Consider the following 115,343-nt stretch of genomic DNA (forward strand, 5'->3'; position numbering starts at 1 on the left):
CCAAGAAGACTTTGACCAGTTCACGTTTGTCCCCGAACGACCTCAGGTGACGCACATCAGTCCCAAGGAAGTTCCCTATGAACCGCAGATCATTCGTCCCGATCAGCGGATGCCGGAAAACAAGAATCACGCTCACTTTCAAAACTGGATCGATGCGATGGTCGCGAACGATCCCCAACTGTGCAACAACACGCCGGACTTGGGTGCCGCCGCAATTGTGATCGTCAACTTGGGGGCACGCAGCTATCGCCAAGGCAAGGTGTACCGCTTTGACGGCGATGAAATGGCGGTTTCCGAAGCCGATGGTTCATGGGCCAAGCGTTGGGAAGACCGGTCGCACCAACGTGGCAAGCCCGAGCATGTTCCGGGCTGGGAAGCCGGCGACACGGGATCCAAGATCTTTGATCCGGATTACCAAAAGCTGGAAGGCCCTTGGGTCGACGGCAAAGACCCGGCCGGCGCTTGATCGAGATTCGCCGACTCTCAAATCGTTTCCATCGCGACGAAATCATCGTCGCGATGGCCAGCGGATCGACGGTCCGGTGGACCAAGTCCTAATGTCAGTGCACCGAGGATACTACCCTTGATGCGGGTGCTGCCAAGGTTCGCGGTAAGCACGTGCCAGCCGCGCGGTCGCTTCATCATCCCCAACGATGGTGTGCGTCGCGGGGTCAAATTCCAGCGTGCGTCCCAGTTCCATCGCCTCGTTTGCCATGATGCACGACGCACTGCTGATGTGGCCTTGTTCAATATCGGCCACCGGACGACTGCGATCGTCGATGCAGTCAAGGAAATTCTGCATGTGTCCGCGAATCGCCGAAGCGACATGTAATTCCAAACGCCACTTTTCTTTGTCCGTCAGGTCGGTCGGATACTTGTCGGTTTCGATCAGCGGTTCACCGTGCAAGCGTTCGCCGCCCTGACGTGGAATGAAGTCGTATTTGTGCACGCTAAGTTTCAGCGTGCCCTTGGTGCCATAGATAATGGCGGCCCAGGGATACTCCGGATCGGGCGGTGATCCCCAAGTCCGATGTGTCCACACGACATCCAGCCCGTCAAAGTCGAAGGTGGCGGTTTGGGTGTCCGAGATGTTCGCCTTTGATTCGGTATCCACCAGGATTCCACCGGTGCTGCTGATGCGTTTGGGCCACCCCAAGTCCAATTGCCAGCGAACCAAATCCAGCATGTGCACACACATGTCGCCAACAATGCCGTTGCCGTATTCCATGAATGCCCGCCAACGTCTGGGATGCACCCATTCGTTGTACGGGCGCATCGGGGCCGGCCCGGTCCACATGTCGTAATCCAGGTTCGCCGGCGGCTGTTGGTCCGGCGGATTGCCTTTGGCACGCATGTGGTAATAACAGCAAACTTCGGCATAGGCGACGTCACCCAACAGCCCCGCATCGATCACCTTTTGTTTGGCTTCGATCAGGTGTGGCGTGCTACGTCGTTGCGTCCCCACCTGAACGACACGGTCGTGCTTTCGCGCGGCATCCAGCATCGCCTTACTTTCCATCACGTCGACGCCCGTGGGTTTTTGGACGTACACGTCGGCACCGGATTCGACCGCGGCGATCATGGGCAATGCATGCCAATGATCCGGCGTGCCGATGATGACGATGTCGTGTTGGTGATTGGCCAACTGCTTGCGGAAATCGCCATAGGTTTTCGGACGATTGCCCGAGGCTTGGCGTTTGGCAAACAGGTCCGCCGCTTCCTCGCGCATCTGCGAATCGACGTCACAGACCGAAACGATCTCCACCGGTGCAATGTTCAGCAACTGCAACGTGTCACATTTGCCGTACCAGCCCGATCCGATCAGCCCGACTTTGCGTGGCGAATCATTTCCGGCCGCATGGGCCGACCGAGCAATGGCCGCGGTGGTTGCCGCGGTCGCAGATCCGCGCAGAAACTGACGACGATCCATAAATCAAACCTGACGTGATGGGGAAACGAGCAATACGGTAAGAAAACAACCGGTCGCTAGACGACGCACTGTCGAACGGCGTCGGTCAGTCCGGCAAGCGGATCGCCGGCGGGGATGAATTCATGGGCAAAGTAGCCGTCGAAGCCGGTTTCAGCGATCGCCTGGGCGATCGGCGGGTAATACAGTTCTTGAGTGGCGTCCAGTTCGTGGCGTCCCGGATTGCCGCCGGTGTGGTAGTGGCCAAACGCGTCATGGTTTTCGCGGATGGTCCGGATGATGTCGCCTTCCATGATTTGCATGTGATAGATGTCGTAAAGCAACTTGAAATTGTCACTGCCGACGCGTTTGACCAGTTCGACGCCCCAGGTGCTGTTGTCACACATGTAATCGGGGTGATTGACTTTGCTGTTCAGCAATTCCATGTTCAGGATGACGTTGTGTTTTTCCGCCACTGGGGTGATCTTCTTTAGGGCATCCACACAGTTCTTCATGCCGGTTTCGCGATCGATACCCCGTGCGTTGCCGCTGAAACAGATCACGTTGCGCCAGCCTTCCTTTGCAGTCGCTTCGATCGCCGCGTTCATCTTTTCCAACGCTTCGTCGTGATACTTCGTATCGCACAGGCCTTTGCCCAGGGAGTGTGAACTGACCATCGTGCAGATCAATCCGTGCTTTTTCAGCGTGGGGAAATCCTTCGGTCCCAGCAGGTCGATTCCGACCAATCCAAGGTTGGCGGCTGCGGCAGCCATTTCCTCCAGCGAAAACATCTTGTAACACCATTTGCACACCGATTGGTTCAGCCGGCCTTGCTTGGCATCGACATTCTCGGTCGCCGTGGCGGGCTTCTCATCGGCCGATGTGACACTGGTGGTCGCGGCAAGGCCGGCGGCGGCACCGCCCACCGTTCCGGCGATGGCTTGGCGGCGTGAAAGGACGTTGTTTTGATCGGGGTGGGACATCAGCGGGCTTTCATTGAAATCGCGGGCCATGCGTCGGGGGGACGCCACGGCACTGCGAACGTGCGGGAAATCAGCCCGCATTGTCTTCGCCCAACGGGCGGAAAGCAAGTTTATGCGGCCTGTCCCAGATTGCCGCGTCTGACGCGCCGACGGAATTCGCTTTGCACCCGAATCGAACTTGTCGGGGCGTCATGGCGATGTGCTGTCTCTCGACGCGATACGATTGTGGGCACATCGCTTTGACGAAATCGTCTGCCGGCCGACCATGAAACGGAGTCCCAATGCAATCGTATCAAGCCGCATGTCGAATGATGACGTGGATGGTGCTGGTCGTTGGGTGCACGCCTGCGACCTTGGCGACGGGCAACAACACAGCGAATCCCGACGTTTTGGTAATCGTTGTCGATGACATGAACGACTGGGTTTCCCTGTTGGATCCCAACGCCCCCATCAAAACTCCTCATTTGAAACGTTTGGCAAAGCGGGGCGTGTCGTTCACGCGAGCCTACTGTGTTTCGCCGGCCTGCAATCCATCACGGGCCGCGACTTGGACTGGACTGCGACCGTCAACCACCGGTGTGTACGGCAACAAGAGCGATTGGCGGCAAGCGGTTCCCAGTCGTCGGACGATCATGCAGCAGTTCATGGCCGCCGGTTATGACGTACGTGGTGCGGGGAAAGTGTTTCATCATCATTTGGACGGAGCCTTTCACGATGGTGCTTCGTTCCATGACTTCCAGCCGATGCGTCCGCAGTCGTATCCACGCGAAAAGCGGAACCAAGCGGATGAATACGGATCTCGGAACACCGATTGGGGGCCGTGGCCACCACGTGAATCCGATGCGATCGATGTTCACACGGCTGACTATTGCATCGATGCGTTGCGTCAGCCTTCCGATGGAGGGCCACAGTTTCTGGTCTGCGGAATCTTCAAGCCGCATTCACCCTTCTTTGCTCCCGCGGAGTATTTTCCGGCTTACGATAACATCGGCCTTCCTGTCCGCGATCCCAACGATTGGAACGATCTTCCAGACGGTGCCCATTCGTTGTTGCAACAGAAAGCGTGGTTCTGGCGGGGCATGATGGACCTGGAACGTCGTGCGAAAGGTTCCTATCACGACTTCGTCCAGGCCTACGCAGCATGTGCTAGTTTTGCCGATGCGCAAATTGGCCGAGTCTTGGATGCACTGGATCAAAGTCCCCGCCGCAACAACACGATTGTGGTGCTATGGTCCGATCACGGTTTCCATCTGGGCGAAAAGGACCACATCGAGAAGTTTGCGCTGTGGGAAAAGGCGACGCACATTCCCTTCATCGTGGTGGCCCCAGGAGTGGCGGTTCCCGGTGGGCGTTGTGATCGTCCGGTTGACATGACCGTGTTGTATCCGACCTTGCTTGAACTTTGTGGTTTGCCTGTCGATGCGCGGTGTGATGGAAACAGTGTGGTTCCTTTGTTGCGGGATCCTCAGGCCCGATGGGTTCGTCCGGCGTTGATGACGTACCTGCCCGGGAATCATGCCGTCCGAAGTCAGCGTTGGCGTTACATCCGATACGCCGATGGCAGCGAAGAACTTTATGACCACAACGCCGATCCAGACGAGTGGATAAATCTGGCCGGCGAACATCGCTATGCACCCGTGATCAAATCACATCGACGGTGGATTCCAGAATCCGAAGCCAAACCGGTCGTTGATTTACAACGCGCCGGTAAGAAAGCCGGGCAATGACCATCAATCTGTACCAGGCTCGGACCATCATAAGATCCAATCATGCATAAGAACAGACTTTCTGGTTTGGTCGCAGCGACGTACACACCGTTGCGGGATGACGGAACGGTGAATTTGGATATCGTCGATCCTTTTGTGGAACACTTGTTCAACAACGGCGTCAGCGGTTTGTACGTCTGTGGCAGCACGGGTGAAGGCATGTCCCTGACGATCGCCGAACGAAAGGCCACCGCGGAAGCATTCGTACGGGCGTCCGGTGGTCGTCTGCCCGTCATTGTCCAGGTCGGCCACAATAGTCTGGCCGAGGCGAGAGGGCTTGCCGGGCACGCGCAGGAAATTGGCGCGGATATCATTTCGGCGACTTGCCCGTCCTACCATAAAGTCGGTTCGGCCGGCGGATTGACTGATTGCATGATCGAGGTCGCCGGCGGCGCGCCGGATCTCCCATTCTACTATTACCACATTCCGGCCCTGACCGGTTCGAATCTGGATGTGCTTGAATTTTTGAAACGCGGCGGCGAAAAGATTCAAAATCTTGTCGGTTTGAAGTATACCGACACAAAGCTGTTCGAATTTCAGGAGTGTTGCGAACTGGATGACGGTCGATTTGATGTTGTTTGGGGATGTGACGAAATGTTGCTGGGTGCTTTGGCCACCGGAGCCACAGGTGCGATCGGCAGCACTTACAACATTGCCAGCGGCCTGTACCGCCGAATCATTAGCGCGTTCGACCAAGCCGATTTTGCACAAGCACGCCGGTGGCAATCGCTGTCAGTCAAGATGATTCGCACGATGAATGGCTATCCGTTCCACCCCGCGATGAAAGCCGTTCTGGAGTTGCGCGGGTTTGCGATGGGTGGTTGCCGACTGCCGCAGGGACGTTTGACTTGCGACGAGATCATACGATTGAAAGCCGAGTTGCAGTCAATTGGTTTTTTCGATTGGTCACAAGACGGTCCAAATCCCGGAACGACACAATGACTGCCTTCTGGAAGACTGACCAACCGACGAATCATGCCATCGCATGTCGGTCCGTTGCTTGTTGCGTTTCGAGCACTGGCATAGTGCCGGGACACCGCTCGTTCGCAGTAAGACGAAGCCTGTGTGTCGGTGCGATGATTTGGATGAACAGAATAGGCAGACAGCATGAACGACCTTCGGTTTGATAATCAGGTTATCTCGAGTTCTTCCTTGGCGTATCGGCGGTATCGTGACAGTTGGGCCTACGCGATTTTGAGGCTGATTTGTGTGCCTGCGGTGATGCTGATGGTTGGGTCCAATCCGATCGTCGCGGAATCGGCAGACACCAACGTGGTTCTGATCTTGATTGACGACCTGGGTTGGAAGGATCTCGGTTGTTACGGGAGCGACTATTACCAAACGCCCAATGTCGATCAGCTCGCCCGCGAAGGCATGAGGTTCACCAATGGGTATGCCGCGTGCAACGTCTGTTCTCCGTCGCGAGCCGCGATTGTTAGCGGCAAATACCCTGCTCGACTACTGTTGACGCAGTGGTTGCCGTCGGGGCGTTGGGATCCGCAAAAGATGCGACTTCGCGAAGGTCGCTACTTGGCCAATCTTCCGCTGGAGGAATTCACCGTCGCCGAGGCGATGCGAGATGCCGGTTACCGAACCGCTTTCATTGGGAAATGGCATTTGGGAACGGAGACTTACTACTATCCCGAGCACCAAGGTTTTGATGTCAATATTGCCGGTCGCGATTATGGGGCACCCGGCAGCTACTTTTATCCCTTTGAAGGTACTTGGAAGATTCCAACCACGGGAAAAGTGCTGCAAAAAACGTCTCCGCTTGCAGGCACCAAAGGCGACTATCTTCCGGATCGTTTGGCGGAAGAAGCTGAGGCGTTCATTCGCAAAAATGCCGAGCATCCATTCTTTCTGATGCTGTCACACTACGCGCTGCACACCCCGTTGCAGGCGAAGCAGGAGAAGATCGACCGCTATCGTCAGATTCCAGAAAGCCAGCGGCAAGGAAAGCCCACCTATGCGGCGATGGTGGAGAGCATTGATGAGAGTGTGGGACGCGTGATGGCGACGTTGCGGGACGTCGAGATCGATGACCAGACCCTGGTGATCTTTACAAGTGACAACGGTGGGAACGCGAATGTAACCAATCACAGTCCGCTGCGTGGGAACAAAGGGTCGAACTACGAAGGCGGTCTTCGTGTGCCGCTGATCATCAAATGGCCCGGAAAGACTCGCCCAGGTTCGGTGTCGGACGAACCTGTGATTGGAACGGACTTTTATCCAACCATCTTGGAAGCGACCGGCCAAGCGTTACGACCGCATCAGCATGTGGATGGCGAAAGTCTGGTTCCCGTGCTGATGGAATCGGGCGGTTTGAATCGAACGGCCATTCATTGGCATTATCCGCATTACAACCAGCATCCGTCGGCTTTCCCGTCCGGGGTGATTCGTGCAGGCGATTGGAAGCTAATTGAAGCCTACGAATCGCGAGAACTGTCACTGTACAACCTGGCCGACGACCTTGGTGAAACCACAGATCTGTCGGAACTTCGGCCTGACAAGCGAGATGAGTTGTACCGACGGTTGAAAACTTGGCGCGACGCGGTTGGTGCGGATCCGATGAGACCCAATCCGGAGTATCAGGAAGACCAACAGTGATGCGTCCCGCAATACTGCCCTGTGCCATCGTCCTGTTTTTCGTGCTTGCCGGCGCGGGCGATCCGAGCGTGTGTGCGGAAGACACGATCAGGCTTGATTGGCAAGAAATGCCATCAGTGCCGGACGAGCTAGGATTCGCCGGTCCGTTCGTCGGAATTCATAATGATGCCTTGATTGTGGCCGGCGGTGCAAATTTTCCAAAACCGGTTTGGGAACAATCCAAGGTTTGGCACGATCGCGTCTTTGTGCTGACGCAAGCTGGTCTGAATGATGGCTGGAAAGAGGTCGGCAGACTGCCTCGGCCGATCGCATATGGTGCTGCGGTTTCGACGCAGATGGGCGTCGTTTGCATGGGCGGAAGTGACTCGCAGACCACTTATGACGACGTGTTTCTTTTGCGCTGGGACCCGGACACCGAAGCGATCGACGTCACATCGTTCCCAAAACTTCCCCAGCCGTGTGCGTATTCTACAGCGACGGTTATTGACGATGTGATCTATTTGGCCGGTGGCCAAAGCGGTCAATCGCTGGACACGGCGATGGCAAATTTTTGGTCATTGGATTTGTCCCACAGGTCAAGCGGCGACGGCTGGCGATGGACCCAGCACCAAGTTTGGCCGGGGCCTGGACGAGCATTCAATCTGACCGTCCGGCAACACAACGGCTACAACGATTGCGTTTATGTCATCAGCGGACGCCGGCAGGATGGCGATCCGAACGATCCGGAGGATATTGAGTTCTTGCGGGATGTGTGGGAATACAACCCGTCGACCGGTCACTGGCGTCAGCGTGCAGATGCACCACGATGTGTGATGGCGGGAACTGGCATTGGTGTGGGCCAAAGTCATGTCATGGTCTTGGGCGGTGCGACCGGGGAGTTGTTCTTTCAGGCGGATGAACTGAAAGATGATCATCCCGGATTTATCCGACAGGCTCTGGCGTATCACACGATCACTGATACGTGGGTCCCTGCCGGTGAAACACCAATCAATCAAGTCACGACGACAGCGGTCAGGTGGGGTGACGCGATTGTCGTACCTAGTGGCGAAATTCGCCCGCGTGTTCGTACGCCGCGTGTTTTTCGTGTCAGCGTTGGTCGATCGACTGTTCGTTTTGGGGCCGTCAACTACATCGTGCTGTTCGGGTACCTGGCATTAATGGTGGGAATCGGTCTGTATTTCGCACGAAAAAACAAAAGCACCGAAGACTATTTTCGTGGCGGAAAACAGATTCCGTGGTGGGCCGCCGGATGCAGTATTTTTGCAACAATGTTGAGTTCGCTGACCTTTACAGGAATTCCATCCAAGTCGTTTGCGCAAGACTGGGTGTACGCCATTGGTAACTTGATGATTCCTGTCGTGGCGGTCATTGCCGTCTACATTGCGATGCCGTTCTTTCGAGGTATCGATGCGACCAGCGCATATGAATACTTGGAGAAGCGATTCAGTCGCTCCGTAAGATTATTCGGAAGCGCCAGCTTCACCCTGTTCCATTTGTTTCGCATGGCTGTTGTCATGTCTTTGACCGGGTTGGCCTTGTCGGTGGCCACACCGCTGACACCCACACAATCGGTATTGCTGATGGGTGTTTTAAGCATTGTTTATTGCACAATGGGCGGCATCGAAGCGGTGATCTGGACAGATACGATTCAAACGGTCGTCTTGTTGGGTGGCGCAATGTTGGCTGTGGTGCTGCTGATCGCTGGTGTGGACGGTGGCGTGTCCGGGTTTTGGTCCGTCACCACGGAAGCGGACAAATTCAAGCTTGCCAATTTTCACTGGGACATCACGAGCAGCCAAGTTGCTTTGTGGGTGGTTGTTGTGGGGGCCTTTGCCCAGAACATTTCGTCCTACACCGCGGATCAGGCCGTGGTCCAGCGTTACATGACCACCGCGGATACGCGATTGGCGGCGCGTTCGATTTGGACCAATGCGGTTCTGACGATTCCCGCGACGATTTTGTTTTTCGGTATCGGAACCGCGTTGTTCGCTTTCTATCAATCGCATCCGCAAAAGCTGGATCCTACGATCACGACGGACCAAGTGTTTCCACTGTTTATCGCTCGCGAGATGCCCGTTGGTTTTGCCGGACTGATTGTGGCGGGTATTTTTGCTGCGGCTCAGTCTACGGTTTCAACCAGCATGAATTCCACGGCAACCGCGGTCGTGACCGATTTCATGCGTCCGAGGCAATTTTGCCGATCGGAGGCCGGGTATCTGGCCGCGGCAAGATGGTGCACCTTTTTGATCGGCGTCGTCGGTACGCTGCTTGCGATGGTGTTTGTGGACCCAGAGATCAAATCACTCTTTGACACATTTCTGCGTGTCATCGGTGTTTTTATGGGAGTGCTGGGCGGACTGTTTGTCCTTGGCGCGTTGACGCGGCGAGCCAATGCAATCGGTGCGATGATCGGTGCCCTGGTCGGTGCCACGGTGATGTTTTGCCTGTGGAAATTTACGCAGGTTAACGGATTTCTCTATACGGCAACGGGGATCACATCCTGTGTCGTGGTCGGGATGCTTAGCAGTCTGGTCTTTCAGCGGCCGGTTCAAGATTTGACCGGCTTGACCATCTACACCATGACTGAACCAGTCGACGCGCAACCGTTGTCCCGGGCGGAGGAATTGGGCTAGGAGCCCTCTTGGGTTTTGCCTTCCTCGAACGCCTTTTCAACGTCCTGGTAGGTCTGCACCATTCGATCCAACTGTTGTTGCAGTTGTTGCAAATCGGTGCCGCTTTCGATCTGGTTCTGCAGGATCGGCCGCAGCCATTCTTGCATCAGATGAAATTGGCCTTTGACCAATTCGGCCAGTACGCGGGGAACCTTGTGCTGGACCAGTACCTTCTGGTCCGGCGGCGAAGCGGCTTGCTGTTGGGCGATTTGTTCCAAACGCTGTGTCGTCGCGTTGAGCGATTCGGAAAGCTGAGCTCCCGAAGTGACCAGTCCGTCTCGGATCGATTCGACACGTTGGTCCATGCGGCGTTGTTGGTCTTCATCACCGACCGCGACGGCACGACTGATCACGGCGCGGATCGATTCCAAGCCGTCGCGCATTGATGCCAGTTGTCGCAGCAATTGCCCGGTCGTGTCGCTGTCGTCCAGGCCCGACATGCGGACGCTTTCGACGAAGGCGTATTTGATGCCGTCCCAACGTTCTTTCTGTTCTGGCGTCAGAACGCCCAACAGTTCGCGGAACTTCAGCATGTTCGCTTCGTTATCCGTGGTCAGCGTCTGGGCATCTTGTTCGTAACTGCTGACGATCAGTGACTGCAATTCGCGATCGTTCATCACCGGCGCGACCTTTTCGGCGATCCGGTTCATGTTTCGATAGCTGCCTTGCAGTTTGAAAGGTGGTTCGGTTCGATAGGCGTCCGCTTGGGCGGCACTTTGGATGTAGGTTCGGTTGACTTTCAGGACGACGTCACGCACACGCAACAGTTTGCGAATGACTTCGTACATGTCGTTCAGCTGGTCGGGGCTGATCTTGGTTTCCAGTTCGATCCCTTCCATCGAATCGCGCTGAGCCGCCGCGATGATGGCGCGGGCGTCCGATGGTGGCGCTGTCGATAGTGGTGCCAAAGTCGGATTGCTGGTCAAACAGTTTTCCAGATACGACATTTCGAATGCGTCGGAAGATTCACCGATAATTTCGCCCAAGTTGTATACGTCCGCACGGTTGGAAAGCATGTCGGGGATCTGGAACCGTTCGCCCGATTCGGTGTAGGGGTTGCCCGCCATGACAACCGCGACACGACGACCGCGCAAATCATAGGTGCGTGTCTTGCCGTCGCGGACACCTTCGATCTTCCGCGTGGCATCGCACAAGGAGATGAACTTCTGCAGTAGTTCCGGATTGGTGTGCTGAATGTCGTCCAGGTACAGCATCACGTTGTCACCCATTTCCAGGGCTAAATTCAATCGCTGGACTTCTTCTCTGGCGGCGGCGTTGGGGGCTTCGGCGGGATCCAGCGAAGTGACACCGTGGCCGATCGCCGGGCCGTTGATCTTCATGAAGACGATCCCCAAGCGATTGGCGATGTATTCCATCAAGGTCGTCTTGCCGTACCCCGGTGGCGAGATCAATAGCAACAGCCCCATGCGATCGGTGCGTTTGCCGGCACCCGCAGCGCCGATTTGTTTGGCCAAGTTGTCACCGATCAGCGGCAGATAGACTTCGTCCAGCAACCGGTTACGGACAAAACTGGTCAAGACCCTTGGTTTGAATTCATCCAAACGCATGGAGTCACGCGACTGTTCGACGATCCGGTTTTTCGATTCGTGTAGCCGCTGAAAACTCGGAACGACCGAACGGACGTAATGACTCATTCGATCGGTGAATTCGTGATAGTCCAACGACAGCTTTCCGCCGCTGATTCGCGGATGGCTGCCGACGATTCCGGAAAGCGTTTGGGCCGTCTCTGCGGTGGCGGTTTTGAACGAATCCGCACCACCCCACTGGATCAACAAGGCCAGTTCATTGCGGTGCGCGCTGGCTTTTTGACGATCGGAATCGGAAAGTGAATCGATATGGGCGTCCGCCCAGTTGCGGGCGAGAACAAAGGCTTGTGTCGCCGAAACACTGGCTGTTTTTCCAGTGGTCGGCATTTTTCCTGCGGTTTGGAACTGCGTGTACAAGTCCGCCGCGTCACGGCTGATCGTCGACTTGCGGACCGAGGTCGTCAGTTGGTCGAACAGGTAATCGGCCATCCGATGCGGTGTCAAAGTCGAATCAAACAGGGACGAAAATTCATCAAATTGTGCGGTGATTGCGTCACACAATTGCTGGTGAAATTGACGCGCCGGTGTGGCATTTGGATACGCCTTGGCAAGTCGGCCGTAGCCGCCCACCCAATCAGAAAACGATTTCTGTGTGGCGGTGTCGGTTAGCTTCTTCAGCCACAGTAGTGACGCCGCACGGACCGTTGGCGAATGACGCAGCAACCCCAGTTGCCGATCCATCGCAAGCAGCGTGGTCAGCACGATCGCCGCATCATGATCGTGCACACCTTTTGCGTAACCTTCTTCGAAACGGCCCGCCATCTGTTTTTGGACCCAGGTGGTCCATTGCGGCAATGCCTCGGGATCGTCCGCATCAAGTTCGGTTGGAAGCGTTCCGCTGCTGATGGAACGAAACAGGTCGTACGCCAGGTATTCGCCACGATAGACATCGCGGTTTTCGCTGATCAATTCTTGATCCCAAAGATCGCGGGCATCTTCCAACGCCGCATCATGCAGGGGATCAAAGTACTGGGTGCCGGTCAAGTGAAGGCACATTTGACCGTCACGTAAGACGGTGGTCAGGTCCAGCGGTTGGGTATTGACGGCAAAACGCTTGTCGCCCAGACGGATGACTTCGCCGCCGTCCTCGTACAACTCGCGACGATCCTTCAATTGCCGAACGGCGTCTTCGCGAGCCGATTTCAGTCGTCCACGGAGGTCTTCGGCGCGGACGGCATCGTTCAAGTCATCCAGCGAATCGACGATGTCGCGGACCTTTTGGACCATCAGATCGCCGGCAAAGTATGCGGCGATTTCCTCGGGAGTCTCGATCGTATCGATGCGCGACTTGATGCTTTGCAGGATCCGGTCCGCCGCAGTCGCCAGCGATTGTGCCCGCCGGTTTTGCTTTTCGACCAGCGCGACCTTGCGGCTTTCAAACGCCGCGTAGATCTCTTCCCGCCGAGTCGCCAATTGTGGAATGAAGTCGTCGAATTCCGCAAACCGGCCTTCCAGTTCCTCCAGTTGCAACATGACCTTGGTCAGGTACTGGTCACACTTGGCGGGCGTGTCGCAGATGTCCAGGTATCCGGCCGTGCTTTGGGCCAGCAACTTCATCTGTGACGCAAATTCCGCACGACCCTCGACCGATTGAAGGTCCTGGATTCGGGCCTTTAGCGTACTGCGGACGCGATTGACCGACGCCAGCACGTCGCCGATGTTGTCGACGATGGTCGTGCGTTTGGTGGTGTCGTCGATTTTGAGATTGCTGACGGTTTCGGTCAGCATTTCCAGGTGTTCGGCCGTTTGGTCGATGCGTTCCTGGATCTCTTTTGCGGCTGCTACGGTTTCCGTTTGCTGGATCGTCGCATCGATCTCTGAAACGCGTTGCGTGTAGGGGGCCAGTGCGTCGTTGCCCAAAAGAAAATCGACACAACGTCGGCTGATCCGTTCGGCTTTTTCGACGACAGAGGTTTCCAGTGATTGCACCCGAGATTCGTCGACGTATCGCAAGTCTTTCAGGCCCAATGCGGCGGCCCGTTGACGTCGCAGTTGCGACAGGACGTCGACGAAATCATCGATCGATTCGAAACGACTGCGGTCAACCGTTTTCAGCAGTTCGTCGATCGCTTTGGCAACACGTTTGGTCGCAGATTCCGTTTCGTTTTTTGCGCGGACGACCTTTTCGAATTCTTCGATCGCCGTGTTGGCCGCTTGGCGGATTTGAATCAGCGGCTGATTCAGTCCCTGTGTTTCCGCTTTATCGATCCAAAAATACGAATCCAGGATGTCGCCAGTCTTCTTGGCAATGTCGACGTACAGACCTTCATAGCTGTCGTCTTTGTCGATCAGTTGCAGCACTTCGCTGCATTCGGACATGCCCCGAACGATTTCTTGGTTGCCGATTTTGAACAGTAGCGAATCGCTTTGGTGTTCGGCGATGAAGTCGGGGCCGGTAAACGGAGTCTGCCAGACCTGGATCGCGTGGTGTTTTTGCGGCTGGTCGTTCCCGGTGAAGCAGACCATTTCGCCACGCTGGAAAAACGTCTGGCCATGGCAGACCAACGGCGTGTCCACGGTTTGGTTGATCAGGTTGTAGCGAAGCTGGATGTAGGTGCCGCTTTCCGGGTTGTAGAACAAGTACAGAAAGTCTTCGCCGTTGGGTGATGCGACGGTGCGCTGGAAACGCATGTCGATCAAGCCGTGATCGAAGCGTTTGAATTGACCCGTCTGCAGATAATAACCGCCGGGGAAAATCAGCCCCTGGTCGCTGGGCAACATCACACAAGCGTGTTCGATTTCGTCCAGACGCATCGCCTGGCCCAATTTTCCGTTGAACACAAAATGGCGGAACGTGTTTTCTTGGTAGGGTTTGATTCGGATCAGAATCAGGTTGCCGACGACCGCGTAATAGACCTCGGCGTCGTCCAGGGTTTGATCCGGATTTTCGACCGGTTCGGCCAGAATGCCTTCGCCGCTTTCGGTGTTGTCTTCAATCTTGATCGTCAGGTCGCCACCGACCGTTTCGACGAACACCCGATCATCCAGACTGATGTGCGGATGTTTTCCGTAGACGTGTTGGTCGCGGGTGGTCCGCGTCCATCGGAATTCGTGCTGCGCGGGGTCACGGACTTCGTGTTCGCTGCGGTTGTCGACATAGACCAAGCGGTCATCGTCGATCCGCCATTTGAACGATTTGATATCTCGCGGCGTTTTGCCGACGCGAAAGACCATGTGCAGCAATGGCCCGTCACGAAAAAAGCGGGCGAAGGTCGTGCCTTTATAGAATCGATACAGTTCGGCAAAGTCGCTGTGGAATCGATCGTCGCCGATCAAGTCCAGCGATTCGGTGTGGAACTGGTGGTCATCGAATCGATAGGCGGAAAACACGTCGCCGATTTCGGTTTCCAGTTTCAGGCCGAACTGGACGTTGTACCCGAACAAAAAGCGGTCGCCGACGCTGATCAGATCACGCGGGACACAATTGTGTGTGGTGGTGACGCGTTCGGTCGTCACCAATTTCGTTTCGATGTTGCCAAAGACTTCGCTGCGTGAATCGTTCAAACGACGCAGTCGGTCACGCAGGTCCTTGGCGGCATCGCGGATGCGTTGACGCAGGACTTCGTACGTCCCGGCGGCCAGCTGGGTGTCGGTCATGGCACTAGGCGTTCATCGATGGCTGGATGGTTGATGATGGAGCCACCGCGACGGCCGTCATATCGCAGCGGCATGGCCGGCTGCGATGGTGGGTGTGGCGCGCGTGTGGTGTCCGTGGGAACCGCAAGGAATCAAGATTTCGACAGCATTCGGCCGGCTTTTTGATCCGCGATGTTGGCGGTTCCCGCCATCGACAGCAGACTGGTCAACTGGCTGCGGACATCATCGGTCGACGCCATGCCCATCATTTTGGCGATCAGGGCGGCGATCGACAGGTCTTTGACGCCATCGGTGTCCAGGTTGAATTGGCTGATCAATTCGGAAAGTTGGTCACGGAAGTATTCGGCGTTGCCGTCAAAGAAGGTGTCTTTGATATCGGTCGCAACTTTGCTGTTGTAGACGAACCGGTCGATGGCTTTGCCGCCCTTGACCGCAGTTGTGATCTGATCGAAGAACTCGCCGTCGCCACCGACGATATCGATGCGTGCCGCCTTCAGCGCGTCGGCGACTACACCGGCTTGGCTTTCGGCGATGCCGCGTTGTGCATCGATCGCAGCGATTTCGACTTGCTTGGTCTTTTCCAAGTTCAGTTTGAATTCTTCGTGGTCCTTGCCGACGCCGTCCAGCAATTTCATGGCTTCGGCCTTTTCGGTGATGCCGGTGGCTTCGGCGTGATAGGTTTCGCTCATGACCTTGGCTTCGGCCAAACCTTCCTTTTCGATCGCGACGGCTTTGGCTTCTTGTACCTTGGCTTCGGCCAGTCCGGCGGCCGCGGCGGTTGCTGTTTCGCCTTCGGCCAGCATCTTCGCACCTTCGGCGTCCTTGGCTGCCGCGTCGCGTTTGGCTTCTGCTTCGATGCGGATCTTTTCAGCCAACAGTTCACTGGCGTCACGTTCGGCCTGGGCCAGTTTGGTTTGGCGAATCAATTCTTGTTCGGCGGCCATTTCCGCAGCGGTGACTTCGACGCGTTTCAGACGATCGGCGGCGGCGTGTTCTTCGGTGTCCTTGATGCGTTCCTGTTCTTCGACGACCGCACGTTCGACGGCGACGCGTTCGCGGATCACTTCTTGGATGTTTCGCTTTTCGACTTCGATCGCTTTTTCTTTCTCGACATCAGCGACGCCGACCAAACGCATCCGTTCGGTGGCTTCCAAGTCACGGTCACGGGTGACACGTTCCAGTTCCACCGCATCGGTTTTTTCTTTGTTCCGCTGGGCGACCAAGACCTGCCGTTCTTTGTTTTCGGTCGCGATGCCGATTTCTTCTTCGGTCGCGATGCGGGCACGTTCGGCTTCTAAACGTTGTTCTTCTTCGACTTTGGCGGCTGCGGCGTTTTCGCGAGCGGTGATTTCGGCGATTTCACGCTGTTGTTTCTCGACCGCTTCGACGCGTTGTCGTTCCAGTTCCAGAATGGTTTCTTCCGCCTCGACGTCTTGCTTCTTCAGCGTCTTTTCTTTGTCGCGGGTGAACTGGTTTTCCTTGACCTTTTCATCGGCGGTCAATTCGGTGATCTTTTTGATGCCTTCGGCGTCCAGAATGTTGTTGGGCGAAAGCAATTCGATCGGCGTTTGTTCCAGATAATCGATCGCGGCGTCGTCCAGCCGGTAACCGTTCAAGTCGGTTCCGATGACTTTCAAAATTTCTTCTTTGAACTTGTCCCGTTGGTCGTACAAGTCGACGAAGTCGAACTGCTTGCCGACGGTCTTCAGGGCTTCGCTGAACTTCGCATCAAACAATTCACGCAGCGTGTCGATTTGCGCACAGCGTTTCGCACCGATCGACTGGGCCACCTCCTTCATTTCTTCCGGTGTTTTATCGACACGCACGAAGAACGCGACTTTGATGTCGGCACGGATGTTGTCTCTACAGATCAAGCCTTCGCTGCCCTGACGATGAATCTCGAATGACTTCAGCGTCAGGTCCATGAATTCGTGTTGGTGCAGCAGCGGGACGACGAACATGCCGTCGCCGGTGGCCACTTTCAGGCCGCCGGAACCACTGCGAACCAGGGCGGTATCGGGACCGACCTTGATGTAACACTTTTTGAAGATCGCCGCGGCGATGAAAATGCTGATTGCCAGAAAGCCGATCAAGATGATCGCGGCATCGGCGGCAGCGCTGTTGGTGATCAATTGCGCAAGCATGGTGGAGTCCAACAAGGGTGTTAAATCGACAATGGGCAATGGGAAAGTCATCGGCAAAGGCACCTTAATCTTGGGCCGCGTTTGCATCGGCGGCCGTGACGGTGTAGATGCGACGGTCGGAATCAAAATCAATAATCCGCACGATGCCGTCACGTGGGACCGTGCCTTCGGTCGTGCGGATGTTCAACAGCAACGGCGCCGCGTCGGTTGTGAATTCGCCTTGGCCAAAGGTCGGCGAAACTTCACTGGTGGAAACGCGACACGTCTTGCCGATCAATCGAGCGGCTTCGTACGTCGGACCGCGCCGCGACAGAAAACCAAGTCGATCGGTCAGAACCTTGGTCGCCAGTGTTGCCATGACCACGTTGCGGGTCGTCAGCAACAGTGTCGGGATCAGCGCCGGTGCGAAATGGTCTTGGTCATAGCTGTACCACATCGCGTAACTGACGGCCCAAAACAATGACGTGAACACCGAACACCAAATCACCAAAGGGATTTTGCCCAGGTTCAGCCAACGGACCGTCATCGCACCCAAACCGCTGACCGTGCCACCATCGGCGGCGGATTGCCAGGCGCCATCAGCGGCGGGAATCTCCGTTTCCATCGAAGCGTCGGCGTCACCGAGATCAATGTCGCCGGCGTCCATTTCCATTCCATCCGGATCGATGTCGGCACCCAGTCCGAAATCAAAGTCCAGCAGGCCGAGCGCAACGACAACGGCATAGATCAGCATCACGCCGACCATGACCGATGCCGGCCAGACCGGTCCGACGAACAGTCGTTCCAGGAATTGGATGATCGATTCGGACATGGAAATTCGAAAAACGGCGGGGATGAAGGGGCGGTCTGGGATCGTGGGCATGGTCCCGGCGGATCCTTGGCGCAAAATCCTTCACGAAAGCCAGAATTGGCCCCGGTGGTGCCACCGCGCAGCGGGGGCCGTCCATGACAAGATAGGTCAGAAACGCGACGCCGTGATGCTCGTGATCGCTTTGCGCCTCACGCTGCCCGGATTATCCGCCGGACCCGCATGACCGTTCGCTGAAAACGTTGGGCTGTCCCGTGGATGGGAACGGGCCAACGGCCGTCACGACAGTGCGTCGAACTGGGGCGGATGGTTTGGCGGCGGATCGTAGGGGCCCAGGCTTTCAATGCCGCTTGGGGCCGCCGCAGATATCGGCGACGTCACGTCCGTCGCGGGAACGATGGATTTCAACGTCCCACGCAGCAGCAGCGTGTCCAGATCCAGCATGCCGATCAGAATGCCCCCGTCATCGACCACGGGGATCGCACGTTGGTTGCGGTCACCGGACAACAGAATCGTTTCCAAGTCTTCGTCCAGCGTCGCCGGTGTGATTGAATGGTCCGCCAAGCCGCCGATCGGCGTCATCGGGTCGACCCGTTGTTCGATCGCTTCTCCGACGTCCTTCAGACGCACCACCCCGACGACGGTGCCGATTCGTGAAACGACCGGCTGGGTGGCCGCCGAGTTGTTTTTCCAATCAAACGCGACGCGACCCAGTGGCGTGTCCATGGGAATGCCGGCCACACCACGGATCATCACATCATCCACGCACAGACCACGCACGGATTCCATCACGTCGACTTGTCGTGCTTCGTTCATCCCAGCAAAAGCGATGAAGGCGGCGATGAACACCGGCATGAAAGCGCCCACCTGCAACGCATAGAACGCCATCAATGCGGCACACAGCAATCCGATCCGCGAAGCGATAAACGTCGCGCGACGGTACGACATCAACATCGCCAAACCGCTTCGCAAAACACGGCCGCCGTCCATCGGGAACGCGGGGATCATGTTGAATACGATCAGCATGATGTTGACCAGCAACATGGTCAGAACGAATCCCCATATCGATGGCTCGATCAACAGATCACTCAGTTCGATCTGTGATTGGGTGTCCCATCCCAAGCGGATTCCCAGATCGCCACCGGTGAAGGCATAGATTCCCAAGATCAGCAAACCGGCAATGACCACGTTCACCGCCGGGCCAGCCACTGCGACCAATAATTCTTGCCACGGCACACGCGGCATCTGCTTCAAGCGGGCCACGCCACCGATCGGCAACAACGTGATGTCCACCGTGGGCACATGAAAGATTCGGGCGGTCAATGCGTGGCCGTATTCATGCAGCGTCACGCACAAGAAGACGCCGAACAGACGGGCGACGCTGTAGACAACGCCCAAGGGGCCTTCGGACCAGGACGTGGCGACCATGTACGCGATCAACAACCCGAACGTCCAGTGGACGAACAGATCGATCCCGAAGAAGGTTCCCAGTCGCAGGCGTCGTTCCAGCACAATCAGTTCGTCGGGTTGGTGGAGAAAGCAATGGCGGCATCGGAGGCGTTGGCACCCGATGGCCGGGAGCCTGGTTTTCGTCACGGTCCCCTGCGGCGGCCCATCGGTGCCAAGGGTATGTTACGCGTCCACCCAGTCTAGGTTTCCGCCAAAGTTTGCGGCACCGCAGTTTTGATCCTCCAGCACCCTTGATGGCTTCCCATGTTGCGATCCCGCCTGATCCATCCCCAGATCAACGCCGTTCTTGCCGCCGCCGGGCACCACAGCACCATTCTGATCGCCGATGGCAACTACCCTGCCCTGAACAAACGTGGCCCCAACGCCGAATTGGTCAGTTTGAATCTGATGCCGGGATTGGTCACGTGCGATCAAGTCCTGCAGGCGGTCTTGTCGGCCGTCCCGGTGGAGCGGATTCAGACGATGCAGACCGAAACCGAAGGCCCTTATGCGCTGGACGGCGATCCACCGGTTTGGGACGACTATCGAAAATCGATCCGGGACGCCGGATTGGATTTACAGATCGAGCCGATCGAAAAGTGGGATTTCTACAAAGCCGTCGAAACTCCCGATCACGTGCTGACGATCCAAAGTGGCGACCAACAGCGGTACGCCAACATTTTGCTGTCCATCGGCGTCCGCATGGACTGATTCTGCGTCCCGAACGCCATCAACTTTGAGGCCTGTTCACTTGACGCAAGTGTGGCCAGGCGTACAGTTGTCGGGCCGTCGGTGCGGTGTCGATTCTGCGGCACCTGCTGGCCGACCGCTGGGCAAGACCGATGTGCAAACACCAACCAGGGAAGTCGTGAGGTGATTGATGGCGTCTTCTGCACGTTCAACCAAACGTTCGACGAAAAGTGCGTCCGGATCCGTCGATCCCCCGGCGTCACCACGACCGATCGGCGGCGATCCTCGCGAAGTCTTGCGTGACACCTTTGGTTTGCCGCACTTTCGTGACGGCCAATACGCGGTCATCGATCGATTGTTGGCAGGCAAAAACGTCGCCGCCGTCTTTCCGACGGGCGGTGGAAAGAGTCTGTGCTATCAATTGCCCAGCCAAATGTTGCCGGGCGTCACCGTGGTGGTGTCGCCATTGATCGCGTTGATGAAAGACCAATGCGATTCGCTGGCCGCGCGTGGTGTTGCGGCGGCACGCAGCGATTCGGGTTTGACCCCGGCGGAATTCCGCGCCGCCAGCCAGGGTGTCCGTGACGGATCGATCAAAATCTTATTCGTTTCACCCGAACGCTTTTTCAACGAAAGGTTCTTGGCGTCGATCGACGGGTTGCCCATTTCTTTGTTTGCGATCGACGAGGCGCATTGCATCAGCCAATGGGGCCACAATTTTCGGCCCGACTATCTGAAACTGGCCGGGTTGACCCGACGCCTGGGAGCCGAACGAGTGTTGGCGTTGACCGCCACCGCGACGCCGGAGGTCTTGGCCGACATTCGTGACGCGTTTGACATCGCGCCGGATGATTGCATTCAAACCCCATTTCATCGGCCCAACTTGCGGCTGCGCAGTTCGCTGCATTCGGCCGAACAGCAATACAGCGCACTGGCGGACAGAATCCGCAGTCGCCCCCGCGGCAGCACGCTGGTCTATGTGACGCTGCAGAAAACGGCGGAGGAAGTCGCCGAACGTTTGACCGCCGACGGCATTCCCGCGACGGCCTATCACGCGGGGCTGGATAAGGATGAACGTCAAGCGATTCAACAGGCGTTTGTCCAAGATGATGATGCCATCGTGGTCGCAACAATCGCCTTTGGGATGGGGATCGATAAATCCAACCTGCGGTACGTGTATCACTTCAACCCGCCAAAGTCGATGGAGTCGTACGCCCAGGAAATCGGCCGTGCCGGGCGCGACGGCAAACCGGCGACTTGCGAAATGCTGTTGGTCCCCGAAGATCGCGTGGTGCTGGAAAACTTTGTCTATGGTGACACCCCGTCACGCCACGCCGTCGGCCGGTTCATCGATCTGGTCGCCGGCCAAGCGGACACGTTTCATGTGTCGCATTACCGGTTGTCCAGCGAATCGGACATTCGCGTGTTGGTGATTCGGACGTTGCTGACGTATTTGGAACTGGAGGGGCATTTGCAGGCGACGTCACCGCGGTTTGATTCTTATAAGATCAAGCCGCTGGTCACATCACAGGCAATCTTGAAGCATTTTGATGGTGAACGACGACAATTCGTGGCCGGGATTTTGTCGTCGCTGACCAAAGGACGCACTTGGTTCACGCTGAACATGGTGTTGGCGACGCAGCGTCTGGGCGGCGATCGCCAGCGGATCGTCAAAGCGCTGGACCACATGGCCGAACAGGGATGGATGGAATTACAGGCGACGGAACTGGTGCACGGTTATCGTTGGATCAAACGATTCGATGATCGAAAGACGGTGGCCGATGACTTGTTTGATCGTTTGGCCCGCCGTGAAGAAGGCGAAGTGCGTCGTATCGATGAGGTGTATCACCTGGCCGCGGCCGACCGTTGCATGGCGGCAACGTTGGCCCAGCATTTCGGCCAGTCACTGGAAGACGGCTGTGGCCAGTGCAGTCACTGTACCGGTGATGCGGCGGGCCCCGTCCCCGCCACCAAACCGCGTCCCCTGGGATCATCGGTTGCCCGTTTGTTGGGCGATGTCACCAAACAGTATCCGGACCAGTTCACGCACACGCGGGACAAGGCACGTTTTTTGTGTGGTCTGTCATCGCCCGCGTTGATCCGGTCTCGGTTGACCCGCCACGCAGGCTATGGCGTCTGTCAACATTTGCCGTTCGCCCATGTTTTGGAGCAGTTGGACGGATAGGCCGCGACGATAGAATGAGGGTTGGACGTGATCGCGACCTTGATGACCGAAGGCCGCGATCTTCCCGCAAGCAAAGCTTGATGCCCCGTGACCATGACCGCATCGCAACCGACCGAATCCTCCGCTTCGCCCTGCCCGCCGGCTTCGCCCCGCTCCGCCGATCCGATCGTTGTCGCCGCGATGTACCGGTTCGTTCGCTTGGCAGATTTCGAGTCGCTGCAGACGCCGATCAAGGATCAAATGCTTCGCTGCGGTGTGAAGGGGACCCTGTTGTTGGCGGCCGAAGGAATCAACGGGACCGTCGCCGGTGATCGGCAAGCCATCGATGGGTTGCTGGAATACTTGCGTGCGGACGACCGGCTGGCGGATTTGGATGTGAAGTTTTCCTTTTGTGATTCGCCGCCGTTCAAGCGAACGCGGGTGCGTCTGAAAAAGGAGATCGTCACGATGGGGGTCGACCAGATCGACCCGGCCCGGTCCGTCGGAACCTATGTCGAACCACAGCAATGGAATGATTTGATCAGCGACCCCGACGTCGTGCTGATCGATACCCGCAACGATTATGAAGTCGAAATCGGTACGTTTGACGGCGCGATCAACCCGCAGACGACATCGTTTCGCCAGTTGCCGGAATTCGTCGACAAAAATCTGGACCCGACCGTCCATAAGAAAGTCGCGATGTTTTGTACCGGAGGTATTCGGTGCGAAAAATCAACGGCCTATCTGAAACAGCGTGGTTTTGAAAACGTGTATCACCTGCGGGGCGGCATCCTGAAATACTTGGAATCGGTTCCCCAAGACGAATCACGATGGAACGGTGATTGTTTCGTGTTTGATCAGCGGGTTTCCGTGGGCCATGGTTTGGCCGTGGGCCAGCACGTGATGTGTTTCGGATGCGGCTGGCCGGTTTCGGTCGACGAACAGCAGGACCCGCGATACGTCCGAGGTGTGCACTGTCCCCGTTGCGTCGACAAGTTGACCGAAGACCAAAAACGGCGTTTCGCCGAACGCCAGCGACAACTTGACGCGGCCGATGGGGCGGGCACGCCAGCCCCCGACATCGCAGAAACCCACGGCGAACCACGGACGAACGGTGACGACGGACATCCATCAAATCACCGCGACAGCATGGCCGCCGAATCGCCGATGATCCGTTGACCGGGGCTGCCCCGCTTCGGCTAAACTGTTCGTTTGCCGGGATCCTTGTACGTTTCCCGATTCGAAAGTCGATCGACCGTCGGTTTGCCACCGGTTACGTTCGACGCAACTGTTTTTTTTGTGAATCACGGGCGTGCTGCTATGAAAAGTCGCTTTGCTGCAATCGGTCGGATGTTGATGGTGTTGGGCGGTTGTTGTGCCGGCGGTCTGGCCAGCGCGCACCCGGGGCACGGTTTGGTGGACGAAGGGCCGGTGCATCAGGCCACATCCCCCGAACATTTTCTGTCGATCGTCGCTGCCGCCCTGTTTGTGGGTGGTCTGGCCGTGTTGTCCGCGATGGTTCGTAAACCGGTTTCCGGCAAAACATCGTCGACAAACGAGTGACACAAAAATCGCCGATGTCACAGGGGCGTCGATGTTTGGATTTGACGTCGGCCGTGGCGATCGTCGCGGCCAGCATGATCGGCGCAGGGGTTTACACCACCAGCGGGTTTTCGATTGCGACCGCCGATTCGGCATGGACGGTGGTCGTGTTGTGGATCATCGGCGGTTTCGCGGCCGTGTGTGGCGCGATCGGTTATGCCGCGCTGTCGCGTCGATTTACCGAATCCGGCGGTGAGTATCTTTTTCTGTCCAAAACGCTGCACCCGGTCGCGGGCGTCGTCGCCGGATGGGTTTCGGTGCTGGCAGGTTTTACCGGCCCAATCGCCTTGGCCGCATTGGCTTTGGATGTCTATTTGGTCGATGCGGAAACGTCGGCCCTTCCCGCCGGCAGCATCGCGGCATTGGCAATTGTGGCGGCCGCTGTTTTGCATTCGATCAGCGTGCACCCGTCTGCTCGGGTGCAAGATGTTGTGGTGGCATTGAAGCTGATGGTCCTGTTGGGCCTGGTTTGTTTTGCTGCCACCGTGGGACCATCGAACTGGATGGGGTTGCAGGCAACCGACACGCCACCCTTTTCTTGGGGCGAAACCGCGACGTCGCTGTTGTACATCTCGTTCAGCTATGCGGGTTTCAATGCAGCCATCTATATCGCCGGTGAAGTCAAAAATCCCCAGCGGAACGTGCCCATGGCGATGGTCATTGGGACCGTGGTCGTTGCGGTTTTATACATCGCCTTGAACGCGGCTTTCGTGTTGATTCCATCGCGTGAATCCATCGCCGGCCAGCCGGACGTTGCCACCATCGCAGCGGGCGCCATTGGCGGGACGACTTTGGAAACGTTGGTTCGATGGGTGATCGTGGTTTCCTTGGCGACGTCGATTTCCGCGTTGGTGATGACCGGACCGCGGGTGTACGCCAAGATGGCCGACGATGGCTTTTTGCCCAGGTTCTTTAGCTTTCAGCATCGCGTTCCATTGGTCGCGATTTGGATCCAAGCGGTGGCATCGATCATCGTCGTGTTCTGGACTGACCTTCAGTTCCTGTTGGGGTACCTGTCTTTCACGCTGATGTTTTGCTCCGCGTTGACGGTTGCAATGGTTTGGAAGCAGCGTGACTTGGATTTGTGGGGTTCACAATGGTTGCCAAAGATCGCGTCGGCGATCTTTGTTCTGTTCAGCGTGATGACCATGGTGGTATCAGCCCGGGTGAACGTCGGCGGCACCATTGCCGCTTTTGTCACGCTTGCGATTGGCGTGGGCGTGTATCTGTTGCGGTCCAAGTCGAACACGCCGGACGCCCAGGCGAACATGAGTTTGGAACGCAAGCGGGAAGAATGAACGACCAGACCACGAGATCATTGGGACATTGGATCGACGGTGATTGGCGTGATCCCGTCGATGGCGTTTGGCGGGAAAACCTCAGTCCCATTGATCAGCGGTGTGCCGGGCGATTCGCGGTGGCATCAATCGAGGATGCCGATTCGGCTGTTGCATCGGCACGGCAAGCTTTTGAACAGAACCGTGATGCCAAGCCTAGCGACCGCGAGGCCTGGTTGTTGGCCGCGGCGGACGGTTTGCAAAACTCAGCCGATGAAGTGGTCGACGCGTTGATCGTGGACACCGGTTCGCCGATCAGTAAAGCACAGCGTGAAGTGGCAACGTCGATCGGTGTGCTGCGCGCGGCCGCCGGCGCTTGTCGCCGGATCTTGGGACAGACACTGCCCAGTGACGTCCCGGGCCGATGGAGCTTTGCGGTACGGCGCCCATTGGGCGTGGTCGCTGGCATTACGCCGTTCAACGTACCGCTGATCAAAGCCGTCAAGCACAGTGCGTTGCCACTGGCCACCGGGAACGCCGTGGTGATGTTGCCGTCACCACAAGCACCCCACATGGCGGCGATGTTGGCCGAGATTTATCAGGATGCGGGGGTTCCGCGTGGGCTGTTCAATGTCGTCTTTGGTGACGGTGATGTGGTCGGCGATGCACTCACCATCCACCCTGACGTTCAGATGGTTGGCTTCACCGGCAGCACGACGGTCGGTCGCCGTGTCGCGACGCGGGCCGCAGCCGATGGCAAACGAGTCACGCTGGAAATGGGGGGAAAGAATCCGGCGGTCGTTTGTGGTGATGCCGATTTGCAGTCGGCGGCACCGATGATTGCGATGGGCGGCTTTCTGTTCCAGGGCCAGCTTTGTATGTCCACCAGTTGGGTACTGGCCCACGAAAGTGTTCATCGCAAGTTGTGCGAACGACTGGTCAACGTTGCGACGCGTTTGCCCGATGGCGACCTGCGTGATCCCGCCACGGTGATCGGACCGATGATCAGTGATCGGCAGTGCGAAAGGGTCCAGCGGTTGGTCGACGACGCCGTCCATCGCGGCGCCAGAGTGCTGTGTGGTGGCGGGCATTCCGGGCGTACGTTCCAGCCAACCGTGCTGGCCGATGTCGATGATTCGATGGACGTCATGAAGCAGGAGATCTTTGGGCCGGTCATTTGTATCCAGGCCTTCACCGAATTGCAGGACGCCATCGATCGCATCAATGATCGTCGGTTTGCCCTTTGTGCCGCCATCCACACCGATTCACTTGGCGATGCCAGAATGTTTGCCAAGCAATGTGGATCCGCGATGGTTCACATCAACGGGCCGACCGTCCAGGAAGAAGCACATGTGCCATTTGGTGGCAGTAAGGATAGTGGCTTTGGACGCGAAGGCGCGTTGGTCGGCATTGATGAATTGACCACGTGGCAGTGGGTCACGGCGAACTAGTTCCCGTGTTTGGACCACGGGGAACGAATCGCAGTGAGCGTAATTCCCTCGACACCGTCGCGGTGGTTACAGGATCGAACTGGTCAAGATTCCCACGATGGTTGCCAGAGCAATGACGACAAAGGCGATGGTCGGGTCGGTCGGTTGGGTGTGTTCGGACATCATCAGGCGCGGCTCCCGTCGGCGAATCTGGGTCAAGACATCGGGGTTTCTTCTGGTTGGGAACATCGGAGGCGTTTGCCCCATGCGGGATCAGAACGCTGAATCCGTTGTGCCTTTAGTGCCCAGCGGAAGCCACGGGAAAACGTGACAAGAAAAACCGCAGATTTGTCTTTTTCCCGCCTCAGGCCGTGCCGTGTCAGATTCGCTGACCCCGTTGCAGACGTCTTTCAAAGCCCCATTTCGCCCGCGAATTCCCAGACGCTGTGATAGGCCGACTGGTCATCGAAGTACTGCAGCATGTCGGCATAAAACGCATCATTTCCAAGCGTGCCGCTGTCACCGACGACCACCAGACGGCGTTTGGCGCGGGTCATCGCGACGTTGGTCCGACGGGTGTCTTTCAGAAAACCGATTTCCCCGGTTTCGTTGCTGCGGACCATTGTCAACAGAACGACGTCTTTTTCGCGTCCCTGGAATCCGTCCACCGTGTCGACTTCGATACGGTGGTCATCCAGTCGCGAACGCAGACACCGGACTTGGGCGGCATAGGGGGCAATGATGGCCATTTCCGATGGCCGCACGCCGCTTTCGATCAATTGTCGGACCAGGAAAACGATCACGTTGGCTTCGCCTGGATTCAGTTTGCTTAAACCGTCGGGTTCCAATTGTTCGTCCATCCCCGCGCCGGCGGTGTCGATCAACATCAGGGGGGAATCTGTCCAGCGGTTGTTTTCAACGTGCGGCAGGTCGGACAACAACCGATCTTTGACCGAGGCGTCAGCCACCAGATCGCCGTCATAGAACGTATCGGACGAAAACCGCATGATCTGTTGATGCATCCGGTACTGGACCTTCAAGCGTCGATAGATCGTTTCGCCGTCACGTTCGACCAAACGCTGCATCGTCGAACGTCGCATCCCGTCGTCGGCGGCTTGATCGCTTAGTACGGTGGGAGGAAGCTGGAAGTGATCGCCGGCGATCACCAACCGCTCGGCACGATCCACGGCTTGCCAGATCCCAGGTTCGGTGCACTGACAGGCTTCGTCGATCACCACCAAGTCAAAATCGCGTTTGCCCAGCAAGTCGTCGTCGATCGTTGTGGTGGTGCAGATCACATCGGCGCCGTCCAAGACGCCACGAACGATCGAACGCTCCAGTGCACGGATTTGTCCGCGCAGCTGGCCGGCTTCGGCAAACAATTGCCCGCGTCGTTTGTAACCATCACGTCCGCTGGGACGTTTGGATGCGGCGTTGACCAATTGGTCGACTTCTCGGCGCATGTCCTCGATCACGGCGGCCGACGGATCCGATTCCACCCGTTCGTCCAACGTGTGTCCGCGCAGCGATTCAAACACCCGCGCCGGATGCCCCACACGGATCACGGCGTCGTGCATGTCGACCAATTTTTCCATCAGGTTGTCGACGGCGGTATTGCTGGGGGCACACGCCAGCACTCGGCCGCCAAGCCGCACGGTTTGATAGATGATTTCGGCAACGGTTGTGGTTTTGCCGGTCCCCGGCGGACCATGAATCACGGCCACGTCTTGGGCGGACAACGCGAATCGTACCGCTTCGCGTTGCGGCGGGTTCAGGTCGGTCAGAAATTCTACTTGAGGTTCTTGGCCGAACCGCAGCGGCCGGTTTCCCAGAATGACGTCGCGCAGTTTGGCGGCGCGGCCCTCGGCGGTTTGGCTCTTGGCCATCGCGGCCAACTGACGACGGCGTGTGGTTTCATCCGGCGACAGGTCGATGCGAAAACGGTCGCCTTCGGGCCAGCGTTCGGTGGCCACTTGGATCATGTGGGACTTGCGTCGACTGACCACGCCGGCGACCCCTTCATCGGAATCATCGGCGTCGTCGCTGATGACCACCGGCGATCCGACCTTTAGCCGGTTCATGGGCAGCGGTGCGGAGGTGGCTTTGACAAATTCCAGTAGGTATCGGCCCGCCAATCCGATTTGGTGATCCGACATGTCCATCGCCAGCAACGTTTCGCCGGTTCGTTCGACGTCGGCGCGGCGTTGCATTTGGCGGCGTCGAGCCATGCGTTGGCGTTCCGCTTCGGATTCCAGATCCAACCAGCGTCGCAAGAGATCGAAATAGCGTTGTGGATCTTGGAAATCTGCGTCGGTGGCCGGTTGTGGATCCGCTAGTCCTTCGGCGAACCTGTCGGGATGCGACCGCTTGGATGAGTCTTTGGATCGTTTCGGGCGGCGGCGTGATGACATGAGGGATGGTTTCGGGGGCTTCGGAGCGAATCAGTGTTGGATTGGCAAATCGGCTGGATGATCGTGGCGGGTTGGATGCTTGTTTGTTCGTCGGCCGAGATCGCCGCCTATGGCTGGGACAAGTGGTCAGCGATTCGCAACCGACGACGAATCCCCGAATCCACTTTGGTAACCATCGCCGCGTTGGGGGGATGGCCCGGGGGGATGCTGGCATCGCGATGGTTTCGGCACAAGACCATCAAAGGCAGCTATCGGATCAAGTTTGCGGTCGCCACGGTCGTCAACCTGGCTATACTTGCCACGCTGGTGTACCTGTTCGTTTGTTAAGTGGCTGGCCGGTGGGGCTGGCGGTTTTTCGCGTCCCGTGAATTCGGCCCACTGACCCGATTTCGTCGTTTCCATGTCGTACGTCGAACTGCACTGTCGCAGCAATTTTTCGTTCCTGCGGGCTGCATCCCATCCCGACGAATTGGTTCAACAGGCTGCGGAACTGGGGTACGCGGGGATCGCGATCACCGATCGTCATTCGATCGCCGGTGTCGTCCGCGGGTTTGCGCCGGCAAACGAATTGGGCATTCAGTACATCGTCGGCGCGGAATTGCATCCGGTCGATGCCCCGTCCATGGTGGTTTGGCCGACCGACCGGGCGGCCTATGGTCGATTGTGCCGTCTGCTGTCACGCGGAAGGATGCGATGCGAAAAAGGCCAGTGCAAGCTTCATTGGTCGGACATCGTCGAATTGAACGATGGTTTGTTGGCCGGCGTGTTGCCCGATGATCCGTCGTCCGTGTGGAACGACGATGAACGCTCCGGTGAAATCGCTGGTAACCGGTCGGGCATGACGCCACAAGCGATGGCACGACTGGGACGATTCATGCGGACCCACTTTCGCGACGTGTTTGGTGACCGTGGCTACTTGATGGCCGAACTGCATCAGGGCGTCGACGATGACTTGCGGTTACAAACGTTGGCCGATCTGGCATTGCGCTATGACGTTCCCTTGGTGGCATCGGGGGGTGTGGCCTATCACACACCCGATCGCATGTTGATGCACGACTGTGTCACGGCCATTCGGTTGGGAAAGACCATCGCCGAAATCCATGCGGATCGATACGCCAACAGCCAGCGACATTTGAAATCGCTGGCACGAATCCGACACCTGTACCGTGACCAATCGCGTGCGGTCAGTCGAACATTGGAAATCGCACAGCGTTGCCAGTTTCGCTTGAGTGAGTTGCGTTACGAGTATCCCGAGGAAATCGCACCGCCCGGGATGACGATGATCGAGCACCTGAAGCGGTTGACTTGGGAAGGCGCCAAACAACGATGGCCCGGCGGCGTGCCCGACAATGTACTGGCGTCGCTGAAGCACGAAATCCAGTTGATCGAAGAACTAAAATACGAAGCCTATTTTTTGACCGTCTGGGACATGGTGCGTTTCGCCCGCAGTCGGGGCATTCTGTGTCAGGGCCGCGGTTCGGCGGCCAACAGTTCGGTGTGCTATTGCCTGGGCATCACGGCGGTTGATCCCGGCCAAGGTGAACTGCTGTTCGAACGATTCATTTCACGTGAACGGAACGAAGCCCCCGACATCGACGTCGATTTCGAACACCAGCGACGCGAGGAGGTGCTGCAGTACTTGTACGAAAAGTACGGTCGCGATCGCGCGGGGATGACCGCCACGGTGACAACGTATCGCGGCAAAAGTGCGATTCGTGAAGTCGGTAAAGCTTTGGGGGCATCGGCCGACGCGATCGACACGTTGGCCAAGTTGGCCGGCAGTTATGACCGGAATCCTGATTTGCCCGATCGGTGTCGCCAGTCGGGGATTGACCCCGATTCGGAACTCGGGCGGCGTTGGATTCATCTGGTGATGACGCTGATCGGATTCCCCCGGCATCTGTCGCAACACGTCGGCGGGATGGTGATGACGGCGGGAAACCTGTGCGAATTGTGTGTGATCGAAAACGCGGCGATGCCGGGCCGGACGGTCATCCAGTGGGACAAAGACGACTTGGATGAACTGGGCATTTTGAAAGTGGATGTGCTTTCACTGGGAATGCTTTCGGCCATTCGGCGGGCATTTGAATTGGTTCACCAGCATCACGGTCGTGATTGGAATCTGGCCAATCTGCCACCGGATGATCCGGCGACGTATGACATGATCTGTCGTGCCGACACCGTCGGGGTCTTTCAGATCGAAAGCCGGGCACAAATGAGCATGCTGCCGCGACTGAAGCCCAAGTGTTATTACGACTTGGTCATCGAAGTGGCGATCGTGCGTCCGGGGCCGATCCAAGGCAATATGGTGCACCCGTTCTTACAGGCTCGTGAAAATCCCGATGCGGTGGTCTATCCCAACGATGCGATCCGGAAAGTATTGGAAAAGACCCTGGGGGTTCCGATCTTTCAAGAACAGGCGATGAAGTTGGCCGTCGTTGCGGCGGGATTCACGCCCGGCGAAGCCGACCAGTTGCGGCGGGCCATGGCGGCGTGGCGTCGTCCAGGAATCATCGACAAGTTTCGAATCAAGTTGCTCCAAGGCATGACCGCCAATGGCTTGACCGGTGAGTTTGCCGAACAAGTGTTTCGCCAAATCCGTGGCTTCGGCGAATACGGATTTCCCGAATCGCACGCGGCCAGTTTTGCACTGTTGGTGTATGCATCGGCGTACTTGAAGTGCCATTACCCCGCCGCTTTTTGTGCGGCCCTGTTGAACAGCCAACCGATGGGATTTTACGCACCCGCGCAACTGATCGCTGATGCGCGAAATCACGGCGTCACCGTGCGACCGCCCGATGTGAATCACAGCCAGATCGACGCGACGTTGGAAGACGCCGGGCAGACGGTGCGATTGGGCCTGCGTTCGGTTCGCGGCTTGGCGATCGATCATGCCGAACGTTTGATCCAGCGGCGTCCAAGAACCGGGTATCGGTCGATGGCCGATCTGACCCGCCAAGCCGGCGTCGGGCAAGCGGGCATCACTCGGTTGGCCGATGCCGATGCGTTGCAGTCCATCTGTGGGGATCGTCGTGCGGCACTTTGGCAATCGCTTGCCCAAGAACAACGACCCGATGCCACGCCGCTGTTCGCATCGGCTGATGACGATGAAGCGGTCCCCGAATCGGTGACACCGATGGGCGACCTGCAGGAAGTCTATGCCGATTACGAGACGACGGGGCTGAGTTTAAAAGGACACCCGATCGCGTTCGTCCGACGTGAACTGGATGCCCAACGTTGTGTTCGAAGTTGTGATCTGCCCCGATTGCGTGATGGGCGTCACGTCCGAGTGGCCGGTTTGGTATTGATGCGCCAGCGACCGGCGACCGCCAAAGGCATCACCTTTGTCACGATCGAAGATGAAACGGGACCGATCAACCTGGTGATGTTTGCCGATGTGTGGAAACGGGAGTTTCGGGTCGCCAAAGGCAGCAATGCATGGATGGTCGACGGAAAACTGGAAAACCGCCAAAACGTGATTCATGTCATCGTCGGCAATCTGACGGATCTGTCCGAAAAGGTCACCGGTTTGATTACAAAGTCACGTGACTTTCGCTGACCGCGTTGCCGCTGAAGTCTTAAGGCTATCAGGCCATGCATCGAAGGACATGTGTGCGACCGCTTGACGCACAGTGGCTTTGAAATGAACGGCGGCGAAGCTGGCGGTTATTCTTTGCCTGTGTCGTCGACCCTTGGGCGATCGCGTCAAGAATGACTCCACCGGAACAATCACGTGAATCTTCAACATTCATCGGTATTTCGACGTTGTCCGTTTCTTGGGCAAGGGATTGCAGCGTTCGCCGCGTGCGTCGTTGCGTTTGTCGCGGGCACGGCGTCGGCTGACGATTGGCGGGAATTGTTCGACGGCGTTTCGTTACAGGGATGGAAGGCCGCCGAAAATCCGCAGACTTGGCGGGTCGAAGATGATTGCCTGGTTGCTGATGGACCGCGGAGCCATTTGTTTTATGTCGGAAACGTCGGAAATCACGACTTTCAAAACTTCGAACTCATTGCCGAATATCGAACGCAAGTGGGGTGCAACTCTGGCATCTTCTTTCATACCGCATTTCAAGAGTCCGGATGGCCGAAGCGTGGGTACGAAGTCCAAATCAATGACACCTATGTGGCAAAGGGCAACTACCGCGAACTCAAGCGAACCGGCAGCCTGTACGGTGTTCGAAATGTCTACGATCGGTTTGCCGGCGACGGCGTCTGGAACCAATTAAGAGTCAAGGTGGCCGGCCGACGTATTCGAGTTTGGGTGAATGATGTGCCAACGGTCGACTACGTCGAACCAGACGATGCCCCGCGAGCAGAGTCGCGTTCGAAACGAGTTCTGTCACGGGGAACCGTTGCTTTGCAGGCCCACGATCCCGACAGCCGGATCGCCTTTCGCCGTGTCGCAATCCGCATGATTGGTGATGAGACATTTGATGACGCCACCGCCGGTCCAGTTGTCAGCGGGTATGGGGTGTCGTCCGAACAAATGGATCGTTTGGCGTCGGAGAACATCCCTGTCATCGACTATCACGTTCATTTGCGCGGTGGCATGACGGTGGACAAAGCCGTTCATCGGCGTTGTGTCACCGGCGTCAACGTGGGAGTGTTACGCAATCTTGGTGCGGGCTGGCCAATCGAAACTGACGAGCAACTCGAATCCTTTCTCGATTCCATCGGATCGAAGCCAGTGTTTGTGGGACTGCAGGTCAACGACCGCGATTGGATGGATCGTCATTCGCCGCAGCTACTCAATCGGCTCGATTTCATCTTGGCCGATACCATGATCATGCCCATGCCGACCGATGACAGCCCACCGGTCAATCTGTGGATACCCGAAGGTTATGACATCAAGGATCCGGATGCATGGATGGAACGCTACATGCGTCACAACCTAAAAGTTTTGTCCGAACCCGTGACGATCCTGGCCAATCCGACGTACCTGCCGCCGCCGGTGGAACACCTGTACGACGCATTGTGGACCGAGGAAAGGATGCGAACGATCATCGACGCGGCGATCGAGAACGAAGTGGCGCTGGAGATCAATGCCAGCAGCGGACTTCCCAGTGACCGGTTCATTCGGCTGGCAAAATCGATGGGGGCAAAATTCAGTTTCGGTACGAACAACTTTGATGATCAACCGATCGACATGGGACGCTTCGTCGAAGCGATCGAAAAGTTCGGTCTGACCAAAAATGATATGTACGTTGCCGATCAGCCGGGCGACGATTGATCCAACGCCGTCGACTTCTGGGATACCCGTTCTTTTGTGAACCCTTCTCTTGTTTGGGGCATGAATTGACGACAGCGATGGCGTCATTGACGCTCACTCGTCGAACCAAGTTCTCCATCGTGGATAATAGGGTCGGGTATCCGGTGACAAGCATTGTCCTCGTCGCACCCACGGCTATCGCTGTCGGATCAGATACCACGATACGACTCATGAATCGACAGTTCCCAGCATGCGTTCATTCGCTGGGTGTTTTTAGGTTTCGGTAAAGCCAGCCGAAACCGCCGACCATTGCTGCGCAAAACGCGATCCAATACCAAGGGAAGCGTCGGGGCGTCGCCGCGACTTGGCCCACTGGTAACCCTTCCGCGTCAACATGGACAGCGGACACGGTGGCCTTCAAGGGTGTCGTCGTCTGTCCGGTTGTCGCCCAGATATCAATTTGTCCGGATTTTCCAACCGGGCCTGCAGCCCTGCATAATTCTTTTGCCATCGCCCCGCCACTGGCACCAAAAAACGCATATTGTCCTTCGCCCAAATGGCGGATCTCCATCGCCGATGCACCCGATCGTGCAGGGAACTGTTGATAGGTTGATTCACCGTCGCGTTTGCTATTGACGAACATGATGATTTGACCGCCTGGTCGACGCACGTGGCCGATCGTCGTGATGTTCGCATCATCGCCAAAATGGATGCGGAAGAGGATTCCCACACCGCCGCCCCTGGGCGGCGTGTCCGCCTGGGTCAACGTGTAATTCAGACGGGCCGTGAAAACGCCATCCAACTTGAACCGGCTTTTGAAACCAGCCGTGTTCATCGGCTGGGCACCATCACCGCCGCGATAGTTGGTTTGCCAACCACCGCGATCCAGTTGGAAATGTTCCAATGCCGGATTGTATCGACGCATCCATGCCGGATCACCGAAACTTCCGGGGCCAAATTGATGCGTCAATTCCGTGGCATTGACGGGTTGGGGAGGCATGATGATTGCCCCCAACCAGACACAGGCACTGACCGTCGTGATGATGATGTTTGCTGATCGCCTATTCATTTGATTGTTCCGTTTCGCGACCGGCTGGACTTAGCAGTCCTCGCAACACCAACCAATCGATTTGTCGTGAGACAAGATCTGCTGAACCGTCCAGCCGTGCAAACACGGCGCCGCCCGGATGTGACGAACCCCAGTTGTGTTTGTATTCAATTTCGGGCTGATCGGGCTGGATCAGCACGCCGTCCCGCACCGTTCCACGGCTTCCGCCGGTAAAAATCGGCTCGTCCCAATACCAACTGGTCTCCGTTTGCACCAAAGGATCAAACGCTTTTTCACCGAAAGCGATGGTCTGACTCAAGCCGTCAATGATGTGCGCCGGTCGCAATGCTTCGGGATAATTCAGCATAATCATCCCATTGCCGGCATAATCGGTTTTCGCCCAAGCGCGACCGCCGGCATCGTATTCCCCGTTTTCATCATCGACCGGCGGCAGCGGTTCGCCTCGCGACCGACTGGGACAACGAAACAGCGGTCCCGCGTTTTCGACACGGATGCTTTGATGTGATTCCACTTGCTCCACCATGGGCAAAATCGCATAGGCCCAACTGCCGGTCTGTTTTGTGGGATGCGCAAACGGTATCCCAACGCCCCACCAAAACCGTTGATCGATCTGTCGATCGAAGGTTCCGACCCTGACCATTTCACCGTCGGTATTCTTGATGCGGCTTTCGCCATCGTCGCCACCGTTACCCGGCAGGTATTTCATCCGGTCGATGTGCATTTGAATCCCCAATCCCAACTGTCGGGATTGGCTGAGGCATTGCGCGCGTCTTGCCGCCTCGCGCGCCGATTGCGTCGCCGGTGCCAGCAACGATATCAGAACGGTCACGATCGAAATCACCACCAACAATTCGATCAGGGTAAAACCACTACGGCGATACATCATGGCTCATTTCCTTATGCTTCGGCACCGCGACAAGGAAGCGTCCTGCGGTGTCGCGCTGGCGAAAGGCTTCGGGGTGATTCTGGATCCACTCGGGGACCAGTGCATAGGTTTTGGTCCAGTGGCGGTCTTCGTGAAAGGTCACAATGATATCCGGCTGCCACTGGTGAATTTCCTGTTGGACTGCATCAAGCGTTGGCATGTACAGTGGCCGGACCACATCCCGCTGCCGGTACGAACCCAGCAGTGAATAATAACGGTAAAAACATGCCATGATCCGCGGTTCGGATTCGTCCACCATGGCGGCGTCGATCGTACTTTGCCAAGTCGGACGAGTGTCTCGCGCCGAATAGAAGGACTCATATTGACGGTGCCAGGTCAGCGAAGCGTACGCAACGCCCACGAAAACAAGCCCGGCACAGGCGATCCCTGCGGTGCGCATGTGACGCGACAGCCAGCCCTTCGATTCACAAGCAATGAAGTAAATTAGGGCGATGTCGACGGTTGCCAACGGCCAAAAGAACCATGCTTCGCCCGCGTCCCGGGCAATCGACTTCATCTCGATCCTGAACATCGTCGGCCACGCCGTCAGTCCCATGGCCACCGTCGCATGAAGAATGACGTCCACACCGACCAAGACGGCCACCACGATGCCCAGGAATTGCCCCAGTCGACCGCGATGCCATGCGACAGTGGCAAAGCATAATACGGTCGCGATCGCCGCCAGCGCGAAACCGAAGCGGACGCTGTGGTAACGCATCGCCAGCATGTTCTGCGTGCCAAAAACCGTTTCAATCACGTTGGGCGTCATGACATAGACGCACGTCGAACCCAGCGTCAGCCATGCCAGGAAAACCAGATAGTTTTGCTTCGGCTTTGACCACCAGTAATACAGTCCGATCGGGATCGAAACGCAAACGCCGGTCATCGTCGCCAGCCATGTCGATGGACCGTCCTGTTCAGCCCAGGCCCAAGACAGCTTGCGGAAAATCTCCGCGTCGCCACCACGCATCAAGGTGCTGAATCGATTTCCCGGCCTCATCGCATCCCATTGATCCGCCATCCCCAAGGCTTTGAAACCTTTTGGAAACAATGGTGTGCCTTCCAGCAGCCAGTTGCGACCGTACCACACCCCCGCCAACAAAACGATCGCAGTCACGCAACACGTCAGCCAAGTCGCGGTCGATTTCCATCCGCCGGTCCGCAGTGCAAAGGCGGCAACGACGCCGACGACCACCAACGCATAACCGATCGCGTAGTATTTGATCCCGAACAACAAACCGATCGACATCGCCGCCAGGTACGGTAACCGTTGTCGATCGTCGGCCAACCAACGCCATGCGAAACAAGCCGCGGAAACAAGCAAGGTGGCGACGGCCAGGTCGTTCTCTTGGCTGATCAACTGTCGACTGACCACCGATGTGGCCGACACTGAAAAACAGGCCGCCAATCGCATCACGGCGGGGACTCGTGCGTCGATCAAGGCTTCGTTGACCACACACAACAGCAACAAAGCGACAAAAAGATTGGTCAATCCGGCAAAGAAATCCCCGCTATAACCGGCGACCCAAAAATAGGTGACCAATTCGTTGTTGCCCGGAACATACCAGAACGCACAACGTTGATTGAATAAGTCGGCGGTCTGGATCCAGTGATCCACGATGGGCAGGTGATAGGCCAATGAATCCCAGTCGACCGGATACCTGGAAACGCCATACATCAACACGTGGGCGATCATCGATGAAACCATCAACGCCGATCCCAACCGCACGGCCCTTTGACGACCGGACTTGCTGAATATTCGCATGCCTGTCGGCCGCCCATTGCGCGTCGGCGGGAACCACCGTCGAAAAGCGAAACCGATCACAGCCAACGAAAGCTGAAACACCCAAGGGTGAAACATTCCCAAAAAGCCCGAAAACGATGCCACCAAGACCACGCACGACCAGACCACCACCAACGTCGCGGCGAACCGAGACGTCAGTCTGTCGGGAACTTGCAACGCGGCAAATCGGTGGCTGCCGGACACCAGCAGCCCGACCGACACCGCCCAAAGCACCGTCCAAGATAGATCCCAAACTACGACGAACATGCCTGCGATACTGATCGATTGATCAGCGCTGAACGATTGAAGATGCCTCGGCCGTCTCTCAAGCGGTAAGCCATTTCGGAACACCACACAGCCGGCGGCAGGCCAATCAACGAACGAGCCAGTGAAGCATTGGCGGCAATCAGGTCGGTCATCGAACACCCACCGCCGTTGGTCGCTACACGATCGTATCCGATTCGATCCATGGTTTGTCCGCAAACACGCTCCACCGGCTCCGCGATGGCGGCACGATTTCGCCGCCAAGCGGACACCCGGGCAAGGTCGGGCGGATTCAATGCCGTCTGCTTCCAGGCCCGTTCGCGTTCGGGAAAGCAAGAGGCATCGTGGACGCTAGGCCGCTGAAGCGTCGAAAGAATCGATTCGTCCGCCGACAAACCCAAGAATGTCAGTGCATCGGCAAGTTCCTGTTCGGGACGCGTGACCAACCGTTCGAAACGCACCCAGCAAATACGTCGTGGCCAACGTTCGGCCGCGTCCAACAAGCGACGCTGTGTTCGGTCCCAAAGCAATGCCGCACCTCGCACGCTGGTTCGCAGCCACGGAACGCCCGTCAGGCTTAACGCCACATCCCGTGGATCACGCACGACGAATATCCAACGGCTATCGGGAAAGACTTCATCGATCCAGTCCAGACGGTACGAGTACTCAGGAGTCTTGTCGCCCAACAAACATTGCCGCTGCGGCGCGTGCCCGACATCGGTCGTCGACACGCGGTTCCGATCGATTCCGTGACTTGGATAAAGTCGATGCAAGTAGGCATAGATCTCATCAACTCGGCGATCGCCACGCAGCATGTCGGCGGGAAAGGCGACCGAACAATCCGATTCAATCCGTCGAAGCGTCTTTCGTCGGACCCATCGGGGGCAACCGTGATATAAGAAAAACAGCTTCAGCTCCGGAGGCACCCAAGCATGCGGGTGTCGGTTCAACAACACCTGCAGGAAAGTGGTTCCGGATCGCGGGCAACCGACGACGAAGAATGGAAACTGGCTGGACATCTGGGAAAAAGGTACGCGGGATTCTTCGCCCAGCAAGTTAAAAGAAATCCGACTCCGGCCGGTCTTCACCGAAACGTCCGTTTTTTTCCAAACGCCCGGTTCTTTTCCAGCCGCCTCGCTGAGCAAGACCTCCTTGAACGCATCGCGACTGATCCTAGCGACCCGGACCGAGCGCATCATACGCCAACCGTGTGACGCAGAATCGACGGACACGTGTCAGCGGCAAACCGAGGTTTTTTTGACCGCCTTCCCCGGTGGGTGTACAGTTACTGGCTTCCAATTCAGGCAACCGATCCACCGTCTGTCGCGTTGGCAGGGGTGCAGGGGTGCAGGGGTGCAGGGGTGATGCAAAAACTGGAGCCACAAGCGGGGCAGCTGGCCAAAATCGACCGACTGGCCATTCAATTGGCCGAAAGCGACGATTTGGCGGAAGTCGCGGAGATCCGAGACAAGTGCGCGTTTCTTCAGGACATGGCGAAAACCGTCTTCAGAAACCTAGACGCCCAGAACCGCGCCGCGGCCAGCAAGCTGCGAGCCGAGCGGAAGGCCGGCAAGATGCTTGCCGCGATGCGACTTCGTGGGGGCGACCGCCGATCAAGTGGTCACGGCGACCGTTTGAAATTGCACGATCTAGGGATTTCTCATAACGATTCCAAACGCTGGCAAAAACGCGCTTCCATCCCGGATGAATGGTTCGAAGCCTATTTGGCGACCGCGGAGAAGCTCGGTGAAGAGATCTCGGCAAGCGGTTTGGAACGAACGGCCAGAAAAGCCGAAAGGGCAACCCGGTCCGAGGAGGGTTCGTCCGTGTCGGCCAACGATGGCTGTGCGAAAGAGGCCAGAGATGGCCCCGCAAATGAAAATACCAACCGCCCGGATGATCGTTCTGAAGTAAAAAGCCCTGCCCGCGACGAGGAAGTTTCAGAGCCGAGCCCCAGCGGCGTCGCGCTCCTCGGGCACGCGGATGAAATACTTGGCAATGCAAAGGGTCACTGCGACACCTTGGCTCGTCTGGTTTCTCCGTTGGCACAAGACCCGGACGCAGAATTGTTACCCGCCACGCGGCGAGGGTTGGTCCGTTATGTCGACGAATTGCAGCGGACGCTCAACGAATTATTGAACCTATCCGAATCAAAAAATGAATGCAGATCATAACGGGATGCTGTTGGTGTTTCCTATCGATCCAGCCTGGCATTGGGCAGCAGCCAGGTTATGCACGGCAGGGCTTTCCGTCAGATGCACGATGGTCAACCGCATCGATTGGCGTGCGGGGCCTGCCAGGCGTTCACCCTGCTTTCTCAAAAACGCAAGTCTCGGGGATTCACGAGATCGGCGGGGATGCTCTGGTGAACGGTTCACTTGAACCCAATCGTACTTTTGGGACGGAGATTTTTGGGTTCCAGGAATTGACGGGCGAACGATCTGGCCCTGTACGAAGTCCGATGCGGCGTTGGCGCAAGCTCTTCCGAAAATGGTCAGAGTTGACCGGTTTCCGATTCTGCGAAAGAAAATGTCTTGAATCTTCGAAGTTTTGACACTTCTCTTGTGGGAAAAGCCTTCGGGGACCTTAAGTTTGCGTTCGTAGTTTCGGTGCCGCAATCTGGAACTTCAGCTATACAAAATTGCGGGTAAGTACAAAGACACGAGGGCCAGTTTGGCCCGCCGGCGCGTTGCCGTTTCAAAGTTTTTGTCGACGCGTGTGTTCAGGCATGGTTTTTCCATTGTTTTCGTCGTCAATCCGCACTGCAAGTTGATGTTGGTCTATTCGTGAGTGATTCGCAAATTGCAGGTCTGGCACCCTGCATCGTGAGGCTCAGTCAATTTCCTTGTGCCTTCATGGTTTTTCGGAGGCCCTTGGCGTGTTGATTTGTATTGCGAAATCGCCAGCTGTGACAAGAAACGACAATTGCCTGGATCGTGTTGATATGTTGAATAAGCAACGCCCGAGAATGGTCGACCGCAATCGTAAGGTGGCTGGCACCATCGCGTTGGCCTTCTTTTCCTACGCAGTTGGGACTGTCAGAGGCGAGGGGATCAATCTGACTCAGGCCGAAGCTGCGACTCAGGAGAAATTTGAAAAGGTCAACCGCCAGTTTCAGGTTTCCTATGTGGTGACGCAGAAATTTGTTGGCGAAGCAGAGAGATTTGCACCGGCTCACGTTGGTAGCAACGGCACTATGGAGCGTCTCGCTTTGAAATGGTCTGCCGTTCACGCATGGGATCGGCCATCAAAAAAGTACTATCATCAATTGGGAGCAGGTGCCTCCGCGGATGTTCCCTTCGCGAAGCCCGACGGACGTCGTAGTTTGATGTCCGATGGAGAATTGGCGTATCGTCTAACAGGGGCTGGCGATGGGATTCACGCCACTCGCGACATTGATTCGACCTTGAACGATCCCACCCGCGTTGGCTCCGATGATCTTTATCGGGAACTGTTGGGGATGGTGTCGGTTCGGGACGGCTTTGGTGTCAAATTGCGGGACCCGGCTCTTGAAAAGTATGTTTCGCTTCTTGACATTCTCCATGAAGGGTCATACGCCGCGACCTGGGTGACACGGCGTGACGAACGCATGCTCAGGCTTGCTGATGAGGGTCGAGATGAAATATTCCTCGATCCGGCTCGAAATTTTGCTCTGGTCGAACGGGCGCATTATTGGAAAACCTTTCCGGGTGAGGTGCGAACCTCGCTCATTGTTGAGTCGTTCGAAGAAGTCGAGCCGAAGATTTGGATGCCAGTTCGTGTGAAACTTGAATACTTCTCGCAGCCTCCAAGTTCCGCACCGGTCGTCGAAGCGATCTTGGTTGCTTCGAAGATTAGCCTAACTCCCGATCCCATGTACTTTCGACTTCCTATCGAGAACGCCCCGGGCATCATCGATGAGGACCGAGGGATCGCCGTCGATATGGCTGATTTGGAAGGCAAGAGCGTTCGCGAGTTCCTCGACTCTCAGCCGCTGGCGGAAGGGTCGCGAGGTTTTTTCAGTGCACCTGTTCTTTTCGTGGTGCTCAGCAGTTTTCTGTTGGTCGCCTTTCTGATCTTTCGCAGGAGAAGGGTTTTGTGACGGAGACGATGTACGTGAGCGGACCGACTCAATGAAAAGAAAACTAGCATTTTTCGTGTGTGCGATGTTGGCGTGCGATGCGTATGCCTTGGAATCGCAACCTCCCCAGAGTGCTCAACGGTGGCGAGATGAGAGATGCTGTGGCCCGGTCAGTCTTTACGTACTTGCGAAATTGGCTGATCAGCCATTGGATTTGGAGGAGATCATTCGAATCGCCCCACCAAGCGACAAAGGCCGGACAAAAAGCCTGGGAACAGTGGGGGCTTTCCTTGCGGCGTTTGTTTATTTTCTTTGTAAGATGGTGCGTCGTGGAGTAAGAAAAGCGTTGCTGAAAAGTTTTGTGACCGATGGCACCCGAGCGACTGGTCTGATTCGGGGGTGGCGTCTGCCATCGTCGCTGACTCGATCAAGTTTCTTCAAGCTCGCCATTTTGTACTGTGGGTTTGCATTTGCTAACGAGCATGCGTGGGGCGAACATGTGTTGCCCCGCTCCGTTAGGGCAGCTCTTGAGCAAAACTCATCGCTGTTTTCGAAAGCCAGCATTACTGGTCAGAAGAGTCGAAAAATAATTTCTTCGATTGAAGACGTAAAAAGCTTGTTTGGAACTCTTGAATCGCGGGACGAGTTCGAGAAAACGCTTGGTTTTGAGCTGAAGTTCAACGGGCCACTTTTTCGAGAGTCCGTGGTGCACCCCCCGGGGGCCTACTATGCGAGTGAACTCGTAAATGAAATATCTTACGATGGACAAAAGTTTTATCACGGATCGAAAGATCTTAGTGATCCTGCTTTGAGCAGCGTGTTCGTCTACACGCCGGAGATAGCCACTTCGCGACAAGAGCGCATGGAAGGCCTGGACTATTTGGCATCGATGGAATTTTGGTATCTCGATGAAATTGGTTTTAGGGGGCCACACTCCGTGGCGGAGCTTGGTCAGCCGGTTAAATCTGTCATTCTCGATGCTGAGAATCGCGGGAAAGTCATTTCAGTTGAAGACCTCAGCAACGGGGCAATGGAGTTGATTGAGGTCATCATCGAGCAGCCAGAGCCCTGGCAGAGTCAGATGACATTTGACATCAAAACGCATGAGCCCTTTGCACTTTTGACGGGCAGTAGTCGCGAATTGCAGATGCGCATTGAGCAAGAGCGGCGAGAGTTGCTGGGAGATAGCCGGAAGATTCGATATCGTCTCAGAAAGTCCTTGGGTTACGCCGTCGAAGAGAAATGGGTTTCGAGAGCTTCCACAGGTGATGTTATGTTTCACACGCGGAATTCGGACTTTTTGCAAGTTGGCTCAGCTAACGCTTGGATTCCAAGGCGATGTGTCGTTGCGTCATTCGCCTACGAAACTTCTCCTTCATCGATTGCACCTGCGGCAGTGTTTCAGACTCTGATTGAGATCGTTTCCTATCAAGCGATCGAGTTGGGCAACAGCGAATTCAAGATTTGGTACGACGAAGCCGGTGTAAGGGTTTCCGATTGGACCAGTCCGCGAGCCACCCTCGAGGATGCGGATTTCTATCGTGTTCCAGCTTCAATTTTTGATATGCCCCAAAAGTCGCCGTTGATAAGAAATGTTTTGATTCTAAATTTGATTGTCGTTTTGGGTATTGTCGGGTGGTGGGTTTATCGAAAGAATCGAAAAAACACCTGATGTATTGAAGTGTTATTGTTCATGGTGTTTCAGATTCTAGCTTTTCCTGTGGGGGGCTTCGAGAGAGTTTTACCGGTGTTCGATGAAAGCATGACTGCGGATCAGCTTGCGGAGTTTCTAGTGCTTCATCATGATGCGTTGAAGTCGCTGTCGTTGGTTTGTCAGACTTTTCCGCAGAGTATTGAAGATGAGCCTGAAGGGCATTATTGGCGGAGGACAGTGTCGGTGAATGGATCGAAGTTGATGTATAGGAGTGACAATGGTCATGGGTATTTAAGGCTGCCCTGGGGATTTGATCCGTTAAAAAAAGACGTTCGTAATGGACCCCGATGGCTCTTTGGCATTTGAACATGTAAATCGGAAGTTCACGGAGTGTCAGTTTCGTGCCGGCAATGCGCCGCTTTCGGTTCATTTTTGGCGTATCGCGATGGCTTTGGGCTCTCCTTGGATGCCTGTTGACGGTGTTGTCCGAGCGTTTTGTCTCACGTTGATCAATCGCGTACTGCCATGTGATTGGTTTGGCAATTCCTCGGGGTATTGATCCAATCTATTCGCTTGTAAAATCTATTTGAATCGAATTATCTGTTGGGAGATTTTGGGTGGAGCGGTTAAGTATGCAGTGTCGGGTGCTGGTTTGGAAACGGATGCTTCCGATCGCTCTCTTGTTTTTCTGTCCGCTGACAGAGTCGTGGGGGTTAGAGCCAGCCGACGCATTCGAAAGGCTCTACGGACGACGACTTCAGTGTACGAAAGCGGAAGTGACCGCGAAGTGGACGGTCAGAAAATCCGCGACCGGTGAGACTTATGGTCTGGATCTAAGCCCGCAGCAGGGATTGGCCAAGATTGCCTTCGACGACGAGGTGCCGATATGGCAGTTGAAAATGGAACGCAATCAGGTTGTCGGTTCGAGATTTCATCGAGATACTCCTACAACCAGAAGGCAGATAAACCAAGATAGCTTTTTGCTCGCTGTCGAGTTGGAGAATGACAGGTACTTCTTTAACCCATTTTATATGGGAGCGTTTCTGTATACGGCACCAAGAAACATTCGTCCGCCGAGGGTTAGTTTTGATCGAATGTACCCTTCGATTCATCCGCGGATGGTCGGCTTGTTTTCATTAGAGAGTTTTCTTCACGGTGTTTCCCATCAATCGATGGATCGCCGGCGGGAGTGGTCAAAACAACCGAGTACGAAATGTATTGAGACTGAAAATGGGTTTCAAATTGTTGGTCCCTCGTCGACCGGACAGCAAGTGGAATACTCCTATGATACGAAAGATGAGCCAATTTTGAGTATTGTGCGAACGATCGGAAGAGTATCCGAAGACGGCAACTTCGTTCTCGCCGGTGAACCCTGGGCAGTCTTAAAGACCGAACACAGGGAGTTCGGGAAGGCCGTTCTTCCGATCCACGCGAAGCAAGTTCAGACCGAATACAAGGAGGCCTTTAAAGAAGAAACGAGGGAACCCGTCCATGTTTTGGTCAAAACGGTGATTGATCTGGAACTCGATTGGGACCACGTGAATGACAACGACTTCTCGCTCACGAGTGACTACCAATCATGGGGCCTGCCTTCCGGTACACGTGTGCTGGACGCGTCGAAAATGCAGCCAAACACAATCGATCGAATCGCAGTGACGTCGATCAAACCACGGAAGCCAAAACCGAATGGATTGCCAGTAATCATCATCCTGTCTTTCGTCACGGTGGGGCTTTTGGTTTGTCGTTTCCTTTATCGTTGGTGGAGCAATCGTAGGCTTAGTATGTGAAGGCGTGAAATGCGCTCCCGGCGAAACTCGACGACCGTGCTTCGTGCCGTCGCGATCGGAGTTGCGGTGATAGCTTCGATTGCGATCGCTGATCGACGCTATGGAGATTCGCTTCATTCCTGGCGATTAAGTATCGAGTACCGAGTCGGAACAAACTTCGTTGATACGGGGCAGTTTGCAAACGCGTTTTCCGACGAAAGTGGTCCGACGGGTTGGGTTGCCCCGATTCCGACCGTCCTGTTGGGTGTGGTTTGCAAGGCAATGAATCACGATGAGAAGCGGATATCGTTTTTTGTTTTGTTGCTAAATGCGTTTTGTTTGTTTTTGGGGGCCTTTTTCGTAGCAAACGGTGATCGTGTCGGGTTCTCGGTTCCCGTTGTCATCATTCTCTTGACTGCGTTTGGCTTTGAACGCTTGCTGCGTTATCAACCGGAAATCCTTTGCGTTCCAGCGATCTCCTTGTGTTTTTTCAGCGCAGGCGAATCGTCTTGTCGATTGCTTCGTCTTTCCAAGCGGAAACTGCTTGTTGCGAAATATCTGAGCCAGAGTCTAGCTATCTTAATTTCGCCTATCGTGGGTCTTGCGCTCACAGTGCACTCCGCCGTCGGGTTTGGTCGTGCGCATGGTAGATTTGTGAAAACGGCGTTTGCCTTGTCGTGCGTCCTTTCACTTGGGTTGGTAATCCTGTGCTCAGTTCGGAACTGGTGGGTTGTCGGGTTGCCAGGATTCGTTAAGACCAACGGTTGGTACGAACTGTACCAGTCCCAGGTTCTGGATGATGACGGCGTGTTGGATGCGATTACACTTGATCAGCATCCCATTTCGGTGAATTCAAGGGCCCACCTTGATTACTGCTCAGTTGGTGAAGCCCAATTCATTCGGCAATCCCGAAGTCGCTGTATTGAAGCGATATTACGTAGTCCACTGGAATATTTGAATCGGGTTGTGTACCGATTGGCTTCGTTGGTTTTGGGCAGTTTCGTGTTCTGTGGCCAACTTCGACATGCTGATGTGTTTCGTCTGATGGTGTTCGGCGCGGTGCATGGAACAATTGCTTTCCACTTGGTGGTTCACCCAAATCGCAAGCCGTCTTTTGACCACGCTGTGTTTCTGATTGCACTCTTGGCGGCGCCGTATGTTCTTGTGTCGTTCTATGAAAGGTACCGCATCATCTTTTTTCCACCCGTCTATGTTGCGTTCCGATTGTCCATCGAGGCTCTCGCCGGATGTTGGTGGCGACGGGGCCCTGCCATCAACCCAGGGATGTAGTGTTTCATTCGTCGTAGGCCACGTGGTGGGTGACGGGAAGCTGATTCGACGTGGGCAAAAAGGTGTACCCGTTGGCTTACCGGCGTGGTTGTCATGCGGAGCATGACCTACGGATGTAGGTCACGCTGTGCGTGACGGGAACCCAGATTCGACGTGGGCAAAAAGGTGTACCCGTTGGCCTACCGACGTGGTTGTCATGCGGAGCATGACCTACGGATGTAGGTCACGCTGTGCGTGACGGGAAGCTGATTCGACGTGGGCAAAAAAGGTGTACCCGTTGGCCTGCCGGCGTGGTTGTCATGCGGAGCATGACCTACGGATGTGGTGACTGAGACTTGTCTTAGTAGACTGATTCAGCGACCGGTTGTTCCTGGTCCCAGGTGCAGCGTTTGACGTACCACTGGCGATCGCCGGTTTCCGCGTCGATTTTGAATGCCATCGTGACGATGATGTCGTTCTTGAACGGATCGGTGTGATTGTTCCAATTCGTCTCCACGTATTGTTCGCCAAAGTGGGTGTACATCCGGGCCGAGCCGACTTGAAACAATTCGATATCGCCGCCGATGTCTTCCAAGGCGGCGACGCAATCGTCTTCCTTGTAGTTTTCCATCGGCGACATCCCCATGCCATCTTCCATCGCCCGCACTTCGGCTTCCAGTTGTTCGTAGTGGGTCACAAGCGGTGTGCCGGGTGAAACGCGGTTGATGTGATCCTTGCGCATTTCCATCACCATTTCGCGGTCGCCGCGGGCCATCAGCCGCAAGTACTCTTTAGCGAAATACGCCGATTCAGTGCCCACCGTTTGCGTTGCCAGCAAAGGCATCAGAGTTCCGCAAACACCAAAGCCCACCGCCAAAACCATTCCGATCTTGGCCGGTAGGGTCCCGATCGGTCGGCCGCGGTCGCTAGGCCGCAACGCGATCAACCCAAGCAGGATCGCGATCACGGGAAGCACCAACAGAGGCGTGCCCAGCAGACAAAATACGCTGGCCAGCCCCGCTAGTAGTGCGAAAAAACCCGAGGCGCGAATGGGCGTGGGTTGTTCTTCCACCCCGTACCCGGTTTCGGCACCGATCAAAGGCGAACTGGACAACGAATCGCTGACAGCGGTCGTATCGGACATTGCGGAATCGACGAAGCAAGTGGGAACGTTGGTTTGGGAAGCTTCGGCCGTGCGATGACGCAATCGCGGGCAAGCGGACGCCTGGGGTGGGCCGAGGTCCCGCTATTTTGAGCCGACTTGGCCGATACGCCAGTCCGGGCCGAATGGTTCAACCGCAAAAAAACGACCCGATCCGCCCTCCGCGGGCTCGTAGGCGGTTCCCCAGCGGGTATCGAAAGTGCGAGCGGCGGATTGCCCTTGGCTAGGCGGCCCTTGTTTAGGCGGCCCGGCGACCGAAAGCCGGCATTCGGCGTGATCGCTCCGTGACGCTGTCGACGGTACCCGCGGCATCGTCGAACTGGTGGGGCTGGTCACCGGACCGAAGGTCGCTGGTGATCTGTTCCGACAAGAATTCGGCGGCCCTTTTCGTGGCACCCGGCAACGCGACCCGATTGCGAAGTTCTGCTAGATCGGCCTTCAGCCGTCGGAAATAGAACTCGTCGCCCAGCATCGCATCGATCGACTCGGTCAAAAAGTCCACCGCTGGTTCGATGGGACCGACCGAGATCATCTCCGGATAAAGGTTCCGATCGCTCATCAAATTGGGCAGTGTGATGCTGTTGATGTTCACGACACGCTTGCCGAATTCGTGAAGCAACCGGCCGATCCGGTAGGTGACGGCCGCGGGGGTCTGGCGGGCCATCAGTTCTAGACTGACCGATCCGCTGACCATCATGGCACAGCGGCTGAACTGGATGATTTCGCTGGTCGCCCCGACGAAAAAGTGGATGGGTAAGTCGCGGTCCGAATCGCTCAATTGGTCTCGGCACCACAAGCACTGGTCGTTGCGATAGGCGGCGACCATGAAGTGGGCGTCCGGGTGCATCTGGTGCAAACGGCGGATGGCGGCCAATTGAATGGGAAAGTTCCGATGGACTTCGTGCGATCGCGATCCGGGCAAAACCGCAACCGCGCCGCGGTCGTCCTTGGCAATCCGCCGCAGTCCCGCCATGACCATCGGATCCAGTGGCTTTTCGGCGACGGCGTCGAAAAAGGGGTGTCCGACCAACGTCGTCGGTATCCCGGCGGTTTGAAAGTAGTCTTCTTCGATCGGCAGAACCGCCAGCACGTGGTCGACCAGGCGACGCATCTTGGCAACACGCCATCCGCCCCAGGCCCACAATTGTGGCGGGCAGTAATAGTACACCGGGATCCCATAACGCTTGGCACGCTTGGCGATGTGCCAATTGAATCCAGGGAAATCGACCAGCACGACGGCGTCGACGGATGAATCACGAAAGACTTGTTCGGCTTCGTCGGCGAACCGAAAGAAGTCACGCAGTTTGGGCAAGACTTCCAATAGCCCCACCACCGCGTGGCGAGTCAAATCCAAGTCCAGATGACAGCCGGCGGCCGCCATCGCCGGACCCCCAAATCCGCGCAGATGCACCGACGGATCAGCTTGGCGAAGCGCATCGGCCAGTCGGGCGGCGTGCTGGTCACCGCTTGGTTCACCGACGGAAAAGAAGATCGATCGGGACATGTCCATGGGGGGTGGGCGGGGTGAAAAGTCCAATCGGATTGACCGACCGACTGTCCGATTCGCTGGTACCCCACCGCATCACGCCGCGTCAACGTCACTGTGGTCTTGGGCGATCCTCGCTGGCCCGGATCATGGCGGCTGTATGCATCCCCCCCCGGTGGTCGTGCGTATCGGACCGGTGCCGGGAAACGGTCTTATCGTGAAACACCAGGTGTCGTCAAAGTGATGTCTTCTGGTGGTCTGGGGCGTCGCAATGCGGCCAGGGATTTTCGCCGAACCCCCGGTTTTTGCGTGACAAAAGGCATTTGGCTTCGTTGCAGGCCGGTTTGGCACGCGGGACGCAACGGAAGTGCTCTGACAACTTCGTCGTTCGACTTTTTGGTTTAGGAGGACTTCTATGAATCAATGGATCAAATGGACTTTGGCTCCCGTTGCTGCGTTGGCGTTCACGCTGGCGGGCGACGCCCCCAAAGCGGATGCGGGCGGTTTCAGCCTTAGCATCGGTACCGGTGGTTTGGGATACAGCAGTTTCGGATACAGCCGCTATGGGGCGTATCGTCCGTATTACGGCCCGTCGATCCGGCCCTACCCGACCGCGACGATCTATCGATCGCGTTCGATCGGTGTTCCGGTTCGGGCGCCGTCGTATTATCACCGCAGCTATCACGTGCGTCCGGCGCCGCGTGTCCATTATCGGCCTCCGGTCGTGATCGGGCACGGTCATCACTACGGCCGGTATCCGGGGCATTACGATTACCACCGTCACCGACACTATCATCACTAGTCGGCACTGCAGCGGCCGCGCAGGCGCGAGGTGTCGGCGCGGCCGCATGAACGGATCCAGATGACCCCCGAACTGACTCGAGATTGTCAAACGGTGGCCGATCGTCTTCGGGCGACCGGCCACCGTTTGGTTTTGGCCGAAAGCTGTACCTGTGGATTGCTGGCCGCGTCCATCGCCGCCGTCCCCGGGGTATCCCAGCATTTTTGCGGTTCGGCCGTCACCTACCGCGAGCAGACCAAGGTGCAGTGGTTGGAAGTCGATCCAGACCTGCTGTCACGTCATTCCGCGGTCAGTGCACCGGTGACTGATCAGATGGCACGGGCGGTGATGCGAAGGACGGATGAGGCGACCGTGTCGTTGGCGGTCACGGGGCATTTGGGCCCTAACGCGCCGGCGGAATTGGATGGCAGGGTCTATTTGGCCGTGTGCGTTCGATCGGACGGTCCGGGGGCGTCGCGGGATGGTCGCGATCCTTACGTCGTGCACGCGCATGCGCTACGTCTGCACGAGCAATTGCGTGTGCAGCGTCAGATCGAAAGCGCCCGAGAGGCTTGGCAATTTCTGGTCCGCGTCGCTTTGGCGGACATCTAGACACCACGGGATGTCCCCTGGGCTGTTGATTCGCGTCGCCTGTTATCCGCCGATCGTTCAGTGATAATGGGGCGATGCGACAATTTCTTTCACGACAGTGGGTGTCCAGCGGTGGCGGCGACAAGCCGGCCGGGCCGGCGGTGGACCGCGCCACTTGGGGTGAGACGTCGCAGACGCGTGCTTGGGCAGGACTTTGGCCTCGACGTTGGCCGGCCTGGATTGCCGTTGTCTTGGCGCTGCTGATCGGCTCGGCGGTATGGGCGGTTTATTCGGTGACCGAAAGGTCCACCCGTAAAATCGCCGAGAACAATGTTTCGTCGATGCTGTCGGCCGGCGTTTCGGCGCTCCAGTTGTGGTTGATGGACCAGCGGCAAATCACCGCGGGGCTGATTGAAGACTGCGAGGCCCAGTATCCGCTGGGGTCGGCATTGGCCGCCGCAACGGCTCCGGTGCAAAGCGATGATACGCCGGCAGATGTTCTGCAGGCTGCACAGGATGTGACACAGTTCTTGAACGAACAGATCACGACGCGTGATGAAGATATCGATTGCACCGGGTGGCTGATTGTCGACGCGGACGCCACGATTCGCTTGTCATCCCGACCCGAATTGATCGGGCGTTCGTTTGCCCGTCTGCGTCCCGGCTTGGACACCTGTTTTCGTTACGACAGCACCGTGACGCCCGCGTTGCCGTTGCCGATACACGACGGCGATCCATCGGCGGCGATCCATTCTCGGCGTGACTTGGCAATGATCGCGTTGTCGACGATCCGAGACGGCGTCTTGCCGGTCGGGGCGTTCGGGTTGCTGTTGGACCCTGCCCATCGATTCACCGAAATCTTGTCGGTCGCCCGAATGGGCGAGACGGGGGAAACGTACGCGTTTGATAGTGATGGGGTGATGATCAGCCAAAGCCGGTTCGATCGTCAGCTTCACACCCTGGGCTTGGTTGATGAAGCTTCCGGGGCCAACAGCGTTTTGCGGGTCACCATCCGTGATCCAGGACTTGATCTGCTGCACGCTTCGCCATCAGACCGCCAGCGCATTGTGCAACAGTGGGACCAGTTGCCGCTGACGAAGATGGCCGCGAAGGCGATCGACGGACGCTCGGGGATCGACGTCAACGGGTACACCGATTACCGCGGCGTCAAAGTCATTGGCGCTTGGCAATGGTTGGACGAATACGGTTTCGGTGTGACGACCGAAATGGATCACGAAGAAGCTTACCAAGCGATCGATTTTCTGCGTTTGGCGACGTGGACCCTGCTGGCGGCTTTGGCGTTGACGGTGGTGTCGTTGGCCGCGGTGTCATTGGTGTTCAGCCGACTGTATGCCAGCACCGCGGCGATGCGTGGCGCGATCCGCCGTTTGGGCCAGTACGAATTGTTCGAAATCATCGGACGCGGTGGAATGGGGACGGTGTATCGGGGCCAGCATCAACTGCTGCGACGCGACGTGGCGATCAAAGTGCTGGAACGTGTCGATGAATCCGATGACATCATCCCGCTGGCCGACAGTCGAGCGGTCGAACGGTTTGAACGCGAGGTGCAGATGACGGCCAAGCTGGGGCACCCCAACACGGTGAACGTGTACGACTATGGCCGCACGGCCGAAGGCACGTTCTTCTATGTGATGGAACACGTCGGTGGGATGACCGTCCGCCAGTTGATCAAAGCCGACGGGCGACAATCACCGGGGCGTGTGATTCATTTGCTGGTTCAAGTTTGTGGGTCGATCCAGGAGGCTCATCATCACGGGCTGATTCATCGCGATATCAAGCCGGGCAACATCGTCGTGGTGAACTTTGCCGGTCTGTATGACATGGTGAAAGTGCTGGACTTTGGATTGGTTCGTAACCTACAGCGGACCGATCACACGCTGACCTCGCCGACCGCGCTGACCGGAACGCCGATGTACATGGCACCCGAGGTCATTCGCAATTCCAAGCATGCCGATCGCAGCAGTGATCTTTATGCGATCGGGGCGGTGGGCTATCAGTTGTTGACCGGTGTGACACCCTATGACGCGACCGCCGTACCAGAGATCTGTGCGATGCGATTGGGCGGCGATCCCGAACGTCCGGCCGATCGAATCGGCTGTCCACTGCCCGATGACTTGCAAGATGTGCTGATGGACTGTCTGAGCCACGACATCGAACGACGGCCGGCAACGGCGGGTGACCTGGCGGACCGTTTGCGAGGTTGTGCTGATGTCGGATCGTGGACCGAAGACGATTCGCGGCAATGGTGGTCTCGTTTTGGCGACGCGTATGATTCGGCGTCGACACCCTCGGGGGAATCCGCCGTGGTGGCACAGCCCGGCCGACCGATCCGCCCGATGCGTGACGTATGGGATTCCCAAAGCGATGCGGTTACCGATCCCGCGGCCAGTCTGATGTCGGGACAATGGGACGACGATGAGGGACGACCACCATCGGCATCCGAGCCGCCACGCGGGGGCGACAACACCGCACCCACCGCAGACGATTCGCGGACGTTTTCCTACAATCCGGCCGAACACGGCTTGGTCGTCGATCGACAGCCGGACCCGGCGATTTCCCCCGACGCTGCCACGACCGAATCCACCCACGGCGAAGACGACCAGACCAAGGAATCAGGCTGATGTTCGGTTGGAAACTGCGTGGCAAATCGGCGGCCGTGGATTGGCCGTCCTTGGCCGCTTTGCTGGACGACGACGACCGCCGGGCGGCGATCCAACACGATGCGCCGCAGCAGCATCGTGAAAGCTTCACGTCGGCACTGCGAAGCATCGACACATCGCTGGCCCAGCAGGTCCACGCGGCGGGCCGTCAATTGCATTCGGCGTCGGCATTGGTGGATCGTCCGACCATCGCCGTGGCGGGAATGTTGAACAGCGGAAAGACCAGTCTGGTGTCGACGTTTCTAAGCGATCAAGGCAAACGCCGGGCACTGCGTGGAATCGGCAACCACCAAGGAACGCACCGATTTGTGCTGTGGTTGCCACAGTCCTGGCAAAAAGACCCCCAGCTTTGGCAACTGCTGTTGCAACGGATCGGCGACGCATTGGGGGCCGCGCCGGTGGATCTGGATCAAGATCCGGAAACCGCGTGGGCACAGTACAACAACACCGGCGGATCCGAAGCGGAGTTGCAAATCCCGTTGATCGCGACCGACCCGGGGTTGGATGCGGCGGGCGTCGGACTGTTGGATTGCCCCGACATCGTCTCCGATGCATCGCTTGGTTTGGGTTCGCCCGAACAACGTCGTGATTTGTTGGGAAAGGCGGCGACGTTGTGTTCTGCATTTTTGGTCGTGACGTCGGCCGAATCGTCACGCGATTCACATCTGACCGAACTATTGAACGTTGCCGCTGATTTGATGCCCGGCGTTCCACGTGTGTTGGCGGTCAACCGTGTGCGTCCGCCTCAAACACCCGATCAAGTACACGAAGCGTTTGCTCGTGTCGCCGAGATGCACGGGGTCGATACGATCTATGCGGCCTATGATTTTGATGTCCCCAAAAGTCGTCCGTTCATTCCGGAAGATGCCACGGGCGAATTGACAACGATGGGCGATGACGGTGCTGCGGAGTTTCCCGTCTTCTATCGCGTCGACGCCGATCCGGACCAGAACCCGCCGGCCGCCATTGACCCGGATCGTTGGCTGGTCGCGTTGCCCGAGCAATTGGACCGTGGGGTCTTGTTCGATCGCTTCCAGGCGTCTCTGCAGTCGCGGTTGCAAGACTTGGTTTGCGACGACGCCATGACTTGCTTGGAAGCGTCGGCCGATGCATCGCGGAAAGCCTGTCACGATGCCCGACAGTGTTTGTTGCAAGCGGTGTTGGATTTCTTTGCACATCGCGATGTGACCGGTGAAGTCATCGATTTGCGATTGCATCAAAGCCAGCGCATCGTGCGTCAGTTGACCGAAGCCTTTGCCGATACGGCGCCCTGGTATGCCCGCTGGGGCGTTCGTTTGAACTCGACGGTTCGGCGTGTCTTTGGCGGCGTGCGAGACGTTTTGCGTCATTTGGCTCCCACCGCCATGGCACAGAAGGCGGCTGATGATGTCGCCGACAAGTTCCGGCGTGGCGAGTTCGGTGGGCTGCTGACACCGGAAAAACTGCAAAAGTCCATTCAGCGTCACGGGGGGAACACCGCCCTGTCGCATTTCGGTGACCAGGCCGATTGGAATGACGCGATCGAAACGGCGCTGCTGCGTTTTGAACAAGATGACTTCACGACATTGAATCCACGTCGACTGCATCAAGCGGCCGAAAAGATGTGGGCGGAGGTTCCGATGCGGCGCAAGCTGACATCCGGTTTGACCCCGTTGGTCGCGTTGTTCGCTGCCTTTGCCGGTGTCTTGATGATTCCGGTCGATTTCGGCGCCAACTTCATCGCCGCCGCATCGATTTCCGAATTGTTTGCCGCCGCTGGACTGACGGCACTCGCGGCACTGTGGGCGGGTGACAAAAGTCTTCGTGACGTCGGGCACCAAGCGGCGCGACAACAAATCGCGGACTTTCACGCCGTCCTGTGCGATTGCTTTGGCGTACCCCGGACCGCCGGCGGTCCAGGCGAAGCGACCGACAATGATATGATTCTGATGGTCCGGCAAAAACGGTTGCCGATGATGAAACCAGACATCATTCGACGTGACAGTGAAGGCCCGGCGTTGCGTGTATTCCATGTTCGCGATGAATTCCGCCAAGACCTGGTGCGACAGTTCCCTTGATACTTTGGGCCATCTCTGCCTGATCCATCGATCCTTCATTCCAAGTGGTGCCCGTGTCGGCGTCTGAATCCCAGCATACTGAATGGTTGGCCTCGCCCTTGGCTGGTCCAGCGACCGACACCGCCCCTGGTGACTTGTTTTTACAACGTGTCCGACGGGCAACCCGCAATGTGTTGGGCAATACACCGCTGGGACAACAGGTCGTCGCCCTTTGCGAAGACCACGCACGGTCACGCGCCGCAATCTTGAACGATCGTGCCGGCGGTGCCGCGGTGGTTGCGGTCGTGGGGGCCACCGGTCAAGGCAAATCGTGGCTGGTCCGCCAGATGATTCGGCGTTCGGGAACTCGTGAATTGATCGCCAGCGGGAATAACCTGGACCAAGCGACCGAAAAGCTTCGCTGGATCGGGCCAATGCCTCCCGCGGATCTGGACGCGTCAAGCGAGGAATTCTTGATGTGCCCCGCCGATCAAATGGAACCGATCGGCACGCCCTACCTGATCGTTGATTCACCCGGGGCGACCGACGACCGACAAAGGATCGCTGATGTGGCGCGACGTGCGTTGGCAATGGCGACGGTGCTGGTGCTGGTCGTTCGACGCGATCAAATGCGTAGCCATTCGGTCACGGTTTTGAATCAAATCGGTGAAGGCACCATGGTCGTGCCCGTGATCAATGCCGTCCGCGACGGTGACGATTCCGTGGCCATCGACGCCGATGCTTTTCAGTCACGTTTGCGAAAGACCGCTCCCGCCAGTCTGATCGTGCGTCCGGTGATCGTGGCCGATTTCGACACGGTCGATCAGGGCGAAGACCAAGTCGGACACCAAGCGGCACAGCAGGTGGCTTCGGCGATTGAAAAGGCAATGGTCGAAAACGGGCAAGCCGGTCACCGTCAAGCGACACGCCTGAACGTGCTGGATACTCGTTTTCGATCCGCATTGCATTCCATTTTGCGGGACCGATTGCCCGGGCTTTCCAATGCGGTCCAGTCGTTGCATCGCGAGACGAAGCAGATCCCTTCGCACGTTGCCGAAAGCTTGTTGGGGTCGGGCGGTTCGTTACGCGCGGTCGTCCGTTCCCGTTTGCGATTGTCGCTGATGGAGAATACGTCGGCGATCTGGTTCCCTTATCGATCAATTTTGGGCGTGCTGAATTTAACCAGCGGTGCCTGGGATCGTTTGCTGCTTTCGCTGTCCGGTTCGCTGCCATCATTGATCGGGACGATCTGGGCGGGCACCCGCAACGTGATGGAAGGTCAAAACGCGGCGTCGGAGATACGCGAAGGACTGTTGCGACGCAGCAACGCCGCCATCGATGACCGGCTGCGCCCGTTAACGTTGCATTTTCGATCCGAACTTTCAAAGCTTCGCCAGGATGCGGAACCGGGCGATGGCGATCACAGTGATTCGGCCGTGGCTTCGCTCGCGGGGCTGGATACTTTGCAAGAAGAATCACAACGCATTGTCCAGCGTTGTACGGACGCCGCGTCATGGCCCGCCTGGGCATCGACCCTTGCCGGTTTGATCGGGACGACGGTCTTTTGGGCCTTGTTGGCGGGCCCGATCGTCGCACTGTATCGGGAATACCTTTCAGCCAGCTATGGCGTGGTGGGGCAAGGATCCGCAGTGCTGGAATCGTTCCCCCATCCTAATTTTTCGATGATCCTGACCAGCGTCCTACTATCGCTGTTGCCCATGGCCGTTTTCGCGATGTGGGTGGTGGCGATGGTTCAGCGGCGTGGAAAAGTTCATGCCGTTGAAACACAGATTCGCGACGAACACCATCACGTGATCGGACGAATGCAAAGTGATGGCGTTCTGCGACTGCGCTGGGATGATCCGTTGCTGGCCGATGCAGAATTCCTGTTGTCGATCGGTTTGAATTCGATGCCCGGCGATCGGAGTGCAAACGATCTGGGGTCACACGATCAGGCGTCAAACCATCGCCCGAATGACCAATCGGCGACGGAGAATACCGAAGTATGAACAGAGGTTTGGGTTTGTTTTGGCAATCATTGATGGGGCTGGCCCAGGCCACCAGTGACGCGGCACCGGACGACGACGGCGCCGGATTGTTCGAAATCGTCTTCAGTGGCGGATGGATCGGTCTGATCATCATCCTGGTGTTGTTCTGCCTCAGTGTGGCAGCGGCCTATCTCGTGTTCGATCAGTTCATGACGTTACGACGTGCGGAAATCTTGCCGCCTTCGGTCGCCGACAGCGTCCGACAATCGCTATTGACCGGTCGCCTCGCCGATGCCGATGCGGTGTGTCGCCGCACACCCAGTGTCATCAGTGTGGTCCTGTTAGCAGGTTTGGCGGAACGAGAGTTCGGCTGGTCCGAGGTTGAAAAAGCCGTGGAAGATACCTTGGCACAGCAGTCGGCCAGGTTGATGCGACGCATCGAATACTTGTCGGTGATCGGAAACATCGCGCCGATGGTCGGATTGTTGGGCACGGTGACGGGGATGATTTTCGCCTTTCAACAAGTGGCGACCACTCGCGGAGCGGCCGGCGCGGGTGACTTGGCCGAAGGCATTTACCAAGCATTGGTGACGACGGTCGGCGGTTTGGTGGTCGCGATCCCGTCGCTGGCGGCGTATGCCATCTGTCGAAACCGCGTCGATTCGTTGATCGCCGAAGTGGCTCAGCAAACCGTGCACGCGTTAACCCCCATCAAGCGGCGGCCCGGCACGTCGCAGCGCACGGCCACCCGGAAGTCTCCCGCATCGCCGGCGTCTTCGTCATCGACGCCCAAAGCGCCCGCTGCCGCACCGGACGATCGGCCTCCGAAACGGACTTGATCATCCCAATCGCATCGCGGCGGCAGTTACACTGACGCTGAAACTTTGGCGTCGCTTGCGCACCGTTTGGACGCCCCTCCCCTTCACGCTTCACAGCTTGTGAATCTTATGTTTGCGAATCGATTGGATCCCCTTCGTGGCCTTTACGGTTTTTTGATCGTTGTATCGGCCTGCCTCGCTTTCACCTCGAATCATGTCGACGCCGCAGACGATCAGCGTCCCAACGTTTTGTTCATCTTGGTCGATGATTTGGGGCTTCACGACTTGGGGGTCGAGGGCAGCACGTTTTACGAAACCCCCAATCTTGATGCGTTGGCCAATTCGTCGATGCGTTTCACTCAAGGCTACGCCTCGTGTCGTGTTTGCAGTCCGTCGCGTGCCAGCATTCAACTCGGAAAGTTCACCGCGCGACATGGCATCACCCAGTGGATCGGCGCCGCATCGGGGATGGACTGGAAACGGGATGACAAGTTGTTGCCTGCGGAATACCTGCATGCGCTGCCGCATGACGATGTCACGATTGCCGAGGCCTTGTCCGAAGCCGGGTACATCACGTTCTTTGCGGGCAAATGGCACTTGGGTGGCGAAGGCAGCCTGCCAACCGATCATGGATATCAAATCAACAAAGGAGGACATCATCGCGGCAGTCCTCCCGGTGGATATTTTGCGCCCTATAAGAATCCCGAATTGGAAGACGGCCCCGATGGTGAATCGCTGACGATACGTTTAGCCAATGAAACGGTGGACTTCATCACCGCCAATCACGATCAGCCGTTTTTTGCGATGTTGTCATTCTATACCGTCCACGGTCCCGTGCAGACGGAACAATCACGATGGCAAAAGTATCAAACCAAGGCCCAGTCGTTGCCGCCACGTGACCATCGGTTCGAAGTCGACCGCACACTGCCGGTTCGAATCGTCCAAGACCATCCGATCTATGCGGGCATGATCGAAACGATGGATCAGGCGGTCGGCTTGGTCGTTGACGCATTGGCTGATGCCGGCTTGGATAAAAACACGATCGTCGTTTTCACCGGTGACAATGGCGGCGTGTCCAGCGGTGACGCATACTCGACGTGCAACCTGCCGCTCCGGGGCGGCAAAGGCCGACAATGGGAAGGCGGCATCCGCGAACCGTTCTATCTGCGTTATCCACCGTTGACCGGTGACGGAATGACCAGCGATGTTCCGGTGACGCATGCCGATTTTTATCCGACATTGTTGGACATCTGCGGTCTGGAATCGCGTCCGGAACAACACGTCGACGGTGTCAGTTTGGTTCCATTGTTGCGGGGGCAATCCATTGCGGATCGCCCGCTGTATTGGCACTATCCGCACTATGACAACCAGGGCGGTGAACCCAGTTCGTTGTACCGGGATGGTGATTACAAGCTGATCCACTACTACGAAGACGGCCGTAACGAACTGTACGATCTGTCCAAAGATCCCGCCGAACAGAATGACATTGCGGACCAGCATCCACAGCGAGTTCAGCAAATGTACAGCCAGTTGAAGTCATGGTTGGATTCGGTCGGTGCGCTCTATCCCGAACCCGATCCTCGGTATGACCCTCAGCGGACGGCGGCGAAATGGAAGCGAATGCACACGACCAAGAAAGAGTCCTTGGAAAAGTCACACGCCCAGTTTTTAGATCCGAATTGGCAACCGGATCCCACATGGTGGGGAAGCCAAGTCGTCAAGGACTAGGTCCCGTCGGTGAGCAAGACAGCGACACGACATGCCTTGGTCTTTATCTGCGGCTGCATTACTGCGTTGATGGTATTTGGTGGCCACACGCTGATGACCGGCCAGTTGTCCGGGCCTCCGCCGATCACTGATGACCAACTGGCCTATGACAGTCTGGGTTGGGAAATTGCCAACAGCGGCATCTATCAAACGCACTATGCATCGCCGACGTTTTTGAACGCCTACGGTGGCGCGGCCGATGCCATCTTGGATCTGCACGGATCCGAGAATCCCAGACGGGTTGGCCCATGGCCGACCGCCATGCGGCCGCCGCTGTATCCGTATCTGCTGGCACTCGGCAATCGGCTGTTGGGACGCCAGTTCATGTTTGGTCGCCTCATCAACCTTGCGGCCGCTGCATTGACTTGTGGCATCTTGGCTTTACTTGCCGATCGCTTCGGCGGATGGCCCACGGCGGTCGTTGCGGTGGGCCAGTTTTGTTTAGTGGATGTCCGAACACGCATGTTTGCCAGGACTTTGCTGACCGAAAGCTTGGCGATGCTTGCGATCGCAGTTTTATTCTGGGTCTTGATTTCTGTGATGGATCGTCGCCGAACCCGGCCCTATCGCGGATGGATCATCGCTGGCGTCGTTCTTGGGGTATCCGCACTTCTTCGATCCATGTTTGTCCTGTGGATTCCCGTCATCGCAATCGGTCTGTGGCGTCGGAAACGCAAGAGCAGTGAAACGGGAACCGCGTCCGGCGAATGGATTCCAATCGCGGGCATGGTGTTGATCGCGACGTTGGTGCTTTCGCCTTGGATGGTGCGGAACTTAACGGTGTTGGATGGCTTTCAACCGCTGGGCACCCAAGGCGCGAAGGACGCGGTCGCGGGGTATAGCGATCGGTCGCTTCGTGGAATGGGGCTTTGGTGGGATCCGCGTGCCGCCGGATTGTTCGATGACGTGGGGACGAACTTGGGTAGCCTTGAAACCGAAACGCAGTGGGGACGCACCAGCGTGGCCTTGGCGAAAAATTGGATCGTTTCCGATGGGTACAAATTACCCGTGCTGGCCGCGGCAAAAGTCTTCAGTGCTTGGAGGCCTTGGAACTTGGGTGACCTGTATGTGTCCGCGTTTGCATTGTTGGGATGGATTGCCTATCGGCAGACCGAGCATGCCCGTGTCGCGGGGATTTTGTGGTTGGCGTGTACGCTGGGCATCGCCGCCACTTGGTCAACGGCCGGGCGGTTCACGGTTCCCCTGTTGATGCCGATTCACTTGTTTGCGTCACTGGGCGTCGTCCATTGTTGGCGAAGCACACTGCACGATCCACCAGCGGATGTGTAGATTGCCGACTTCCAACGTTTTGTTTCAAAACATTTTCGAGATCACCCTTTTCAACCAAGCAATCGCCATGTCACTGATTCAAAAGACTGTTGCCGCACTGATTCTTACCGCGTGTCTTTCATCCGTCGGATGCCAACCGGCGAACAACCCGGGAACGTGGGACGAAGCCAAAGCGAGCGAGTACATCAAGGAACAGTTGTCGCTGGAATCGGTGGAGTTGACCAAAACCAGTGACGGGTTCACCGGAACGGGCACCGATGCCGACGGTGAAACCTTTGAGTTGGTACTGACGCAACAGCCCGATCAAAATCGCTTGGAGTATGACGCGACCGGATCGCGTGGGACGATGGAAAACGGTTTCTATTCGACCAATTGAAAACCGTTTTGCCAGGAAGCAGGGCGAGCCGATTGCCAGTGTCCGATAAGGCGTGCCACACGTGTGCTGGTCTTCAACGTCCCCCGGCAATTCACCGATCCGCGTTGTGGGGCGTCCGAAGATTTGACAGATCGATGAATTTTCGATTTATTTTGATCGCTGGCTTTAAACCTGGATCGCACCCAACGCGACCAGGCACATGAGGGCGTAACAGGCAAAGATCAAGAGTTGTCGTTGTTGCATCGTTTGCTTCGCTTTCGTTTGTGTGGCGACTGTTTTAGGCGGTGCCATCAAGCACACCCTTGGTGACAGGGATTCAATGGGACCACGGCGATTGGTTGTGCCGTGTTATTGGCGTTTGCGGATGTAGTCGACGACCGCTTCAGGATTCGGGATGTCATGAATGATGACTTCCATGTCGTCCTGCCCCGCGCTGGAAACGGCGATATCACCAAAGCGGAACAAACGCTCGAATAAGTTCTGGTCGACTTTCAAGTTGCGGACGTCTTCGTGACGAATTTCACTGGTACCGCGGTGAATGATTCCGTAACGATAAATCATTCGCTCGTTGGTCAGTTTCAGTGAGTGCATCCGGCTCTCGATCAGCCATTTCATCAGAAACACCAGCCCGATACCCAGCAGCACGCCACCAGGGAGCATCAAAGTCAGTCCGGTGATTCCTTCAATGGATGATCCGGCGACTCCCAGGCCCAGAACCAGCCCGCCAATGATCGCCGCTGCGACACAGACAATCGTTCCCAAAAGGTGCCTTCGAAAGACGACGGGATGGATGACCTTTTCGATCGCTTCGTCTTCGGCCAAGTCGTCGGCACTCAGAATGGTCGACGGGTCGGTGTCACTGTCGTGTTTGGCGGGATAGGCTCGCGGCGGAACGACTTCAAAAGGACGATCGCAGTGGGGGCAGCTGATCGTTTCACCGATCAAGTGTTGTTCGATGCCGATGGTCGATTCGCAGATCGGGCAGGTGTAGACCAGTGCTCGATCTTGGGGCTTGGCTTCGGTGCTGGAAATCATGGGACCTTCGCCTGTGTGGGTGTGTGAAAGGAGGACCGGCCGTGAGCGATCCGTCCACCGGGACGCTTTGCGTGGCGCGGCCAAAGGCGTGCCGGTCGCCGGCGGCACCATGACATTGCAAGTGCCGAGCCAAACACTCGACCGTCACCGTTCACGCAATGCGGGCAGCGGGAAAAAGCAGAATGTCGCCGGCGATCGTTCAATGATCGCGCGGCCTGATCGTCAACCGCGCAGCCGCGATTCACAGGGGCGGTCTCATCTCCTGGCTGATTGATCGATCAGCCAAGATCTAGATGGATCAGCCAAGATCTTCATCAAAGTCGGCGAACACTTGGTCAGCCGTTTCCGACCAAGCGGGATCTGAGGCGGTGGATTCGCCTTCACCGTCACCATGACGATTCAGATGATTGATCACCAACAACGCATCGAACGCGGACACTTCGTCATTTCCGTCAACATCGACAAACGGTTTGGGATGAACCGAATCGTTGATGGGGGGGAGTTTTCCGGTGGCACGATCATGAATTCGGGCCGATGCCAGTTCATTGATAATTTGCAGCGCGTCGAACGCGGACACGTCACCGGAATCGTCAACATCGTAGGCGTCGATGGGGTTCTGCCATGACTCGGGTAAATCCGAATTGGCTTGTCGGTTCAAACGGTTGATCACCTGCAAAGCGTCCAGCGCGGTCAGTTGTCCATCGCCGTTAACGTCATAGAACGGTGGTGGCCCTACATCGTCCGTGATTGCCGGCAGATCGCCTGTCACTTGGTCGTGGACTCGCGCGGCGTTCAGTTCATTGATGATCACCAGCGCGTCTCGTGCGGTCACGTCGTTGTCGTTCGTGACGTCGTATCGATCGATCGGGTTCTGCCAACCCGCGTCGAAGTTCATTTGGATGTCGCGAACATTAGCAGAGCTGGTGTCATCGCCGAATCCGATCAAGTCGAACATCAGTGTTGCGGTTTGACCGTAAGCCGATTCTGGGATCGGCACGGTGACGTTGATCGGAGCGCTCAAGTCGGCCAACGCGTCACCACTTGCCTGCACACCCGATGCGGCCACTCCGTCACTGAAGAAGGCCTGTCCGCCTGCTTGGATATTCAGCAGGGCGTCACCACCGGTCATCCCGATCATCTCCGGCATGATCGATTCCGTCGTCGTCGCGTTCAGCAGCGAGACTTCGAATGCTTCCGGCGGATGAGCACCCTGCCCCACATCGAGATTCATTCCACCCAGCGTGAACGTGATCGACTGCACACCCTGCGGCACCACGAATGTCTGCGACAGATCCGAGATCATCCCGACGTCTTCACTGATTGTTGCGATGCCATCGGCAATCATCACATCACCGACAGTTTGCCATCGCAGTTCGATGGGTCCAGTTGGTGGCTCAAAACCACCATCTTGGATCCCTGTCGGCGGCGAGGCATTTAAGGCGTTCGTCAACTGTTCCGCCATTGGCACAAAACCGATTAGAGTGTGCTCAACAAAATGAGTTCCACCGCCGCCCGCGAACTGGAATCCCTTTCGATGAACAGCAGTCACAATATCGATGTCAGACGGCGTCAGGGTTTTTCGCACCCCTGGGGCAAGTACAGCTGCCATGACTGCATCATTGTGCAATGTGGGGTCTAGTTCGCTGGTGGTATTCGCAAGAGAATACTTGTCGTTTGCCGTCTGTATTTCCCACGTCGATGTAGCGGAATCAAATGTTCGCAGTTCATCAAAACCGAAGACCGACGAAGAAAACCCAACTGCATGTCCGACCTCGTGAAGAGCGACTGTTGTTAGGTCATATCGATGGGCATGGCCTGAGTCCGCGATTCTCCATCCAAGTCCCGACGCATCATCATCGAAGGTGATCTCGGCCTGGATTTCCAACTGGGGTCCTGCGTATAGTTTCGTTTGAGCGAGGACGCCCGCAGGTAGGCTCTCAATCGAAACGTCGATCGATGGAAGACTAAAAATTTCATCATCGATCGACGCTTGCCATTGCAACACTGCGTGTTCGATCGCTGTGTGAGCATGTTCTAGAGTGAAATCGCCAAAATCATGAACTCCGACATCAATTGTTCCAATCGCCTGTAGAAACAGCGGATCGATGGGAAGGTTAGGGGCTCGCGAGGGTGCAAAGTCCAGCGGTTCGCCGGTAATTACTAATGTTGGAACGGCGTAGAAAGGACCCTGACCGATGTCAGCTTTGTACTTCCGCAATTCCTGAGCACGGGCGAAAGACACTTCGGGTGCCAAGGAGCCACCTTGCGAGGTGTATTGAGCCGCCAAGCCTCCTGTCTGACTTTTGTCGATACCAAACTTTGCCGCGAGAAAGTCAGCCACCTCACGTGCAAGCACCACTTCATTTTTCGCTAATCGCACTTGTGCCTTTGAAAGATCCAGGCGGCCATCGGACTTGTCTCGCATGACAGCAAGCGCAATATCCAACGAAGTCGGATTCTGGCCGGTGGTTGTCGCGACGCCGTCAAACTCACGGAGCAACCCGGGCCCGTAATGTCCGGATCCGTCATTGATCTCCAAAATGACGCCGTCTTTGATGGTGATTTGACCCGCGGCAACCACTTCCTTGCCGTTGGCCAGTGCGGAGTGTTTGATGTCATCGGCCTGCGAGCCCTCCTTTCGATACGCTACGAGTGTTTCACCGTCTTTTGTGGTAACAAAAATCGATTCACCATCGGCGGCATCAGGCGTTGAAATAGCTTGGCCGTTGCGATCGACGAGTCGTCCGTTGTCGTCGTAGCGAACCGTGAAACTGTCAATTTCATCCGGCGTCAATTGTCGGAACGTGCCCGCTTGGATTGCGGCGTTATCTTGCTTTTGTTTGCCGTTAAAGTGATCTTTGTAGAATCTTGCGATTTTCTGATCAATCGGCACTTTGACCTTGTTGACATAGTTTGCCGACTTGATTCCGGTCAGACTTCCTGGACCAAACGGATGTCGTCTCGCGTTGATCGTAGCACGTCGAGAAACCAAGTGATAACGAATGCAATTTGCTCGATCGAGGATCACATTCTTAAGATTTGGAGACTGAATTCCGTAGTGTTGGTTGTATTTGTACTTCGCTCCAACACCTAAGCCGAACAGCATGGTAATTTGCTGCAACCCCGCTTCCAACCGATCCACGGTATAGGGTTGCGTGAACATCTCACGCGTCGCCTTGAGCGTCACAATGTCACCGGCGTGTTCATAAAGACTCGGAACGCTGATTGTGGGCGACATTGCAGCGCGTCCCATGACGGAATCATTGATCGAGAGAATCACCGCATCGCCTGCCCAACGCATCCAGTTGCCGATGCTGTCGCGACCGTCGTTCTTGCTGGTGGCAAGATAGTTTTCACGGAACTTGACACGGGCTTCTTCCAAAAATAGGCCGGCCATGTCGGTGCCCGGTGTCATTTTTGCTCGCGCCCGCATTTCGACGAATTCGCCATAAAGCTGTCGTTCGAAAACGCCTTCCGGCTGGGCATAAGCTTGTCGTGCCGCGGCATAGGCTCCCGCGTCGTTGGCTCGAGCCTTCACGCCCGCGTCCTTGTAGGCCCGAGCATACGACTGCGCGGTCAACCCGCGTACCGTCAAACCGCTCGGATCGAACATGTTCGCGGGATCATTCCCCGCGTAACGATAAAGGTTCATGTCCCCCGCCGCGAAGCCCAACGGATCAGGCGATAGAAACCTCTGGAGTTGCGGATCGTAGTACCGCCGGTCCATCAAGTAGAGACCCGTTTCGACGTCGAACTCCTGGCCGGCATAAAGCAGATCAGGCAAATCTCCGCTTGAATCAAGAATCAAGCCGAACGGATCGTAATCCACCTCCGCGACCGGCGCTCCTGAATCGTCAATGACCAGTCGTGTCGATCCTTTGTAATCGTTCAGAAGCCAATGAAGGTCGGTTGAAGTTGCGACGACCAGCGGGATCTCACTACCCGGTGCGTACGTCCGCCAGTCAACCAGTTCGTAATCATCGCCGTTCAATTCGAAAGTCCCGACCACATGGTTGCCGTCATGGACTCGGCTCTCCGTGGTCGCCCCAAGTGGCCCATCACCGTCTTGATCGACGATGATGCCAATGCGGCGGTCGGTCGCGTCGTAGATGAATTCGACACGCTCGATGATCACGTCATCCTGATTGCGGGTCGTTACATGAATCAGACGATTTCGATGATCCCAATCGAACGTTTCGCGAATCTGCGTGTCGCGATTCACCCTCGTGATCAGATTGCCGTGCGGGTCGTACGCGTAGGTAAATTCTGCGGTCTGAACGATCTGGTTCCGGTCTTCCGTAACATCCTGATCACTGGTCGGATTACCCGCTGCATCGAACTGAATGCTTATCGGATCGCTGTCATCTATCTGGTAGCCGTTGAGCTGATCCTGCGTGTCGTAGGCGAGTCGCGTCGTTGTTCCGTTCTCGATCAACTCCACGATTCGACTGTTGGCGTCGTATCCGTAGGCATATTCCGCCAACGTCGTATTGCCGATCGAGTGGACGATCTGTTCAATTCGTCCGGCCGAGTCATACGCGCGAGATGTCGATGGACCGGATTCGCTACCGGCAACGCGAGCGACGCTGAGGATGCGACCGGTATCGTCGAATGTCAGATCGACTTGATGATCGACCAAGTTCGCACCGGTGACACTAATCGACGTCGGTCTAAGTCTGTCATCGATCGTGTAGGATTGCGTTGCAAGCTCAGATCCGTTCGCGTCATGGACGGATCGAATTAGTGTTCCCGCCGCGTCGTAGCTGTGTTCGACGTTCCAAGGAACGCCGACGCCCGAACGACTTTCCGAAAGCATGCGACCCGACGGGTCGTATGAGAATGTGAGCGTCGCGTCGTCCACGATGCGGGTCACTCGATCGAGTCGGTCGTACTCCGTCACAATCGTCTTGTCGATCACATCGCCGGTCCGCCAATGTTCAGATGTCATACGATCAGCGGCGTCGTAGTCAAACTCGATGACACGCCCTCGTTTGTCGACAACCCGCAACAAGTTGCCGACCGCGTCGTACGAATGCGTCATGACTTCACCGGCGGCGTCCGTTTCGGAGATGACTCGGTTCAAAACATCGTACGCGTACGTGGTCTGGTTACCGGCCGCATCCGTTTCGGATATCACACGCCCATTCAGGTCATAGAGGGTAGATCGAACCCGAACCCCGTCACGCGATGTGGTCAGTGGTCGACCCACGCGATCGAACGTATGCCGGTCAACAATCCCGATGGGGTCAGTCACCTGAATCAGTTGACTTGCCGCGTCATATCGATTGAGCGTCACGCCACCGGAGGCGTCGATGGACCGCGTGACGCGACCAAGGAGGTCACGTTCGAATTGCTGCGTATGGCCTTCCGGATTCGTGGTTCGAACGAGGTTGTTGGACTCGTCGTAGACCATCACGGTCGCCTCGCCGGCCGGATCGATCTGTTGGACCTCGCGACCAAGAGCATCAAACACGAACGAATGCGATCGTCCCAGGGCGTCTGTTGACGTAGTCAGCCTTCCTTCGGCGTCGTACGCGAATGTTCGAGAAACTCCCGACGCATCGGTGAACTTCGTTCGGCGTTCCAGGGCGTCGAATTCGACTTCTGTCACACCACCCAACGCATCGACCGTACGAATTCGATTTCCACCAGCGTCGTATGCAAATTGAGTGACACGCTGGAGAGGTCGTGTTTCAACGGTCAGACGATCCATCGCGTCATATTCGAACGTCGTGATGCGACCGAGGGCGTCGGTCTTGCTGATTCGATTCCCGATCGCGTCGTAAGCATTCTGAACGGTTTGTCCCAAAGGATCGGTGATTGTGATCGGACGATCCAGGGCGTCGAAGGTGTATTGCCAGCGATTCCCCACCGGATTGATCGTGGCAGTCAGGTTGCCGTATGCGTCGTATTCATAACGCGTCACCCCTCCGTCGGCTTCGGTGACTGAAGACACCCGATCCAGCGAGTCGAATGTTGTTCGCGTTATTCGTCCGAGCGGATCGATCGTCGCAATCAAGTTGCCATTGGCGTCGAACTGAAATTGTGTAGTGTTACCAAGGGCGTCGATGATCGAAGTCAACCGAGATGCGGCGTCATACTCGTACCTTGTTACCGCACCTCGCGGGTCAATCTCTCGAATCAGATTTCCACGAGAGTCGTATTCCTGGCGGTATTGATGACCAAGTGCGTTGACGACTTCCGTCTGCCGATGGAGGGCATCAACGGTCGTCGAAGTTGTATTTCCGAGTCGGTCTGTCAACTCGATCAGGTTTCCGACCGCGTCGTACGTGAACTGCGTCGTGTTGCCCACGGGGTCAGTCTGTTCAATGACGCGACCGAGTAGGTCGTATTCATTGTTGACGACACTTCCCCGTTCATCGGTGACACGGACTACATTGCCTACGGAGTCATATTCGAACTTCATGGTGTGACCGAGCGGATCAAACTTTTCGATCGGCCGTCCTCGCGCATCGCGAATTGTACGACGCACACGTCCCAGCGAATCGGTCGTCGACGTGATCCGTGATTCACCGTCGTAAGTGGTTGAGAACTGGCCACCCAACGCATCGGTTGTTAGTATCTCGCGGTCCATCGCATCGTACGCGTAGGTCGTCGTGCGACCGAGTTCATCCGTTTCTGAAATCAGATTGTCATTCGCGTCGTAACTGTACGTTTCGCGATTGCCTTCAGGGTCGATCACCGCAGACAGACGGCTGAGCGAATCGTATTCGTAGCGATAAACGTTCCCATTGGCATCGGTCTGCGAGATCTTTCGATCACCGACATCGTACGAATAGCGTGTCGTGTTCCCCAGCGGATCAATGACGGCAATCAGACGCGAACGCGCGTCATAACGGTAGCTCGTGGTACCTCCGGCCGGGTCGATTTCTGCAACGATGTTATTGGCTGAATCATAGACGGTGCGCCAAACGTTACCTTCCGCATCGGTCATCGAGGTTTGGCGACCGCGTGAATCATAGGTATAGCGTGTGACTCCGCCGTTTTCGTCCGTGGATGAAACAAGATTGTCTTCCGCATCGTATGCAAACGTCTGGACACCACCCTCGGGGTCGGTTTGCCGGATCAGCCGATCACGGGAATCGTAGACGTAAGAACTAACGCCTCCACGTGGGTCCGTCATGGCGACGAGGTTACCGACGCCGTCGTATTCGTAGGATGTTGTGTTTCCCAGTGGATCTGTCTGCGAGGTTTGGCGACCCCGCGCGTCATAGGTCATCGTTGTGACCGAACCGACGCCATCAGTCCGCGTCAACAGATTTCCGGCGACATCGTAGGTGTAGCTCAATTCGACGCCGTCGCGTCGGGTCTCGGTGATCAAACGGCCAAGATCGTCGTACTCGAATGACGCGGAATTGCCATTGGCATCGGTTGTTGTGGCGACACGTCCGAAATCGGTGTAGGTGTAGCTATGTTGCCGCTGTCCGTTTCGGCGAATTGCCAGAATTCTGCCCTGTTCGTCACGCTCGATTTCGCGCAGGACTCCGGTTCCGTCCAGTTTCGTCACTTCGAAACCGTTTGCGTAGGTCACTTGCTGAACAAGACCGATCGCATCGTTGAGCGATGAAACTTGACCATTGTCGGTGTAGCCAAACTCCAACGTGTTGATACTTGAAGCAGACGAGGCGACGCGTCCATCAGGGTTGTACCGTGATCGATCCACCAAGCCGACGCTGTCTTCGACATACGTCGCATTGCCGTCGCCGTTGAGTTCGGTGGTGGACTCGAACCCGCGATAGTCCACCATTTCGAAGACAGGTTCACCCAAATTGCCCGCCTGCGGCAAGGGATCCAAGGGGTTGTCAGTTGTCTCGGGTGGAAACAGTGCGGTGCGTTGTGCGGGGCGGAAAGCCGATCGACTGCCGTCAGGTTTTTCCGTTGCCGTCACGCGACCAGCAAAATCGTATTCGTGTCGAGTCGTTCTGCCGTTTTCGTCGCTGACATCCAGCAATCGGCCTTCGTCGTCGTACGTATACGATCGACTCGCACCATCGGGCCGAACGACGCCGACGAGTTCGTTACCGGAAAATTGTAGTTGAGTGGCCCGTCCAGCCGGATCCGTGATCGAGGTGATCCGCGAGCCGCTGTAACCGAACGTGAATCGCCCTCCCGCGGGATCTACCATCGCGACCAAGCGGTCCCCCGAATATTCGTAGGAAATCGTTTGTCCGATCCAAAGTTCATTCGCCACCAAACGATTCAACGCATCAAAACGTTGGGTCGTACCATCGGTGAACTCGCGAACGAATACACCTCCGATGCGTCGAATCACACTGTTGTCGGCTGGTGGTCCGAAATAGGTATCGGGCTGCTCACTCGGCCGGAATATTGATTCGCTGCCATCGCCATCGATCATCAGTAACGAACCGTCGGATTCCTCGATGATGCGTTTCCATCCCACCAATCCCCAGCCAGATCCGAAGGGACTTTCGCTTTCATTCACGATCGTTACCGACTCGGTCACTTGCGTGTAGTCGCCCACATAGGCGACACCGGAATCGGCGAAGATCCCTTGACGGATATCCACGCTGTAAATTCCGCTGGGGGCTTCGCGAAGGTCAAGCTGCACGCCCGCTTCGACACGACCGCCACTGGATGGGACGGCAAAGAAGTTTTCGCCACCACCAAACGGTGGGATCGGTCCGGTTTCCGCAGGTGTGAATCCGTCCGAGGTGATCTCGATCTCGCCTCGACTCGCGGTCAGTCGACCCGCCAAGACTCTCGGTTGGGCGGACGAGGGTGCATCTTCAAATCCGAAGTACACGATCGGCTCTGGTGCTGCACGCTCGGAGTCGTAGACGAGAATCGGTGAAATCAAATTGCCGGCAACCGAATACGGTGTTGTCCGAATCGATTCGGTGAGTGCTCCAGTGTGCGCGTTGACTTCCGATGCAACGATCAGCTTATCCTGCCAAGTCACACAGTCGCAGAGGTTGTTCTTGATGTTGAAGGGACTCGAAGTAATCGGTGTCAGCCCCGGTGAAAGTTGCGTACTCAAACCCTGTGGCATTCCGGCGATACCGATGGGCGACTGGGGAAGCTCGGTTGAAGGCAGGTTTTCTGCGACGACGCTGACGGTATCGATCGGCGGCAGTGCGGGAAGCGGACCATAGGTCAATGTCAGTGGCGTCGACCGCTTGACGGGGTCAACACCCACGGGCTGACCGCTGATCAAATCAAGTACGCGTGTCGGATTGCGGGGATCGACCAAAGCTGTAAACCCGCCAACGTACTGCGCAAACTGGATCGAACGAACATCGACGCCCCGGTTCAGATCATTAACGCCAAATTGCTGAAGATCCTCAAAGGTGATGTCGACTAAGCGATCGTCATAGAAGGCTTGCTGTTGCTCCGCCGATCGAATGATCTCGGGGACGTCAAAAACCTGAATTGCTCGCGACCCGCGAAACGCGACGTAAGCGTTATTGCCAGATACCACGACATTATCAGGAAATCCCAACGGCGTGCCTCGCGTCGCAGCGACAATCTGTGGCTGTAGTCCAAGCGGGTCACGAATGATCGCGACATTGCTTCCGGCCGCGACTGCAAAACCCGGCAAACGGTCGGGAATGGTTGGCGCTAGAAACGAAGGCTCGACGAGAATGTTCCCCAGATCATTGCGAACCAGCAGCGGTGGACCGTTGTGATCCTTCCGTGGATCGGCGGCATAGCTCTGGTCAAAAGCGTTGAATACCGGGAATCCATTACTGCGAGCATCAACAACGACCTCGTTTCGGTTGTACGCCGTTACCAACGCGTACCCATCGTGAGGGCCGACCTGAGCGACGTAGGTGTTCGCGGGCACGTAGGCGATGGCAAGTGCGTTCGACACACCGAATCGTTGCTGGCCGCGTCCAATGATGCCGCTTGCGAAGTCGCTGAGATTGACCTCCTCAATGATGACTTGTTCGAAATCGAGACCAACGAACCGAACCACTTGAAATCCGAGACTGTCGTCGTATTGGTCGGTAACGAGCACGGTGTTGGCTTCCTCGGTCGTCGCCAGCCCGTGAGCGTTTAGATCATCGACGACTTTGAACAGCGTCGGCGATTCCGGATTATCCAACTTCAAGACATGCAAAACGCCCGATCCCGGACGACCGCTGCGGAAGATCTGTTGCCCCGGTGCGGCAACGAACAGATTGCCGCCGGCCCGGTCGATTGCGATATCGTGCAAACCGCCTTCGGAGTTCGGCAACGAAAAAGTAGAAACCAGTTCGTTGTAACGATCCGATTCCGGGTCGATGTCGATGACATACACCGTTGGTCGAAAGCGGTCAGTCACATAAGCGTAACCCGCTCCGGCGGTCGGTTCGTAGGTAACGATCCGTTTGGGATAAGCACCCACGGGCAGCTCAATTAGATCCGTCATCGGATCCTGATCCGGTGCCTCGGCAACAACATCGATCTGCCGCAGCGTCAACGCGTCATAGACAGCAACGCCACGTGTCGTTGCGACATAGACCCGTCCGTTGTCATCGGTCGTCGCTGTATCCACGGCTGAACCAACATCCTGTCGTCCACTGACTGGAATGACAGCGACCAACTCGTTGTGCAATGCATTGGGGACTTCGGAGCCATCGATAATCACGGTCGGACGCGCGTCAATGACGGACAAAGCCGCGGGGGATGCCGATGCGGAGAAGACGTATCGAGGTTCGCCACGGACCGAGAAAACACCGCGGTTTGCCGGGCGGCTCGTCTCAAGCTCCGCGTTCGTCGTCGCTCTCAGGCGAATTTCTGCGGAACCAAGCGTCACCCCCATGGGGATATTGAACAACACATACATGTCGTCCTCAGAAACTTCTTCCACTGAGCCGATGAACTCATCTTCACCGACTTGATAAACCGCTTCGAGTCGTTCGTTGGTCGCGATGTCCAGACGATCAAAATTGAATTGCAATGAAGGCGATTCGCCTGGCAATACCGCTAAACCGGTAACCTCGATCAGGTTGCGGTCGATCGTCGGCGGCGTTGCGAGTGCTACGTTCTCTACAATTTCTTGCCCGGGTGTGAACTCGAGATTCCGAACAACATTGTCGGCCTGTCCTTCGGAATTCGCGCTTCGATAGCTCGCTTTGACCGGTTGGTTGCTGGGAACTGGCAAGAAGTACGATGTGACCGCAAAGTTGTTATCGATGCCGACCATCGTGTAGTAGGGTCGCCCCGGCGCACCAGCAAAAGGTGAGTCCACCGTGACGGTCGTTCCCTGCAATGCCCGAATGGTTCCCAAAAGGAGGCCCGGGACGAATGCGGCGGTTGCTACCAATTGCGGTCCACCGAGAAGGATTGTCGGGTGCGGTGGACTTGTCGTACGGATTCTTCCGTCGTCACCGACTCGCATCCGATCGGCTAGCAACCATCCTTCCTGGGTCACGCCATTCTCATCGACATACTCACCCGCGGTGAACAACCAGGCGTCATCACCGGCCGCGAGTCCACTCGGAGCCGGTACCGATAGACTGATACCGCCACCACCAGCCGTTGCACCCGAGAAATCGAGACTGAAAATCTGCTGAGCGTCGAACCCGTGCGGCCCCGGGAACGGAAGTTCGGTCTCTGAGAGCGACTTGATGCTCACCTCGGTGCCGGGATCGAAGCTACCCGCCGGAATGCCGATCTGGAGATCTTCGGGGCTGCGAAGGATGACGCTTTGATCGCCGATCGTCACTGGTTCGTCCGACACGGTGACCGCAGCCACTTCGAAGGAAACCACCTGGCTGCGTCCACCATAAATCATGGTGACATCGGTTGTGCCAACTTGCAGACCCCGGAATACACCATCAACCACTTCGCCAACGCTGGGATCGCCCACGACAAAAGTCGCCATCTCACTGCGATCGAACACTTGGGCATCGATTTGTTCTCTCACGATCAATGGACGACCAGGTCCGCCAACCTCGACCGTGTAGAGGTCCGGAAAGAAGTCGATCCGCTCATTCGGTGTTGTGGATACTGAGATTGAAACGGCGGCACGGAGCCCGAAAGCATCGATCTCGATCGCGGCAAATCCAGGCGTTCGAGCCAGAATCTGCCCCTGGTCCGTCACGATCGCGATATCAGCATCATTGGAGGTATAGCTAACAAGCTCGCGTGGAATGAGGACCTCGTCGCCGCCGTCGAGTACTCCCAATACTTCAATCGAATCACCCTCGCCGAGGTTTAGATTGATGTCTCGTTCGGCTAGCCGAAGCCCGATGAATTGCGTTGCCGGCGAGTCAATTCGGACGTCGTTGATGCGAGAATCTAGCAGTCCGTCGCTCGCTTCCAAACTAAAGGTTGCACTGGTGTTGTCTTGTGGTGCCTGGACACTGAACAACCCAGCGCCGAGATACGAAACTTCGGAAGCGCCCGAACCTACTTGATAGCTAAGCCGGTCGCCTTCACCGGAGGAAAAGAATAAGTCGCCGACGACGACAATCGCCTGATCCGGGAACAATTTGATCGGTTCGGTGTTGCCTGTCGCCATCGGAGTTTGGTTTGCAACGAAGCCGAACATGGCGGTCAGCCCGGCGGTGTCGACGTTGTCGATGTCACCGTCGCGGTCAAAGTCGCCGCCGGCGGCGCTGTCGTCGGCGTCGACGTCGTGATCGCCGTCGACGTCTCCGACCAGGAAGATGTCGGCGGTGAAGTCGCCGTCGCCGCCACCAATGGTTAGGACGTAGGTCCCCGGTGAGTCGATTGATATCTGTGAAACGCTGCGTCCCGATTCGGTGAAACCGTAACCGAGTGGCAGCCCTTCGACGCCGGCAGCATCGGGATCAAAGTCATCTGATGTGACTTCCACGCCGATCGTGATCTCGCCCGTTGGGCTGCTGCGCAGTTCGCCTTCGGTGATCGTGAACTCGTAGCGCTCGGGTGCACCGGAGACTGTGCCGTCCACGTCGGCGGCGAGGAACTGCCGTGTTCCGCCCAGGTGTGGTGCGTCGTCACGCAGGAGTCCCTCGGCGTCGTAACTGAAGAAGCCGCGGTCGCTGGACCCGGCATCCAGTACGGATGCCAATCGTCCGGCATCGTCGTATCGGTAGAAGACTTGTTCCCCAGCGGGACCGACCAGTTCCTGAATTCGGCCGGCGGTATCGCGGACGATCGTCAGTCGATCACCGGTGGGCGCGATGATGGCAGTGTCGGTGACGCGTAGTGAAGTCGAACCATTGGCGGCAACGATGCGGGAGAGTCGAAAAGAGCCCTCCCCGGCCGCCACCGCGTCCGACCCCACGGGGCGGGAGGGTGAATATTCATTCTTCACGCCCTCTGGCGACACCAACGTGAACGCGATGTCCTCAAAGATTGCCTGCGAGTAAGGAAGTCCCGTACCAACGACGAAGTACTCGTTGCCCGCTTTTCGCAGCGGCGCGTTGAACGGGGTTGCAAGCGTCCAGTCCACACCGTCGTCGGAAACCCAGCTGGGCGCGTGGGTCACGACGCCACTGTCCGAGTCGGTCAGCAGAGTTGGGGCAAACGTGAACCCGACTCTCTGTCCCGTTGGCAAGGTGGCGTAGACTCGGGTGCCATCGGCAAACGCGGCGAACTCGTCTTCGGCAATACCGCCGATCGCGATGCGTGGATCCAGCAGCGGCAGTGTCCAGGCCGATCCAAAATCGGAGTCCGCGTCGGACGTGACCAACGAGTTGTAATGACGCGTGATCGCGACCGGAATTCCCGACAGAGTGATGTCAATGTCGGTCGCAGATTCGAGGACGGCACCGGTCTTGTCCGCCGAATTGATTTCGATGTCGAACGTCTCAGATGACGAGAGCCCACCCAGGTCGCTGGCGCTGACGCGAATGGTGTAGAAGCCATTCTCAAAGTCACCGGGGTCAAGGGTGACCATCTGCACGATGCTCGTGGAGCCAGAACCGATGACCGTCGACTGGCCTCCGCCACGAGGCACAACCTCGACCGCATACTCCGCCAGCGTGTCATCGAAGATGTCGAACATCAACTCGCGGGTGCCTGTCACGACGGGCGGTGCGAATTCGGTGATCTCAATGCGCGGTGCCGTTCGATCATTCGGGTCACGAATGAACAGCGGCTGAGTGATCGTGCTGATGCGGCCCTCTTCATCGCTGACCGTCGCGGTGACCTCGTAGCGACCGGGTGTATCCGTCACGAACGTCGCTCGACCCAGTTCATCAAGTGCGAACGACTGTCCATCGATGCTGATCGTTGCAGCGGAGACAGTCACATCGCTATCGGCGATGGGCTCAATCAAAACGGATTGACCCGGGATCGCCGGGAACGAAGGCGTGACGACAAGCCTTAAATCTGGCGCGGCGGGTTCAAATGAAGCGACAAGCGTGATGGGCCGTATGGTCTGAATCGCTCCGTCGTCGGCCGTCAGGCGAACCGTGAAGGTCCCCGACTGGAATGCCTGCGGTGTCCACCGCAGCACGTTGCCCGAATCGAGAATCGCACCAGCCGGAAGGTCGGTCGCCGCCAAGGTTACCGCGTCACCATCGGGGTCTTCGGCCAGGATGTCGATCGCAAGCGGTTGTCCGATCTCGGCGTTTCGAAGTGTTGGTGCCGTAATCGAAGGGGCACGGTTGGTTGGCAAGACGCGGACTTCGACATCGATCGTATCCGTTGCTCCACTGGGATCAGTGACCGTGAACGGCAGGCTGTAATCGCCTGCGGAGTCAAAGTCGATGTCCCAAATGACCGTCCGCTGAACCGAATCAAACTCGAATCCAGCCGGCGGATCACCGTCAAAGCGATACACCAGTGTTTCGCCGTCTGGATCACCAGCGGTCACGGCAAAGACAAGCGGTTCCCCCTCCCGGCCGAACAGACGTGGCAGCGTGCTGAACACCGGAGGCTGATTGACGTTGGCGACGGTGATCTCAACGTCTTCGCTTCGGGATCCCGCACCATCGGTCGCGGTGACCCGAACGCGATAAGTGCCTGCTTGGCTCGAGTTCGGCGTCCAGGTCAGCCGTCCGGTTGCCCGGTCAAACTGCATGCCGGCCGGAAGCGGACCGATCGCGGATCCCTGAACGAGTCCGGCGCTAAAACTCACCGAGTCGCCATCGGCGTCCGTGGCGACCGCGGTGATGTCAAGCGTTTCACCTTCGCGGATCTGTTGGCTGCCGACTGGCTGCAAGTCGGGACGGACGTTCGTATCTCGAACCGAAAGCTTGATCGTTCGAGAATCGGACAGCTCGCGTGAGGCGTCTCCGTTGCCACTGTCAGTCACGCTGAACGTGATCGTGACATCACCAATTGTTGTGGGCGTCCATTGGAAGTTCGCTTCGCCATAAACCGATGACGGCGTAAAGACGGCGCCATCCGGTAGGCCGTCAGCAGCGAAGGTCAGCGGGTCTTGATCGGCATCGGTGACGAATAGGTCCAGCGAGATCGGTTGGCCTACCACAGCAACCGAGTCGAACAGCGGTGAGAGGATTGGCGGTTCGTTGTCACTGTTCACGCTCAGGATGAACTGTGATTCCCCTTGAAGTGGAAACTCGCCCGTTGTCTCGCGTGCTGTGACGGTCACCAGGTAATCGTCGCGGTCGCCCGGTTGTGGTGTGATGACAAGCTGACCGGTGCCGTCGCCGTTGTCGGTCAAAATGGCAAAGTCTGGAAGCACGGTTGCCTGACCAAGCCGAACATCCAACTCAATGGGCAATCCTTCCGGGTCGGTCGCGATGATCGGAATCGTCAGCGTGCCGCCAACGTCAACGGTCTGGTTCGAAACGGTGGTGACTTCGGGAGCACCATTGGCATTCAGCACGTTGAGCGAAAGCGTCACCGAATCGCTTGTTGGTGTTCCCGTGCCATCACCGTCGTCGCTGGCGTTGAACGTCAGTTGATAATTGCCACTGGAATCAAAGTCGGGCGTCCACGTGAATAGCTGACGGTCCATGTCATAAGTGGCACCGTCAGGAAGTACGTCATGGGTGTAGGTCAGCTCGGGCAAGAAAGCCTCGAAGTCGACGAAGAAGTCTTCACTGACAGACGTGGGGCTCACGGGCGCGACGGGGAACTCAGGGTCAAACGCCGCGATGCGCAGTGTGATCGTTTGACCTTCGAAGATCTCGAATTCACCCAACTCGGGGAACTGAACGGGACCATTGATGTTGTTGACGGTCAATGTTGTGGAGACTTGTGAGACGGCGGTTCCGTCGTCCGCCAAAAAAGTCAAATCAAACACGCCGTGTTGATCAAAACCTGGGGTCCATTCAAAGACGCCCGTGTTGGGGTCGAGGAACGCGCCAGGCGGAAGTACAGCCGACCGATAGGTGAGCGTGTCCCCATCCTCATCTTCACCGAACACCGTGAACGCGACCGAATCACCTTCGTTGATCGTGCGGTCTGCGATTGGTGCAATCGTCGGAGCTACGTTGTTGTTTGCGACCACGATGTCGAACGTCACACTCGTTTCGACAAAACCATCGCTGACGATCAGCTTGACGTCCTTATACTCACCGGCCTGATCTCCACCAGGGCGCCAACGCAGCGTTTGTCCGATGTGATCAAAAACAGCGCCCGGTGGCAAAGCGTCCGCGAAGTAGAACAGATCGTCTCCATCGGGATCGAAGGCCGACACCGGGACCTCGATTAAGTTACCCTCGATCGCAAATACATCACTAATGGGGGCAAGCGTGGGGGCACGGTTGGCTCCACTGACATCGACAGTCCAAGTTTGCCGCTCGAACGCGCCCCGGGCATCGTAGGCACGGACTTCGAACGATTCGCGCGGATCGGATCCACGACCGGGTGACCAGCTGACTTCACCGGTATTCGGATCGATGGAGGCTCCCTCAGGCGCATCGGCGAGTACATAGGTGATTCGGTTGCCATCGGGATCGTCCGCGATGGCCGTGTAGCTGTATTCGCCTTCAGCCGCGATGGCTGTCAGTGGGCTGCTCGTGAACGCGGGCAACTGGTTGGGCGGAAGCGTTGCCAGAACTCGTGGGTCAAAGTTGAGATCGAGCAAGTTCGGGTTGGCAATGACGATCGTCTGGGGTGCGGAGGAAGTACCCGCCGCCAGTGTCGTGCCATCGGCTAGCACTTGGAAACCATCTTCGTCGGCTGGTGCTCCATCGTTTCCGAAGAACACCACGCTTTCATCACCGAGTTGATTGAACGTCACATTGATGGGGCCGGCGATGTCAAAGTCCGCCGTATTGGTCACGATGACGTCGAACAACAGTGTCCCGTCGGCACGATTGACTCGTGTGTTGGAGAACGACACACCCGTCGACACAGAGACGTCTTCGAAGACACGGAATGTTGTTGTAAAGCCTTCACCGCCAATCGGAATGCCCTGTTCGGACTCAACCGTTGGTGAGACAAACAGCTCGTACTCGGCTGGTGTCAACGATTCAAACAAAAGGTCGCTTGTGCGCGACTCCGCGTCGTATCGAACGGCGCCGAGCGTCACGTCTTGTCCGGTATCGCGGTTCGTGATGCGGTAGTTGGCAGGACGCGTCGCGCTGCCACTGGATTCGGTGCTCTGTGCGTTCAACCCGACATCGAAGAGCAGTTGCGCCCGATTCTGTCCGTCGGCGATGATGGTTTCGATGACTCGCGGGGCAGCGACGGTAAAGAACACATCCACCTGTTCGCCTTGCGTGGCCACGAATCGACCATCGGGCAGCACCTCGATACCTTCGACTCTGCCGGATCCACTGGATGCGAGCACGGTTTGGCGAAGCGAGAGTGGGTCCACAACGGTGATTCGGCCGCTGCCCTCGTGACCGACTAGCAAGGCACCGGCAAGGAGAGAATCGGGGGCGCCGATGGCCAGCGATTCGGCACCGTCATCGAGCGTCGCGATGGTCTCGGTGCGTCCACGAAAGTCAAATCGAACGACCGTCGCACCGCCCTGTGCCGTCGTGGTCGGCCAGGTCGTTCCGTACAACACTCCGTCGGCGTCGACGGCGATGGCATCGACTCGCTGACGTGAGAAGGCGGTGAAGGTTCGCTGTGAAGTGTCGAACCTTTGGACGCCGGACACGGTGGCAATGTAGATCGCGTTTTCATTGGGAATCGCGGCGAGTCCGAGCGAGACTCCGTCGCCAAACGATTCGAGGATGGCTCCACTGGTCGGATCAAGCTGAAGCAGACCTTGTCCACCGGAGCTTGCCCAGAGCTGACCCGCTGAATCAAACACCATCTCGTAGATCGGTGTATCAAGCTGTCCTAGAAGCACCGGATCCGAGCCGGTTGTGATGCGATAAAGCTCGTTTCGACCCGATCCACCCGAAACGAGTAGGCTGCCGTCGGGAGCGACCGCCATCGCAAGCGAACCAATGCTCGCACCGGAGTCACCCGGGATCGTGGCCAAACGCTCGGCCGCATAAGGACGGATGACCCGCGCGAACGCGCTGGGGCTGGTGGCGCTTGTGCGGGCTGGGATTCCGAACGCGGCTTCGTCAAAGAATCGATCGGCGACCGTCTGGTCGGCGGTCGGCTGTGCATCAGGAATCACGATCGGCTGGACGACTGCGACGCGAGCCGACCCGCCGAGGTTGATCTCTGGGACCAGTCGTGGGACGCGGATACCGTCGGCAACCGATTCGACGTTCCCGGCCGCGTCAATCGCGCGGACCAGAAAGACTGGTGACTGTCCCGGGCTGGCTTGGTAGACGAACGAAGTTTCACCCGTACGGTACAGAACGCTGCGATATCGATTGCCGCCGTCAAAAGAGACCAGTAGCGAGTAGGCGGCGACACCACTACCGCCCGTGTCGTCCTCGGCTGACCAATTGATCTCATACCGGTCGTCGCCAAGCGGAGTGGTCGTCCACTGACTGGTTGGTGCCGATGCATCGAGCGTCGCCGATGAAACGACGCTGTCGATGGGCTCTCCTCCGTCGATCAGGACTCGAGCCGTGATCTCGATCAGGTCACCCGTTGCCAGCCGACCTTCGGTGCCGAATGCGGCCACGTTGTCCGCGTTGACGAAGAACTCTGCAGAGACTGATTCGCCGGGCTGCAGCAAACCGATTGCCGAATCCACGGGAGGCAAGCCATCGCGGGGATCAACGGCACGAAGCAGGTAGGACGCGACGCGAGTATTGGCGTCCACGCCAGCGGTGATCTGCAGGACGTAACCTTCCTCTTCAAACAGATCAAACTCACCGACGAAGTTGGGACGTCCAGGCGGCAAGCTGATCGTGCGGTCACCCAGTTGGAGATCACCCAGGACAAACGAACGTTCATCAAGTGTATCGTCCAGCGGGATCACCAAACGGACTTCGCGAGCCGGAATGTTGGCCGCATCGTCATAAGTGACGCCAACGTTGTACGGCAGTGGCGTTGCAATCGGGACGAAGTTTTCTTCGCCGATTCCAGTAGGACCCGTGATGGAAACGGAATCACCCAGATTGGTGCCAAGATCGTCGACATCAAAGACAATGTCCTCGACCGTCTCGAACACTTCAAACAGCGGTGGTGGGCCTGCTCGCAGTTCAAAGGCGACGAACGACGTTGGGTTCGACGCCCCCAGATCGTAATCGGCAAAGTCTGGGATGTTCCCACCCGAGGTAACATTGGGAGTGTGACCGGCGTACTGCTTGAGTGCTTCGATCAGCTGGCTGAGCCGTGTTTCGGTTTCGACGATTGTTTGCGTCGGATCGTTGATGATCCCCGAGCCGGTCTCGCCGCCAAGCAAGCCGCCGACAAGACTGAAGAACAGATTGATGTTTTCGGCTCGCGCGTCGGCGGTGGGCGCGACATCTTCGGGGCGAAGCAATCCGCTTCCGACCAGCGATTCCAGGAACAACGTGCCGAATGCGTCTTGATCTCCCGCGATGGAAATCAGGCTAGGTTCTGCATCGGTGTCAGCGAGGATCGCTTGGCGAAGTTGTTCGGCTTCGTCTCGTTGGAAATCGAGATATTCCGCCGTGGTCATTGGCGTCGCCGCCGCCGCGACGTAGAAGTCAAAGGCCAAGTCGTCGAGATCAAACGGCGATAGGTTCTTTAGAAAGTCCGGGTCTTCTTCGAGCTTTTGTCGCAGACCCGGATAGATCGTTACGGCACTGCCGATCTCAGTCACGCCGCCGGCGGGCAGATCAATGGCGACCCCGCGCGCGGTCAACACGCCATCCAGATTCAGCTCAGGTTCGATGTTGGCGAAATCAAAAGTGCTGACCGAATCGAACAACGGTGCGACGGTTGTCTGGTCACCACGCAGACCGGCGGAAAAGGACACTGCAGGGCCGTCGATCCCCAGATCGCTGCGGTTCTCGATGTTTGGGAAGGCAAGTTCAAAGACGGTGTAGGGAGTGTCGATATTCGAGAGGCTTTGAATTGCCAACGAATAGGCACCTGTCGCACCAAGGTCAATCTGGCTTGGACCTGCAACGCCCGCGTTGGATAGCAGTGAATCGGCGGATTCCACTTGGAACCGATACGGATCAATGGCAACGCGACCGTCGGGATGCAGGACTTGGACATCGTAAAGACCGTGAGGTGCATCACGCAGGTCGAACACGGCGACGATTTGTGTGGCGTCGATTCGCTCAACCGACACCGGCGCGAACTCAGCGATGGTTGGACGAACCAGTCGGACGGCGGCTTGTTCGGGGAACTCAGCGCCTTCGACGGTGACGGTCACGTATCGATCGTCGCCTCCCGCGTCCGGTGTGATACCAGTGATTCCGAACGGAATTCGTGTGGCGCTGAGCTGAACCGGGTATTCGGCACGTTGGTTGACATCAAAGCCTTCGTCACCGGGTTCTTCGGTTCTCAGGCCGGCCCTTGCGAGCACGAAGTACCGTCCGCCCAGTGTTTCGGGAATGATCAGCGACTGATCGGGACGAAGGTATCCTTCGTAGGCTGCATCAAAGTCGAACGGCGTCGGCAAACGTTCATAGGCAACATAAAGCTCGTGTGATCCCTTGTCCTCTAAGGAGTCGAGATCGATGCGGATCGTTTCGCCTGGATCTGCGTTGAACTCGTAAAGGCGTGTGACGCCCTGTGCCAGGGTGTCATCCAGTGGGATGTCTTCACGCAACAGCGGCACGGTGACACTGAGCGTGTCGGCAGAGAATCCCGTGTTGTTGCGATTGTTTTCGCCTTCGATGACATCATCGAAGATGTCGGTGCGGACGATGATTCGATAGTCACTGGGCAGCGCAAGCGGAATCTCAAAATCAAGGGACGCCGTGTAGGTCTCACCCGGCGCGACGGTTCGCACCGAAGGTGGATCGACCGTGCCGATACGGGGATCACCCAAATCCCAGACGGAATCAGACGACAGATACACCGCGTCACCGAACCGGGCGCGTGCCGGTTCATCACCACGGTTTTGTACCGTCCACGAAACCGTCGCGATGTCACCCACCGTTGCCGCGGTCGGCGCTGTGATGTCGATGACTTGCAGGTCACTGGGCGGCGGGACCTCGATGATCATCGGCACGTCGGAGACCCGAATGTTGTCTTCTTCGTTGGACTCGATGACTTCGCCGTGGGGCCGAATGCCCGGACGTGTCGGGATGTCCGTCGCCACGATGACGTAATAGTCGCCCACCAAACCACGCGGAAGCCGAATCGTTCGGTCGAAGGTTAGCGTTTCACCCGCAGCCATCGGGTCATCACGACGGATCTGAGTGACGTAGTGATCGCTGCTGACGTCTAGCAACCGGTCGCGGGAAAGGTAGATGCGATCGTAGAAGGGTACCTGCGAGCCTGGAATCGCCCCGCCATCATTGCTGGTCGTATAGCTGAACGTGAACTCGTCGCCCACGTTGACACGCTGTTGGGATGTCACGCGGTCGATCGTCAATTCAGGCGTCGGCACAAACTGAACGTCGAGCGATGCGATCGCTTGGTTGTCACCTTCGTCGGCAAACTCGAGGACTCGGTCGAGTGTGGCGATCGTCCGTGCGTAGCCCGATGCCTGGGGATACGGAAGTGTGTAGGACTGAGGCCCGGAGAAAACCGTGTCCGTTTGGGCGATGACAAAGAAAGGACCGCCGATGTTGTCAGCCAAACGAACTTGCAGTTCGACATCATAGGATTCGCCGATTCCCAGCGATCCCAAATGGTTCTGTGATCCCAGGACAAAGTCGTAGGAGTCAGCCGCCGTATCGGTGGACAGAAACAGCCGATCCGTCCATGAGTCGACTCGTGTCGCTCGAGTGCCTTCGTTGGTGACTTTGAATGAGACATCAAACACCGACCCGGAATCCGGATTGGTTGGGACGGCCGAAAGATCACTGATGACCAGGTTGGCTTCCGCGTAGGTGACGTCGATGACGTTGGACCGAGCCATGTTGTTGGCTCGCATGCCGTCTTCGTAGACGCGTGATTGAAAGTACGTGGGCCAATTGGGGAATGCACTGTTGCCCCAGCCGCCGGCGACACCCGGCACACCACGCCGGACACTGATATTCACAAACACGTGCGCGTACCATTCGCCCTCGCTACCCGGCGGTGTCGCGACGGTCATCTTGTCGGTGTAAGTTCCACCGGCCTCGATGGGCTCGTTCAGGACAGCTGTCTTTTGTCCGATGTAGACCGCTCGACTGGCGTCAAAGACCTGGTCCTTGCTTAAAAACACGTGTTGTTGAAAGTTGGTCGTGTCGTCGGCGGTCGCAAAGTCACCGATGTTCTCCACGGTCCAGCGAACCAGGAACTGCTCTCCTGAGTCACTCGCCGGATCCGCGACAACGTCCGTGACCGCAAGGTCGGCCGGGACGTCGGTGATGACACTTTCCGCTGCCCCGACGTTGTTGTCGGTGAAGGGACCTTCATACACCGTCGTCAGCGTTCCCACGCTGCCGGCGAGAATGCTGATCAGCTCGCTTCGCGAAAACTGATTCAGATCACTGACGTTGATCTCACCGATCGGTTTTCCGGTGGCTTCTTCGATACGCGATAAGACACCTTTGACTTCATCCAGAAACTTCTGTTCCTCGGTCAGTGCGATCCTCGGATCGACGTTGGTGCGGACCAGGATGTGCGACCCTTCGGCCGTTGGTGGCAAGGTGAACTCGGCCGTTGTTTCGTAGGACTGGCCGATCTGCAGCACGCCGTTATGCGGTACGGCAAAGACGAGCTGATCGCTGGAATCCCACACGTTGTCATCGCTGACATAGATCGCGTCCGCCCAAGCGTCGCGATCGGTTGCCGCGGTCCCGTTGTTGGTGACTTCCCAAGTGACGGTGTACTTGGAATCACCCTGGCCCGTTGCGTCCGCAATGACGTTTGTGACTTGAAGATCCGCCGGTGGGGTCAGCAGAACATTGATGGGCGTGCTGCCGTAATTGCTGCCATCAAAGTCATTGGGAGCGTCAGGATTGATGTTCGCTTCGAAAGCGGATTCGTAAACACTTCCGTAACCATCGGCGTAGACCGTTAAGAAGTATTGACCGGTCAAGCCGACCGGTATGTTGACCGTGGCTTCCGCTTCGTAGCCTTCGCCGACGTCCAGAACGCCGTTATGCCGATAGGTCCCGACCAGTCGATCGCCGCGCGCAGGAATCGGTCCGTCCTTGCCCAACGTCAGCCAAATCTGATCGGTCCAACTGCCTGGATCGGTCACACCGGCGCCGCGGTTTTCGACGCTGTAACGCATGGTGAACGATGAATCATCGAACGCATCGCCCGGCCCTGTGATCGAGGTCACCACCAAGTCCGGTGGAGGCACCGGGTTGGCGTCAATCGCGATGGCGGACGCACCAAAGTTGTTGCCTTCGAAGGGAAACTCATCAACCTGATTGGCGCGGTCCGTTTGAACCAGAACAAACCAGTTGCCCGGAGCGTTTCGGGGAATCAAGAACGATGCCGTGGTGCGATACTCACTGACGTTGCCGGATTCACTTCCGATGTGGGCCAAGGCCGAGCCGTTGTCCAATTCACCCAGCAGGATGCCGCTGGTGATGCTGTTGGCCGACGACGAAAGCCAAACGCGGTCCTTCCACCTCGAGCCGGCGGACGGCGTGTCCGCGGTTCCAACGTTTGAGACCGTGAACGCGACATCCAGAATGGTTCCCGCGGTGATCACCTCCGGCGCGGTGACATCGGTCACTCGCAAGTCAGGACGCGCGAGAAGATTGATCTGCAGCGTGTCGGAAAACGTGATGTTATCCAGTTCGCCGTCGCCCGATTCGATGACTTCGCCGGCGTCGTCGGTCTGGACGAAGAAACGAAACAGCCCACTGGTGCGGGGAAGCGTGACGACTTCCGTTCTGGTAATCGTCTGACCCGCCGCGAGCGTTTGGTCGTTGGTGAAGCGACCGTAATTGATCACCTCGTTGCCGTCGGTCGACTGCAAATAAAGCCGATCCCGCCAGCCGGTTTCGGTTTCTTCGGGGCCGTTGTTGCGGACCGTCCACGTGACTTCGACTCGCGTACCGTCGTCGACTTCCGTCAAACCGCCCAGGCTGACTTCTGCGACGCGCAGGTTCACATCGGCCGGTGGGATGAACTCCACATCGATCGGCTGGCTGATCCCTTGGTTGCCGCCCAGTGCATCGTTGGTGTTGTAAAGAAACTCATCGGGGCCGCCCGTCCGAACGATGATGTAGTGCTCCCCGTCCAAGGAGCGAGGCAGAACGAACGTGTCCGTCCGTGTGTAAGCACCGTCGACGGAAAGTGCGCCACCATGAACGCTGCTGCCAAGCAATCGCAGACCGCTGGCACCGGTTGGGTCATCGGTCACGTAGACGTAATCGGTCCACGCGGTTCGATCGGTCGTCGCGATCCCGCGATTCGCGATCGTCCAACTGATCTCCAGCGGCTGACCGGACTGTGGAGTGCCGGTGGTGGAGACGTCCTCCACACGCAGGTCGCTGTAGGGCTCTGTCGTGACATCGACCGGATAATCCGGAGACCCGACGTTCGATGCTCCGTCGGCCGTTTCGTAGACGACGTCGTTCAGGTCGGTCTGGACAAACAGCGTGAAGCGACCGCGGAGAGCATTGGGAAGCTGGAAGATCTCCGTGCGCTCGTACGTGGCGTCAACGGGAACAAATCCGTTGTGCTGGAAATCGCCGAGAATGATGTCGTCCGCATCGCCAAGGATGTCGTCCCGTGAAAGCACGATACGATCGGTCCAATGATCCACTCGGCCCGGCCCATCACCGACATTCTGCACGGTCCACGAAACGGTCAAGTCCACCGGGTCGCCAATGATGATCTCCGGTGCAGAGACCTGTGTGACGGTGAGGTCGGCATACGGAAAAAGTGCGATGTCGACAGAATCACTTGCGAATTCGGAAGGTGATTCACCGTCACCTTCGTTAACATCATTGCCGGCGTCCGGTTGGACGATGAAGAAGTATTCGCCAGAGATTTCATCCGGAAGGGTGACGTCGAGTGTTTGGGTGGCGGACGCGTTGACGTCCAAGCTTAAGTCGACCTCCAGTTCCCCCAACAAAACGTCATCGCCGGACAGCGTGTTGTCGGTCGACAAGTAGACTCGGTCCGTCCAGGCTGACTCGGCAGTCGCATCGCCATCATTCCGTGTCGTCCACGAGATGCTGTAGGACTCGCCGGATGTCGGTGTGGTATTCGGGTCCGGCGTGATCGCTGTCACGACCAGGTCGGGCAGTGGTGTCGGCGTCAGACTGATCGTGGTCGACGAGATGGAAAAGTTGTTGTCTTCCGCGGTCGGTTCATCGACACGATTGGTTGCGTCGGTTCGGACCACGACGTAATAGTCGCCCGGGGGCACGGATGCCGGAACCACGAGTGATGACGGCATGGTGTACGAGGCGTTGGAATCAAGTGCCCCGGTGTGCGTCAGGTTTCCCACTAGGATGTCACCGCCGATGGCGTCATCGGACGACAGATAGACCTGATCAGTCCAAGAATCGACGACCGTTCTTGCCGTTCCATCATTGCGGACGCGATAGTTCAGGCCAAAGGAATCGCCGATGAAGCCGCTAGGGTCGACGGTGATTGCATCAACGATCAAATCGGCTGGTGGGGGTGCCGCCGCGACGTTGATCGGCTTGACCGCAGAGTTGTTCGCGTTGGTCGCCTCGAACAGTTGATCGCGGAAATCCGTGCGAACGATCAGGAAGTGATCGCCTTCCAGACCAAACGGCACCGTCACTTGTGTCGACGCGGTGTACGTGGTTCCTGTGGCCAAAGTCTCGTTGCGAATGACGTCGGCAAGAAAACGGTCGTCACCATTGCCAAATATCTCGTCGGATGAAAGGACCAGTCGGTCGGTCCAGGGGGGCACCGCATCCGCACTGTCGGTGTTCTCCACCGTCCAGGACACTGTGATCAATTCACCGTTGTCTGCCATCTCCGGTGCGACGATTGGATCGTCGACGAATTCTAAGTCGGGGACTTGGAAGCTGACCGTTGCGATGAAGCGGTCGTCTTCAATTTCACCGAAGATTCCGTCGCCGTCGGTATCCATCGCGTTGCCGGTCGGATCACTGATGTTTGGACCGATCGTGAACGTGTAGTCGCCCACGGTGGATTGAGTCGGGAACGAGACGCGAACTCTTTTCGTGTCCATGCCGACGACTTGGCTGACGTTGACGACGCCACCTGGCGTGATCAAAGAAACGTCGTCCGGTGTGAACGTGGTCAGGTCGATTTCTTCGTTGAACGTGACATCGATGAAAAAGTATGGCTTCGAGACAAAGTCGGGGGTATAGCCAACAATGACCGGTCCACCGGAATCAACCGTAAACGAACTGGTGAAGATGTCGTCCGGATCTTCACCGACTTGGCCGTCGAAATCGAGGTCCATCGCTGTGCCAGCGGTGTCCAAAAGATTCGGACCGATCTCGATCGTGTAGTCGCCCGCAGTCGTGATTGCTGGGAAGACGAGTTCGTATCGAAGTGGGGCGATTTGGTTGAAGGATGACAGCGTCACCGCACCGTCCGGACCAACGAGTCGGATGTTTTGATCGTTCAGCGTTGCTTCGTCGATCGCTTCGCTAAAGGCGACTTCGAATGTTGTCAAAGGTGCAGGGACAGTGCCAGTTGGGTTAACGTCCGTCACGAACGGGCCGGCATTGGCGACGAAAAGCTCTGACTCGTACCGGTCACTAATTTCACCAGCGATTGCGTCGCCATCGCTGTCCATGGCGGTGCCACCTAGGTCAAGAATTCCAGGACCGATGATGATGTCATAGCGACCATCGGCGGTGGCTCGCTCGGTGTTGACACGGTAAACCGTTTCGCTGATCCGCTCGATCGACGTCGCGCCCACCACTCCGGCAGGGCCCTCGATACGAACATCGTTTGTCGAAAAGCTGCCTTGGTCGACGGGCACGTTGAACGTGATTTCAAAGGACTCCAGGCCGCCGAAGACATTGCCTGTAGGATTCTGTCCAACAACCCGCAGGGGCTTTCGTTCGACGGTGAAGGTGCCCAGGTAAACATCGCCTTGCTCACCACCGACGCCATTTGCGTCTTGATCGTGAACGTTGCCAGACAAGTCTCGCGCGACCGGTTGGACTTCGATTTCATACAGTCCATCGAAGGGTTGCGGTGGAACGGTGATCCGGAAGGACGTGTTGGTATCGTCAACCGGTTCGACGCCAAGCGTTGGAACGTCATCTTTGAATTCGGTATCACCGACCAGTTGAAAGTCGCTGTCGAACGCTGTTTTGGTTCCCTGAGCGGCTGACAGTTCAAATCCATTGCCACCGTTTAGCTCGAAGAAAACAAACCGAATCGGATAATCACCGGCGGCCGGAAAGTCGAAGGTTGCAAGATCGGTTGCAAAGCCTCGACCGGTTGTGAACTCTGCGCTGAAGTCAGCGATCTCCAATCGGTATCCATCGTCAGAGCCGATCGCAAAAGTCCAAGGTCCTGGACTGGGGATGCTGATCGTTCCTGTGGCTTCAAAGGCGAGGTAGTCGCCCGGGCCGGAAGCCTCAAGCGGGTTTGTGAAATCATCACCAAAGTTGGCTCCCGACGGTCCGTAGTTGATCCACGGTCGTGTCTCGACTAGCTCTTCGCTACGCAGGTTCTCGTCGGAAAGCACCGCGAGCGCCCCGGTAAGGTCGTTGAAGGGATCGATGGCACGAGCGGCACGAACGGCAAAGCCACCATCAACACGCACCGGAGTGAAAACGTCACGAGCTGCACGTGTCGATGGACTGATGAGCTTGACGTCATCTGTGGTCAGCGAATTGGGGTCGATCGGTTCGTTGAATTCGATCACAACGTTTTGCAGCACCGACGAGATCGTCGTGGCAGGTATCTGTGAAACGATCTGCGGACCGGCTTTATCAACCGTGAAGACGCCGACGAATACATCTTCGACGGATTCGCCAATAGTCCCGTCTTGATCCTGATCCATCGGAGTTCCCGCCGGACCAAGAATGTTTGGCCCGACCGAGAGCGTGTACGCACCCGCATTGGGGATCGACTCACTGAGTGTGAGCTCGACGACTCGGTCACCCAGTAACATGACCGACGCGATCGACGTGGATGACGGGCCACTGAGTGCAAAGTCATCCAGCGAAATCGAATCAGCCAATACCGGTTGATCAAACCGGACGATCAAGCGATCCGCAGTGTCACCGATGATGCGTTGAAAGCTTTCGACCGCACTTCCCAAAGGTCTCGGTGGAACCGAAAGGAAACTGTCGTAGTTGACGTAGTCACTGACCCTTGACCCGAACGAGTTTTCGTTCACACGTCCGTCAGCCGCGGAAATGTCGTGGGGGCCACCCGGGTGCCCCCAATAGTTCTGTGCGAAATTGGCTGCGGCGAAATCCGTCCCACCATGTACGACCGCCGCGTCGCTTTGCCCGACGAAGCTACTGTTCTGGACCGATGCGGTTGATCCACTTGCGATCGAAAAGCCCCTTGCCCCACCAAAAATGTCCATGTCGGTTGCCGACACGACTGAGCTTCCAAAGACGTTGACACCGTATTGACCAATGCCAAGCAAGCGGATGTCATCGAGGGTCGCATGCCCGCTTCCGACAACAATGGAATCTCCAGTGCTGGATGAAACAATAACGTTGCCAAGTTGAACCGTGTCATCGGGTGCGTTTGACGGGTTGCGTATGTCGACCGCGGCATACCTCGTGTCTCCACCGCCGTACCGGACTTCGGCGTGCTCCAGAACGGAGCCACTGTTCCAAAGTGATAGCTCGTACCAATCACCCGGCGATGGAGTGGAATCGGTTCCGTCGGCATTGGAATCACCACCGACGGTGTCGTCGCGGGTGCTTGTGAAAACGATCGGTTGGTCAGCCGTACCTTCGGCCGACAGTCGACCACCGCTGGTCCGAATCCTCCCGAACTGACCAAACTTGACCACGCTGCCCGGGACAATCGTCAGCGTGGCATCATCGGCAATCGTCGTCGTGTTAAAGGAATGAACTGGCAAGCCAGAAAAGTCCCAGGTGCGGTCGGATCGGATCGTTCCTGTGCCAAGCGAAACATGGTCACCGCCAAGGTTGCCGCGTGCGGTGACATCGTCGTAGGTGACGTCGGCTGCAAATGCTTGGTTGATTGCCACGCCACCGGAATCTTGGACCACCACACCGGATAGATTGACTTCGCTGTTGCTCAGTTCCAAACCGGTTCCGACCGAGTCGATGATTTTGAGATCAGACAACTCGATGGGGTCTGTGAGATCGCCGCCGCCGCTGCTGTTTGTGCTGACGGCTCCGTAACGCGTGTCGCCACCACCGTAGCGGACCTCGGCGTGTTCCAAAACCGATCCGGCATTCCAAAGTGAAAGCTCGTACCAGCTTCCTGGTGATGGACTGGATTGGTCACCATCGGCGTTGGAATCACCGCCGACGCTGTCATCGGTGGTGCTGGTGAAGACGATCGGCTGATCTTCGGTGCCTTGAGCCAACAGGCGACCGCCAGCGGTTCGGATCCGACCGAACTGGCCAAACTTGACAACGCTACCCGGCGCGACGGTGAGGGTCGCATTGTCCTCAATCGTTGTCGTGCCGAAGCTATGAACGGGAAGGCCACCGAAATCCCAGGTGCGATCTGACCGAATGGTTCCGGTACCGAGCGAAACATGGTCACCGCCCAAGTTGCCGCGTGCCGTGACGCCGTTGTAGGTCGCGTCAACTGCGAAGGCTTGGGTAATTGCCACGCCTCCGGAATCTAAAATGACGACCTCGGACAGGCTTGATTCACCGCTACCGAGTTCCAAAGCGGTGCGCTCGGAATCGGAAATACGCACGTTCGATAAGGCCACCGCATCGGTGAAACTGCCGGCGTTTGATTCGAAAACGCTGACCGCGCCGTATCGGGTGTCTCCTCCGCCGTATCGGACTTCGGCGTGCTCCAGAACGGAGCCACTGTTCCAAAGTGATAGCTCGTACCAGTCACCCGGCGATGGGGTGGAATCGGTTCCGTCGGCATTGGAGTCACCGCCGACCGTGTCGTCCTTGATGCTGGTGAACACGATTGGTTGGTCAGCGGTGCCTTCAGCCAGCAGCCGACCACCGCTGGTCCGTATTCTTCCGAACTGACCAAACTTGACCACGCTGCCCGGGGCAATCGTCAGCGTGGCATCATCGGCAATCGTCGTCGTGTTAAAGGAATGAACTGGCAAGCCAGAAAAGTCCCAGGTGCGGTCGGAGCGGATCGTTCCGGTGCCAAGCGAAACATGGTCACCGCCAAGGTTGCCGCGTGCGGTGACATCGTCGTAGGTGACGTCGGCTGCAAACGCTTGGTTGATTGCCACGCCACCGGAATCTTGGACCACCACGCCGGATAGATTGACTTCGCTGTTGCTCAGTTCCAAACCGGTTCCGACTGAGTCGATGATTTTGAGATCAGACAACTCGATGGGTTCGGTGAGATCCCCGCCGCCGCTGCTGTTTGTGCTGACGGCTCCGTAACGCGTGTCGCCACCACCGTAGCGGACCTCGGCGTGTTCCAAAACCGATCCGGCATTCCAAAGTGAAAGCTCGTACCAGCTTCCTGGTGATGGACTGGATTGGTCACCATCGGCGTTGGAATCACCGCCGACGCTGTCATCGGTGGTGCTGGTGAAGACGATCGGCTGATCTTCGGTGCCTTGAGCCAACAGGCGACCGCCAGCGGTTCGGATCCGACCAAACTGGCCAAACTTGACAACGCTACCCGGCGCGACGGTGAGGGTCGCATTGTCCTCAATCGTCGTGGTGCCGAAGCTATGAACCGGCAGGCCACCGAAATCCCAGGTGCGATCGGTTCGAATGGTTCCGGAACCGAGAGAAACATGGTCGCCGCCCAAGTTGCCCGTTGCAGTGACGTCGTCGTAGGAGGCATTAGTGACGAAAGCTTGCCCAATCGCGACACCACCCGAGTCGGCGACGTTCACGCTGGACAAGGTCACATCGCCGCTGGTCAGTTCAAGACCGGTGGTATTTGCATGAATGATTTGGACGTCGGATAGCTCGACGGGATCGGTGAAGGTTCCGCCATTGCCGCCCCGAACGCTGAGTGCTCCGTACCGGGTGTCGCGTCCACCAAATCGAACCTCCGCATTCTCAATGATCGAACTGCCGTTCCACAGATAAAGACTGTTCCAATCGCCCCTCGTCGGTGTAGTAGCATCACCATCGGCATTGGAGTCTCCTCCGATCGTATCGTCCTGCGTGCTGGTGAATACGATCGGTTGTTCCGCAGTACCCTGAGCCACTACGCGGCCGGTGTTGGCATACAGACTTCCACTCGTACCAAACTTGATCACGCTACCGGGGGTGACTGTCAGCGTTGCGTTGTTGTTGATGGTGGTCTGACCGGTGGTATGCAGTGTCAAACCACCAAAATCCCAGGTGCGATCCGATGTAAGGGTGCCGCTCGGAACGGAAACATGATCCCCGCCGGCGTTACCGCTGGCAGTGATGTTGGCGTACGTCGGCTCCGATGCAAACGTTTGTCCTATCGCTACGTTGGCACTGCCAACAACCGACACCCCGCTAAAATCTGGGTTCCCCGACTGTACATAGATCCCACGCGCCGCACTCGCTTCGATTTGCATTGATGAAAAGGAGGCGGTCGAATCGCTATCAGTCGGAATTGCGAAGTCCGCCACGACCGCTGCTGTCGCCTGGCCCCCGGCGAAGCGAACCCCGGTGTGAGCTGAATTCCAATTGGGTGAGCCCACATACAAGGCTTCCCAGTCACCCGGTGCCGGTACACCATCGCCCTCGGGCGTTAAGTCTTCACCAACCGTGTCGTCATTGACACTTGTAAAAACGATCGGGCTAGTCGCCGTGCCGACCGCATTGATCGTGCCCGTTCCCGAAAGCCATTTTCCTTGTTCAAACTTGATGACTGTGCCAGGATCGATATCCAGCGTGACGCCGTCCGGGACTTGGACATCGCCGGTCACCCGGATGGTGCCCGACCAGTTGGCGTCTTCGGTGAGTGCACCGGCAACGTCCTGGGCCAACAAGCGTCGGTCCTCCAGGCGTTCCATCAGGCTGGTTCGGCGGCGTTTCTGGAGAGCTTCTTTGCGACGCTGTTTTCGGCTTTGCTGCGCGCGAGAAAGCCGAGACCAATTCCGGCGGCCTAGCATGGGCGGTATTTCCAAGGTGTGGCTACGTTGTCGTCTTGCCCCGCTGCCGCCGAAATGGATCCGAATGACCCACTCGGCTGTCTGGTGTATGGTGCAAGCGGGGGGCTGCTGCAGCAACAAATTGTCGCATCAAAAACGGCAATTCGTTCGAATCTGCGGGCTAGAACCGGCCAATTAGGGGGAATTAGTGGCTTGGCTGGTTCTTTCGGGTGGCTGGGTGGCTCGTTTTCAGCGAGTTTACGCACCGGTAGCAATTGCCCTTTGTGAAGATTCTGATTGCTCAGGCCGATGCTGATCCGGACCGTTTCGAGGTGAATTTGAGTCCCAAGATCTACTGCTGCGAAGACGTGCGAGGCGTCCGACGTTTGTACGCCGACCTGCTGGATCTGCCCCACGGACGTCTGTCGATTGCCGGCCTGCTGCGGCGGCAAGCCGAATTGCTGTTGCAGGCACATCGATCGGCCGACAGTGCGGTCGCGCCGATCATCCGGTCATGGCATCCACGTCTGGTGGGATGTTCAGTCGATCAAGTCTTTGCATCGGAGTTGTCACTGCAAGACATGCTGGAAACCGTCGCGCGTGAACACGGTTTTTCACAGTGGGCACAAGTCGATGCGTTGGGCGATGATCGAACCGATTCGATTTTCGAATCCGCCGTGGACGCGGTTTTGGCGGGTGATACTGAAACGCTCGGGGGGCTCATTCGCCAGTCCCCGGCCTTGGCTGCACAGCGTTCTTCGTACGGTCATCGTTCAACACTGTTGCACTACGTTGCGGCCAACGGAGTCGAAACGTATCGTCAAGTGGTGCCGATGAACCTGCACGAAATTACCAGCGTTTTACTTCGGGCCGGCGCCGACCCTGTCGCAACAGCCGACATGTATGGTGGCGGTTGCACAGCGTTGATGCTGTTGCGATCCAGCGCTCATCCGAAGCAGGCCGGTCTGGTCGATCGGGTGGCCGAGCTACTTGAAGATGCCTCGCTGGCTTAGCAGCGGGGACCGAAGGCAGGTCGTTGCATCGGAGTCGATCGAGTCAATCAAACCACCACTGAATGACCTGGTCAGGATCGGAGCGAAGCGTGTGAATGACCGTCGTTCCGATGCTGATGTACAAAGCCAGCAGCAACGTTCCCCAAATGCACCGTGTCTTTCGCTTCACGTTGAACGGGAAAAGGAAAGAGGAAGCCAAGCCGATCGGAGCCAGAATGGGCATCAAGACCAGCAGGATGCCGGGAACGTAGTACAAGAAGTCCAGAACTCCTCCGATGGATTTGGGGTCGTCCAAGCTGGGGCGTGGGCGATGTCCCAACAGACGCCACGCGATCCACCAAGTCATGTAGAACGAACCGATCAGCCAGAGCGGATACAGGTACACCGACAGCCACACCCCGAAACTGCCTCGGGGCAACCGAAGGCTCGGTCGTGACGCGGCGGCGGCCGACGGCGAGTCGATCGTCGCGTCTGCGGGGGCCTGATACGGGTTGGTCATCGTGGTCGTCTTGGACTCAGATCCCCGGGGGGCGAACCATTGGCGTCGACGTTTTTGCGGCAGCAGTATGGCTTCGTCAGACGGATGTGCCAGTGATTTCCTGACGATACACCGTCGGCGGCATCAGGGCAGCGGATCACACGACAAACCGCTGAAATCGTCAAGAGAGACGATTCGGCAAAGAAAAACGGGGACGTCATTCACGTCCCCGCGAGTGGGCGATAGAGAACTCGAATCTCTGACCTCCACGATGTCAACGTGGCGCTCTAACCAACTGAGCTAATCGCCCGATATTCGGGTCGCACGGTGTAGGATCGGCCGCTCGGTGAGGACGCCTGAATCCGCTGCGGTGCGAATCAAGCGGGTAGTTTGCCCAGAGGCCTGCTGACCGTCAAGAGCGTCAAACCTTGACCTTTGCAAAACGATTATCGCGATTTTCGGGATTCGCTGTTGACGCTGTCCGCAATCGGGCGGGATACTTTCTGCGGATTTGGTCTTGACGAAACCGAACGTTTTGGCCTGCCGCGGTCCGTCGATTGCACTACGCATCGACGCACGCGTTTTCCTTACTTCGCCAATGCGGCTCGGTCTGACGTTAGGACTGGCCCGGGCGGGTTACCTTCCCTGATGAGCCGGTCTGCCCACCGGCCGGAGATGATTTATTCAGTTGGCACTGGCACGAAAAAATATTCAACCTGAAAATCGAGACACCGTTCGCATCAACAACAGTATTCGCATCAGCCCGATTCGCGTGGTCAGCGAAGACGGCGAACAGCTGGGGATCATCCCCACTGAAGATGCGTTGAGTCGCGCTCGCGACGCGGGCCTGGACCTTGTCGAGGTCGCCCCTAACGAGCGGCCGCCTGTTTGCCGGATCATGGATTACGGCAAATACAAGTACGACAAGAACAAGAAGAAGAACAGCGGACAGTCCCACACGAAGACCAAAGAAATCCGTCTGCGTCCCAAAACTGGTGACGAAGACGTGCGGACCAAGATCCGCCAGGCCGAAAAGTTCTTGAAGCATAAGGACAAGGTCCAGGTCAGTGTTCTATTCCGCGGACGCGAGATGGCACACATCGAAGAAGGCCGTAAGGTCATGGAGATGGTCATCGAATTGCTGGAACCCGTCGGTAAAGTCGAAACCACGCCGCAACAGCACGGACGACGGATGATCTGTATGATCGCACCGAAGTGACTTGCATTCGCTGCTTAGCGATGTGCGTCGGTCACTCTGGTGATCGTGTTGAGATTCCGGCGCCGGTTTTCTATCGGCGATTCGGCTTCGAATCCGTTCGGCGTAAAGCGGCACCGTCTTTCAAGTCCATTTCTGGATCCATCTCCGCAGGTACGTCCCTGGCCGTGTTCGTTTTGACCGACGGTGTGTTGGCGGCGCATCGTTCCGCGACAGCGATCTCTTTTGCGGCGGGTGCCAAATCGATGGGGCTCCACCCTGCTCTGTTCTTTTGTGGGCCAACCGGATGACGATGAAGCCGAGTAAGCCGAATCATGCGGGTGCATCGGAGAACGCCGATGTTGCGATGCAAGATTTGCTGGACTGTCTGGGCAGGATTGCGCCGCTGCGATTGGCCGAAGACTGGGACAATGTTGGACTGTTGGTCGGTGATTCCTCATCACGGATCCGATCGGTGATGACGTGCCTGACGATCGACGAAGATGTCGTGGCCGAAGCGATCCGGCATCAAGCCGATTTGATCGTGACTCATCACCCGATTCCTTTTCGTCCAGTGGATCGGATCAGCGACGACCATCGCACGGGCAAATTGGTTTGGCAGCTGGCGTCCCATGGAATCGCCGTGTACAGCGCCCATACCGCGTTTGATTCATCGGCCGATGGGATCAATCAGCGTTGGGCATTGCGGTTGGAGTGTCAGGGGATTAGCGCCTTGATGGGCGATTCTTCGACGGGGGATCAAGCCCAAGGCGAATCCGGTGCGTCGGCGGGCACGTGTGAGGGCGGCGGGCGTTTCGGTACGCTGGCGACGAAAGTTTCATTGCAAGACTTGGCCATCCGTGCCGCGACGTTGGTGCATGGCGAATCGGTCCGCATCGTCGGCGATCCAGCGATGGAGATCCGCGTGGTCGGGTTCGCCTGTGGAAGTGGCGGCAGTTTCCTGGAGGCCGCCGATCGGCAAGGCTGTCACGCCCTGGTGACGGGCGAAGCGACCTTTCACACCTGCTTGGAAGCCCGGGCGATGGGTATCGGCATGGTCTTGTTGGGGCATTATTGGAGCGAACGCTTTGCGATGGAGCAGCTGGCCGACCAGTTGGCCCAGTCGCACCCGTCACTGAATGTGTGGGCCAGCCGGGCGGAACGGGATCCCATTCGCTCATTGCAGCTGTAGCCTTCCTGGTGGCGTCGGCCGACCGTCGACGCTGTTCATGGCCGAATGGGCGCCGCATGGCTGGTCGATTGCCCGAAATCGCACAGCTCCGATGGTCCATGACGCCGCGTCGCGCGGATGATCGGTGACCGTGCCACTGCGCGATCGCAACGCGCGTTGTACGCGTGATTTGGGCAAAAACACGGTCCGCTGCCGGTGGGGCTGCTTGGTGACGGCGTTTGACCGGGTTGATTTCAGTCCTAGAATGCGCTGTCCGGAACGGCGGTTGCACACGTGGGGACTCTCGTGGGCGGCGGTGTCAGGGCGACCGAGATGCTGGCCGCTCGGACACGGGCTGCTTGGTTTTGGCCACTTGGTTTGGCCACTCGGACGCGGGCGACGAATCCCATTCAACATTCAACGAAACGATCAAACAGGGAACTGCCTCTTGAAGATTGCGACTCGAAATCAACGTGGCGAACGCTGGCTGGCCGCTCTGCCGGTCTATAACGAGGTCAAATACGTCGATGGAGTGCTGGATGAAGTTGCCCAGTACGCCGATCACGTTCTGTGCGTCGACGACGGCTCCAGCGACGGTACTTCCGAAGTTCTGGCTCGCCGCAGCGATGTTGATGTCGTGACGCACGAATCCAACCAGGGCTACGGGGCCGCGCTGCGAAGCATTTTCCAGTACACAATCGAGCACGGTTTCGATGGTGTGGTCACCTTGGACTGTGATGGCCAGCACCAGCCGAAGCGGATCCCGCGTTTCGTCGAAGCTGCCTCCGCCGCCGATATCGTTTCGGGCAGCCGGTACCTGAAGCAATACGAAGGCGACGACGCGCCGCCGCCGGAACGGATGTTTATCAATCGTCGGATCACGAACGAATTGAATCGACGATTGGGTTTCAATCTGACCGACGCGTTTTGCGGGTTCAAGGCGTATCGCGCTGAGGCGTTGCAACAGATGGACATCACTGATAACGGTTACGCCATGCCGCTGCAGTTGTGGGTGGAAGCCGCCGCAGCAGATTTGCGAGTCGTTGAAGTTCCGGTGCCGTTGATCTATCTGGATCTCAGTCGATCCTTCGGCGGCTCGTTGGATCACGCCGAAACTCGATTGAACTATTACAACGACGTATTGAATCAGGCGATCGATAAGGTATGCCGCGAAGGCAAGCCTTTGAACGAACGCAAGCGTCTGTGCAATCAAAGCATCGGGTGATGCCAGCGTTTCGGGCCTATCGTGCACCGTCGGCCAACGGTGCCGGGTTGATCGACCCGCCATTGATTCAAGCGGACGCCGTTGCACAAGCCAACCGGGCGTTGGCGGAGAGCTATCCGGGTTCGCTGCGCGATCTGCGGCGATTGGGACGCGACGAAGTCGTTCGTGCTGCTTTGGCGTACACGTCGGCCTACCGTGATGTCCACTGGACCGAAGGCCGCGATCCGGGCCGGATCATCATGGCCGGTCACCAGCCCACGCTGTTTCATCCCGGCGTTTGGTTCAAAAACTTCGCGCTGTCTCATTTAGCTGCCTGTCAAAACAGTTTGGCGATCAACTTGGTCGTCGATAATGACGTCGCCGGCGATGCGTCGGTGCGGGTCCCTGTGTACGACGATCTTTCACGTCGCGTGGGCATGCAATCCGTGGCCTTCGACCGTGCCGCATCGGGCGTGCCCTACGAACAATGGCGGATCGCCGACCGTGCGTTGTTCGATTCATTCAGCCAGCGATTGGCCGCTCAGGTGCAGCCTTTGGTCACCAATCCGTCTGTGACCCTGTTGTGGAGGCACGCCAAGAGCGCGATCCAGCGGTGTGATTTCGCCGGATGTGTCATGGCACAGGCGCGACACGCATTGGAAGCCGATCTGGGGGCCCGGACGCTGGAGTTGCCTGTCAGCGTGGTCAGTCGCACCGAAGCCTTCGCTCGTTTCATCGTCCGGATCTTTGATCGCGCGGCCGCATTCGCCAAAGCTTACAACGACTCGCTGGCCGTCTATCGAGCGGCACAAGGGATACGAAGCCGATCGCACCCCGTGCCACCGTTGGGCCATGAAGACGGATGGCAGGAAACACCACTGTGGATCTACGGCAACGATTTGCCGGTCAGGCGGGCTGTTTGGGTTCGGCGTCAAGGCGATCGACTTGAAATCAGCGATCGCGCCGGTGTCGCCTTCGACGTTGATATGTCGAATCTGGATCAAGCGGCCGACCAACTGCGCAGTCAATGCAACGATGACGTCAAGCTTCGGCCGCGAGCGTTGTTGACGACCATGTTCGCACGGCTGGTTCTCAGCGACCTGTTCTTGCACGGGATCGGCGGCGGCAAATACGACCAACTGGGTGACATGGTCGCCGCTGAATTCTTCGCTCTGACGCCCCCTCAATTCATGGTGCTGTCGGCGACGATTCGGTTGCCGATCGCGGAAGAACAGGCTTCGGCCGGTGTCGACGGTGAAGCTGTGCGGCCGCAGGATTCGAGCGAGGACTCGATCGCGTTTCTTCAACGACAACTACGCCAAACGGTGTACCAGCCCGAACGATTTGCCGGCCAAGCCGATCTGTCGCCCGAGTTGCTGCATCGCAAGGCGTCGCTGTTGGAATCGATTCCGCCCCGAGGCCAGAAACTGGATTGGCATCGACAGGTCACCGACGTCAATCAGCGTTTGTCAGACGAATTGGCCGGAGTGCGGCATGATTTGAATCGCCGCATCGCGGATGCCAAGCGGATTCAGGCCAATCAGTCGATTTTGCGAAGTCGCGAGCACTCGTTGGCTTTGCATCCGGTCGAAACGATGCTGGCCGCGTACCGGCGACTGCTGCAGGCCTAGCGGCTGCCGACAATGATTTGACCGACCATCAGCCAGACGAAGGTGAAGGTCAAACCGAGCGCTGCGTGGAAAGCATCGGGATTCATCAGCATTGGCCGTGCTAGAGGTGGAACGGGGGTGGTCTTGGCCCGTTCCATGGCCAATTCGTCATTTTTTGAAGGCCGCATTGCAAGCAACGCGGCGAGCAGCACGCCGATCCCACGGCGTATAGGAAACATCGGCGAATCGCTGCGGCAAATTGAGCGAAAATCTTCGGACGCGGCAAAGTCGCCTCAGGTGTCAAAACCCGATCGCGGATCGCGATCACCGGCGGGCCCCCGAAATCCGCCCCCTCGGGCGTCTTGCCAAGACCACGCCGCCGCTTACAATCCGTGGTTCACGCTTTGCAGCAAAGCCGAAGTGGCGGAATTGGCAGACGCGCCGGATTCAAAATCCGGTGAGGGCAACCTCATGTGGGTTCGAGTCCCACCTTCGGTACTTCCCGGTCACCCGTGGTCAGCAACGGCCACGCGTGTTCCTGGGATGTCTTTGATCGGCCTCGACATCCTTAGTGTTGCGTTCATCGGCCGACAGATTTGTGCCCGCACACAGATTTGATTGCATTCCAAGTGACTTGAGCAAAGTGTTCTCGATCAAGATGGCCCCCTCGCTCAGTCCTTCTTTGGCTTTGGCAAATCCCTCGGCGCCCGTTATCAGAATGGGTGCTCTGTGGCTGAAGGTTGCCCGCTAGCGGAGTGGCCTCTTTCGTGGCGCCACCGCCACCAGTTGCATTCCGGCCGCACGAAGCAGACAGATGCCCGTATCGCGAGATTCCTGCGGCGTCACTGGGCTACTGCGCCGTGCCGCTCCATTTCCAGCGGCATTCGTAACGAAAGTGATCCCTGGGATTGATCAATTGGAATGTTGCAATGGAACCAATGGGAAGCTCGACCTTCGTGGTGGGATCGATGGGCTCTGCCAGCTCGGGTGCATCAATTGGCCACCCGCTGATTTCAAAGTTTTCGTAGTTTCGATTTTCTGGCATCAGCATCCAGATCTGTGCCAGCCCCGTGTCGGCCGGAAGGCTGAATTGAAAACGCCCTTCGTCAGCGTACTGCTCACTTGATTCACTGATCAATAAACCCTCAAGAACCAGTTCGGCGTCATCTCCGAGTGGAACGCTGCTGAAGTCAAGGTCCAGTTCCCAAAGGTATCTTCCATCTGCCAGTTTCATCCGCCGATGCCGCGGTCTCAGACTCTTGGTCTTGCAGAAGTAATTCAGCGTTTCGTCGTTCGACGGTATTTGGAATCGCAAGTGTGGGTTTTCGTCCGTGACCTTGGTCCGCCGGACTCGGAGCCGACTATGCACGTAGGGCTTTGATTCTTGCCCGGACGAATTGGGCACCAAAGCCCGCAGGTCGAAAATTCTGTCATCCGACAGGACTTCGAAGCCGTCGAAGTTGAGGTCTTCCATCGAAGTCACTTCTTCAAAGTCCACGGCTTCCACCGTGCGGATCGGCCCCGCCTGGATCAGATCCAGTATTTTTCGATAAAGCGGGCTCGTTTCCGCGACTGCTGCCAGCACGTACCCTCGTTGGGTCGCGGTCCTGTTTGACTTGTAAAGCAGGTAAGGCAGTGTGAGCATCAACAGTGTGACGATGGGCACCCACACATAGGTCGGCCAATCGCGAAAGCTCAGCAGCGTGCTCAGGATTCGGCGTGATGACGATTGCTGAAGCCGACGGGCAAACTGCAAGGCCGTGCCGGGATCGCTCAGCAAAGCGACCGAGCCGGCCGTGGTGCCTTTCCGTATTGCCCTGGCAGCGACTGGATTCCAAGGCGGACCACTTGGGATTTCGGCCGGCGGCAACAACGCTCGTTCGCGACAGGCTTGTCGGGCCACGCAGTACCCGTGTTGCACAAGAGCCGACACCTCCAAGTCCGAGAAGGCATCCATGTCCGTGCGGATCAGCGACGCATGATGTTGGATTTCCGGATGCGGTGCGTGCGAATCCTCCGTTTGCTGGACGACCTGCGTGATCGGGAAGAACAGGACGCCGGGCGTATAGCGGAATGATTCAAGTTCCAACTGGTTGACCCGGTCCATCAAGATGTCGGAGGATCGCATGGCCGTACTGAAAAGGCCGCCTGCTTTGCCGTCTCCACGAACCTTGAACGAAGCGCCCGCATCGCTGACCAATATGCCATCGAAGCCATCGCCGCCTGAACGCAAACATGGTTTGCCGGTGAATCGCTCCAACGCCGCAGCGATCAACTGGCGATTCAACCAGACTTGGTCGCTCGATTCCAACCGATCGAAGGACGTGTTGATGTCATCGAGCAACGCGCGTGCCCGCGGATTGGATAATTGGATCTCATGGAAGACCGGGTCGCGATAGAGCTCGTCGTTGCGGACGATCGTCCCCAGGTTGTCGATCAAAATCCGTTGATACTGTTGAGCCTCCCGTTTGGATTTCGCGACAGTGATGTCTGGATCCAGCGCCGTCAGTTTTTCCCATAACCGTCGCATGGCAGTATTCTCGGGCATCTCTGCTCCCGAAGATAATGCCGCCGCCATCGCGTCAGGATCAAGCACATCAGTCGCGTCGGGCGCCCCCGCATCGCTTAGTGACGTTTGTTGGATGTGGTGGAACATCCGCAATCCAATATTGTCATAGATGCCTCCATCGGTGAATGACAGACGGCTGAATTCCCCCTCCTTGGCACCGACCTCCCAGTTCCTCAATTCCAATGGGGGAAAGAATCCCGGGAACGCCGACGAAGCCGCGACCGCCATGGGGACCGTTGCCAGCCCCATCCGTACTTTTTCAAAGCGGTCGTATCGTCCCGGGGTCCGTCGCAGCAGTAGCAAGCCGTCCCGGTAGAACGCGCAAAGTGAACCCTCGCTCAGGTTGGTAGCCAGGATGTATAGCTGCGGTCGCTGGGGAAGATTGAAAAGGCTGGTGTCGCCGTACAAGCACTTTTCGTAGTGTTGCTCCAGCAGTCCGGCGCGTGTGTACTGACGGCGCGTCGACATTCGCAGAGTCCGTCTGCCGATGTTCGCCATCGATGCCAATGGGAACCGGCGAACAATGCGATTGCGTACATCCAGCTGCACCAATTGCAGAATCTCTTCAGCGACTTGTTGCCATTCCTCATCGCTCCCGCAGTAGCGGTCCCAGTTCAGCACCAGATGGGCGGCTAGGACGCTGCCACCGGAGACCGAAGTGATGTGCGTGACCTGTGACAGCAGACCCGCGTCACGGAGAAAACGCACGACGCCGAGATGATAGAGAACCGCGCGAAAGCCGCCGCCAGATAGTGCCAGTCCAAGTCGTTGCATCAGAGGGGTCCCCGACAAGCTGGATGTTAGTGGCCCAAACACAAGACCGTGGAAATGCCGTCACCACACTATTCAACGGTCATGCAAACGTACACCGGAATCGGTGCTGCAGACGGCAAATCGCAATAACCTTTGCATACCGTATCGGAGCCACTGGGCTTCGCACGGGGGGAATCCGATGAATGAAAGCGTTGTCTTCAAAGGTCGCGTTCAAGGGTGATGGACGAACGCCGATACGCGTTTTCGTTGACGGACCTGGTTCATCAAGCCACCGCCGATCCGTGATCGCCGACGAAAGCCCGCTTACGGCACTCTTAAGCAGGCGGACAGGCGTCTCGTGAAAGATGGCAACCCGACGCGTCAGCGAGGGACCGCGTTCTTCACCGGTTCGTTCCTCGTTTACGCGTTTTGAAGTTGCGCATTTCTGGTAACTCGACGCGTGAGCGGGGATAAATGATGCTGACATCGCCTCGCTCACGCTTCCGGTTACCAAAAACCAATGCCCCGGGTAAAAGCGCAACTTCAAAACTTGCGCATCGGGGCAATAAGTCTGAAAAGATCTGTCCGCCTACTTAGAAAGCATTAGATCTTAGGGACGCAGCGATCGCGATGGCATCGCGTACGTTCCTGTCGCCAATGAAATCGTGTTCTTGGACTGTCGGTGTACGCATCGTTGTGCTGCAGTTCTTGACCATCATTCGATTCGGATCCGCCTCTCGGAGATGTTGGCGCCCGCCTACCTTGCAACGATGCGCAGAGCCTAGAAGCCATTCGGCGTTTTGAAAGTGAGTCTTCCCGGTTGGTTTTCCAAAGATGGCTTGGGGCCTTTTGTCCCGTTCGCGGCGCAACCGCCCGACGATTGTTGACGCTTGGTGTCGGCTGAACGAAGATGCGGGATTCTCGATCGACCGCCCCGCATTCATCACCAAGGTTTTTCTGATGCCCGATTCAAGGTGTTTCTTGTTCTCTTTTTGGGCGGCGTTGTGCATCGCGGGCAGCGGCCACGTTTCCCCGGCGATGGCTCAGGCCGAAAATGGCCGATCCGAAACCGCAACGACCGCTGGGGCTGACCGACCGAACATTTTGTGGATCACCAGTGAGGACAACGGGGTTTCCTGGGTCAGTTGTTACGGCGGAACCAACGCAAATACACCGGCGATCGACGGGTTGGCCGAGGAAGGTTTTCGCTACACGCACTGTTTTGACAACGCGGCTGTTTGTGCGCCGACACGATCGTGTTGGATCACCGGGATGTATGGCATTTCCAACGGAACGCAGCCGATGCGGAGCCGCAATCCGATCCCGCATGACCAGATCAAATACTATCCCGATCTGTTGCGTGAGGCCGGCTACCACACATCGAATCCTGGAAAGACGGATTACAACATCGGCGGACGCGAAGACAAAGCGTGCTGGGACTTCAAAGGCGAGAAGGGAAAATCGCCTTACGGCTGGAAATATCGAAAGCCGGGACAACCGTTTTTTGCCGTCGTGAACATCCAAGACAGTCACGAAAGTCGTGCCCACGGGAGCGTGGACAATGTGACCAAGGACCCGGCAAAAATGAAGTTGTATTCCTATCATCCTGATCTGCCGGTGGTTCGAAAGAACTATGCGAAATACGCAGAGGCGGTCGAACGGATGGACGCCAAGGTTGGGGCGACGATCGAGGCGCTGAAGCAGGATGGTTTGTACGACGACACGATCATTGTCTACAACTCCGACCACGGTGGAGTGATGGCGCGAAGCAAGCGATTCCTGTATGCCAGCGGTGTGCACTGTCCTCTGGTTATCCGAATTCCCGCGAAGTGGAAGCACTTGTATCCGGCCGCCGAACCCGGAACGACGGTGGATCGCATCGTCAGTTTTGTCGACATGCCGAAAACTTGGTTGGCCTTGGCCGATGCGGACATTCCCGAGCAGTTTCAAGGCACGGTTTTTCTGGGAGATCAGATGGAACCGGCGCCGAAGTATCATCTTGGGTTCCGTGAACGTGCCGACGAACGACTGGACAACGTTCGCATGATTCGTGACGAACGATACGCCTATCACAAAAACTACATGCCCTATGCCCCAGCCGGACAGCACTTGGCCTATCTTTGGAAAGCACCTTTGACGGCGGCTTGGGAGCAACACCATCGCGAAGGCAAAACCAATGAAATCACCGGTCGGTTCTTTCGTCCGCGTGTTTCGGAAGAGTTCTACGACAATCAGACAGATTTCGACAATGTGCACAATCTGATCGATGCACCGGAGCATCAGGCCAAGATCAGCGAACTGAAGAAGGCGCTTCGCGAAAAACAGTTGGAGTTGCGTGACTCGGGATTAATGCCCGAGAAAATGCGGGAACGACGTGCGGCCACCAACGGAATCACTATCTACGAGATGGTGCGGGACGAGAATCTGTATCCGTTGGAACGGTACCTGGATGTCGCCGACCTTGCGTTGGAGAGGGACCCTGCCCATTTGGATACGTTCGTCCGCGGAATGTCCGACAGCGATGAAGTCATTCGCTGGTGGTCCGCTGTCGGGCTTCACCTGCTGGATCAGCACGCGATGCCGGCAAAGGATGTCCTGCGAAACGGTCTTTCCGATGAATCGCACGAGGTCCGTATGATGTCGGCCTGGACGCTGGTCGAATTGGGAGATTCCAAACAGGCGTTGGCGTGTTTGGAGGAGATGTTATTCGAAGGAACCGAAAACGAGCCGATGCTGCACAATGTGATCGATTGGATGGGTGAACCCGCGTTGCCGCTGGTCAAACGTTATGTCGACCAAGGTAAGACTCGTGAAGGACGATATGGCATCAGCATTTTCGGCCGCATCGCCCAATTGAACGGTTGGTGATCGCCTGTTTCGTTGCCTTCGGATCAGTTCACATCCAAGTCCGTCAGGATCAAGAGTCACCCGAAGAGAGTGCGAGCCGATGCTGGCGACCGATTCGACGTGAACACAGTTCGCGGTTCAGCCCGCGAACGAAGCGTTCATCGATTGAATGATCGGTGAGGTTAGACGAGGGAAGGCGCACGCGGTTTTCATCGCCACGTCGATCCCGCGAGGACGTCGCAGTAGCCAAGCCAAGCGTCGACACCACCGTTGCCTGGATGCAATCTGTTGGTCCCAGTGTTGTTGCCAGCGTGTTTCGGCCAGCCGGACTGATACCGAGTCGGAAAGCGATTGTCGAATCACAGGGGCTACGCTCAGACCGCCGGCGAATGCCCAGGCCATGCCTTCGCCGGTGAAGGGCTCGACGTATCCGGCCGCGTCGCCGACGACGAACACACGATCCGAAGCCACGCGATTGGTTCGTCGGGTCAATTCTCGGGTGCCGGTCAACCGCAGACCATCGATGGGCAGCGGACCATACCCGGCGGTTTCAATGATGTCGGAAAGCAGTGTTTGTGGGGCGTTTGCGGATCGATAGCCGGATCGATCCACCGCGGCGGCAAAGTTCAAATGGCCGTTTTCGACTCGGACCATGCCGACGTATCCCTGCGCGCCGGTCGCCATGTAGATGACACCGCGCTTGAGGTGTTCAAACGACCGATGCCCCGCGTTGTCTCGCAGGATGCCGCCCAATCCGATGCGCGACTTCGCTGAAATCGAGTCGGTGAACTCGTTCAGTTTTCGCAGGCTGGGATGTCCCAAGCCGTCGGCGGCCAGAACCGTTTTTCCGCGGACGACTGTCTTGGTGCTTGAGGATGAATTGGCGAGGGTCAACTGGATTTCGCGATGGGCCGCGTCGTTTTCGCGAGGCAAGACGCTGGCGTTAACTTGCGATAGGGTGAACGCGCCGGCATCGCGGGCCGCATCAAGGAGTACGGCATCCAGTTTGTGTCGCGACACTGCCAGACCGCCGGGCAAATTGAGTCGCACATGCTTGCCGCCGGCTCGCAAGTCGAAGTGGCTGAGGCGGATTCCGCCACAGCTGCTGACGACGTCCTGTAGATCGGCGGCTGCAAGGGCCGTCAGTGCGCGGTGATTCACGCATGCGCCACAGACTTTGTCACGAGGAAACGACTTGCGGTCCACCAGCAGTGTCCGCAATCCGTCTTTGGCCAACTGCCGTGCGGCAAGGCTGCCTGCAGGGCCCGCACCGATGATGATGCAGTCCCAAAGGGTTTGTCCCGCGGATTGGAGGTTACTGGACACGTCGATGGACGCTACGCGTTTCATGGCTTGCACCACTTCAGAAAGAAGCGTTGCGGCCAATGGAACGTCAATTCACTATCACCGAGCCCGGCTTCTTGAGTGATCGCATGGAATTCTGTGTCCGACCAAGCGGCACGCACGGATTGTGCACCGTCGAGGTGTACGATCGGGCTGCGTGTGATCAGACGTGACCCCGCTGTCGCCAAGAAGTATCCCCACCTGGTACGGCGAAGGTCACTGATCAGGACGGCGCGGCGACAGGATGCAGCCATATTGGCCAACACGCGAACCGTTTCGCATCGTGTCAGGTGGTGAAGGAACAACGAGTTCAGGATCACGTCGTAGTCGTCTGGCAATGACTCATTCAAAACATCGATTGCGAAGAATCGACAGTCCTTCATGCCCGTTGTTTCGGCATGCTGGCGAGCGTACTGCAAGGCCCGTCGGCTGATGTCGCAGCCGTCGATCTGCATTGGCGTTCCACTGCGTTGAGCCATTCGCGACAGCGAAGCCACCACGTCACCACCACCAGTGGCAACATCCAAAACACGCAGCGGTCGATCCATCGTGGTCGCCAATCGTTTCAGCGTGGGCCAAAACCGTTCACTGCATCGGCTGATTCGGTTGATGCGTCGCAGGCCGTCCAGCGCCTGATAATGAAGTTGGTCATCCAGCCGTGGGTCGTCCATCAATTCCGGCAACAGACAACGTTCTTGCAGGCGATGACCTGCTGGAAGCGTCTGCGGAAAGTCCTCGATGGCAAATCCAGAACGGTCGATCAATTGGGTTTCATGTTCCATAAAAAGGCCAAGTGGAATTCGGGCGCTACGATCGCGGACGATCTTCGGTCGGAATAGATTGGGGACGCCGAAGGGCGTTCCGACCGGGCGACGCAGTGCAGCTGGCGTGCCGCGGACCGACGCGCACACTGTAGGGATACGACTACCGCACGCTGATCAGTGTCGCGGATCAGATGGTGTCGACTTTTGTTTAGTGTCGACGACATCCTCGACGTGCCTTTTGTCGCACCCGCTGTCGGTCAGCATGAAGCCGGTGAAACGACGGTTACATTCAGGGATAGGCGGAAATTTTGAGTCGAAGAGCCGCCGCGTCCTGAAATGCACGGTCGCCGAATTACAGTGAGACCAAGCGGGATGACGGTGCCCTGTATTCCCGCCAAACCCACCCACCAATCCTTCCCCCACAATCCCGCCGATACGATGAACACCTTGATTGCATCATCAATCACAGCTGCCGCGCTGATCGTTTCCTGTTCGACTTCCGCTTACGGTGAAAACCTGCTGTCGTCACCGTGTGGCTGTGCGGTCGAACCCGTATGTGCCCCTGCCACCATTGCGATTCCATCGACCGCTTGCGGCGACGTTGTTTCTGTCAGCGATATGGGAACCTTGGATCACCCGAGTCAGCTGAACATTTTATTGACCGAAGAATTGGTCGCCCTACGGCAACAGGTGGAAGAATTGACGGCATCGGGCGAGCAAACCGCCAAGGCGTTGAGCGAAGCAAAGCAGACGATTGCCGAGATGCAAAAACAAACGGATCAGCTGAAGCAGCAGCTTGCGAAGGAAAAGAAACGTTCGCAGCAAGCGGAAGATCAGTTAGCGGCCTCCAAAAAGGTGGCTGCGGAGGCGATGGCACAGGCAATCCAAGCACGTGATGAAGCTCAAAAACAAATCCGCCAGCTCACTCGTCAGAATGGCAATTTGAAAAAGAATTTGAACCAGACCAAATCGGCGCTCCAAACCGCGAACCAGACGTTGAAGGAAGAACGCGAAAAAGAGATTCCCGAAAAGAAGGAAAAGGGAATCGAAACCTCACCGGCCAGCATCCGAGACGAACAGGCCGGCAATGGTGACGAGGCAACCGGTGACGAGGCAACCGGTGACGACGCACCGCTGGAAGGCTAGTCGTATCGACGGGCGAGTTACGCGGATCGTTCGATCCTGGCTTTGCCTGGCTTTCATTCGTATCGACGCGCCGCTGGGTATCGCCAGCGGCAGGTCGAACTTAGAAAGGCGGTTGGTCGACGACCTGGAAATTTGATTCGACGCTGCCTGAAAGGTGGATGTCGTTGGGGTCCAGCGTTTTTGTTTCGCCGCCTTCACGAAGATCAAACGCGTTTAGGTCGATCCAGATGACATTGGGGCTGGTGGTCAGTTCAAAGAAATAGCGTCGGGCCGCCAGATCTGCGACGGTGCGATATTCCGTGTCATAGATCGTTCCCGGCGTCTTGTAAGGTGCATTGAACGGCACCGAAGCGTTGCGTGCGATCGACAGGACCGAAGCGATTGCTTCGCGTTCGCTGCGTGGTTTGCGAAGCGATTCCAGGAAATAGTTCGCGCGCACGAACCGGGCGATGGGGTTCACGTTGCCCGGCAACGGTGTTTCGCGGGTCGCATCGCTAAAGTCCCACTTGGCCAGTTCTTTGAGCTGTTGGTCGTATGGCGGGTCGTTGGTCATCACACGGTGTTGGGATCCGTGGTAGATCTTGGCTTTTCCGCCGACGTATTCGACGATGGCCGAATCGCCCGATGAATCTTCGATGGCCAGATGCAGCGTGGATTTGAAACCGCCGTGTTCGACCATCACCGGCTGGATCCCCTCCATCAAGTCGATCGCTTCGTTGACCGACGCGGCATTATCAAGCAGGTACTGGCCCCATAATCCGGCCTGGACGCGGTCCTTGGTGTCGTCTGGGGCACCGTAATCGGTGGCGGTCAAGAACAACAGGTGCATGCCCAGCCCCCTTTCATTCAATCCGTCAAAGGCGCCCAAGTCGTAACCCGAAACGACCACAGATCCATACCGAGATTTCCAGCGTGCGGGTCGATCATGGATCAGCCGCACCGGTCCCAACATGCCCCCGTCACGCTGGATGCCCCTTGGAAAGACCCACAGTTTGGGTTGGGTGGATTCGGCCCAGTCCATCGTGCGGCCGACGATTGCCGCCGAGTCGCTGGAGTTCCAAAGGATGCGAGTACAGGCCGAAACCGTCGGCACCACCAAAACCGTGAATGCGAAAACAGCGGTGACCAACACGGGCAGGGTAAGTTCCGAGTGCCATTTCATGGTTAGGCAGCTTTTTTTGAGAGAATAGGCCAGGCTTTGAAGCCCAAGCGTCGAAATCGGTGTGTCTTGGATCGCGGGCGTTTGTGATTGTGCGCGGTGCCCTGCCCCAGTGGACGATGCACCCGTGGTCGATCGACTTTTGTGGGGAATCCTGAATCGGCGTTCAGGATGATGCATGATGCGGATCTGGGACCAGAACTGGTCAGGCTTGCACATCAAATTCGGGGGGACGTGCCAGGTCAGATTGCAGGTCGGCCGGTCAAATGCACGATAAGATGCCAGTCCCCAGCGGTATCAGCATCAATCCAACGGAGCCCCAGATTGTGGAAGCCGAAAAACTCATCGCGAATCTGTGCGGCCATTGGCAAGGCGTTTGTCGCACATGGTTTGAGCCTGGGAAATTGGCCGACGAATCGGACGTCACCGGAACGATGGCCGCGGTGATGGGCGGTCAATTTTTAAAGCACCAATACGGTGGAACGATCCAAGGTCGCCCGCGATCGGGCGAAGAAACATGGGTGTTCAACGAGATAACCCAGCGATGGCAATCGGCATGGATTGACAGTTTTCATATGAACGGCGCGATCATGTTTTCCGAAGGTCCCGCGACGGACGAAGGCTGCCAGGTTTTCGGCCACTATGACGTCGGTCCTGGCACGCCGCCGTGGGGATGGAAAACGTTGTTGTCACTGCGCGATCCACAACAATTGGTCATCACGGCTTTCAATGTCAGCCCCGAAGGCGACGAGGCCCTGGCGGTCGAAACGAACTACCGACGAGTCGCCGAAGTGGGGAATGAATGATGCGTGATGTGATTGAATCGTTATACGATTACCTGATCGACAATTGGCCGGAATTGCTGTGGATTGTCGTTGCCGCGTATGCGGCTTCGTACCTGGCCGGTCGTCGGGCACGCACCCGCTGGCGTCGCCGCGAATTTTTGGACCGGCTGAACGTGTCACTGACGTCGATCGAAAAGGGCGTTTTAAAGATTCGGACGATCCTGGAAATGGACTGTACCGAAATCTTGCTGAACCCATCGGCGTCGAAAGCCTTGGGCGAACTGGCGTCAAAGACCACGTTGGATGATCCGGTGATTCCAATCCCCAAGGCGGATGCCTGGTACTACTTGAATGCCGTGCTGAACGAGGTCAGCGAACGATTTGCACTGGGACACCTGCGGCGTGATGCGTCCATGGACGTCCGCACCGAGATCTATTTGATGTGTCTAACGCACGAACAAGCCGGTCAGGTGCGGACACGAAAGATCCGGGCAATGATGGTTCGCAAATCCTTGTTACTGAATTTGCCGGCGGAGACACCATCGTTTGAACGGCCCACGCATTCGACACGCTGGGAAACGTTGCAAAAGATGGCGGAAAAGTATCGGAGCCGGCCGGATCAATTCGTGGAGATGGAAATCAGTCTTTGATCGCGTAGGGACGCCGCACTAGGCCATCGAACGCGGGTGTGCGGCATCCTTGGCGGCGTCGACCAAATCGCCAACTTCCATGGATTCGTTCGGACGCGTGACCAGACGATCGGTGGCGACGTGGTACTGCGGGTCTTCGGAAAGATTGATTTCCACCAAGTCGCCGGCACGATCCAGCAACTGGCGACATTCCAGGCTTAGGTGCGTCAGGTGCAAGCGTTTGTTGGCGGTTTCGTAGCGTTCGGCCAGTGAATTGATCGCCTCCAAACCAGATTGGTCGTAAACACGCGTGTAATAGAAATCAACCACGACGTCATCGGGATCATTTTCGACGTCGAACAATTCCTTGAACGACGCGACCGATGCGAAAAACAGTGGCCCGTGCAGTTGATAGATCTTGCTGCCGTGTTCGTTCAGCTTGACGTCCGCCCCCATGTGCGTGGCGTGTTTCCAAGCAAAGACCAGTGCAGATACGATCACGCCCAAGATGACTGCGGTTGCCAGGTCGTGCATGAAAACGGTGTACGCCGTGACCAGGACCATGACAAACATGTCACTGGCAGGCATGCGGTGGAACATCCGCAGGGATGCCCATTCAAAGGTTCCGATCACGACCATGAACATCACGCCGACCAGGGCGGCCATCGGAATTTGTTCGATCCAAGGGGACAGGAACAAGACGAAGGCCAAAAGACAGACCGCTGCGGTGATTCCCGACAAGCGTCCGCGCCCGCCGGAGTTCACGTTGATCAACGATTGACCGATCATCGCACAACCACCCATGCCGCCGAAGAAGCCGCAGGTAAGGTTGGCAACACCCTGGCCGATGCATTCCCGGTCGCCACGTCCCCGTGTGTTGGTGATTTCGTCGATCAGCGACAGCGTCATCAACGATTCAATCAGCCCGACGCCGCAAAGCACGACGGCAAAGGGAAGGATGATTTTGAAGGTTTCCCAGGTCAGCGGTGCGATCGCGTACTCCAAGAAGAACGGCATCGGCAATCCACCACGCATGCTGGCCGGTTCTCCCGGCGGGACGCCTTCGGCGATGGCCGCTGCGGTGGCGTTATTGGCCAGCAAGTCACCGACGGTTAGCACCGTTCGACTGGT

At 57.2% G+C, this 115,343-nt stretch carries 59 protein-coding genes, 2 tRNA genes and 1 pseudogene (2 of these 62 cut by a window edge); 39 read left to right on the forward strand and 23 right to left on the reverse strand.

Going from position 1 to position 115,343, the window contains the following annotated elements:
* Positions 1-466, forward strand: the final stretch of a protein-coding gene (locus tag HFP54_RS18660; protein WP_168566345.1) for a Gfo/Idh/MocA family protein. 1,034 nt of this gene lie to the left of the window's left edge; the window shows 466 of its 1,500 coding nt (coding positions 1,035-1,500); its start codon lies beyond the left edge, outside the window; its stop codon occupies positions 464-466.
* 111 nt (positions 467-577) lie between these two features.
* Here the strand turns inward: HFP54_RS18660 and HFP54_RS18665 are convergent, their stop codons facing one another.
* Together HFP54_RS18665 and HFP54_RS18670 are read right to left on the reverse strand one after the other, a co-directional pair.
* Complete coding sequence (locus HFP54_RS18665; protein ID WP_168566346.1) at positions 578-1,930, reverse strand: Gfo/Idh/MocA family protein; 1,353 nt, start codon at positions 1,928-1,930, stop codon at positions 578-580.
* A 56-nt stretch (positions 1,931-1,986) separates the two neighbouring features.
* Positions 1,987-2,889: a hydroxypyruvate isomerase family protein gene (locus tag HFP54_RS18670; protein WP_146415859.1), complete on the reverse strand. Its 903-nt coding sequence runs from the start codon at positions 2,887-2,889 to the stop codon at positions 1,987-1,989.
* 281 nt (positions 2,890-3,170) lie between these two features.
* On the opposite strand from HFP54_RS18670, the gene HFP54_RS18675 reads away from it, so the two are divergent.
* The 4 genes from HFP54_RS18675 (at position 3,171) to HFP54_RS18690 (ending at position 9,895) form a co-directional block, all read left to right on the forward strand.
* Positions 3,171-4,616, forward strand: a complete 1,446-nt coding sequence (locus HFP54_RS18675) for a sulfatase (RefSeq protein WP_168566347.1) — start codon at positions 3,171-3,173, stop codon at positions 4,614-4,616.
* A 42-nt stretch (positions 4,617-4,658) separates the two neighbouring features.
* On the forward strand, positions 4,659-5,597 hold the full coding sequence (locus HFP54_RS18680) for a dihydrodipicolinate synthase family protein (RefSeq protein ID WP_168566348.1): 939 nt from the start codon (positions 4,659-4,661) through the stop codon (positions 5,595-5,597).
* 165 nt (positions 5,598-5,762) lie between these two features.
* Entirely contained in the window at positions 5,763-7,262 is a 1,500-nt protein-coding gene (locus tag HFP54_RS18685; protein ID WP_168566349.1) for a sulfatase, read from the forward strand.
* Positions 7,262-9,895, forward strand: coding sequence for a sodium:solute symporter family protein (locus HFP54_RS18690; RefSeq protein WP_168566350.1), 2,634 nt, complete (start codon positions 7,262-7,264; stop codon positions 9,893-9,895). The genes HFP54_RS18685 and HFP54_RS18690 overlap by 1 nt, the downstream gene beginning before the upstream one ends.
* Here the strand turns inward: HFP54_RS18690 and HFP54_RS18695 are convergent.
* The 4 genes from HFP54_RS18695 to HFP54_RS18710 form a co-directional block, all read right to left on the reverse strand.
* Positions 9,892-15,138, reverse strand: a complete 5,247-nt coding sequence (locus HFP54_RS18695; RefSeq protein ID WP_168566351.1) for a DNA repair ATPase — start codon at positions 15,136-15,138, stop codon at positions 9,892-9,894. The two genes, HFP54_RS18690 and HFP54_RS18695, sit on opposite strands and share 4 nt — an antisense overlap.
* A 131-nt stretch (positions 15,139-15,269) precedes the next feature.
* Positions 15,270-17,282, reverse strand: a complete 2,013-nt coding sequence (locus HFP54_RS18700) for a flotillin family protein (protein ID WP_146415853.1) — start codon at positions 17,280-17,282, stop codon at positions 15,270-15,272.
* A gap of 64 nt (positions 17,283-17,346) precedes the next feature.
* Entirely contained in the window at positions 17,347-18,144 is a 798-nt protein-coding gene (locus HFP54_RS18705; protein WP_168566352.1) for an OB-fold-containig protein, read from the reverse strand.
* Between the two features lie 225 nt (positions 18,145-18,369).
* A complete protein-coding gene (locus HFP54_RS18710; RefSeq protein ID WP_168566353.1) occupies positions 18,370-19,602 on the reverse strand; it encodes a site-2 protease family protein in 1,233 nt (410 codons plus the stop codon).
* 201 nt (positions 19,603-19,803) lie between these two features.
* Here HFP54_RS18710 and HFP54_RS18715 point away from each other — a divergent pair, with 201 nt between their 5' ends.
* From HFP54_RS18715 to HFP54_RS18740, 6 genes are all read left to right on the forward strand, one after another.
* A complete protein-coding gene (locus HFP54_RS18715) occupies positions 19,804-20,250 on the forward strand; it encodes an RbsD/FucU family protein (protein ID WP_146415850.1) in 447 nt (148 codons plus the stop codon).
* A 169-nt stretch (positions 20,251-20,419) separates the two neighbouring features.
* On the forward strand, positions 20,420-22,414 hold the full coding sequence (locus tag HFP54_RS18720) for a RecQ family ATP-dependent DNA helicase (RefSeq protein WP_168566354.1): 1,995 nt from the start codon (positions 20,420-20,422) through the stop codon (positions 22,412-22,414).
* Positions 22,415-22,507: 93 nt separating this feature from the next.
* Complete coding sequence (gene trhO / locus HFP54_RS18725; protein ID WP_168566355.1) at positions 22,508-23,572, forward strand: oxygen-dependent tRNA uridine(34) hydroxylase TrhO; 1,065 nt, start codon at positions 22,508-22,510, stop codon at positions 23,570-23,572.
* A 141-nt stretch (positions 23,573-23,713) separates the two neighbouring features.
* The gene (locus tag HFP54_RS18730; protein ID WP_168566356.1) at positions 23,714-23,956 is read left to right on the forward strand and encodes a hypothetical protein; all 243 of its coding nucleotides are present in this window, start codon (positions 23,714-23,716) and stop codon (positions 23,954-23,956) included.
* On the forward strand, positions 23,953-25,293 hold the full coding sequence (locus HFP54_RS18735) for an APC family permease (protein ID WP_168566357.1): 1,341 nt from the start codon (positions 23,953-23,955) through the stop codon (positions 25,291-25,293). Before HFP54_RS18730 ends, HFP54_RS18735 begins: the two co-directional genes overlap by 4 nt.
* Positions 25,290-26,723 carry an aldehyde dehydrogenase family protein gene (locus tag HFP54_RS18740; protein WP_168566358.1) on the forward strand — a complete coding sequence of 478 codons (1,434 nt, stop codon included), beginning with the start codon at positions 25,290-25,292 and terminating at the stop codon, positions 26,721-26,723. Before HFP54_RS18735 ends, HFP54_RS18740 begins: the two co-directional genes overlap by 4 nt.
* Before the next feature lie 389 nt (positions 26,724-27,112).
* On the opposite strand, the gene HFP54_RS18745 is transcribed toward HFP54_RS18740, so the two are convergent.
* Complete coding sequence (locus HFP54_RS18745; RefSeq protein WP_168566359.1) at positions 27,113-29,113, reverse strand: AAA domain-containing protein; 2,001 nt, start codon at positions 29,111-29,113, stop codon at positions 27,113-27,115.
* Positions 29,114-29,146: 33 nt separating this feature from the next.
* On the opposite strand from HFP54_RS18745, the gene HFP54_RS18750 reads away from it, so the two are divergent.
* The 3 genes from HFP54_RS18750 (at position 29,147) to HFP54_RS18760 (ending at position 34,343) form a co-directional block, all read left to right on the forward strand.
* Positions 29,147-29,440 (forward strand): DUF1294 domain-containing protein, encoded by a 294-nt coding sequence (locus HFP54_RS18750; RefSeq protein WP_146415843.1) that lies wholly within the window; start codon positions 29,147-29,149, stop codon positions 29,438-29,440.
* Positions 29,441-29,513: 73 nt separating this feature from the next.
* Complete coding sequence (locus HFP54_RS18755) at positions 29,514-32,672, forward strand: error-prone DNA polymerase (protein WP_168566360.1); 3,159 nt, start codon at positions 29,514-29,516, stop codon at positions 32,670-32,672.
* A 174-nt stretch (positions 32,673-32,846) separates the two neighbouring features.
* Positions 32,847-34,343 carry a DUF1080 domain-containing protein gene (locus HFP54_RS18760; protein WP_168566361.1) on the forward strand — a complete coding sequence of 499 codons (1,497 nt, stop codon included), beginning with the start codon at positions 32,847-32,849 and terminating at the stop codon, positions 34,341-34,343.
* Between the two features lie 235 nt (positions 34,344-34,578).
* Here the strand turns inward: HFP54_RS18760 and HFP54_RS18765 are convergent, their stop codons facing one another.
* The 4 genes from HFP54_RS18765 to HFP54_RS18780 all read right to left on the reverse strand — a co-directional run bounded on the left by HFP54_RS18765 (position 34,579) and on the right by HFP54_RS18780 (position 39,562).
* A complete protein-coding gene (locus HFP54_RS18765; RefSeq protein WP_168566362.1) occupies positions 34,579-35,391 on the reverse strand; it encodes a hypothetical protein in 813 nt (270 codons plus the stop codon).
* A complete protein-coding gene (locus HFP54_RS18770) occupies positions 35,384-36,277 on the reverse strand; it encodes a DUF1559 family PulG-like putative transporter (RefSeq protein ID WP_168566363.1) in 894 nt (297 codons plus the stop codon). The genes HFP54_RS18765 and HFP54_RS18770 overlap by 8 nt, the downstream gene beginning before the upstream one ends.
* On the reverse strand, positions 36,261-38,024 hold the full coding sequence (locus HFP54_RS18775) for a hypothetical protein (protein WP_168566364.1): 1,764 nt from the start codon (positions 38,022-38,024) through the stop codon (positions 36,261-36,263). The genes HFP54_RS18770 and HFP54_RS18775 overlap by 17 nt, the downstream gene beginning before the upstream one ends.
* A gap of 329 nt (positions 38,025-38,353) precedes the next feature.
* Positions 38,354-39,562: a sulfotransferase family protein gene (locus tag HFP54_RS18780; RefSeq protein ID WP_168566365.1), complete on the reverse strand. Its 1,209-nt coding sequence runs from the start codon at positions 39,560-39,562 to the stop codon at positions 38,354-38,356.
* A 225-nt stretch (positions 39,563-39,787) separates the two neighbouring features.
* On the opposite strand from HFP54_RS18780, the gene HFP54_RS18785 reads away from it, so the two are divergent.
* The 6 genes from HFP54_RS18785 (at position 39,788) to HFP54_RS18810 (ending at position 47,133) form a co-directional block, all read left to right on the forward strand.
* Positions 39,788-40,537: a hypothetical protein gene (locus tag HFP54_RS18785; protein WP_168566366.1), complete on the forward strand. Its 750-nt coding sequence runs from the start codon at positions 39,788-39,790 to the stop codon at positions 40,535-40,537.
* 704 nt (positions 40,538-41,241) lie between these two features.
* Complete coding sequence (locus tag HFP54_RS18790; RefSeq protein WP_168566367.1) at positions 41,242-42,444, forward strand: hypothetical protein; 1,203 nt, start codon at positions 41,242-41,244, stop codon at positions 42,442-42,444.
* A gap of 31 nt (positions 42,445-42,475) precedes the next feature.
* Positions 42,476-44,095 carry a hypothetical protein gene (locus HFP54_RS18795; RefSeq protein ID WP_168566368.1) on the forward strand — a complete coding sequence of 540 codons (1,620 nt, stop codon included), beginning with the start codon at positions 42,476-42,478 and terminating at the stop codon, positions 44,093-44,095.
* 75 nt (positions 44,096-44,170) lie between these two features.
* On the forward strand, positions 44,171-44,443 hold the full coding sequence (locus tag HFP54_RS18800) for a hypothetical protein (RefSeq protein WP_206036295.1): 273 nt from the start codon (positions 44,171-44,173) through the stop codon (positions 44,441-44,443).
* A gap of 410 nt (positions 44,444-44,853) precedes the next feature.
* Entirely contained in the window at positions 44,854-45,864 is a 1,011-nt protein-coding gene (locus HFP54_RS18805; protein WP_168566370.1) for a hypothetical protein, read from the forward strand.
* A 36-nt stretch (positions 45,865-45,900) separates the two neighbouring features.
* A complete protein-coding gene (locus HFP54_RS18810; protein WP_168566371.1) occupies positions 45,901-47,133 on the forward strand; it encodes a hypothetical protein in 1,233 nt (410 codons plus the stop codon).
* A gap of 340 nt (positions 47,134-47,473) precedes the next feature.
* Here the strand turns inward: HFP54_RS18810 and HFP54_RS18815 are convergent, their stop codons facing one another.
* Both HFP54_RS18815 and lpxB read right to left on the reverse strand, forming a co-directional pair.
* On the reverse strand, positions 47,474-48,256 hold the full coding sequence (locus HFP54_RS18815; RefSeq protein WP_168566372.1) for a DUF4190 domain-containing protein: 783 nt from the start codon (positions 48,254-48,256) through the stop codon (positions 47,474-47,476).
* A 256-nt stretch (positions 48,257-48,512) separates the two neighbouring features.
* Positions 48,513-49,778 carry a lipid-A-disaccharide synthase gene (lpxB, locus tag HFP54_RS18820; protein WP_168566373.1) on the reverse strand — a complete coding sequence of 422 codons (1,266 nt, stop codon included), beginning with the start codon at positions 49,776-49,778 and terminating at the stop codon, positions 48,513-48,515.
* Between the two features lie 397 nt (positions 49,779-50,175).
* Here lpxB and HFP54_RS18825 point away from each other — a divergent pair, with 397 nt between their 5' ends.
* From HFP54_RS18825 to HFP54_RS18865, 9 genes are all read left to right on the forward strand, one after another.
* Positions 50,176-50,562, forward strand: a complete 387-nt coding sequence (locus HFP54_RS18825) for a hypothetical protein (RefSeq protein ID WP_146415828.1) — start codon at positions 50,176-50,178, stop codon at positions 50,560-50,562.
* Positions 50,563-50,622: 60 nt separating this feature from the next.
* Positions 50,623-51,153: a CinA family protein gene (locus HFP54_RS18830; RefSeq protein WP_168566374.1), complete on the forward strand. Its 531-nt coding sequence runs from the start codon at positions 50,623-50,625 to the stop codon at positions 51,151-51,153.
* Between the two features lie 74 nt (positions 51,154-51,227).
* On the forward strand, positions 51,228-53,774 hold the full coding sequence (locus tag HFP54_RS18835) for a serine/threonine protein kinase (protein ID WP_168566375.1): 2,547 nt from the start codon (positions 51,228-51,230) through the stop codon (positions 53,772-53,774).
* Positions 53,774-55,870, forward strand: coding sequence for a hypothetical protein (locus HFP54_RS18840; protein WP_168566376.1), 2,097 nt, complete (start codon positions 53,774-53,776; stop codon positions 55,868-55,870). Before HFP54_RS18835 ends, HFP54_RS18840 begins: the two co-directional genes overlap by 1 nt.
* A 98-nt stretch (positions 55,871-55,968) precedes the next feature.
* Entirely contained in the window at positions 55,969-57,858 is a 1,890-nt protein-coding gene (locus tag HFP54_RS18845; RefSeq protein WP_235952043.1) for a hypothetical protein, read from the forward strand.
* A complete protein-coding gene (locus HFP54_RS18850) occupies positions 57,855-58,676 on the forward strand; it encodes a MotA/TolQ/ExbB proton channel family protein (RefSeq protein ID WP_168566377.1) in 822 nt (273 codons plus the stop codon). Before HFP54_RS18845 ends, HFP54_RS18850 begins: the two co-directional genes overlap by 4 nt.
* A 108-nt stretch (positions 58,677-58,784) precedes the next feature.
* Positions 58,785-60,383, forward strand: a complete 1,599-nt coding sequence (locus tag HFP54_RS18855) for a sulfatase (protein ID WP_168566378.1) — start codon at positions 58,785-58,787, stop codon at positions 60,381-60,383.
* 9 nt (positions 60,384-60,392) lie between these two features.
* The gene (locus HFP54_RS18860) at positions 60,393-61,712 is read left to right on the forward strand and encodes an ArnT family glycosyltransferase (RefSeq protein ID WP_168566379.1); all 1,320 of its coding nucleotides are present in this window, start codon (positions 60,393-60,395) and stop codon (positions 61,710-61,712) included.
* Between the two features lie 67 nt (positions 61,713-61,779).
* On the forward strand, positions 61,780-62,088 hold the full coding sequence (locus HFP54_RS18865; protein ID WP_146415821.1) for a hypothetical protein: 309 nt from the start codon (positions 61,780-61,782) through the stop codon (positions 62,086-62,088).
* Between the two features lie 348 nt (positions 62,089-62,436).
* On the opposite strand, the gene HFP54_RS18870 is transcribed toward HFP54_RS18865, so the two are convergent.
* Positions 62,437-63,123 carry a PH domain-containing protein gene (locus HFP54_RS18870; protein ID WP_168566380.1) on the reverse strand — a complete coding sequence of 229 codons (687 nt, stop codon included), beginning with the start codon at positions 63,121-63,123 and terminating at the stop codon, positions 62,437-62,439.
* A 298-nt stretch (positions 63,124-63,421) separates the two neighbouring features.
* A complete protein-coding gene (locus HFP54_RS18875; RefSeq protein WP_168566381.1) occupies positions 63,422-95,467 on the reverse strand; it encodes a CARDB domain-containing protein in 32,046 nt (10,681 codons plus the stop codon).
* A gap of 362 nt (positions 95,468-95,829) precedes the next feature.
* Between HFP54_RS18875 and HFP54_RS18880 the strand changes: the two genes are divergently transcribed.
* Positions 95,830-96,558, forward strand: a complete 729-nt coding sequence (locus tag HFP54_RS18880) for a hypothetical protein (protein WP_168566382.1) — start codon at positions 95,830-95,832, stop codon at positions 96,556-96,558.
* Between the two features lie 43 nt (positions 96,559-96,601).
* On the opposite strand, the gene HFP54_RS18885 is transcribed toward HFP54_RS18880, so the two are convergent.
* Together HFP54_RS18885 and HFP54_RS18890 are read right to left on the reverse strand one after the other, a co-directional pair.
* Positions 96,602-97,057, reverse strand: a complete 456-nt coding sequence (locus HFP54_RS18885; protein ID WP_146415817.1) for a hypothetical protein — start codon at positions 97,055-97,057, stop codon at positions 96,602-96,604.
* Positions 97,058-97,272: 215 nt separating this feature from the next.
* A tRNA-Val gene (locus HFP54_RS18890) sits at positions 97,273-97,346 on the reverse strand.
* A 378-nt stretch (positions 97,347-97,724) separates the two neighbouring features.
* Between HFP54_RS18890 and infC the strand changes: the two genes are divergently transcribed.
* The 4 genes from infC to HFP54_RS18910 all read left to right on the forward strand — a co-directional run bounded on the left by infC (position 97,725) and on the right by HFP54_RS18910 (position 102,237).
* Positions 97,725-98,255: a translation initiation factor IF-3 gene (gene infC / locus HFP54_RS18895; protein WP_145293445.1), complete on the forward strand. Its 531-nt coding sequence runs from the start codon at positions 97,725-97,727 to the stop codon at positions 98,253-98,255.
* 289 nt (positions 98,256-98,544) lie between these two features.
* On the forward strand, positions 98,545-99,423 hold the full coding sequence (locus tag HFP54_RS18900; RefSeq protein ID WP_235952044.1) for a Nif3-like dinuclear metal center hexameric protein: 879 nt from the start codon (positions 98,545-98,547) through the stop codon (positions 99,421-99,423).
* Positions 99,424-99,850: 427 nt separating this feature from the next.
* Positions 99,851-100,627 (forward strand): glycosyltransferase family 2 protein, encoded by a 777-nt coding sequence (locus HFP54_RS18905; protein WP_235952046.1) that lies wholly within the window; start codon positions 99,851-99,853, stop codon positions 100,625-100,627.
* Positions 100,627-102,237, forward strand: a complete 1,611-nt coding sequence (locus tag HFP54_RS18910; RefSeq protein WP_168566384.1) for a hypothetical protein — start codon at positions 100,627-100,629, stop codon at positions 102,235-102,237. Before HFP54_RS18905 ends, HFP54_RS18910 begins: the two co-directional genes overlap by 1 nt.
* On the opposite strand, the gene HFP54_RS18915 is transcribed toward HFP54_RS18910, so the two are convergent.
* Positions 102,234-102,428, reverse strand: coding sequence for a hypothetical protein (locus HFP54_RS18915; protein ID WP_146415814.1), 195 nt, complete (start codon positions 102,426-102,428; stop codon positions 102,234-102,236). The genes HFP54_RS18910 and HFP54_RS18915 overlap by 4 nt on opposite strands.
* A gap of 202 nt (positions 102,429-102,630) precedes the next feature.
* Here HFP54_RS18915 and HFP54_RS18920 point away from each other — a divergent pair.
* Positions 102,631-102,714, forward strand: a tRNA-Leu gene (locus HFP54_RS18920).
* Between the two features lie 352 nt (positions 102,715-103,066).
* Here HFP54_RS18920 and HFP54_RS18925 read toward each other — a convergent pair.
* On the reverse strand, positions 103,067-105,559 hold the full coding sequence (locus tag HFP54_RS18925; RefSeq protein ID WP_168566385.1) for a patatin-like phospholipase family protein: 2,493 nt from the start codon (positions 105,557-105,559) through the stop codon (positions 103,067-103,069).
* A 939-nt stretch (positions 105,560-106,498) separates the two neighbouring features.
* Here HFP54_RS18925 and HFP54_RS18930 point away from each other — a divergent pair.
* Positions 106,499-108,406 (forward strand): sulfatase-like hydrolase/transferase, encoded by a 1,908-nt coding sequence (locus HFP54_RS18930; RefSeq protein WP_235952047.1) that lies wholly within the window; start codon positions 106,499-106,501, stop codon positions 108,404-108,406.
* A 117-nt stretch (positions 108,407-108,523) separates the two neighbouring features.
* On the opposite strand, the gene HFP54_RS18935 is transcribed toward HFP54_RS18930, so the two are convergent.
* Positions 108,524-109,735 carry an NAD(P)/FAD-dependent oxidoreductase gene (locus HFP54_RS18935; RefSeq protein WP_168566386.1) on the reverse strand — a complete coding sequence of 404 codons (1,212 nt, stop codon included), beginning with the start codon at positions 109,733-109,735 and terminating at the stop codon, positions 108,524-108,526.
* The gene (locus HFP54_RS18940) at positions 109,732-110,511 is read right to left on the reverse strand and encodes a methyltransferase domain-containing protein (protein ID WP_168566387.1); all 780 of its coding nucleotides are present in this window, start codon (positions 110,509-110,511) and stop codon (positions 109,732-109,734) included. Before HFP54_RS18940 ends, HFP54_RS18935 begins: the two co-directional genes overlap by 4 nt.
* Positions 110,512-110,931: 420 nt before the next feature.
* On the opposite strand from HFP54_RS18940, the gene HFP54_RS18945 reads away from it, so the two are divergent.
* Positions 110,932-111,639 carry a hypothetical protein gene (locus HFP54_RS18945; RefSeq protein ID WP_168566388.1) on the forward strand — a complete coding sequence of 236 codons (708 nt, stop codon included), beginning with the start codon at positions 110,932-110,934 and terminating at the stop codon, positions 111,637-111,639.
* A gap of 100 nt (positions 111,640-111,739) precedes the next feature.
* On the opposite strand, the gene bsh is transcribed toward HFP54_RS18945, so the two are convergent.
* On the reverse strand, positions 111,740-112,801 hold the full coding sequence (gene bsh / locus HFP54_RS18950; RefSeq protein WP_168566389.1) for a bile salt hydrolase: 1,062 nt from the start codon (positions 112,799-112,801) through the stop codon (positions 111,740-111,742).
* Positions 112,802-113,064: 263 nt separating this feature from the next.
* Here bsh and HFP54_RS18955 point away from each other — a divergent pair, with 263 nt between their 5' ends.
* Positions 113,065-113,604, forward strand: a complete 540-nt coding sequence (locus HFP54_RS18955) for a DUF1579 family protein (protein WP_235952049.1) — start codon at positions 113,065-113,067, stop codon at positions 113,602-113,604.
* A complete protein-coding gene (locus tag HFP54_RS18960; RefSeq protein ID WP_206036296.1) occupies positions 113,601-114,233 on the forward strand; it encodes a hypothetical protein in 633 nt (210 codons plus the stop codon). Before HFP54_RS18955 ends, HFP54_RS18960 begins: the two co-directional genes overlap by 4 nt.
* A gap of 99 nt (positions 114,234-114,332) precedes the next feature.
* On the opposite strand, the pseudogene HFP54_RS18965 reads toward HFP54_RS18960, so the two are convergent.
* Positions 114,333-115,343 (reverse strand): annotated as a pseudogene (locus tag HFP54_RS18965) (SulP family inorganic anion transporter); its annotated part runs 633 nt beyond the window's last position; the annotation flags it as partial.

Source organism: Crateriforma spongiae, assembly GCF_012290005.1.
Taxonomy (GTDB): Bacteria; Planctomycetota; Planctomycetia; order Pirellulales; family Pirellulaceae; genus Crateriforma; species Crateriforma spongiae.

Bases quoted from the DNA above. Each gene is read 5' to 3' on its own strand.
- HFP54_RS18665 (WP_168566346.1), bottom strand. From the start codon at position 1,930: ATGGATCGTCGTCAGTTTCTGCGCGGATCTGCGACCGCGGCAACCACC.
- HFP54_RS18670 (WP_146415859.1), bottom strand. From the start codon at position 2,889: ATGTCCCACCCCGATCAAAACAACGTCCTTTCACGCCGCCAAGCCATC.
- HFP54_RS18675 (WP_168566347.1), top strand. From the start codon at position 3,171: ATGCAATCGTATCAAGCCGCATGTCGAATGATGACGTGGATGGTGCTG.
- HFP54_RS18680 (WP_168566348.1), top strand. From the start codon at position 4,659: ATGCATAAGAACAGACTTTCTGGTTTGGTCGCAGCGACGTACACACCG.
- HFP54_RS18685 (WP_168566349.1), top strand. From the start codon at position 5,763: ATGAACGACCTTCGGTTTGATAATCAGGTTATCTCGAGTTCTTCCTTG.
- HFP54_RS18690 (WP_168566350.1), top strand. From the start codon at position 7,262: ATGCGTCCCGCAATACTGCCCTGTGCCATCGTCCTGTTTTTCGTGCTT.
- HFP54_RS18695 (WP_168566351.1), bottom strand. From the start codon at position 15,138: ATGACCGACACCCAGCTGGCCGCCGGGACGTACGAAGTCCTGCGTCAA.
- HFP54_RS18700 (WP_146415853.1), bottom strand. From the start codon at position 17,282: ATGCTTGCGCAATTGATCACCAACAGCGCTGCCGCCGATGCCGCGATC.
- HFP54_RS18705 (WP_168566352.1), bottom strand. From the start codon at position 18,144: ATGCCCACGATCCCAGACCGCCCCTTCATCCCCGCCGTTTTTCGAATT.
- HFP54_RS18715 (WP_146415850.1), top strand. From the start codon at position 19,804: ATGTTGCGATCCCGCCTGATCCATCCCCAGATCAACGCCGTTCTTGCC.
- HFP54_RS18720 (WP_168566354.1), top strand. From the start codon at position 20,420: ATGGCGTCTTCTGCACGTTCAACCAAACGTTCGACGAAAAGTGCGTCC.
- trhO (WP_168566355.1), top strand. From the start codon at position 22,508: ATGACCGCATCGCAACCGACCGAATCCTCCGCTTCGCCCTGCCCGCCG.
- HFP54_RS18730 (WP_168566356.1), top strand. From the start codon at position 23,714: ATGAAAAGTCGCTTTGCTGCAATCGGTCGGATGTTGATGGTGTTGGGC.
- HFP54_RS18740 (WP_168566358.1), top strand. From the start codon at position 25,290: ATGAACGACCAGACCACGAGATCATTGGGACATTGGATCGACGGTGAT.
- HFP54_RS18745 (WP_168566359.1), bottom strand. From the start codon at position 29,113: ATGTCATCACGCCGCCGCCCGAAACGATCCAAAGACTCATCCAAGCGG.
- HFP54_RS18755 (WP_168566360.1), top strand. From the start codon at position 29,514: ATGTCGTACGTCGAACTGCACTGTCGCAGCAATTTTTCGTTCCTGCGG.
- HFP54_RS18765 (WP_168566362.1), bottom strand. From the start codon at position 35,391: ATGAATAGGCGATCAGCAAACATCATCATCACGACGGTCAGTGCCTGT.
- HFP54_RS18770 (WP_168566363.1), bottom strand. From the start codon at position 36,277: ATGATGTATCGCCGTAGTGGTTTTACCCTGATCGAATTGTTGGTGGTG.
- HFP54_RS18775 (WP_168566364.1), bottom strand. From the start codon at position 38,024: ATGGTTTCATCGATGATCGCCCACGTGTTGATGTATGGCGTTTCCAGG.
- HFP54_RS18780 (WP_168566365.1), bottom strand. From the start codon at position 39,562: ATGATGCGCTCGGTCCGGGTCGCTAGGATCAGTCGCGATGCGTTCAAG.
- HFP54_RS18795 (WP_168566368.1), top strand. From the start codon at position 42,476: ATGAAAAGAAAACTAGCATTTTTCGTGTGTGCGATGTTGGCGTGCGAT.
- HFP54_RS18815 (WP_168566372.1), bottom strand. From the start codon at position 48,256: ATGTCCGATACGACCGCTGTCAGCGATTCGTTGTCCAGTTCGCCTTTG.
- lpxB (WP_168566373.1), bottom strand. From the start codon at position 49,778: ATGTCCCGATCGATCTTCTTTTCCGTCGGTGAACCAAGCGGTGACCAG.
- HFP54_RS18825 (WP_146415828.1), top strand. From the start codon at position 50,176: ATGAATCAATGGATCAAATGGACTTTGGCTCCCGTTGCTGCGTTGGCG.
- HFP54_RS18830 (WP_168566374.1), top strand. From the start codon at position 50,623: ATGACCCCCGAACTGACTCGAGATTGTCAAACGGTGGCCGATCGTCTT.
- HFP54_RS18835 (WP_168566375.1), top strand. From the start codon at position 51,228: ATGCGACAATTTCTTTCACGACAGTGGGTGTCCAGCGGTGGCGGCGAC.
- HFP54_RS18840 (WP_168566376.1), top strand. From the start codon at position 53,774: ATGTTCGGTTGGAAACTGCGTGGCAAATCGGCGGCCGTGGATTGGCCG.
- HFP54_RS18850 (WP_168566377.1), top strand. From the start codon at position 57,855: ATGAACAGAGGTTTGGGTTTGTTTTGGCAATCATTGATGGGGCTGGCC.
- HFP54_RS18855 (WP_168566378.1), top strand. From the start codon at position 58,785: ATGTTTGCGAATCGATTGGATCCCCTTCGTGGCCTTTACGGTTTTTTG.
- HFP54_RS18865 (WP_146415821.1), top strand. From the start codon at position 61,780: ATGTCACTGATTCAAAAGACTGTTGCCGCACTGATTCTTACCGCGTGT.
- HFP54_RS18870 (WP_168566380.1), bottom strand. From the start codon at position 63,123: ATGATTTCCAGCACCGAAGCCAAGCCCCAAGATCGAGCACTGGTCTAC.
- HFP54_RS18875 (WP_168566381.1), bottom strand. From the start codon at position 95,467: ATGGAACGCCTGGAGGACCGACGCTTGTTGGCCCAGGACGTTGCCGGT.
- HFP54_RS18885 (WP_146415817.1), bottom strand. From the start codon at position 97,057: ATGACCAACCCGTATCAGGCCCCCGCAGACGCGACGATCGACTCGCCG.
- HFP54_RS18900 (WP_235952044.1), top strand. From the start codon at position 98,545: ATGAAGCCGAGTAAGCCGAATCATGCGGGTGCATCGGAGAACGCCGAT.
- HFP54_RS18910 (WP_168566384.1), top strand. From the start codon at position 100,627: ATGCCAGCGTTTCGGGCCTATCGTGCACCGTCGGCCAACGGTGCCGGG.
- HFP54_RS18925 (WP_168566385.1), bottom strand. From the start codon at position 105,559: ATGCAACGACTTGGACTGGCACTATCTGGCGGCGGCTTTCGCGCGGTT.
- HFP54_RS18930 (WP_235952047.1), top strand. From the start codon at position 106,499: ATGCCCGATTCAAGGTGTTTCTTGTTCTCTTTTTGGGCGGCGTTGTGC.
- HFP54_RS18935 (WP_168566386.1), bottom strand. From the start codon at position 109,735: ATGAAACGCGTAGCGTCCATCGACGTGTCCAGTAACCTCCAATCCGCG.
- HFP54_RS18940 (WP_168566387.1), bottom strand. From the start codon at position 110,511: ATGGAACATGAAACCCAATTGATCGACCGTTCTGGATTTGCCATCGAG.
- HFP54_RS18945 (WP_168566388.1), top strand. From the start codon at position 110,932: ATGAACACCTTGATTGCATCATCAATCACAGCTGCCGCGCTGATCGTT.
- bsh (WP_168566389.1), bottom strand. From the start codon at position 112,801: ATGAAATGGCACTCGGAACTTACCCTGCCCGTGTTGGTCACCGCTGTT.
- HFP54_RS18955 (WP_235952049.1), top strand. From the start codon at position 113,065: ATGCACGATAAGATGCCAGTCCCCAGCGGTATCAGCATCAATCCAACG.
- HFP54_RS18960 (WP_206036296.1), top strand. From the start codon at position 113,601: ATGATGCGTGATGTGATTGAATCGTTATACGATTACCTGATCGACAAT.